Source organism: Paraburkholderia yinzeri (genome assembly GCF_046581065.1).
GTDB lineage: Bacteria > Pseudomonadota > Gammaproteobacteria > Burkholderiales > Burkholderiaceae > Paraburkholderia.
The window spans coordinates 619,793-730,963 of sequence record NZ_JBFOCJ010000001.1; the positions used below are offsets into that span (position 1 = coordinate 619,793).

A 111,171-nucleotide genomic window follows, 5' to 3' on the forward strand; every position below is an offset into this window, starting at 1 on the left:
CCCTGCACGCTCAGGTTCGCGCTGCGCCGCTCCCTTACTGCGGCGCCGACTTCGCCAACTCCGCGCTTAGCTGCCGGTACTTGAGCAGCGCCACCTGGTCGCCCTGCGCTGCCGCAGCCGCGTAGTACGCGCGAGCGATATTGATGTTCTTCGGCACGCCGTCGCCGCCGCGTTCGTAGAACGAGCCGGTCACGTACTGCGCCGTCATGTCGCCACCCTCGGCGGCCTTCTTGTACCAGTAGAACGCCTGACGGTTATCGCGCGCGGTGCCGCGCCCGTCGAGGTACTGGTTCGCCAGCGCCAGCTCGGCCTGGATATGCCCCTGCTTCGCCGCCTTCAGGAACCACTGGTGCGCCTCGGTGGGATTCTTCTCCACGAAGTCGCCATCGTCGTACATCTTTCCGTAGACGTACTGCGCGTGCGACATGTTCGCGTCGGCGGCCTTGCGCAACCACTTGCGGCCCTCGCCGATGTCGGTCGCACCGCCCTCGCCGTTGAGCAGCATCATCGCGTAGTCGAATTCCGCGAGCCGGTTGCCGCGAGCCGCCGCCGCGCTGAACTCGTTGCGCGCGACGGTCAGGTTGCCCGCGTTGTAATCGGCGACGCCGGAGGCGGTCTGCGGATCGGCGTCCGCGCGCGACACCTTCTGGTCTGCGGTTCCAGCCGAACTTGCCGCGGCGTTCGTCGTCGTGGTTGCACTCGTAGCCGAGCTCGCGGCCGCGAAGCACGCCGCCGCAGCCGTCGCGGCAAAACAGCCCGCCAGCGCGCGAGCAAATACCGTCATTGCCCTGCGCTTCACGATCTCGCCTCCTGCAGCGCCTGGCGCGTTGCCCGCACGAGCCAGATCACGTCGGCGGCAAGCGCGATGAAGCTGAAACCCATCTCTCGATACTGCTTCGCCTGCGCCGAGTCCATGGCGAAGATGCCCGCCGACACGCCCGCGCCGCGAGCCGCCGCGATGATGCGCACCATCGCGGCCTGCACGTCCGGATGCTTCGAGTCGCCCAGATGGCCGAGGCTCGCGGCCAGGTCGGCGGGGCCCACGAACAGGCAATCCACGCCCGGCACCGCGGCGATCTGCTCGACCTCGGCAAGCGCCGACGCCGACTCGATCTGCACGATCGTCGCGATCTGCCCGTTCGCGCCGTGCAGATAATCGCGCCGCATGCCGTAGGCGGCGGCGCGCACCACGCCCGCCACGCCGCGGCGCCCTTCGGGGGTCTGTTCGCCCGGATACTGCGTGTAGCTCACGGCACGCGCCGCTTCCTCGGCGGACCCGATGTTGGGAAACATCACCGTGCGTGCGCCCGCGTCGAGCACACGCTTGACGAGCCAGCCTTCGCTGGTCGGCAGGCGCACGACGGGCTCCGTCGGCAGATGCGCCGCCGCGATCGCGCGGAGCTGCGCGACGGTGTCGGCGCTATCGTTCGGCGCATGCTCCATGTCGATCAGCAGCCAGTCGAAACCGGCGTGCGCGAGCGCCTCCGCGGCGGTCTCGCTGCCCATCGACAGCCACAGGCCGTAAAGCGGCCCCGCTTCCTTGAGGCGTTCCTTGAGGGGATTGGTGAAGGTGCTCATCGCCGTGCTCCCGGCGAGCCCGTCCGGCCCACGCGGCGCGCGCCTCTGGGCGCCCGGCGGCGGTGTGACCGGCATGTCTCGCTCCGTTATGTAGTCTGGCTGCGCGCGTGGATGCGCGGCCTTGCCGCAAGGATCATACCGCGACAATAAATCGGACCGCCGGGCGGAAAACCCGGCCCGGGCGCCTGCGTGCGTGAAAGCGAAGGAGAAGTGCGCCCGCTTTCGGACCCGGGCAGATCCGCCAAGCGGGCGAGGCGCGTGAGCCTCAGTCGCGGACGACTTCGGCCCAGCAGTTCGGCGTTTCGTAGAGTCGCACCTTGTGCAACTGCAGATTGACCCCGTAATGGGCGTCGTAGACGTTCGCGAGAATTTCGAACGCGATGGCCGCGAGGTTCTCGACGGTCGGGATACGGTCGATCACGACCGTCTTGTGGCCCGGCATCGATTCGAGAAAGCCGCGCACCTGCGTGTCGCCTTCGTAGACGATGAACGCGTGATCCCACAGATCGACGAGATGCTGGTTCGCGAGCGCCTTCACGTCCGCGAAGTCCATCACCATGCCACGGTCGGGCGCACCTTCGGTCTCGACGGTGTCGCCCTGCAGCGTGACTTCCAGCACGTAGCGATGGCCGTGCAGGTTGCGGCACTGGCTGCGATGGTCGGGAATGCGGTGGCCCGCGTCGAATTCGAGTTTTCGGGTGATCGTCAGCACGGCGGCTCTAACGCTAAAAAGCGGGAAAATTCAGGGAATGTTCAGGTACTTGTGGGTTTGCATCGAGAGGCGCCACTGCGGATGACGCTTGCACCAGTCGATGGCGAGCTTCGTGTTCAGGTCACGCGACGGACCATCCATCGGCTGGACGAGAAAATACTCGAAATCGAGCTTCGCGTAGTCGGCGAGGCGCTGGTTGTCCTGCGGCACCACGACCTTCAGCTCGTTGCCCTTCGTGACGACGAGCGGCGCGTCGGCCTTCGGGCTCACGCAGATCCAGTCGATCGTTTCCAGGACCGGCAGCGAGCCGTTCGTTTCGATGGCGATCGTAAAGCCGGCCGCGTGCAGCGCGTCGACGAACGGCGGATCGATCTGCAGCATCGGCTCGCCGCCCGTGCACACCACGAAACGGTTGCCCTCGCCCTCGGGCCACAGCGACGCGATCTTCGCGACGAGCTCCTCGGGCGTGCGGTACTTGCCGCCGTTCTCGCCGTCGGTGCCGACGAAATCGGTATCGCAGAAGCGGCACACGGCCGAAGCGCGATCCTCTTCCCGGCCCGTCCACAGGTTGCAGCCGGCAAACCGGCAAAACACGGCCGGACGCCCGGCGTTCGCGCCCTCGCCCTGCAACGTGTAGAAAATTTCCTTTACCGAGTAAGTCATGCTGCTGCCTGATCTGGTCCTGATCGTCTGGTCCTGGTTAGCCCGGGTCGTGCCCGCACGCAAAAATTAGGCACCCGGCGGGTCTGCCGCGCGCGAGTCAGCGGTGCTCGTGCAGTGCCGCGGCCAGTCCGCGCCTCAAACCGGCGCTTCGATGACCTTCTCGCCCGCGAGAAACGCTTCGTAGCCGCGCTTGCGCAACTTGCAAGCCGGGCACTCGCCGCAGCCGAAGCCCCACTCGTGCAATTCGGCGCGCTCGCCCACGTAGCAGGTGTGCGTCTCGACGCGCACCAGTTCGACCAGTTCGTCGCCGCCCAGTTGCTGCGCGAGGCGCCACGTGTCGGCCTTGTCGAGCCACATGAGCGGCGTTTCCAGCACGAAGCGGCTGTCCATGCCGAGGTTCAGCACGACCTGCAGCGCCTTCATGGTGTCGTCGCGGCAGTCGGGGTAGCCCGAGAAGTCGGTTTCGCACATGCCGCCCACGAGGACCTTCAACCCGCGCCGGTAGGCAATCGCCGCGGCGATCTGCATGAACATCAGGTTACGGCCCGGCACGAATGTATTCGGCAGCCCGCTCGCGGCGGTTTCGATTTCGATCTCGCGCGTCATGGCGGTGTCGCTGATCGCGCCGAGCACCGAGAGGTCGATCATGTGATCGTCGCCGAGGCGCTCGCCCCACTCGGGAAAACCGTTCGCGATGGCGGCGCGAAAGCCCTCACGGCACTCCAGTTCGACGCGGTGGCGCTGGCCGTAATCGAAGCCGAGCGTCTCGACGGTATCGTAACGATCGAGCGCCCACGCGAGGCATGTGGCCGAGTCCTGGCCGCCGGAAAACAGCACGAGTGCGCCGTTTTTAGCGTCTGTTCGAGTCACCGTGAAACTCCGTATGTGAGGTTCCCGTGCGGCTTCGCGAAGGCCGCTCAACGGCACCTCCGGCTGCGCAGGACCGGCGCGTTGCCGGCAACGGCAGTATAGGCTGCGGGCCTCGCGCGGGTGATCGGCGCACGCTTATACCGCTGATCGTCGCGCTGCTGCTGGTGCACCGACGACCCAACATCGATCCAACACCCACTGAACAACGAAAAAGCCCCAGGAATCGTGCGATCTCCTGGGGCTCAAATTCTGGTGGCCTGGGGCGGAATCGAACCACCGACACGCGGATTTTCAATCCAGCCACCAACCGAAGAACTACGCCCCACAAAATCAAGAAAAACCGTTATAAATCAACACAGTATCCACGTAAATTCATTTTTATCCACCTGTCAGATTGCCTAAAAAACAAGCAATCCAACGGGGTTTTGCGGGTATTTTCGGGGTTCAAAGGGAGCCAAGAGGGAGCCAAAAACCGGGTATGATTCCCGCACACCTCGACCTCCTGGAACCCGACGATGAGCACGCCCACCGCGCCCAGCATCGACAAAATCCCGTTCAACGACAAGACGCTGCTGCAGATCGCTCGCCTGCCCTTCGAGCAACGCCCGATCGGCGTGTCACCCACCGGCACCGTGCTCACCGCACCGCCGCCCGCCGGCGCCACCGACTACTTCGTGCGCGACGCCAACATGAAAGGCTTTTCGCTGCGCATCACCGCGAAGAGCCGAGCATTTTACGCTGAACGCAAACTCGCCGGGAAACCTTGTCGTTTCCCGTGCGGTGATTTCCCCGCCACCGGGCTGAAAGCGGCGCAGGCAAAGGCCACCATCGCCCTGGCGCAGATGGCCCAAGGCATCGACCCGAACCACACCGTCAAGGACAACCGCAAGGCGACGGCGGCCCGCTACGAGCGCGACAAACTCACGTTTGGCTACGTCGTCGCACGTGACGCCGAACGTCAGAAACCCACCGACGCGTCGGGTACCGCGAAAGATCGCCGCGAGGTCGCGCAATGGGTCGGCAAAACCAAAGTCTGGAACATGCCGGTCCACGACGTGACCGTGGACGACATGAAAGCGATGATGGACCAGTTGACCACGACCATCAGCGGCACGACCGCGCTCAAATGCTGGCGCTACACGCGGGCGGCCTGGTCGCGCATGGCATCGACCGAAGAACCACCGACAAATCCGTTCGACGAATACCTCAAAACGTACCGCTTGCCGCAGGTCACGCGCCGCACCACCTCGCTCGACACCGATGGCGAGCAGGACAAGCAATGGTTGCGCGCGATCGCCGACATGCGTACGAACCCGATCGGCAAACGGCCCTGGACGCGCCGTATCATGGCCGACTACATCCTGCTGTCGCTGGCCTTCGGCGCGCGCAAGAGTGAATCCGCCACGCTCAAATGGAGCGACGTGGATTTCGAGCGCAAGTTCGTACAGTTCCGGGACACCAAAAACGGCTCATCGCACTGCTTCCCGCTCACTGATTTTTGCGCGCAACTGCTGCGTGAGTTGAAAGCGCACAACGAAACGCCCCGCGGCCGGGACGTGAAGCGCGCCAAGCGCGGCGAAACGATCGAGTACCCCGAATGGGTGTTCCCGTCGGAGCGGCGCGGCCTGCACCTCACCGAACCGCGCAACGTGCTGCTGATCGGGGACGGGAAATCGGGCCTGAAAATCCGTATGCACGACCTGCGGCGAAGTTTCGCGGGCAGCGTCGCCGAAACGGTCATGAAGGACGGAACGCAATCGTTCGGCCTGGTCAAGATCGCCATGAACCACGCGGACCAAAAGTCAGACGTGACGCAGACGTACATCGGCATCAAGCCCAAACTCAACATGCTCCGGCCGGTGTACCTCGCGCACGAGCGCCGTATTTTCGAGGCGGCTGGGATGATGAAACCGATCCAGCCGGCCGACGCCGACGCCCTGCTCGACGCGCTGAAAGCCCAGGCCGCGAACAACCCGGCCGTGCTCGACCAGTTGCGCACGCTGCTGCAAGCCGCCGGGTGAGCAAACAATAGCCTTGTAGGGCGTAGGGGCTTTCCCGTCTCGTTCCGACGTTGCCCCGCCCTTCCCCGCAAATCCCCGCGCGCTTTCCAAAAACGGGGCCATATCTATAAAAAAAGCGTTGCGAGGCAAGTACCCAGGCGGGTACATTCCATTCACCGCGACGCCACCAGCGACGCCGCGGGGCTGGCAGAGCAGCGCCAGCGCGCCGTGAGGCGCACCCACGCGACTCGGATTTGGGCGAACGCAAGCCCAGCAGCCGGCGGCCTGTGCACGGGCCGGCGGTCGTAACAGCAGCACCTCCAGTTGGTCGGGAGGCAGAAGCACCACCTTAAACCGTGGTGTCCCTTTGCCTTTCAAGAACCAACTCTCTGGAGAGTGCTATGCAATACCGTAACGCCCACGACGCCGCCCACGAAAAAGCCTGCAAGGGGCTGCTGGACGAGTGTTTTCCGCTGCCCGTCGTCTACCCGCTGATCACCAACTTCCTGCCGATCGAGGCCATCCTTTGGATCGCCCTGCCGCATCCCTTGCGCAGGGCGGTCGTCCGAGCCCTCATGCAGTTCGACGAAAGCCTGCTCGTGGCGCGCGAGGGCACGATCGCCTACGGCCTGCTGACGCTTGCAACGCCGAACCTTGACGAGGCCGAACGCCGCACCCTGTACCTGCACCGTTCCAAGCGTTGCGCCAAGAACCGCCGCGACTTGGTGGCAACGCTGGCTCGTACCGAGCACCGCGCGCAGAAGGCCATCGACCACGTCACCGCCTTATTGGCAGCGGCCGGCCAGCCCTTGACCGACGAAACCCCGGCGTACACCGGCTTTCAGTTCATGCGGGTGGCGGTTGCCATGAAAGCGCGTGACGATTTCGACGTGTTCCCGATGTTGAGCGCGATCCTGAACAGCATGGGCTTGCCCGACGACAGCATCCAAGGCGAGACGATCGACGCCAAGGCCGTGGCCTTTGGCGATCAGATCGGGATCAACTATCACGTTGACAGCCCGTCCTACGCCGCGTCGGCCGGCGCCACCTTGCACTGATACGTTTGTATGTTTGTTTGATACCACCCATCACACCATTTAGGAGTGCTACACATGAGCATCGACCACCACACCGAACAAGCCCTCAACGCGCTGGTCGCGCTGGGCCGCAAGGCCGCGATCCGTGCGCTCAAGGCCGAACGCGCGCACAACGAGGCACAAGACGACTGGCTCAACGAGTGGATCGACGAGCACGCCGACGACCCGGACGACGAAGACGAGCGCGACGACCTCTGGTTCGACGCGCAGCAGGACGACGACTACGAGCCCTTTCTCGCAAGCCTGCGCGCAGAACTCGCCGAGGACTACGACATCACGCCCGAAGCGTTGGAAAACGCGCTCGAACTGATGAACAACAGCCACGGCGCGGACATGCTGAACGAACGGCTCGACGCGACGTACCCGCCGGAGACCGTGGACGCTGCAGCCCTGCCCGCCGCCATTGAAACGGTCGCCGGACTCCACCCGGCCAAGTTGTTCACCGCCCTGCAAGCGGGCGACTTCTACAACGAGCAAGACCACGTTGACGCTGCGGACTTGGAGCACTTCGCGAACCACTACGGCATCAGCCCCGAGGCGATGGTCGCAGCGGGCCTCGTCGTGGCGGCCAACGCGCTCGGCAAGGTGATGAAGCGCCACCGCGAGCGCATCGCCGAAGGTTCGACGGCCAGCGCCGCCACGAACTGATCAAGCCACCACCTACCAGGAGCCTGCCATGACCAAAAACACCACCCGCCCCGCGTTCGCATGGTTGCCCGCCGAAGCGCGCGCCGCGCTCTGGCCGCTGGCAGAGGCCAGTGAAGCAGCCGGCATCACGTAGTAGGGGATGACCCGACGCCAGCAGGCCGGCGTCAGCGGAGTGACCAGGGCGGCGATAGCCGCCCGTTTTTGGGTTCCGCGAGCGTCAGGAGCGCCGACCGAAAGCAAAACGACAGTTTCGACACAGGTAAAAACAGGTAGTTTTTTGGCTTACCCGTGAGCGCCAAGCCTTATGGGGAAAGGGTTTGCGGGGGGCGACACAGGTAAAACAGGTAAATCCGGCGGTACCGCGCAGAAGAGCTAGAGCGTTTTCAAAAACAAAAACGGAGAGCAGCAGGGACGGTGCAGTTTTTCATTTTTAAAACGGAGTCGAGCGGTTGTGAGGTCGGTTCGACGTTTTACCTGTTTTACTTGTGTTGGAGAGCATGAAATCTGGCTAAAAGCCTTGCCCCATAAGGGTTTGAGCCGACACAGGTAAAACACAGGTAAGTCGTTGGAGCCCCGCTGGGCGGGGCTCGCCGACACGGGTAAGACACGGGTAAGCGGGCGGTGAGGCCGATCCGCCTCCGGCCCGATCGCTGGAGACGGTGGACGGCGAGCAGGACGCAGCAAGCGGTACGCGGAAAAACGTAATCAGGATGTTGACACGGAACCGTGGGGCAGTATGGTACGTAGGCAGGGGCGCAGAACGTCGCGCCCCGACCAACGTTCACCATCGGGCCTGCCGAGCGCAGGCCATGACCGAAGCCCCCGGCCTAAACCAGCCTGGGGCTTTTTTGTTTCACCACGAGGAGAAGGGCATGACCATCGAAGCCGGAAACCGCTACGACGCCGCCATTTGCGTCCGACTGACCAGCCAGGCGCGCGACGAACTGGCACGGGTGGCCGCAAGCCGCGGCATGAAGCCGATGGAGATGGTACGGGCCGCGGTCATGGACATCGTGCGCAACCCGGGCGCCTTTCCGAACATCGGCCTGCCGGTCCGCGAGAAATCCATCGCCTGAAAAAGAAAAGACCAGTGCTGGCAGGCGCTGGTCCGATGTTTGAACGCTGCACCCTCTAAAGCGCCGGTTCACGTTGTACCGTAGGTTGAACCGGCTCCGTCGTCAAGTTTCAAGGAGCCCTCTATGCCTTCGCTCGCTCGTACCCGTCCGACGTTCCTGTTGAAGCCCTGCCCGGAGGGTACGGCCACGGTGTTCGACTTCAAGGCGCACCGCGCCGCAGCCCTCGCGCCGACGCTCGACGATGGCCCCGTGCGGTTCGGCGACGACGACGAGAGCGGCATCGCGCTCGCCGACCTGCCGCACGACGACCTGCCGGAGTCGGACGTGGACGACGACACGGACGACAGCGACGGCAACGACGAGCCGACCGGCGGCGCGTTCCAGGGCCACGGCACCGTGCCGATCGAAACCGGCCGTCCCGAGGAAGAGGACCGCAAATCGCAGGTCAAGGCGTTGCGTCAGCAGCTCAAAATCCTGACCGCCGAGGCCAAGGCCGCCGCGACGAAGGCCAAGAGCGCGCTGAATGCCAAGACGAAGGCCGAGGACAAAGTGGCCGAACGCGAAGCGGTGGCGGCCACCTTGACCGGCACGGCGCAGGTCCGCGAGCAGGCGAAGATCGCCACGGCCCGCCTCGCCGTTGAGCGCGCAACGGCCGAAGCCGAGCGCCTGGCCGCCGACGCCGAGGTCGCGGAAACCGCCCGGGCCGACGCCGACGAAGCGCTGCACGCGCTCGAAACGCTCGCCGACACGCCGGACGACGTGACGCCGGAGGTGAAGTACCTGAACCACTGCATCGCCGATCGCACGTACCGCCCCGGTGGCCGGTCGCTCGACAACGCGCAGCACACCGACGACGTGTTCTACAAATACGACGGCACGTACTGGGTGCCGCAGACGGACGAGGACAACGAGCACCGCGCGGCCTCGTTCACGCTTCAACACACCGCCGATAAGGCGACCAGCCGCCTTGTGTTCAGCATGTTGACGTTCGCGCTCATGATCCTGCGCAAGGAGCACGCGAAGCCGGCACCGGGCAAGGGCAAAATCTACATCCAGTTGAAAAACGCGGTGCTCGAAATCGTCAAGTCCACCGACGGCACGGTGTCGATCCTCGCGCACAAGCCGGCGCCGCACTTCGGCACCACCGCCTGCATCCAGGCGTCGATCGACTGGAAGCGCAGCGTCGGCCCGCTCGACAGCAAGGGCTCGGGCGTCTACACCACGACGCCGCTGGGCAAGGCCAGCCTGTTCGGCGAGTTCATCCTGTCGGCGTGCCACGACGACCCGGGCATGGTGCACTACGTGGCCGAGGCGATGGGCTCGACCGTCACGGGCGACAAGACCTGGCGCAAGGCCATCCTGCTGGTCGGCCCGAAGGGCTCCGGCAAGTCCACGTTTCAATCGCTGCTCACGCGCGTGTTTCACCCGGCATGGGCCGCGGTCGAGCCGGAGAAGTGGGCCGAGAACTTCGCGATGGAGTCGATGGTCGGCAAGACCCTGTACATCGCGTCCGAAACCGAAAACTTCCCGGCCAAGGAGTTCAAAGCGGTGGTCGCGTCGGACATGATCAACGTGACGCGCAAGGGCAAGCCGTCGATCAACATGATCCCGCGTGGCCGTCTGATCATCGCGACCAACGAACCGCCGCGCTACCGCGACGATCCCAGCGGTGCGATCGCCGACCGGTTGTGCTGCATCCCCTGGGACGTGCAGGCCGAGACGAAGCCGGGCGGCATCAACACGGATCTGGTCGAGCAGATCGTGAGCAACCCGGCCGAACTGCTCCAGATGGTCGATTTCGTGATCGACGGCGCCGTGCGCCTCGTGCAGCGCGGGCGGTTCATGCCCGACGCCGAAGCACCGGCCCCGGTGCGGATGTTGAAGGCCCGCGTGATTGCGTCGAACAACCCGGTGTCGTCGTTCGTCGATGCGTTCGACGTGAAAGCCGCCGACGCCGACCAGCACACGCCCAAGTTCGAGGTGTACCCGCTGTATGTGAAGCACTGCCAGGCCACCGGCGTCAAGGAGCAATACCGGCTGAACGAGGTGCACTTCTGGCGGAACATGTACGCCTTTTTCGGCACCACGTGGCCCCGCCACCAGCGCGGCGGCATCGACTACGTGCCGCTGCTCGTGAAAGGCATCGTGCCGGTGTGAGCCGGTCGCCGAACGTCCGCCCCGGTGCCAGCCTCACGGCTGGTTTTCCGGTACCGGCGCCGGCCTGGCGCCATCACCTGGAGTCCACCATGACCGATCAAAACCTTGCCCCGTTCACCGGCGCTGACATGCGCGAGCGCTTCGTGCGGTATTTCAACGTGCGGACCGAGCCGACGGTCTGGACCGGCAAAGCGTCGATCCACGGCCTGTACGCCGACTACTGCGCGCGCTCGAACGTCGAGCCCGAGCCCGAGGCCGTGTTTTTCGCGGGCGTGGCCGCGATGCTCGACGACCCGTGGGCGTGCGACCGGCACAACGGCGTCGTGCACCTGACCGTGGACGGCCTGGAACCGCTGCGCCCGTTCGACGGCATCGGGCCGTACGAAGCACCGGCGTTCGCCGTGCTGCCGAGCGGCACACGGCCCCGGTTCGCGCGCTAAAAAATGTCATCAGAACGTTGACAAGCGTTCGAGCTGGAGTTTTATTGAGTACACCAGCGCAACGCACCGCGCCCACCGTTCGCCCCAGTTCTCGCTGGGGCGTTTTCGTTTACGGCCCCGGAGAACTCCCGATGAACCTGATCAACACCGCGTTTCCGGGCACACGCCAACTCACCACGAGGCACCCGGGCGCCGTCAAAACCTTCGGCGCGGGCTGGTGCGTCGGCGAGGAACTGTCGCACGCCATCAACTCCGCTCACACGCTGGCCGTGAACGTATCCGACCTTGACGCACCGCTGATCCATCGGCTCGACGGTCAAACGTGGGTCGCCGTGCCCAACGACGCGTGGTTCGGCCTGATCCAGGAAGCCGCTGCCGTCGTGGTCGGTGCTCCGTTGCCGATCGACGAGGCGCGCGTCGTGTTGAGCCGTCTGCTGCGGCGTGCGACGCCCGAGCGCGCGGCCCACCGCTTGTACCGTTTCCCTGCCGGCGACCTCGTGTTTTTCACCGACAACGCGACCCTGCGTGCGTTTCGCTCGAACGGCACGGCCCGTCAGGACGGGATCGACTTCGACTGGTCCGACGTGAACGCGAACGCCGGGAACGTGTACCAGACGCACGGTGCGCCGCTGACGCATCCGGTTTTTCGAGCGGTCAACGACGTGCGCGTGATCGAAGCATGCCGGCAATGCTTCTCCGCCTCATCGTTTCTTGACCCGATCCTGATTGCTGGCGAGGCCAAGGTGTTGCGCGACACGGCCGAGGCGGCGATCGAGGAGGCCCCGATCGCCGCGCCCGCACGGCGCCGGTTGTAATCGCTCCGGCGTCAACGTCCGCCCCGGTGCCCGCCTCACGTGCGGGATGAGGCGGTACCAGGCCATCCGGGCCTGTTCACCACGGAGCACACCACCATGACCACCGCCCTCGACCAATGCATCGGCTTTTCGGACACGATGAACTACGACACCACGCCGCCGGCTTCGTCGGCCCCGGTGTTCCGGTACTCGACCCAGCCCAGTCAACTCGTGCGGTTCGTGGACGACATCGTGCGCCGTTGCGCCGTCCTGCCGGACCTCGCCACGCTGCGCGCTCGCGCGGTCGAATGGCTGGCCGGCGACGAGCCCGACCTGTCGGCCGAGGCCGCGGATCTTAAGGCGAAGACGCTCGCGGCCTACGGCCACTCGTTCGCGAAGACCTACGAAGGTTTCACGCACGGCGCCCCGTTCTGATCGCCCCGGCGCACCGTTCGCCCCGTGGCGCCTGCGGCGGGTTCGGCCGTACCGGCGCCATCCCGGCGCCGGGCCAGGCTGTAACCGCCGCAGGCGCCACGGGCGTCAGCGGATCGGCCAAGGGCGGCGATAGCCGCCCCGTCTTTTCCCTGGCAGGACGAACAAAGGCCGGTCCACATCGACCGGCCTTTGCCACCAGGGCACACATGCACATCGGCGGACACCACGCCGCCGACAAGCCCAAGGTAACAGCCCCACCGAAAAACACAACATCGCGAAAGACCACATCAACGGCCCGTGCGGTTCTCCCACGACCGGCCGCGTTCGCCCCTTGTTCGTTGAAAAGCCGCCGGTATCGCCAACCGGCCGACGCATAAGCCATCCCGCCACGGGCAGGGCAAGGGTTCGCTGCGCGCCCGCCGGCACCCGGTCCTGCTGCGCAGGCTGCGGCTTTGGCGTGCCCCTGGCCCTTGTGTCGGGACGGCTTCGTTATGCGCCGGGCGATACCGACAGCAGACCTTCACCGAACAAGGAGCACCACCATGAACGCGACCGGCCAGAACCACACGAACAGCAACAGCAACCCCATCCAAGGCGGGCTCCTCCAACCGCAGGCAGGGGAAACGACCTACCACGCACAACCCTACAACCTCGACGCACGCGGGTTCTACTTCACGAGCATGGAGGACTACACCGCGAAGGCCGAGGCCAACACGGACCGCTGGGGCGCTCCGGTCGAAGAGTACGAGCTGCAGTTCATCGACGGCACGGACGCGGAGGCCGAACTGTTCGCAGCGCTGGGCATCAACCAGGCCAACCTTGAGGCGTGGTTCGACGACGTGGTGGACCTCGACGAGCGCGAGCAGGCGGCGCTGTCGTACATCGTGGGCGACCTGGGCTATTCGCTGGCCGACGCCCTCGACAAGATCGACGACGTGAACCTCTACGCCGGTTCGCTGGTGGAGGCGGCCACCGAGTTGTTCGACGAACTGTACCTGCACGACATCCCGCAGGCCGTCCGGTATTACGTGGATTACGAGGCGTTCGCAAGGGATCAACGCCTGGCCGGGGCCATGACCGAAACCGAGTTCGCCGGCACGACCTACACCGTCACGAACGCCGACGCGCTGTAAGCGTCCACCGGGGCGCACCGCGCCCCATCCACCACCGGCCGCGAACTTTTCCCAGGCGCGGCCATCAACCAGGGAGTAAACTAGCCCCATGAACGCGATCCTTTCACCCATCGAATCAGAGTTCGCCACGGCCGATGAGGCCGAAGCGTACGACCGCTGGCTTCGTGCGGAAGTCCAGGCGTCGCTCGACGATCCGGCCCCAAATGTCCCGCACGACGAGGTGATGGGCGACGTGCGGGCCATGCTGGCCGAACGCAAGGCCCGCAAGAATGCTGCCCGTTGAGTGGCGGCCCCGGGCGCGGTTCAGGTTATACAAAATCCTCGCGGACATCGCTGAACTGAACGTTTTCGCGGCCGACGACCTGGCGAACGACATCGAGCAGGCCACCTCGAACCTCCCCGCGCACCCCTACCTGTACCGCTTGGGTCGTGTCGCCGGAACCCGGGAAATCGTGGTCCATCCGAACTACATCGTGATCTACCGGGTTCAGCCCGCGCACATCGAAATCGTGAACGTCGTGCACGCCCGGCAGCAATACCCGTGATTTGATGCTTGATTTGAGCGTTTGTTTGTATGTATCAACAAACAAACGCACCAACAGAAAAGCCCCTGTTTCAGGGGCTTTTTTACGTTCACCACCGACGCTCACTTGTCGGCGTTCCCGACGTGCAGCGCTTTGCCCTCGGCCAGCAACTGATCGAGCATAGCATCGGCCAGGGCCACCAGCACGACCGTCGCCGGCCCGCTGGTGTACTTGTCCAGTTTGTCGCGCAGCGCGTGCGGGATTCGCACTTGCGTCGCCGCGGCATCGCGCCCGCCGATCGTGGCCTTGCACGTCACCACCTTGTCGCCGGTCGCCCGGTCGGCGGTGCGCAGGTTGAAGTACGGCCGCTCCGTCGGTTCGGCAGCAGGCGCAAAGGCCACACTGACTTGCGCCGCGGCGGCCATCAGGTTCTGTTCCGGCTTGCCGGCCAGGCGGGCGAGAGAGTTACGGTTTTCCATGTGAGTCTCCGAAGGTAGAAAGGGTTAGGCGGCGGCCAGATCGACCAAGGCGTGAACAACGTTCTCGAACTCGGCGCGGGCTTCTTTCAAGCCACGAATGCCGGACTTGTCCGCGCCGTAGAGCGTGAGCCCGCGGGCCACGGTCGCCTGGTAGGCCGCTTTGCGCTTTTTGATGTACGGCTTGCCTACGAAACCAGTGAGGAAGGCCACGTCGCTCGCATGGCTCGTTTCCACGCGATTCGGCAGCATCATCACGCGCTGGCCCTTGCTGCGCAGATCGGCCTCGCCGCGGATCGTGCTGGCCGCATCGAAAAACGACGGAAGCACCGGCATCAGGATCACTTGCCCTTTCAAGGTCGATCCGGCCAGGCCAGGCGCGTGGTCATACACCACCACGTCGTACGAACTCGCGCGAGCGTCCGACGCGGCCACGTCGAACGGCAGCGCATGGCCCAGTTGCCGGGCTTGCGCTTCCCACGTGCGGGCGCTTTGCTGCGCGTCCGCATCGACGAGCAGCACGCGCCGGCTCGTGTCTTCAGCAGCGAAGAACGAGGCCAGCGTCAGCGCGATCGTCGATTTCCCGCAGCCCCCTTTGGGGCTCCATACGGAACATGAAAACAACATAATCTGTACTCCTCTAGAACGAGTGGACGGATGGACGTTCGTTGGTTCGTTTGTATGTCTGTTGGTGTGTTTGTTTGATACAAACAAACTTCTCGTACAACCCGGCACCTGTCAACGGGTACGGTTCGAGTACCGTACCTAAAGCCGCGCGCCGGTGCCGGTCGGCACCGGAACGTCCTGCAAACAAACACACAAACGCACCACCACGGCCGCACCACGGCGCGGCCCTGCTGCCGGTTCCCGCGCTGATGCCTGGTCGCATCGTCCCGCCCGTTGTGCGCTCAAAGCCGCCGTTTCCCGACGCATAGCCCATCCGCTCGTCACCACCAGGGCACGCTCCGCTTTCATCGGCACCCGGTCCCTACGGGCTGCGGCTTTCTCTGAACCCTGGCAGTGCCGATTGTTCTGGCCTGTTCATGCGTCACGGCAGGCTCCGAAGCGCACAACCAACGAACGGGAGGGCAAACGATGACCAGGCACCAGCAACCGGCAGGCAGCAAAGCAACGTCGCGCGGTTCCTCGCCCCCACGGCCCACCAAAGCGCAGCACGTGAGAACTTGAGTTTTTCGTAGAACCTGATGTACTCCAGGTACCGCGTTAGTGCTAACGGCACTGCACACCGCACATTGAACGGAGAGGAACATGGCACGGATCGAGGGACGTTTGAAACTGCTGGGCGAGGGGCGCGTTGATCAATACGGCTGGACGATCCGTTCCGTTGCGGAGATCGGCGACCACGAAATCCGAAACCTTCGGGTGTCGCCGCGGCTTGGTAGTTATTTGAACGTGGGCGAGCCCGTCGCGCTCGGCGTGCAGCGCATCCTGGGCGCCACCACGGTGTACGCCGTCGCGAGCCCGGACGGGCGCGTGCGCCACGGTGCCATCGGTGGCCTGCTGTTTCTGCTGATGTTGTACGTCCTCGCGGGCCTGTTCTGCTGGCACGAAATCACGAACCACGGATCGGCGCTCTACGGTGCGGCGATCGCGGTGTTGGCCTGGATGGCCCTTGGTCCGCTCAACGCGATACGGCTGTGCGTCGCGTTCGACCCGATGAAAACCTGATCGCACACATCACCGCGTCCCATCGCAAGGCGGCCCCGGCCGCTTTTTTTGCGCCCATCGTGGGCGCTTTTTTTCGCGGCACGCCTCGTACCGGCATTGACTGAAGGGTTTTCTGGAGCGACCTTGGTGTTAGTGCTAACGGCATAGCCGTTGCGCTTTCTGCTCTTTAACAACCTGCTCGAGGCCATTCCATGCGCCGCTTTTTCAAGACCCTCGCGGGGCCGCTTGCCCTGTTCGCGTTGCTGTTCAGCGGCAACGCGCACGCAGCGGACATCTTCACGCCGCCCTCGACCGACTGGATCATGGTCCACGTCATGCCGTTGCTTGGCGCTGGCTCGGACGCATCGGCCAGCCCGTTCAGCCCGCTGTTTGAGATTTTCAACAGCGCCATGCTCTCGCTCGGCGGACTGATCGCGGCGTACGTGATGATCGCTGGTACGGCAGCCACGGCTCACGACGGCGAAATGCTGGGCAAGCAATGGTCGAGCATGTGGATGCCGGTCCGCACGATGCTGGGGCTCGCGTTCGTCCTGCCGGTGAAGGGCGGATTTTGCGTGATCCAACTGATCGTGCTTTGGCTCGCGACGAACGGCATCGGTTTGGCGGACAGCGTGTGGAGCACGTACCTGTCGAACTGGACGCAGCAAACGGCGACGTACACGAGCCCGGTGCTCGACGTGAAAGCGCGGGCACTGTTCGAGAGCCTGGTGTTGAGCAACGTGTGCTACGAGAGCGTGCGCGGCACGTACGCCAGCGAGTCGGCGGACGACCAGGCCACGGTCAACCAGTTGAACAACGGGCAGGACATTTCGTCGTCGGTCGGCGCAACGTGGTTCAGCGACCTCGACCCCAACGGTGCGGGAACGGTCGGCTACAACTTCGGGCGGACCGGTGACGGTTCGACGTACGCCGCGTGCGGCACCGTGACCGCCACACTGAAAGGCACCACGGCCAGCACGTCGAACACCAACGGCGCCGGGCTGCAGACCGCCACGGCCTGGCTCAACGCGGCCCCCGCGACGAGCGCGATCGAGTCGGCGCACGTCGATGCGCTGAAAACGATGCAGAACGCTGCAGACAACCTCGCCAAGCAGATGGTGGGTACCGCGGGCAACGGCGCGCTCGCACCGGCCACGGTCAACGCGGCGATCGACGCCGCTGTAAAAGCCTACGAGACCACGGTGAGCGCCAAGGCCAACGCGGCGTTCGCCGCCGCGATGGGCAACGGCCAACTGGCGTCCAGTCTCGGCGCAGATGGGTTCGTGGTCTCGGGAGCCGAGTACGCGGCCTTGGGTCGCATGAAATCGGACGTGAACGCGTCGGTCTCGAACGTGCCGACGGCCGTGGACGGGATGACCGCCGGCAAGGTGGGCCTGATGGGCCTTTTCGACAACCAGACCGACTCGGACGTGAAGCACGCGCAATCGCTGCTCGACGCGGCGAACACCCAGGCCGCGGCCAAGCATGGCGGCGGTGGTGGCGAGGACAAGTTCTCGAAGATCATCAACGTGTTCGCCGGCCAAGGCTTCACCGCCGTGACCGATCCGAACGAAGACCCGATGATGCGCGCGTACGACGTGGGGCAGGGGCTGATCACGACGGTGCAGAGCGCTGGCGTCGCCGCCGCGGGCGTCATGGGGCTGGCCGCCATTCCGGCCGCCGGCCAGGTTGTGGTCGCCGCATCGGCGCTGTTCGGCGGTCTGTTCACGTTCATCGCGTCGTGCCTGCTCGTCCCCGCGTTCATGCTCTGCTTCGTGTTGCCGATGATGCCGTTCTTCGCTGTGGCCCTGGCCGCCTTTGGCTGGCTCGTCATGCTGTTCGAGAGTCTGGTGGCCGCGCCGCTTTGGATGATCACGTTCCTGTCGCCGAACCACGGCACGGATGGCGTCGGCTCGCAAAAGCAAGGGCTGATGATGCTGTTGAGCCTCACCCTGCGGCCGGCCTTGATGACCTTGGGCGTGTGCGGCGCTTACATCCTCATGCAGCCGATCGGGCTGTTCGCCAACACCATGTTCGGCGTGGCTTGGGGCGCGACGGGCGGCGGCGGTGGCCTGTTTGAACTCGTGCGCATGATCGGAGGCGCGATCCTGTTCATGATGTTCCTGTTCCAGTGTGTGCGCTTCTGCCTGAAACTCATCACGAGCGTGCCCGACAACGTTCTGGACTGGATCGGTGGCGGCCACGGCGCGGTGCTGGGCGGCCACGTTGAAGAAATGGGACGCGGTGCCAACGCCGCGAGCACGGCCGGCGCGGGTGCCGCGGGCGCGGCGCTCGGATCGGCCGCCGCAGGTGCGGCAAAGGGCGCGGATGCGTTGCGCAGCAAACTGGCCGGCATGAAGCAGGCGCGCGAACGCGAGGTCGGCGGCCAATCCGAGCGGGGCGATGGCGGTACGACGATCCCGGTCCCGAAGGGCGGTACGACGCCGCCCACCGGCGGTCGCGGCGACCTGCCCGCGGAGCCCACGACGCTGAAAGACGCCAAGGCCAGCGCAGCCGCGGGCGGTGACGCGGGCAAGCCGGCGGTGCAAGCGGGCAGCGCAGGCTCCAGCAAGGCCGAGGCGCCGGCCACGGCCAGCCCCGAACGGGCAGCGTCGGGCAGTTCGCAGGACGCGGCCACCGCAAGCCGTGCGGACCTGGCGAAAAGCCTGGCCGCGAACATGGAACGCGCAGCCGCGATCCGCGAGCGCCTGGTCGAGCCCACCGAGCACGCGGCCGAGGCTGAAAAGCAGCAGGACGGCGCAGCAGGACGGCGAGAAGGACGGTAAGAAGGAGGACAGCGGCACCGCGTGAGCGGCGGTGCGATGACCAGCACAACGGGCGGCCACAAGCCGCCCGTTTTTCGTTGTCCCAGGGATTCGCGACCTGGGCCGAAGGCAGCAGCGGGGCGCGCAAGCGCACCGGGGTGTTTCGCGTGAGCGCCCGAGAAAAACCTGAAGGCAACGGCTCGACCGATCCAGCATCGCGTGCAGAAACCCCCCTAAAACAAGGGGTAAAACGTAACGGCCCGTGCCCGTTTGACACGAGCCCTCTCTAGAGAGAGGGTGGTTTGTGGCGTTAGCACTAACGCCAAAACCAACCGGAGCACACCACATGCAACGCCTCGACCACCACCTCACCGAGCGCACCGCCAACCGCGCGTACCTCATGCAAACCGCCGTGGCCCACATCGGCGCCATCGCGTTCATCGCCAACCTCACGCTTGGCGTTCTCGAAACCCTCGACGGCCATTGGTCCGGTTTGCTGGGCCGCCTGGGCGTCGCAGCGTTCACCGCGGCGGTGTGGTTCAGCGGTTCGTTCCGCGCGAACCTCATGCGTCAACGCGCAACCGAAGGCCGCCCGATCGAACTGCTGCGCCGTCCGAGCGACTGGCTCCCGTCGCCGTTCGGGTTCGTCCGTGCGGCCATCGGCGACGAGCGCGTGCAACTGCTCCCGTCGAGCAAGACGAAATGAGGTCCGCCATGCGCATCCCCAGCCTTCCCAGCATCGCCGACCTGATCAAGCACGTGCGGCTCGGCCTGTTCATCATCATGGCCTCGATCGGCGCCTGGCAAATCGCCGACGCGCTGCGCGGACCGGCCGACCAGGCGCCGGGCCACTGGATCGCCGCCGCCGTGAGCGTCGGCGTGGCCGCGCGGTTCTACCTCGCCAAACGCTCGCAGTTCAACCTCGCAGCCGACGCGATCGAGCGCCTGGCCGCTCGCAAGACCACGAAGTGAGGCCGGCCATGTTCGACATCAGCACCGCTTTTCCCGACGACCGTTTCGACCTGGCGTACTCGACCGACCGCGCCGCTCGCAATCGCCACGAGACGCGCATCGCCGCGCTGCGCGTTCGCAAGCACATCGCGCTCACCGAACAAGCCCGCAACCGCGTCCGCAGCAGGCTCACCGCTGAACCTGCCCCGGCCGACGCTCCCAGCGTGCGCAGCGCGCTGGCCGCCTGGGACGCGCACGTGGCCGGCGCCCGGGCTCACTTCGCGGCGCAAGACGAAGCGTACCGCCTCGCGCGCCTGCTGCCCGACCACGACGGCATCGAAAGTCCGTCGCCGGTGTGGCGGGCGATGCTCAACGACCTGCACGACCTCAACAGCATCGAGGCATGACCATGCGCACCGTCCGAACCACCCTCGCCATCACCATCACCACCGCGCTCGTGTGCAACCTGGCCCACGCCGACACGCTGACCATCGACCAATCAATGGCCGCACGTCATGCGCTCGACGCCGTGCAGGCCGCCGGTGCGCGCGTCAACGCCAAGCCCGACGTGCGGGCGTGGCTGCTCGACCAGGTGACCACCGCCCGCACCGCGCTCGAAACCGCCCCGCGCGGCGACGTGAAGCAACGCTTGCTCGACGTGGCGATCCGCGCCCGCGTCGCCGGTATGCTGCTCGACGCGCCTGCGCTTGTACCGGCCGCGGCCATCGTTGACAGCCTGGCGCACGGCTTATGAACCGCGTTCTCAACACGATCATCACGGCGTTGCTCGCGGCGCCCATGCTGGCCGTAGCGGCACCGCTGCCCACGGCCAGCGACCTGCGTTCGTTGTTCGTCGTCGAGAACCCGCCGCTCACGAACGAGTTCGGCGCGCTGCTGATCCGAAACCAGTTCGACGCGCGACCGATGCTCGCGTGCGACCTGCGCAAGGCCCATCCGTCCGCCCTGATCCTCACGGATCAAGAGGGCGGCATCGTGCGCGACCTGAAAAACGTGGAGGCCCCGCCCGCACCGTGGGACGTACCCCGCATGACGGCCAGCGAGTTCACGGCGCAAGTGAAGCGGGCCGGCGACGCTCTAGCGAACAGTTGCGTGGACATCGACAACGCGCCGGTGGCCGAGGTGCAGGACGCGCAGCGCAGTTACAGCAACGACCCGCAGCAGGCCGCGACGATCGCCGCGCGCTTCGCGCAGGCCATGACCGTCGCCGGCATCGCTCCGGTGTTGAAGCACTACCCGGGCAAACTCGCCTCGTGCAAGCCCGTGGCCTCGCTCCCCGGCTACCAGTTGCGCAAAGGCAGCCACGAGGTCGAAAACTGCCCCGGTTCAGCGGCGGACGTGTGGCGCATGGCCGACGCGTTCCCGGTGAACGCGGCCCCGCTCGTCATGATGAGCAACCGCGTCTACCCCGGCGTGTCGCCGGTGCCCGCGGTGCTCGATCCGGTGTACGTCCGGCGCTTGCGCGCGGCCGGCTTTCACGGCCTGGTCATGACCGACGCCTTGTGGGAAATCTCGAACCGCCCGCAGGCCGTCGTGCAGGCGTTGCAGGCCGGTGCCGACGTGATCCTGCTGCCGCAACCGCGGCAGGTCGATGAAGCGATCCCGCTGATCCTCGCCGCGTTGCAATCCGGCGCCCTCGACCCGGCGGTGATGCGCGACCGGCTCGACCGCGTGGCCGCGTTCAAGGCTGCGGCCATCGCCCGACGCACCCCGTCGCCCGACGGGCTTCTGAACCTCACGCTCGCGCCAGCAGGCGCGGCGCACTGAACCGGAGTCCACCATGAGCACGATGAACGACGAACAGTATGACCTGCACGACGAGGACGACGACGACCTGGACGACGACGAGGACCATGCGCTCGACTCGGACGTTGCGCTCGACCGTTTCACCGACCGGGCTATGCGCCACGGCCGCCGCGCGGCGACCTGGCTATTGGTCGGTGCGGTCGCCGAGGTCGCGGTGCTCGCCGGCCTCGATTGCATCGAACCGTCGCTTTCAAAATGGCTGATCCTGCCGGTGGTCGTGACCACCGTGGCCTTGATGCTCACGATCGTTGTGCTGATCGATAAGCGTTGGAACCGGCATCGCGTGAAGATGGAGAGCGTGATCGGGGAAGCGATGGGCTGGCGCAGCGACGTGCAGCAGAAACGGGAAGGCGAGGAGCGAGCGTACACGCGGCGTCACTTCGCGCGGATCGAAGAAGAGAGGCTCGACGCACTTCGCGAAGAAATGACGTGGAGCGTCGGCCCGGCCCCGCTGTACATCGACGCCGACGATCACGAAGCGATCGCGGCTTACGAGCAGCGGCGCGAGATCGGCCCCGAGTTCGGTGACCTCTTCGACTCGCTGAACGGGCCGGACGACCCGACCGACGGCGACGCGGAGTCGGACAACGTGCCCAACGTGCCCGCGGTGCAGGCGTGGGTGCAGCGCTGGGCCGGCATGAAGCCCGTCAAGAAGCCGCGGCCGGTCGCGCTCGTGAAGCGGCACACCGACGCCGAGGGCCGGCGCCTTGAACGCGAACTTTGCCGCTCGATCAACAAGCACTGGGGCGGTGCGTTCCATCGCCTGATCGCCGAAGGTGCGGACGTGAACGGTCACAACGGTAGCGGTAAGCCCTTGGGCATCGCGGTGTTGCGCGGGCGACTGGATCAAGTGTCGTGGCTTCTCACGCTTGGCGCGGACCCGAACGCGCAGTACCACGGCCGGACGATCATCGCGACGCTGATGCGGCAAGTCGAGCAGTACGCCGACGAAGGCGGTGGCGACGGCGACGACCACGAATGGCCCGAGCGGATCGAACTGCTGGCACGCTGGGGCGCGGACCCGCACCTTGAGAACAGGTGGTACGACGAAGACGATGACGACGAAGGCCCGAACGCCTGGCCGTTCATCCGGAAACGGCCGGTGCTTTACGAGGCGTTCATGAAAGGCGTGGCAGCGCGGCAGCAGGCCGACGACGACACCCGCCGCCTGCTGGCTGGCGCTCGCGAGGCCGTCGGTCTTGCCGAAGTCGCCGACGAAACCCGCGACCTGCTGCGCGCAGCACGAGGCGCAGGCCGCGCGTGACGATGCGTTGGAAAAAGCCCGGGAAACCGGGCTTTTTTGCTGGCTGGCTTTCTTGCTAAAGATGCTCCGCCTGGTAGGTACAGGGGAGGAAAATCAGCGGGAGAGCGGCATGGCAAAGCGGACGTTTCGGCCTTATGGCGATGCGAGCGCGTGGGCGCAAGAGGAAGGCATCAGGACGATGGCCCAGTGGCGGTTGCGTTCGCTGCGCAAGGAACTTCCCGCCGATCTTCCAGCGGCACCGTATCAAATCTACAAAGGCGAATGGAAGGGTTGGGGCACGTTTTTGGGCACAGGGCGACGCTACCGTGGGGCGTGGTGCTCGTACCACGAGGCGGCGGCTTGGGGACAAGCCGAGGGAATCAAAACGGGGGCGGCCTGGATGGCGCGGAAGGACTTTCCGGCCAACATCCCGGCAGACCCCTTCAAGGTCTATGGTGACGAGTTCAAGTCTAACGGCGGATGGCCCGGTTTTCTCAACACCAGCATGATCAGGGGGCGATCCATGATCGAGTTGGCGCTGGCGCACGGCCTTGGATCGGTGCTGATCCTCGACCAAACCCGCCGTGCGACGATTGACCCTGGCGATGGCGGGCGAAAAATCCAGGTTGACCTGATCGACCGGAGCCGACGGCTTGCCATTGAATACGACGGCTCCTACTGGCATCAAGAAACGCAAACGAAGGATCGGCGCCAAGTACGGCGGCTGAACAAAGCCGGCTGGACGGTGGTACGCGTTCGCGAAGCACCGCTCGGACTTCTCGATCCAACGCTTGACCTTCAGGTGGATCGACCGGAGGGCAACTACGGGCGAGTGGTCCACGCTGTTTTACGTCACCTTGCTTGCTTGATCCGCGACGGGCGATTGCTGAACGACGGCCTACTGGACAAGATCGAGCAAGCCCTTGGTAAGCCGATGGACCCGTCTGCATTTTGTGCGATCGCGACGCACAGTTGGAGGTCGTACGAGGAGGCAGCAACGTGGGCGCAAGCCGAGGGAATCAAGACCTTTGACGACTGGATAGCCCGGTGCCGACGAGGCGATCTCCCAGCCGACATTCCGGTGAAACCGGCGAGAACCTACAAGGGTGACTGGAAGGATTGGGGCACATTTCTGGGCACAGGGCGACTCTACCGTGGGACGTGGTGCTCGTACGACGAGGCCGCCGCCTGGGCTCGCGCGGAAGGTATCCAAACCGCTGAAGCATGGAAGGATCGTTCGGTGAAAGGTTGTTTGCCGAAATACGTGCCTGCGAATCCTCAAAAGATTTACAAGAGCGAGTGGAACGGCTGGGGCGCTTTCCTTGGCACAGGACGGAAGCCGAACAGGCACCCGAACGCACCACCGTTCCGATCGTACAGCGACGCCAGCGCGTGGGCGCAGCGAGAAGGCATCGCATCGCAACGCCTTTGGTATGAGCGGTGTAAAGATGCGTCGTTCCCCATCAACATTCCGAAGAAGCCTGAACCCGTTTACCGTGACGAGTGGACGAACTGGGGCAACTTTCTTGGCACAGGACGAAAACCTGGCGGTCAACCACGACTCAAGCGGCCGACCAATCTGTACGTCATCCGCCTCACCAAGCCCACGGACCGCACGCCCGTGCTGTTGCCAGCGAACGATCCCGCGTTCGTGATGCCGATGGCCGCGTAACCACACCGTCGCGACCAAGGCCGCAGGCGGATCGACGGGGCGCGCAAGCGCCTCGTTTTGTCTTGCATGGGTGCGCGCACAACCATCGCCTGCGCACAAAACCAACCCCACAAAACGGGCGCGTATCCGCGCCGGGCGACCCGCTGGCGCCAGTCACCACGGGCCACGGCCGGGCTCTTTACGGCCGCGTAACCGTCGCCGTAACAATCGGTGTTAGTGGCAAAAATATATAAGTCGTTCGGCGCTAAAAAGTATTGCATTTATCCAGCGGTACGAGAGACTGAAGGTGTAGGCAGCGCATACGCAACGCCACTCAAACCCAAGGAGACCATCATGCAAGCAACCATCGCAACCCGCACCGTGTTTCGTTTCGTCGGTCACAACGAGGTCGTGGCCGGACACGGCGAAACGCGCATCGAAGCCATCGACGACGCCCGCGCAACGCTCGGAGAACCGATGATGACCCAGGCCGACGTTGACGAGAACGGCTACGTCGTCGAGGTCGAACAACGGCAAGACCCGGACACGGGCGAATGGATCGACATGAAATAAGCCCGCCCCGCCAACGCTCCATCAGTGCCCGCCTCACGTGCGGGTCGGGGCGGTACCAGCGCCGTCCCGGTGCTGATCACTGAACGGAGTTCATCATGGCAAAGACCACCACAACCCAACCGGACCTCATGTCGATTTACGAACGGGCATCGGCCGTCGCCACCGCTCCCGGCTTTTCGTGCGCGCTGGGCGGCTGGAGCGCAAAGGCGGTTCAGATCGACGTGAGCGGCTACAGCCAGATTTACGTCGAGGACGCACCGCACGATCCGAAAAATCTGATGTTCGTGCTGGTCACGAACAACCCGGCGAGCAAGAAGTTCACGGTGTCGGAAATCACCGAAGCGCAGTTCGACCAGTTCGTGGCGATCGAGTATGACCCGCGTGCGTTCCGCGGCGAAGGCGTCGCCATCCGCCGCGCGCTCAACCTGGCCGAGGCCATCGCGCCGAACGTCCTGCGGCATCAGAGCGGCAAAAAGGAGAAAGCCGGCGGCTACCGCTTCGCGTAAGCGATTCGCCGATGCTCCCACGGGCCGGTCCGCAAAGGGCCGGTTTTTCAGTACCGGGACCAACTCAGTCCCGAAACCTGGGAGCCCAAAGCATGATCACCACGCCCACCGCCGGCCGCGTGACCGCCACACAGGCCGCCGCGCTCACGGGCCGGGGCATCGCCACCGTTTCTCTGGCCGCACGATCCGGCGACCTTCCGTTTGTGGTCGTCAACGGCGTGCGCCGGTTCGCGCCGGCCGACCTGCACGCCTGGCAGGCGGCGAAGCACGCACCGCCGACCGGCCCGCTTCTCTCGTTCTCCGATGCCTGGCGGCTGATCGGTTACGCGAACCGCTCGAGCATCACACGGGCGATCGAGGCCGGACGGCTCACCGTCGTGCTCGACGAGCACGGCCGGCCTCGCCTGAATCGTGCGGACGTTGAAGCCTTGGCCGAACAACGACGGGCGAGGAAGGCGAAGCGGGCTTGACGACGACTCACCATGATCCCGTTACGCCACGGCTTTCTTCCGCGCCCGCTTTGGCTTTTCAGCCGGCAGGAGGCTCGTCAACTTGCCATACAGACCGAACAGAAATGAAACCCGGCCGGCGTCCGACTTGTCGCCCTTGAATCCGTACGCAGCATCGACCGCGCGATCGTTGGCCGCGTGGGCCTTGCGCAGTTCAGCCGGCATCGTGCGCGGATCGTAAAGATCGGCCAGCGACGAGCCCGGGTACAGGGTACGAGCATCAAGGATCGCTTGCGCGGTCGCTTCCAGCGCCTGGCGTTGCGCGTCGGTCGGGCTGGGCCACGGGTAGTTGTTGAACACGATGTTGACGGAGTATTGGTAGTCGCTTTTCAAGCGGCCCGTCACCGTGCGAACCCATGCCATGTGCATCGTCGAATGCAGAACCGCGAAGTGGTAGAGCGTCGCGTCGGGCATCAGGCGCACTTTGTTGCTCGCCAGCGTCGGCGGGGCCAGGTATCCCAGCGGGATGAACTCGCGGCGATACGACGAGACTTCAGGGATCACCAAAAACGGCTTGTCCGGCATGAACTCGACGTGAAAGCGGGTCGGCGTTTCGGCCAACTTCTGCGTCGGAGCACTATCGCTCGCAAGACGGCTCTTGCGCACAGCCTCGACACGTTTCATGCATTCGGGCAGCGCGCGCAGTTCGTTCGGTTTCAGATCACCCAGCCACAGGCACCAACGACTCAGGTTGTTGATGAACTCGACCGAACCGTACCACCGGCGAAACAGCGGGGCGGCTTTCGGTTCAAGTTGGATGAACGCGGCCTTTTCGTCGTCGGTGAACAGGTAATGCCCACCGTCGATCGGCTTGTTCCCGATACCGATTTCCGGCACGGGGCAGATCGGCGTGCGCCGGTTCGGCAGCAGGTAGTCGGGCGCATCGACCAGGTAAGGGTTGATGCGTTTGGCCGCGATGACGTGCGCGTTCTCGGCCTTGATGTCGCCGGTGTAGTCGTAAATCGTGCAGTGCTCCGGCACGCGCAGACCAAAGCCGATGATGACGCAATGCACCTGCGCGATGCCTTTGCCTTCGTTGCTCCATTGGAACGTCCGATGCGCGAACCGGATCTGAACACCGCCTTGCAGCAACGGCCCCCACAGCACGGACACCTGCTCGCCCTGCGTGATCGAGTTGGTCGAGACGAACGCCACGTCGATCGACGGGTTTTGCTGGATGTACGCCAGCGCCTTAACGTACCAGGCGGCCACGTAGTCCAGCAGACCGCCGTTCTTGATCTTCGCAAAAATCAGGCGAGCATCTTCCCGCTGGGAATCGCTCAGGTACTTCGCACCGATGAACGGCGGATTGCCCATCACGTACGAGCATTGTGCGGGCGGCAGGATCGACGCCCAATCGACGCGCAGGGCGTTGTCCTGATGGACGTGCGGTGTGTCCACCAACGGCACCGTCGGGCGGGTGTTGCCGAAGCGGTCCGCCGACTCGAGGTTCATCTGGTGATCGGTGATCCACAGCGCGACGCGGGCGATGTGCGCCGCCGCCGCGTCGATCTCCAGGCCGTAAAACTGGTTGACCCGCACCCGGCAAAGCGTGGACACGTCCAGCAGGCCCGGGCCTTGCCCGAAATCGACGAACAACGCCGCGATCACGTCGTTTTCCAGGCGACGGAGTTCCCGGTACGCGATCACCAGGAAGTTCCCGCAGCCGCAGGCCGGATCGAAGAACGTCAACGTTGGCAACTTGTCGTACAGCGCTTGCAACCGCGGCTTGCTCTTGCGGGCCTTCTCAAACTCGGCGCGCAGGTCGTTCATGAACAACGGGTTGATCACCCGCAGGATGTTGCGCTCCGAGGTGTAGTGCGCGCCAAGTTCCCGCCGGCTGGCCTGGCGTTTTTCGTCGGGCGTGTGCGCCTCGAGCACGCCTTGGAACATCGCCCCGAAGATCGCCGGGCTGATCCCGCTCCAATCGAGTTCCGCGCACTTCACCAGCAGGTCGCGCATGGCCCGATCGAACGACGGGATGCGCGTTTGTTCGGCGAACAACGACCCGTTGACGTAGGCGAAGGCCGCGAGGTTTTCATCGAGGTTGCTCGACCGTTCCGTGTCCGGCGTGTCGAGCACGTCGAACAGCGCAAAAAGGCTTTGGCCGGTGTCCCGCCCATCCTCGCGCGTCGCCTCGACGTACCGCCGGAACATCCCGTCCTGCCCGAAAATGCCCGTGTCATCGGCGAAGAGGCAGAACAGCAGGCGCGTCAAGAACACTTCCAGGTCGCGGCCCCGGAAGTTGGCCTGCAACAACGCCTCGTGCAGCCGTGAAACAGCGTAGGCCGCTTGCCGGTTGATCGGGGATTCCTCGACGATGGCCGGCGCGGTCTCGCCGTCGATCAAAAACCGGAACCAGCCCGCGTGCTTGGGCAGGTCGGAGAGTTTGCATTCGGCCTGGGTGTCGGTCCGCAGGTCGTACAGCCTGAACCGTGCGAAGTCGGACACGATGATGTAACGCGGGCGCTCGCCTTCGGGCAGGGCCGTGAAGTAGTCGGACGCCTGGCTGAACGCGGAGTTCAGGTCTTTACCCTTGCTCTTGTGCTCGACGATCAACAGGCCCGGGATGAAACTATCAATGAACCCACGGGTACCGTCGATCTTATCGACGGCCTTCTCGTAAATGGTCGCGGACTCCGGGCGGATGCCGAAGCACTCGTAAAACCGCGCCCAAAACAACTTGGCGTCCGCGTTTTCGCGCTCCGCCTGCTTCCATTGTTTGGCGAACGCCTGAAGGCGGGTACGGATTTCCGGGAACGAGAGAGCGGACATAGGGCGCGGCGGAAAAAAGGACCAGAGATTGTATCTGGGAAAGCGCCCATTCCCGTGCGAAGCGTGGCCGTTCCGTTCGCGAGCGACAGGCCAGCGGTCCGGGCCTTCGGAACAGCAAAATCGCCCCTCGTTGACATTGCCGGCAAATGCCGGCAAACTTATCTTACAGATGCCGGCATTTGCCGGCGTTTTTCAGCCAGGACGGTCCCATGTCAACAGAGTACAAGCCCACGCTACGCTTTAACGCGCTCGAAACTCGACGCATCAACTCCGCAGCCGGCGCGGCCGGCCAGAAGCCGGCCGAATGGATGCGCAAACTGATCCTCGATCACGCCCCGCCGTTGACCATTGCTGATCCGCTGGCCGTGCGCGTGGCCGGCTTTGAAGAGCGCTTTGGTTGGAACCTGATTCATTATGCCGACGCGTTGGCGCACGCCGAGACTTTTCAGACGGACATCAGCGATATTGCGGACTACATGGAGCGCTACACGACGACACAAGACGGGGAGGTCTGGATCGACGGCGAAAAACTCCCGGGCGTGTCGGCCGGCGATGTGACCAGTGTAGAAGCGAGGGCCGTCGATCTATGTCGAGCGATCAACCTCGCGCATATACGCGCACTGCTTTCGACGGAGGGGGCGTAGGCCAGTTGAACCGTCGCGGGGCGGAGCACGGTAACCAACGTTTATGGTGCTCAACGGCTTGACCACCGCCTCGCGCTGCGCGCGACCCGTGGAAAACGGGGCTCTGGCGTGCGGCGTTCGCCGCTGGCCCCGTTTCCCACAGGCTCCGGGCCGTGGACAAACCTTCACCGGAAGCCGCGCATGTCCATTGCCGCGCCGAGCCGGTTGTACCACTCTTGCGCGCCTCGGCCCGTGTGGAAGTAGACGCGGTGCTGCGGCCGGTCGAGGTCCGTCGTGCTGATCACGATGTGCGGTTTGACCATTGCGTTCGATGTGCTCACCTCGACCGTTCGCACTTGGTCGAACGACAGCAGCCGCGGTGCGCTGAACCAGCCAGTTTTGACAAGCAACTGGCGGCTCGTCGGATCGAGTTCGAGGCGGCAGCGGCCGAGGCCTTGAGCGTGGCGGTGCGTGGGATTGAACGACATGGTGTTCTCCGTTGGTGTTGAATGCAGAAACGGCCCCTCGCGGAGCCGTTGAAAAATCAGGTCAAGCGTTCATCAGTTCAAGAAACCGTCGAGCCGTTGATACAGGGTCGATTCGAGGCTATTGGAACCGTCCGCGGTGTGCAGCAGCAGGGGCGACCCGTTAGCGTCCCTGAACGTGGCGTTGAACGCCGTATCGAAGGCCGTTTCCAGTTGCGGTGAAATCGAGCCCGCACCGCCCACGCAGGCGTTGTACTGGCCCGTGGGCATCCCGGTCGTTTGCGTGACCGGCGGGATCGTCCCCGCCGGCCACGGCTGGGCACACAGGGCCATCGCGTCGGCCTTGTAGGTCTCGACGAAGTTCTTCAGGTTCGTCAAGCCATAGCCCAAGCCGCCCGGCGCGCTGCTGGTCAAATACTGCAACGTCGCCTCGTACGCGCCGTACGCGTTCAAATCGGTGTTCGGGTTCGACGCGGCCAGCACGTCGCCGGCCTGGACGGTCGCCAGCACGCTCGTTTTCGTGCCGATGCTCTGCCCGGCGACCGTTTGCGCCGTACCCTCTTGAAACCAAATCTCACCGCCGCCGAACGGCTCCATGAGGGAGTACAACGCGGCGTGCGTGCTTTCGTGAACAACCAGCGGGGCCATCGCATCGAGCGACTTGGCGCCCGGGTAGCGAGTGTCAAAGTTCGGGCTATCCGCGCTCATCAACTGCATGACCGGGCCGGGCAGCCCGAGCACCGTCTGGCCGGTGATCGCCGTTCCGGTTTCACCGATGCCTTGACCGAGAGCCTTGTCCACGCACAGCACCACCTTGTTCTGGCCGTCGAACGCCGTGCCCGTCGCGGGCAGCGCCAGCGCCGTGCGAACGGTCGGGAGTGCCTGGTTCTCGAACTGGTCGGCCGCGAGTTCTTGCGCCTTGACGCTGGCGCCGGCCGAGAACACGATCACGTCCGGCGCGTCCACCACCGTCGTGCTCACCGTCGAGCCCGAGCAGGCCGATTGCAGCCCGCTGGTGCCGACGTACGAGTTGAACGACGGCCCGGAGTAGTTCGTTACCACGTCACCGGCGATGTCGGCCGGAGGCGTGTAAGCGGCGAGAAGCGCCTGGCCGTTGCTCGTGCTCGTCGTGGTGCCGGTGCCCGAGCCAGAACCCGAGCCGGAGCCGGACGAACCGCCGCCGCCACCACCGCCGCAGGCGGCTAGAGCGAAGGACACGGCCGCAGCAGCGGCCACCGTTTTCAGCATATTGCTCATCATGAAACCCCCGTAGTGTGCGTTGCGTTTTCCGCCAAGCCGGCCGGCGTTCGTGGCCGGATGTTACCAAAATATGCCAGAGTGGCATATTGAGGTGTTGCAGGGAGCATGTCGCCATGCTTCCGTCCGTTCATCACACCCGCTATCGCCTGGTTCAGGCGCATCTCCGGGCGCTCCGCAAGGGCGCCGGGATGACTCAGGGCGACCTCGCGGTACTGCTCAACGTCGATCAATCGTTCGTGTCGAGGCTGGAGCGAGGGGAGCGTTACGTCGATCTGCTCTTCTATCTGGACTGGTGCCGCGCGTGCGGCGTCGAACCGTCCGACGCCGTGGCGCGGTTGGTCAACAAAGGCGCCTAACCGCGCGCCTGGTCGTTCGGCGGAGGCTCAACCGGCGGCGCCGGCTCGCCCACGTCCAGACCGTCGAACGCCACCGGCCCCGGCCCCTCGTGCTCGTCGAGCAACGACGGGTTGCGCAGCGCCGCGTCGATCAACCGGCGCAACGCGCCCTCACGCCCGAGACCGTGATCGGCCGCGATCGCGTCAAAATCCGCGAAGCGGCCAGCCGGTACGTGCAGCAGGACGACGTGGTGCGACGCCGCCTCACGCTCCGCGTCGAACGCGACCAGTTCGGCGTCCGCCGTTCGGTCCAGCAGTTGGCGCACCACGTTCGCGAAGTTGTGCGCGGGCGACGGCCTCACGTCCGGCGGCATGGCCCCGTAGTACCAGTTACGCAGGAAGGCGTCCGTCGGTTCCGGTTCGTCGTGCAGGGCCGCGAGCTCCCGGTACAGCGGCAGCAGGCCGCAATCGTCGGCCAGACCGATCGACAGCACACCTTCAGCACTCCGGCTATACCGCACCGCATGGTCGGCGCCCGCGACGGTCACGAGCATCGTGAGGTCAGCGATATACGTGCTCGCCGCCCCGTCGTCGGACGCGTCGATGAACCCGAGACGCACCGACGCCTCAACCGCCTTCAGCGTGGCGGCGAACCGCAGCGCCTGGGCCGAGGCCCGTGCTTTCGTGTCGCTCATGACCGCGCCCCGCTCGCCGAGCACGATTTGAACGACGGGCGCGACGTGTCGGCGCCCAGCGACTCCAGCAGGGCCAGCACCTCGTTGCGCGTGCCGCGGGACGAGGCGCCCGGGTAAGCCTTGGACGTTTTGCCAAGGTTCAGGCGGACGGCCCGGTACGGCGTGACGACGCCCACCCGTTCGTCGAACCACCCACCGGCATCGACCGGGTGCCCGTGCTCAACGAGCCAGCGGACGGCGGCCAGGTTGCCGACCCTCGCGGCCTCGTGCAGCGGCGACGTGGTGAACGTGCCCCACGTGCGCGGCAGGTCGATCGTCGCGCCCGCGTCGAGCAGCGCCTGGGCGTTGTCGAGCGCGTGCGGCGAAACAAGTGCGTTGCCGGTGCCCGACGCCATGATCGCGAGCAGCAGCGGCGTGCTACCGCCCGCGTCCTGCGCGTTCACGTTCGCCCCGGCGGCGGCCATGCGCTTGATCGCGGGCGCCCGGCCGAACATCGCGGCGAAGTGCATCACCGTGCGCCGTTGTTGGTCGCTCGGGTCCAGCGCGTTCACGTCCTCACCGGCGGCGATCGCCGCGGTCAGTTCGTCGTCGTCCTGCCGGCGGATGGCCTCGAACAGCGGCGGCAAGGTGCGGGGAATGTCCTGGTCCATAAACGTCTCCTGAAAACAAAAAAGCCCTTGGGATCACGGGCTCGAACGTTGAGAAGGATCGCGGGTCAATCGGTCGCGTGCTCGTGCAGCACCGCGGCCCACAGCCGTTCCTGCCGGGCGTGACGCTGCCCGCGGTTCGTCTGGCGCTTCGTCTGCTTCGATCGGCTCGCTTTCTTCGGCTTCGATTTGCGGTCGTTCATGCGTCCACCTCGTCCGCCCACAGGTCGGCGTACGCTTTCGCGCACGCCAGGCGCCGCTCGCCGTGGAACGACAGGCCCAGCCATCGGTCCAGCCGTTCCTCGTCCGTTCGCCACAGGTCGCTCGACAGCAGCGACGCGGCGCACAGCGTCAGCGGCAACATCGCCCACGCGTCCAGCGGTGGCAGCACGCCGCGCAGAGCCAGCGCCGTGACGCCGGCCCCGATCAACACCGCGTCCAGGGACAGCAGGGCCATGATTGCGACGCCGCGCAGGTTCACGCCGTGCTCGCGTGCCAGCCGGCGCAGCAGGTTCAGTTTCCGGTCCATGAGTCGCTCCATTCGTCGGTGCTCTTGTGAGCGAGGATCGGCCAGACGCCCGCGCCCATCAGCACGAGCGACAGGGCCATCAAGACCATCTCCAGGAGCGCGGGCGCGTCATACACGGCCAGCGCGACGACGACGCATTGCAGCGTGATCGCAAACCAGACGGCCCACAGCGACAACTGCGAGACGGGCGGGTTCGGGTTCTTCATACAGCCTCCGAGGGTGTGATTGACCGCATTTCAACGAGGCGGGCGCGGGCGCGGACAAGACCCTGCGACGAGCGCGCCAAGCGTTGCGCGATGCGATCGGCCTGACGATGAAGAAGAAGCGAAGCGGTGATCGACGCCACGGCCAGCACGGCCTCGACGACGCAGAACACGGTGAGCGCGAGCGGACGGCAACCGGCCGGTGCCGGTGCGGCCAGCGACACGCCGATGCCCAGCACGATCACCAGCGACGCGGCCGAGGCCGACACGCTCACGCGGTACGCCGTCGCCACCCGGCGCAGCGCGGTGCGGGCTTCGGCCCGTTCGCGCTTGAACCGATCTTTGCGGGCCACGTAGCCCGAGAGGGTGACGGGGGCAGGCCGGCGGCTCATGTCAGCGGCTCCACTGGTTGCGCTTGGCCGACTCGCCGTGCAGGTCGGCGTAACGGCGCAGGAACGCCAGGCGTTCGCCAGGCGTGAGGCTTTCCATCGCGAGCAAGGCGGCGCCGATGTACGCGGTGCGCGTGACGCCCACGGCTTCACGCTCGCGGTCGACGTTCGCACCGACGCTGCGCACCAGCGCTAGGGTCGTGCGCCACCGGTCGGCCGCGTGACGCGCGAGCCAGGAACGCTGGCGTTGTGCGTTTTTCGACAGGGACATGCGGGGCTCCAAAGAGGGGATGCGTTAGCACTAACGCCATAAACCCACCCTCTCTCTAGAGAGGGCTCGAGTCAAACATCGACCGTAAAAAAAGATGGCCGCCGTAGGCCCCCGATCGCTTCGCGCGGGGTCGCCTGCGGCGGCCATCGGGTACCATCGAGCGGTCAAGCAAGAACAAGGACGGGCGATGAAGAAGCACGAGGCGATCTACAACGTGTACGCCTTTTTTGAAACCGACGAACTCCGGTCGGTCGGGATCAAGCAGTACCACCGACAAGGCAGCGACGCGAAGAAGATCGAGTTTTTGCGGGCGCGTGCCGTGATCGACTTTGCGACGGTCGATCGAATCCGCGTGATCAACACGATGACGGCGATGCAGTTCCTGGTGCGGCAACGGCTCGGGCAAGTGACCGAACTGTTTGAGCCGTTGTTCGCGGCCGTTGGTGCCGGCCCCATGCCGCTGTTTTGCATGACGTCGATCGTCGACGGCGTGCCAAAAACCGATGTCAGCGTGCCGCTTGCGCCGCTCGACATGTCGAAACTGCCGGACGGTGTGGGGGAGCCAGGACGAATGGACGACTACCTGTTCAAGTATCGCAACGAGGAGCAGGGCACGTTCGACATGACGGGCCTGATCCATGACGACTATTTCAAGGCGATCCGGCTGCTGTACAACAACGGCCATTACATTTCATGCCTGAAACTGCTGATGTCGTTCCTCGATACCGTGGCTTACGTCGAGTTCGGCGAGCGCGGCCGTGGTGAAACGTCCGTCTTCATCGACTGGCTGCGCACGTTCGCCGACCCGGCCCCGGCCGGGGCCACGCCCGATGAGTTGTGGGAGTTGCGAAACAGCCTGCTCCACATGTCGAACCTGGAGTCTCGCAGGGTCGCCGCTGGGAAGGTTGCACGGCTCACGCCGTACGTCGGCGCCCAGCAATACCCGCCGAGCACCGACCCGATGATGAAGTACGTCAACACGTTCGGGCTGATCGAAGCAGTGGCCGCAGCGATCGCACGGTGGATCACCTCGTACAACGATCACCCGGAGAAAATGCGCACGTTCGTCGAGCGCTACGACCGCGTTGTGTCCGACGACCGCCAGGCGTTCATTCCCATGCCGCCAAAGACAGGGCCGGGCGCGAACCCGGCCCAGCCCTCGTAATCGAAACATGCATCACCCCAGCGAGTCCAGCAACGCGAGCACTTCCGCCCGCGGTCGCCAGATCGGGCCGTGCAGGTCGGCCTCGCTCACCGAAAAGATCGAGTCGAACAGGTCGGCCTCTCTCAGCGAGTTGCTATGCTCCAATGCCCGCACGTGCCGCAGCACGGTTCAGCGGCGCACGCGAAGCGGCTGAACCGGGCCGTGCTCGAACGCAGCAAACCGGCGGCGGTACGCCGGTTCGCTGGCGTCGTTGAACAGTAGGACGTGCTCGCACGAGTGCGCCGGCTCGGGTTCGCGCGGCACAACCAGGGCCAGCGGTGTGTCCCACATCGCGTCGATTTCGGCACGGAAGGCGGCGACCGCCTGCTCGACGGTCGGTGTTGCCGAGGTGCTGACCCGCATGTAGGCCGTCAGGTGCGCCGCACGTTCGTCCGGCGAGAGTTTTTCGAACGCGATCATCGAGGCCGCGACCCAATCGGTGAAGGTCGCTTGACCGGCGGGCGTGCCGTGGTGCTGTTCGTGGAACCGTTGCCAGGCGGCCTTGGCGCGGTCGTACGTGCCCTTCTCGAAACTGAAACCGGTGAAACGGCGGGCGTCGCGCCACGCTTCCCGGTTTTTCCGGCGACGGGCCGTGGCGGGGCTGGGGTTTTGCAGCAAGGGGCGGCTCATGGTTTCCATCCTCTAAAAAACGAGCCCGAGGGATCACGGGCTCGAACGTTGGGTTGCAATAGGTCCGGTTAGGCAGGGGCGCGGGCAAGCCGCATGTACTTCTTGAGGAATACCAGGCGTTCGCGGTCGGGCAGGGCCAGCCAGGCCAGCAGCGCCGCGCCGAGGTGATCGCTCACGCGGGCGGTTGCGGTCGCTTGCTCCGGGCCGGTGAGGCCGGCGCTTTGCGCGACCCAGGCCGCGTGCGCGGGCACCAGCGTCTTCACGTCCGCGTAGACCTGGCGGACGATCGAGGTACCAACCGCGTGCCGCGTCGCCTGCCGGCGAGCGCGCGATGCGCGCGAGCGGACGGTGCTGGCCGGCGTGCCCATCACACGCCCCCGTCCGTAGCCGAAGCGTCGGCGAGGTGCAAAGCAAGGTCGTCCAGGTTCGCCAACGCGTGCACCGCGTGATCGTCATGGGCCGCCTGCGGTGCGTCGTGCGGCGGGTTGTCGAGGCCGGCGGGCGCTTCGTCCGCCGGCTCGACCGAAACCGTCAAGGCCGCCGCGAGAGCGGCCGGCACCGCGCTGATGTACGTGTTCAGGTACTCCAGCCGGCGCTCGCGTTTCATATCGACGAACGCATCGAGCGCAGCGCCCAGCAGGTCGTTCAGGTGTGCGCCGGCCACGACGGCGGCGGTGGCACGGTCCGACTTCGACAGTTTCGGGTTGTCCCGAGCCTCGCGGCAGTACGTCACGTCCTCCTGCAGCGTGGCTTTTGCGCCCGATAGCATGGCGGTCAGGATCGACGCGCCCAGGTTGCTGCGCACGCTCGACCACTTCGCGCGGCTCGCGCGGATGCGTTGCCGCGTACGTTCCAGCCGTCGGGCTTCACGTTCGAGCGGATCGTTCAGGTCGGTGGACATGCTCAACTTCTCCCAGGTCGTAAACGAAAAACGCCCCAGCGGTGAACTGGGGCGAACGTTGCGCGCGACGGATCGCGCAGATGCGATGAGTACAAGATACAGCGATGCGGGCGCAGGTCAACACCTGGCGCTCGCGTTCCGGTACCGCGCACGCTCGACGGTGCCAACGATGCGTGGGCGCTATCGACTTATGGACGGTTTATCAAGAACTCCTCAAGGTTTTTCAGACCGGGCACCCAGCGGTCCACGGCGCGCAAAACAGGCCCAACGACGCGTTTTGTTGCTTGCGACGGCTCCCCCATCCGCCGCGCACCATCCGCCCGGTTTTGCTCGCATCGTTCCTTTTGCTGAAGTGTGGCGGTACAAGAAACGGGCAAAGCAGAGGGGACGTACAAGAAACGGGGCGGGGCAGCGGTCGTACAAGAAACAGGCAGGCGGGTAAGGCGGGCAGAGGACGGGGCAGGCAACACGGACGTACAAGAAACACAGCAACCCTCAACCACCACAACCAGCACCACGATCACCAGCAACAACGAACAGCAGGGGGTAAGACGTACAAGATATGAAGCAGGACACCGAGGGCAGAGGCATCCAGGGCAACGGCAACATCATGAAAGGCGTACAAGCAACACCGTGAAAGGCGTACAAGCAACACCGAGGGAAGCGTACAAGAAGCATGTCGTATCGGTGTGGTTTGCGTGCTCCTCGTTTTACTCGGAGTACGACCACAACACACGCATTGCACCTTCGGTGCCTCCTCCCCTGGCCGCTTCGCGGCCCTTTCGCCTTGCTGCGCAAGGCTCTTATCGTCGCCGCGTAGCGGCGACCGGGAAGGAGGCCAAAGCCTTACCGGAAAAGGCTTTGACGGTCGCCGTGCTCCGGGCGAAAAACGGTCGCCGCGACGTACCGCGGGCACCCGCTTGTCTTTGCCCCGGTTCCTGGTAGTACTGAAGCACCAGCCACCGCACGGAGCCCATCATGGCAATGCCCAACCTGCACATCCGACTGAAACCCACGAGCAACAACCGGCTGAAAGACCTAGCCGAGGCGCTGAACGTCAGCCAGGGCGACCTCGCCCGGCGGGCGATCGACGCCTACCTGGACGGCGTGGACATCGCCGCCGCGATCGACGAGCAGCGCCGTGCGATCGACGCGCAGATCGGCGCGCTGGAAACGCGGCTGATCGAACGGTTCGAGGACCACCTGAAGGCGCTCGCCAACGCGTTCGCAACGATCCACCTGACGGTCGACCAGGCCGGCAACGCCATCGCCGGCCACCGCGATCCGCTGGCACCGGACGCAGCGTTGCGGGCCGCCTGACCGGTCAAAATCCCCGACACGAAAAACCGACGCCGGGCGGCGAGTCCGACCCACCGCCGCAACAAGCCGTCCGGCGTTCCGTTTTTTCAGCAGCACCAGCAGGACCAGCAGCATCCGCCGTTCGTCGAGTCACCCGCGGGCAACGCGGGCTTCCGGGTACCAGGGGCCATCGCGCTCCGCTCACCGGAGGCCGACATCATGGCTCGACACGACGACGACGGCAGCAACGTCTTGCGGCTGTTCATGCGCAAGCAACCCCTCAACACCAGCGCCTCGCAAAAGGTCGCTTACGTCGGCCGCGGCATGGCCGAGGGCGCCCTGACCTGCCTCGCCACCTTTCTGGTGCTGTTCACGTTCACCATGCTGTTCGCGCCGGTCGGCGCCGAGCGCATCGGCAACCTCGATTTCTGGAGCGGCCTGTTCGGCAGCATCGCGCACCAGACCCTGCCCACCCATCCGTTCGAGGGCGCCGCGTACCGGTTCGGCAGCCTGTTCGACGAGTACCCGTTCGACATCGCCTGGCGCCTCGCGCTTGCGTTCGCGCCGTCGGCGGCGCTGGGCTGGTTCGTGTTCCGCGACACGGCCACGCCACGCGACAGCCAGGTGCACGTCGAGGGCGGCCGGTTCCACAACGGCGCGGAGGCGGTGAAACAACTGGCGATCGACACGGCTCCCCCGGCGCCGGCCAAAGGCAAGAAGGCGCCCGCGCAGTTGATGAAAATCCACCCGGACGTTCCGCCGTTGCTGCGCGACGTGTGGGTTCGGCACCAACTGATCATCGGCGCGTCGGGCGCCGGCAAGACCATGATCTTGCTGCACTGGCTGTTCCAGATGCACAAAGCAGAGGTCACGTTGCCCGACGGCACCACCGGCCCGTTCGGTCACAAGTTCGCGGCGGTTGACCAGAAGGGGGATTTTTCGCGGCTGTTCTGCAAGTTCGAGGACGGCGTGAGCGTCGGCGCCGCGCTGATCGACCCGTGGTCGGCGTTGTCGGACGTGTGGGACATCTACCGCGAACTGTCGCGCGACGATGCGCTGGAGGTGTTTTGCGCCACGATGTGGCCGACCAACCCGAACGCGTCGCAACCGTTTTTCACCGACGCCGCGCAGATCGTCGGCTACGGCGTGGTCGAGACGCTGCGCGTCGAACGGCGGCAACGGAAGATCGGCCGCTGGGGCTGGACGGAACTGTCCGAGCGCACCGGCCTGCCGCAGCCCGGCCTCGTCGCCCTGTTCAAGCCCTACGCGGCCAACGAGGACGGCAGCCCGAACCCGAACTACAACGCGGCGATCAACAAGGCGTACAACATCGTCATCGACCCGAACCCGGGCACCATGTCGGTCCTGTCCACGCTGATGAACGGCGCGAAACTGATCGACAACCTGGCGAAAGCCTGGCCCACGACGGTCCCGAACGACACGCGCCGCAAGATCGCGTTGTGCGACTGGGTGAAGGACGACTACACCGGGCCGCGGCAGATGGTCATTCGGGGCAAGCCGGACATGCCGCTGACGGAGAAGTACATCGCCGCGATGTTCAACGTCATGGCCCCGCTGCTGCTCGAACTGCGCGATTCCCGCAGCCGGCTCATCGGCGTGATCGTGGACGAACTGGCCGCGGTGAACCGGCTGAACATCATGGGCCTGCTCGACAAGGGCCGATCCAAAGGCGTGATGTTCACCGCCTGCTACCAGGACATCAACCAGATCAAACTCAAATACAGCCCGGAAGAAGCCAACACGATGTGGTCCCTGGTCGGCACCCGCATCGTCACGCGCACGTCGTCGGGCGACACCGCCAACAAACTGTCGGAGTGGTTTGGCAAACGTGTCGTCAACAAGATGAACACGTCCGTCACCGCGAACGGGCAGAGCGCCGCACAGCCCAACGTGACGAACTCGTACCACGAAGAAGCCACGTTGCTGGTCCGCCCGCATCAGATCAGCGACGAGAAGCACATGGGCGTGCGCAGCGACAGCAACACGCCTTACGGCTTCAAGGTCTCGGGCCTGCTGACGTTCGGCGGTTCCGTCTACAAACTCTGGTGGCCCGGTTTCAACGTGGACTCGCTGGTGCAATGCGAGACGGACGTGCCCGCCGCCTGGACGAAGCCGATGGACGAGCCGGAGGAACAAAACCAGCCGGAAACGACGGCCCCCGCCGCCGACGCTGACGCGACCGAGGGCGGCCACGAGGTGCAGGCCACCGACGAGCCCGACCTGGACATCGACGACCCGATGCCGCCGGACGACGAGCCGATCCCGCCGCGCGTCGTCGCGCTGCTCGACGAACCGGGCGAGCCGGAACCGCCCGTGGAGCCGCCGCCCGCTGCGAAGCCGGCCAAGGCCAAGCCGGCCGAGATCGACGAGGCCGACCTGGACAGCATGATCGAGGAAGCCGGTGAGGAGGTCGCCGCCGACCAGTTGAGCGAAGCGCTCGACGTGCCCGGCCTGGGCGTCGTGCTCGACGCGGTGAAGGTGATCGACATGTACCACGCCTCGAACAAGCCGGCGGGCAAGCCCGGCCAAGGCAAGACCGGCACCACGCCGCTGTTCCGCTGACGCTCGACGGGCGTACCTATATAGAGATGCGCCCGTTGACAGCGGCCCGCCGTACGAGACACTGACTTGAAGGCGTTAGTGCTAACGCCACACCACACCGACCGAGGGCCAGCATGGTCAAATCCACCCCATTGAACTCGAAGGGCTACGGCAAGAAAGGCGCCAACATCCTCCAGTACCTGAAAAACACCGAGTATTACCAAGGTTCAGACGGCAAAATGCAAAACCCCACGCGCTGGATCGGTGACGGCCCGGAGGCGCTGGGCCTGTCCGGCGTGGTCGATCACAAGGCGCTCGACCTCATGGCCGCCGGCCGTGGCCCGAACGGTGAGCCGCTGGTGGCGAACGCGGGCGCCGAGCACAACATGGGCTACGACCTGACGTTCAGCCCGTTCAAAACATTTTCCGTCGCGTGGGCACGGGCCAACCCCGAGGAGCGTGAGCGCCTGCTGGGCGCGCACCGTGCCGCGGTGGACCTGTCGCTGCAATATTTGAAGGAGAACCTGGACGTGCGCGCGGGCGCCGGTGGCACCGAGCGCATTGGGTGCTCCGAACTGTTCGCCGCCGGGTTCACGCACTTCACGAACCGCAACCTCGACCCGCAGGTTCACGAGCACGTGCTGTTGTTCAACGTGGTGCGTGGCGCGGACGGCAAGACCCGATCGCTGAACACCCGCGACCTGCAGCAGCACGTGTACGTCATGGACCAGATCCACAAAGGCGCGCTGGCCCATTCCCTGACCGAGATGGGCTACGCGGTGAACCGGGAGGTCGAACTGCACCAGCACACCGGCCGCGAGACCGGGCACGTCCGGTACGACATCGACGGCATCAGCCGCGAGGTGGTGCTGGCCGAGTCGAGCCGCCGCCTGGAACTGGTGAAGTACGCCGAAGAGCACAACGTGTCGTACAACCAGGCAACCCTCGCGACGCGCAAGAGCAAGGACGAGCCCGCGTTCGCCGAACTCGACCCGATGTGGTCGCAATCGTTCGCCCCGTTCGTCGAGAGCGGCGCCCTGCCGAGCAACGAGCAGCTGAAGCAGCGCCCGCAGCACGACCTGGCGATGCGCGACGACAAGGTCTTGCTCGAAAAACTGCACAAGACCGAGGCGAACGTCACGCGGCGCGACGTGGTGGCCCTGATCGCGGCCGAGGCCGGCCCGGCGTTCGGCCACGACCTGCAAAAACTCGATCGCATGGTCGATGATTTCATGCAGCGCAACGACTTCGTGCAGAAGCCCGAGAACAGCCGCGGCCAGGTGATGTACACGAGCCGGTGGGCCATCGAGACGGAGCGCAGCCTGGTGGCGAGCGACCAGGCGCTGCGCGCGAACACCGCGCACAACCTGTCGCCCGAACTGGTGCAGAAGGCCGTGGACGCGTTCGAGAAGCGCAAGACGGAGGAGCGGTTGCAGAAGGCGCTCGACGACCTCGACGCCGCCAAGGCCGCGGCCAAGGCCAGCCCCGACCAGCAGGCCAAAGCCGCGGCCAAGGTCGCGAAGGCCGAGGCCAAGGTGGCCGACGCGCGCAGCGCCCCGCCGATGAAACTGACGGACGAGCAGCGGCGCAACATCGACTACGCGGCGATGCAGACGGGCGGCGTCGCCAACCTGGTGGGCCGGGCCGGCACCGGCAAGACGTTCACCGCGCAGGTGTTCGTCGATGCGTACCGCGCAGCCGGTTACGACGTGCTGGGCGTGTCCGGCGGATGGAAGGCCACCAACAAACTGGCGGCCGAGGTCGAGGGCCTGGAAGCGCAAGCCCTGGCGCCGATGCTCGCACGCCTGGACGCCGGATCGCTGAAGCTGACTAGCCAAACGCTGATCGTCCTGGACGAGGCCGGTATGGTCGGTGTGTCCGATCGCGCGAAACTCGAACGCTACGTCGCCGAGGCCGGCGGGAAGATCGTCGCGGCCGGCGACGGGCGCCAGTTGAAATCGCCCACGGCGGGCGACTCGTTCCGCGCCTCGATCGACGTGGTGGGCTGCAGCGAGATGACCGACGTGCGCCGGCAGCGCAGCGCCGAGCACCGCCAGACCGTGGCGATGCTGTACGCCGCCGACAACGGCCGCGAACTGTTCAGCCGGATGCAAGACCACGGCCACATCGTCGAGGTCGAGGTGCCGGAGGCGATGAAGGACAAGGGCGAGGACCGCCAGGCCATCTACGAGCGCATCGCCCGCGACTGGGGCGAGAGCGCCGTGCCCGAGCGCAACCGCATGGTGATCGCCACGCGCAACGAAGACGTGCGCGGCCTGAACGACGCCATCCGGGCGGTGAAGCGCGAGAAGGGCCTGCTCACCGGCCCGGACGTGCCCATGCACATCGTCCCGAAAGCCAGCGAGACCGGCGCCACGGTACAGAAGGGGTTCGCCGTCGGCGATCGCATTCAGTTTCTGGACAAGCACGACGACGAGGCCAAGGCGCAGAAGGCGCTCAAGGCCCTGCGCGGCAACATCATCCGGGCGAAGCAAGGCCACGAGGTGATCGACCGCATGACCGGCCAGGCCATCACGCTCGCCGAGTTGCAAGCCCGCTTGCCCGAGGCCGAGCGCAAGGTGCGCACCGCCGGCCTGGGCGTGGTGAACGGTACGAACGCCATCATCGACCGCATCGAAGACCTGGGCGACGGCCAGAACCGCATCCACGCGACGATTCTGGACGACGTGCAGAAGGACGCCAAGGGCCGGCAGCAGGACGGCCGGCGCGTGTCGTGGAGCACCGCCGACCTGAACGCGTTCGACCACGCCAGCGCGATCACGAACCACGGCGGCCAAGGTCAGGGGGAGGAGGACGTGTTCGTGATGACGAGCACGACCGACGAGAACGACGCGATCCTCGTGCAGTTCACGCGCGAGAAGGACATGGTGAGGTTTTACGGGACCGACGACGATTTCCGGCACTTCCCTGAAGCCCTGGAAGCGTTGACCGTCAAGGGCAACGCCACCGACGACCTGCCCGCGCACATGCGTACCGAGCACGAGCAGGCCATGTTCGAGCGCGCCGCGGCGAAGTCCGCCGCCGAGCGCCAGGCGCTGGCCGACACCGCCCGCGAACAACTGAAAGGCATGGGCCTGGACGCGGCCACGACCGCGCACGATCGACGCGCGGACGTGGTGGACACGATGGCCGCCGAGCACGCGGCCCGCGTGCGCCAGACGCCGGACGCCCCGCCCGTCACCGCGGCGGTGAATCCCCGCGACGTGCCCGCGCTCAACGAGGCGATCCGGGCGCACATGCGCGCCGACGGTTCGATCACCGGCGACGACGTGACGCTCACCGTGGCGCGCGGTGCCGACTTCAACCCGACCGCGTTCCGGCCCGAGGCCGATGCGCGCGTGGCGCAGAACGACGATGGCGATCGGTGCTACCGGGGCACGCTCGTCGAAACCGGCACGGGCCTGGTCGATCCCAACGACCCGACGAGCAAATCGCCCTACGCGGTGATCCGCAGCCGTGACGGCCACGAGCACAAGGTGTTCGGCGTCGATGTCGCGCCGGCCATCGAGCGCGGCGGCGTCCAGCCGGGCGACACCATCGAACTGCGGCGCACCGGCGAGCAGCCGGTCGAAATCACCGACCGCAAGACCGGCGAAACGAAAACCGTGTTGCGCAACGGCTGGGAAGCCGCGCCGCACGACTTCGTGGCCCACGAACAGGCCCAGCGCGAGGCCCACACGGCCGAGGTGCAGCGGCAGCGCGACGCGGCCGAGAAGCCGACCGGGCAGGCCGAGTTGAAACTGGCCGTGGGCGACGTGGTGACGTTCGGCAGCCGGGGCGCCGCGCTGTACCACGGCATCGACGACGCGGGCGCACGCCTGACCATCACCGCCGTGGACGGCACCGACCCGGCCAACCCGAAGGCTACGGCGCGGTGGAACGGGCAGGACTTCACGTTGACGAACGGCGACCAGATCGAGCACGCGCACGCCGTACCGGTCTGGAAGGCCGCCCGCGACGCCAAGGCCGCGGACGTGCCCGCGCCGTTCGTGCAGGTCATGGCGAGCGAGGCGGACCGGATCGACCCGCAGGCGCTGCGCGACGTGCAGGCCAGCGCGGAGTCGCTGCACGTGCACGGCACCGGCCGCGCCTTCAAGGCCACGGCGCACGCGCACACCGAACACCAGGCGCAGCGCGAGCACCTGGTCGAGCGGACCGGCGAGGCCGTGCGCTCGATCAACGCCACCGCCACGGTGTCGATCGCCGAGAAGCCCGAGGCCGCGGCCAAGGAACTGGCCCAGGCGTGGGTCAAGAGCGACACGCCCGAGCGCGAGCGCCGCGCCGTGGGCGGTACGCCGCACGACGTGGCGCGGCTCACCGACGCCATCCGCGCCGCGAAGCGCGAGGCCGGCCAGTTGCACGGCGAGGACCACGCCGTGCGCGTGCGGGCCGGCACCACCAGCGTCGAGATGCCGGTGGCCGCGGGCGACCGCATGGTGCTGCGCACCGACAAGAACCTGTCGCTCGCGTTGCCGGTGAAACTGGAGGAGCCCATGAACGCCACGTTGCGCCTGAACACCGTGGGCCGTGGCGCCGACGGCGTGCTGCGCGCGACGGCCACGGTCGAGAGCAGCAACGAGCGCGACCGCAAGCACACGGTGACGCTCGACGAGGACCACCTGAAACGGTTCCGCCACGGGTACGCCACGACGCAGAAGGACGCGGCGAAGAACCCGAGCCCCGACGTGTTCGCACTGGTCGGCGAGCGCGACGCACCGGCCCGCGTCACCGCAGCCCTGGAGTCGGCCGGGCAGACCGCCGTGTTCACGACGCCGAAGGCGGCCGAGCGCCTGGCCGGGCACGTCGAGACGAGCGCCCGCGAGGCCGAGCGCGCGGTGCAGAACGCGGCCAAGACCGCCGAGCGGGCAACGGCCGGCCGCGACGCGATCCGCACGGCGATGGAAAAGCGGCAGGAGCAGGAGCGGGCACGCCAGCAGGCGGCCGAGGCCGCCCGGGCGGACGCGCAGCGCAAGGCCGCCGAGCAGGCCAAGCAGCAGGCCGAGGCCAAGGCGAAGCAACAACAGGCCGAGGAGAAGAAAAAGGCGCAGGAACGGGCTTGGGCCAAGGCCCTGGTGCCGCAGCGGGGCGGCGGCATCAACCTGTAAACGACAACGGGGCCGTGAGGCCCCGTTTCTCTTACGCCGCCGGAGCGTTCAGAAACGCCCGCAGATCGCCGAGTCTGTAATGCACCACGCCGTCCGGGCCGAACGGCTGCACCCATGCCGGGCCGCGGACTTCCTTGCGATCGGCGGACAGTTCAGCGACCGAGCGGCCCAGCAGTTTCGCCGCCTGGTCGGTGGTCAACATCAGGTCGTCGGCCCCGCTCTTCAGCAGTTCAGCCAGCACGGTGGCGTCGTTCAATGCGTTGCTCATGGTTTCCCCGTTTTTTGTATGGTCAAGGCGTGCTGCGCTTACGCTGGTGCGCCGGCAACGGTTCGGCGGTGGCCTCATCGGCCGCCGCGCCCAAGGCCGTACGGCCCTCGCCCACCTTGCGCTCGACCGCCGCCGCCTTGCGTTGCGTCAGGTACTCGTCGAGCGACAGCACCACGGCGCGGTCGTCGTCCGACAGCGCCTCGCCCAGCGTCAGCGACTTGAAAAAGTCCACGGGCACGCCCTGGTGGATCAAGAACGGCCACGTGTCGTCGAGGCCGGCGGTATCCAGGAACTCGCCGAACGACAGCGAGCCGAGCACGGCCTGTTGTTCCAGCAGGGTGGAAAACTCCCGTTGACCGAACATGAAGTCGCGCACCGCCCCCATGCGGTAACGCACCGCACCGCGCTCACCGTACGGCTTCTGCCACTTCGGGCCGGTCCCAGCCTTGCGGTCGTCCTCGACCTGCTCGTACGACCGGCTCGTCAGCATCGCGACCTGCTGCGGCGTGATCCACATCTCGTCCGACACCGTTTTACGGTCCTCAAGGCTCGCGATCAAAAGCAAGTCCACCCTAGTGAGTTCGTCGTTCTTTTTTGCCACGGTCGTGTCCAGTGCGTCCTGTTGTTGCGTGCCCGAAATGGTACCGCACCCGGGAGCCAAAGGAGCCAGGACGGGGAACGACGGGGAAAAGCCGGGTTCAGCAGGGAGCCAAGAGGGAGCCAAAACCAAAAACTGCTGGCAGGGAGCCAAGCCGGGAGCCACGGCGGAAGCGTTGAAAAAGGCGGGAGGTTCGGCGAGGCCGTCGGGCGCAAAGCCTTGCTGGGCAAGGCTTTGGCGGAAATGAAAAAGCCCGCTTGCGCGGGCTTTTTCACTGAAACTGATGGTGGCCTGGGACGGAATCGAACCATCGACACGCGGATTTTCAATCCGCTGCTCTACCAACTGAGCTACCGGGCCAACGAAGAAGAGAGAGTATAGCGGGGCATAGCGAACCGCGCAAGCCCCTTATTCGCCCTTGCTCTTGCCGAGGTCTACGCCGAGCTGCTTGAGCTTGCGGTACAGGTGCGTGCGTTCGAGCCCTGTTTTCTCCGCCACGCGCGTCATGCTCCCGTTCTCGCGCGCGAGGTGGTACTCGAAGTAGGCGCGCTCGAAAGCATCGCGCGCATCGCGCAACGGGATGTCGAACGAGATCGAGGCCGTCTGCGCCGGCGGCGCGACGCTCGCCGCGCCGTCGGCCGCGATCACCGGCAACGCCGCCGCGGAAGCGACAGCCGCGGGACCGGCCGCTGCCGGGCCGGCCGCTTCGCGCGCAACCGGTGTCGCCGTGCCGCGCGCGAGCCCCTGCTCGACAGCCTTCAGCAGCTTCTGCAGTGCGATCGGCTTTTCGAGGAAGTTCAGTGCGCCGATCTTCGTCGCCTCGACGGCGGTGTCGATCGTCGCGTGCCCCGACATCATGATGACCGGCATGGTCAGTTGCCCCTGCGCCGCCCATTCCTTGAGCAGCGTGACACCATCGGTATCCGGCATCCAGATATCGAGCAGCACCAGGTCGGGCACCTGGCGCAAGCGGAAGTCGCGCGCCTCCTGCGCGTCCTCCGCAAGCTCCACGACGTGCCCTTCGTCGCTCAGGATCTCCGAGAGCAGTTCCCGGATACCCATTTCATCGTCTACCACCAGGATGGTTGCCATTTACGCTGCCCTTGTCTGCACTGTTGCTTGTGTTCCCCGCTCCCCCGCATGCGCGCCGCGCTCGCCCGGGGGGGGCGTCGCGGCATCATCGGCCAACTGGAGAAAAAGAATCGAGATCTGCGCGCCTTCGATCACGTCGCCCGCCTTCATGCGGTTACGGATGTCGATACGCGCACCGTGCTCGTCGACGATCTTCTTGACCATCGCAAGCCCGAGTCCTGTTCCTTTGGCTTTGGTCGTAACGTAGGGTTCGAACGCACGCGTCAGGATACGCGCCGGAAAGCCCGGTCCGTTGTCCGATATCGTGAGGCGCACCGCCACGTGCGTGCGGCCGGTCGCGTCCGGGTCACCGTATTCTACGGCGCGCGTTTCGAGCACGACATGTGGGTTCGGTGTGTCGGCCACCGCATCCTGCGCGTTCTGCAGCAGGTTGTGGATGACCTGGCGCAATTGCGTCGCGTCGCCGCGTATCACCGGCAACGTCGAGAGTTCCACCTTGATCGCGCTCTTGCCCTCTTCCGCGCCGTAGAGCGTCAGCACTTCGCTCACGAGCTCGTTCAGCTGCAGGTTCGCGAGCACCGCCGGCGGCGTGCGCGCGTAGTCGCGGAAGTTGTCCACCATCTGCTTCATCGCCGCGACCTGGTTCACGATCGTCGTTGCGCCGCGCTTGAGCACTTCGGCGTCGGCGGGCGCGAGCTTGTCGGTGAGCTTCATCTGCAGGCGCTCCGCCGAAAGCTGGATCGGCGTGAGCGGGTTCTTGATCTCGTGCGCGAGACGCCGCGCCACTTCGCCCCATGCTACCGAACGCTGCGCCGAAATCACGTCGGAGATGTCGTCGAACACCACGACGTAGCCCGAGGTTTGCATGTCGCCGGCGTCGCGGCCCGTGTCGGAAACGAGGCGCGCGCCGCGCACGAGCAGCGTGAGCGGATCGGCTTCGCCGGGAATGGGCACCGAGAATTGCTGCTGCCAGTGGCCACGCCGCTTGTCGCTGTCGCTGCTCGCCGCCTCCTGGTCCGCAAAGGCCTTGCGCACCATCGCGCCGAACTCCGCGAGCACCGCGATGTGATCGAGCGCCACGCCGAGCTGCGCTTCGAACTGCTGACGGAAGATGCGCTCCGCGCCGGGGTTCGCCGTGGTGAGACGGAACTGGCGGTCGAACACGAACACGCCCGCCGTGAGATTCGTGAGAATGCTCTCGAGGTATGCCTTCGAATGCTCGAGCGCGACACGGTTCTTCTCGACGGCGAGGCGCGCATCGGCAAGCTGGCGTGTCATCGCATTGAAAGACTGCGTGAGGAAGCCGAGTTCGTCGCGCGACTTGATTTCGCGCTTGGGCGTGTAGTCGCCTTCGGTCACTTCCTTCGTGCCCTGCGCAAGCAGGAAGAGCGGCCGCGCGAGCTGGTTGCCGAGCGCGAGCGCCAGCATCATCGCCACGAAGGTCGCGAGGAAAAGCGCGAGCGTGAGCGTGCCGATGTACATCTTGCGCAGGCCCGTGCGGCCGAGCGACTTCTCCTGGTACTCGCGATACGCGCGCTGCACCGCATCGGCATTGCGCGCGAGCCCGGCAGGCACCGGCTGCTCCAGTTGCAGGAAGCGCTCCGTCGGCTGCAGGTCGGTGGTGTTCGCATCGGGAATGCGCGTGACGACGCGTAGCCGCAGCGCGCCCTTGGGCCCGAGTTCGCGGGGATCGCCGTCGACCTCGCCTTCTATCGCCGCATAGCCGTGCCCGCGCGCCTGGTCGATCATGAGCTGGGTCGGCATGTCGGCGGGCATCAGCGACGAAAAATTGCTCGACGCCTGGGCCACCACGTGCATCTCCGGCGTTGCGCCCGACATGCTGCGCACGGGCGCGACGATCATCGCGTCCTGCACGCCGAACTGGTCGCGCGTGCGCAGGAGCGTGAGCGTCGTGCCGGCCGAGTCGGCGCTCGAAATCTGCTCGGCCATCAGGCGCGCCTTGGTCTGCAGGTCCGAGAGCGAGGCATCGAGCATGCCGCGGCCGAGATTCAGGCCGGACGTGAGCGCGGTCTCGATGTTCACGTCGAACCACGACTCGATCGAGCGCGAAACGAACTGATACGAAACGATGTAGATGATGCCGCCCGGCACCACGCCCACGAGCGCGAAGAAGAACGCGAGCTTGGCCAATAGCCGCGTGCCGAACTTCCCCCGCCTCAAGCGCACGACGATCACGATCACGAGCGCCGTCACCACCGAAAGGAAGATCAGCGCGACGACGATGTTGGCCGCATAGAGCCAGCCGTAGTAGCGGTCGAAGAACTCGGTGTTCGCGCTCGCCGCGGCGAGCAGCACGAGCAGCAGCGTCGCGGTGAAGGCGACGGTGGACACGAGCAGCCTGACGACGATGCTGCTGACGCTGGTGGCGCGGCGCACTTTATTTAGCACGTTCGGTCACCGTGAAGTTGAAGCGCTTCCAGTCGGAGGCGAGATTCCAGTCGCGGTTGTTGACCGCGTCGATCTGGAACGGCTTGGGCATGAGCGCGACATCCAGTTGCATGCGCACCGAAGCGGTATAGGTTTCGCCGGGATGCACGTCGGTGCGGTCGATCACGTGCCAGGAGGTCACGTGCTTGATGACGGCGAGCGCTTCGCCCAGCGTCGAGAAGCCGAGCTGCAGGCCGCCGCTCGAAACGCGATATTCGCGCGTGAGCGGCTGGAATGACAGACGGATGCTTTGCGACACGCTGACGGGCTGCTCGTCGAACCAGTACCAGCGCGCTCGCGTGAGTTCGAAGTCGGTGGTGAAGTAGAGCGGGATGCCCTTGTTGACCGCGTCTTCCAGGCTGCTGTTGAGGTCGAAGTCGAAGCGGGCGTCGAGGCTCCAGCCGTTGCCGTCGGCCTCCAGCGACGCGCGCTGCACCGAAATCGAATCGGCGCGCGCCGGCGTCGCGGCGATGAAGCCGGCGACCAGCGCGATCCAGATCAGGGCCGCGAGCCGCAGCGGGAAGAAGCGTTTGATGATCACCGTTTCTGAAAGCGCGCGTAGAAAAATCCGTCGTGATCGGCGGTGCGAACGGCAACGGTGCGAGCTTGCGCCTCGTTGCCGGCCGCAAATGGCCGCGCCTCGCTGGCTGCGCCGCTCCTGCTCCCCCCGGGCCGCACGCCATCGGCCGCAGGCAGCAATTGCCCCGGCGCGTCCAATCGTACAGCATCCGCATGGGTGCTTTCAAACCAGCGCGCCTGCGCCTCGCCTTCCTCGGGAAAGATCGAGCAGGTCACGTAGAGCAATTCCCCGCCCGGCTTCAGGAGTGCCCATAGCGCATCGACGATGCGGCGCTGAGTCTGCGCCAGCGCCGCGATATCGCCCTGGCGGCGCAGCCAGCGAATGTCGGGATGGCGGCGCACGATGCCCGAGGCCGAGCACGGCACGTCGGCGAGGATGCGGTCGAACGGCTGGCCATCGTACCAGGCGGCGGGGTCGCCCGCGTCGCCGACCACCACCTGCGCGCGCCGCGCGGGATGCTCAGGATCGGGTTGGGCGAAGCCAAGGCGCGCGAAGTTTTCGCCGATACGCATAGCACGCGTGGCATCGCTTTCGAGCGCAACCAGGTCGATGTCGGCAAGCTCGAGCAGGTGGCCGCTCTTGCCGCCGGGCGCGGCGCAGGCGTCGAGCACACGCATGCCGTCGCGCACGTCCAGCAACGGCGCCGCGATCTGCGCGCCGGCGTCCTGCACGGAAACGTCGCCGGCGAAGAAGCCCGGAATGCGATCGACAGGCAGCGGCGCCGCCAGGCGCACCGCGTGCTCGCCAATCTGCGCTGCCTCGATGTGCTCCGCCTCCAGACGCTTCACGTAGTCGGCCGCGCTCGTGCGGCGCGCATTCGCGCGCAGCGTGAGCGGGCCCTGCGTATTGCCGGCGGCGAGTATCGCCTGCCATGCGTCGGGCCAGGCAGCGCGCGTGGCATCGATCCACCAGCGCGGGTAGTTCCAGCTCGCCGCCTCGTCGCTCCGGGCGGAAGCCAGCAAAGCTTCGCGCTCGCGCAGGAAGCCGCGTAGCACCGCGTTCACGAGCCCCTTCGCGAAGGCCATGTCGCGGCGCGCGCTCACTGCTCGCACTGCCTGATCGACGACGGTAAATGGGGTATAAGCGGCATTCGCCTCGTCGTCGACGAGCAGCGCGAACGCGCACGCCAGCAGGTTCACGACCGGCGGAGGCGGCGCCTTGCTCACACGCTGACGGATCAGCCAGTCGACCAGACCGAGACGGCGCATTGTCCGGTAGGCGATGTCCTGAACGGCCCCGCGCGCGAGCGGCGCGAAATCGGCGGGCAGCGCGGCGAAAGCGCTCGCTAGTGCGGCGGGCAGCGCCGCGCCGGCGCGCACGGCGCCAACCGCCTGCGCGGCCTGGTCGAGCGCGAAGCCGAGCGAATCGGGGGTCAGACGTACGGCCGTGGCAGGCCTGGGCGCGGACTGGGTAGCACGATGGCCGCGTGACGGGCCTGAAGACCGCCGGGAGGAGCTGGATGTCATGGAAAAACCGGAAGCCGGCCGCGCGAGCATCGCGGCGCAAACGTTGCATTGTAGCGTGGCGTAGGCGCAACGCCTGCAATGCACCGGAACGCCATGCAATCCTCGCGCAAACAAAAAAGCAGGCACGCGGCCTGCCCTTTCGTCGCGATGGCGAATGACGTGGGCTTAGTCGAAGCGCCCCGTGCGCGCCATTTCCATGAGACGCGCAATGCGCTCTTCCGTGGCCGGGTGAGTCGAGAACAGATTCTGGATGCCGCCGCCGGAGAGCGGGTTCATGATCATCATCTGCGCGGTGGCGGGATGCGCTTCGGCCGCAGGGAACGGAACGCCCTGCGCGTAGCGATGGATCTTGTCGAGCGCCGACGCAAGAGCCTGCGGATCGCCCGAAATCTGCGCGCCGCCCCGGTCCGCTTCGAATTCGCGTGCCCGCGAAATCGCCATCTGGATCAGCGCGCCGGCAATCGGGGCGAGCAGCGCAACGGCGATACTGGCGATCGGGTTGGCCGGACGGCCGTTCTCATCGCGGCCGCCGAAGAACATTGCAAAGTTCGCGAGCGCCGAAATCGCGCCAGCCATCGTGGCGGAGATCGTCGAAATGAGGATGTCGCGGTGCTTCACGTGCGCGAGTTCGTGCGCCATGACACCCCGCATCTCGCGCTCGGAGAGGACCCGCAGGATGCCGGTGGTGGCCGCAACGGCCGCGTGCTCGGGATTGCGGCCCGTAGCGAACGCGTTGGGTGCGTCTTCGTTGATGAGGTACACGCGCGGCATCGGCAGATTGGCGCGCGTGGCCAGCTCGCGGACCATGCGGTAAAACTGCGGCGCCGTGGTCTCATCCACTTCCTGCGCGTTGTACATGCGCAGGACCATCTTGTCCGAGAACCAGTACGAGAAGAAGTTCATGGCAAGCGCGATCACGAGCGCCAGCATCATGCCGCGCTGGCCCCCGATCATGCCGCCGATCGCGATAAAGAGGGCCGTAATCGCGGCCATCAACATCGCGGTTTTGACCCAGTTGAACATGTGATGTGCTCCTTCACCCAGATGGGATTCAAATCGTCAGGCACCCGCCAAGAAAAAGCGGCGAGCGCAATGTAAGCGATTTGTTAGATATGGGCGAGCGCGAAAAATTCAACTTCAGCGCGTGGCGGTGGCAAGCTTCACGCCCAGACCGACGAACGCCGTGCCGACCGTGCGGTCGAGCCACTTCTTGACGCCGGGCTTGCCCGAGAAACGCCGCGTGACGCTGCCGGAGATCCAGGCGACGAAGCTGTTCCAGACCGTGCTCATCAACACGAACACGACGCCCAGCGCGAGGAACGCGAGCGCCTTGTGGGCGCTCTCCGTGCTCACGAACTGCGGAAAGAACGAGACGAAGAACAGCACGACCTTGGGGTTGAGCACGTTGGTCCAGAAACCTTGCAGAAAAAGCTGGCGCAGCGGACGCGGCGCCGGGGCGGTGCTGGACAGCTCGGCCTCCGCGGCCTCGGTCGGGGTGCGCTCCGTCTTCGCGAAGATCAGCCGCGTACCCAGATAGACGAGGTAGATCGCGCCGACGAACTTGACGACGGTAAACGCCGTGGCGGACGCCGCCAGCAGCGCAGTGAGACCAAATGCGCAGGCGAGCGCATGCACACAGCATCCAGCCGAGATGCCGAGCGCGGAGATAAGACCGGCGCTGCGCCCTTGCGCGACGCTACGACCAACGATGTAAGCGGTATCCGGGCCCGGCGTCACGTTCAACAGAAAGACCGCGACGCAGAAAAAACCAAAATGGGTAATGCCGAGCATGACGTCCTTAGGAAATACGAATCAGGCGAGTCGATTCTAACGCGCCTCGCAGTGCACTCGGGATCTGCCGAACGGACGACTGGCGGGTATCGGTGCCGTCGCTCAGACTGCCGATGATTCCGGGAGTTCGAAGCGCTGGCCCGCGACGAGCGGCAGGCCCGCCAGGAACTCGCGCGCCGGCAGACGTTTGCCGCCGGGCTTCTGCAGTTGCGTTACGCGCAGCGCGCCCTCGCCGCATGCGACTACGACACCGGCGGGCGTAACGTCCAGAATCTGGCCCGGCACGGCGCCCGCGGGGAGAGGCGCGCCGTCGGCCGGCTCGGCAGCCCATAGCTTGAGCTGCGCGCCGTCCAGCGTCGCAGCGCCGCCCGGAAACGGATCGAATGCGCGAATCTGGCGTGCCAGCACGAGCGCCGGGCGGCGCCAGTCTAGCTGCGCCTCCTGCTTGCCGATTTTTTCGGCATAGGTCGCGCCCTCGGCCGGCTGCGGCGTCGCGGGCAAAGCGCCGTTGCGCTCCAGTCCGGCCAGCGCTTCGACGATCATCTGCGCACCCCGCTGCGCGAGGCGGTCGTGCAGCGTGGCCGTCGTATCGCCGGGCGCGATCGGCATGCGTGCCTCCACGATCATCGGACCGGTGTCGAGGCCCGCGTCCATCTGCATCAGCGTAATGCCGGTCTCGGCGTCGCCCGCCTCGATCGCGCGGTGGATCGGCGCAGCGCCGCGCCAGCGCGGCAAGAGCGATCCATGGATGTTGATGCAGCCGTGCGGCGGGATATCGAGGACTTCCTGCGGCAGGATCAGGCCGTAGGCGGCCACGACCATGACGTCGTGCGGCGTCGCGCGCAGCAGGTCCAGCGCGGCGGCCGCTTCCTCGGGATACTTGCCCGCGCGGCGCAGCGACGTGGGCTGCGCGATGGCCAAGCCGTGCTCCTGCGCGTAACGCTTGACCGGGCTCGCCTGCAGCTTCATCCCGCGCCCTGCCGGGCGGTCGGGCTGGGTCAGCACGAGCGGGACCGGGAAGCCCGATTCATGGATCGCCGCGAGCGCCGCGGCGGCGAATTCCGGCGTGCCGGCAAAGATGACGCGAAGGGAGTGGCTCATGAGCGCTCGGAAAACCAGTCGATCAAGGAAACGGCGCAGCGGCGCAAAGCGGGCGTAAAAATGGGCCCAAGCGCGTCACATCGCGCGTTCGAGCTTCTTCATCTTGTTCTTGATGCGCGTCTGCTTGAGCGACGAGAGGTATTCGACGAAGACGCGCCCCGTCAGGTGATCCATCTCGTGCTGGATGCACACGGCGAGCAGGCCTTCGCAGTCGACTTCGTAGGTCTCGCCCTTCTCGTTCTGCGCACGCACGCGCACTTTTTCCGCGCGCTCGACGTTGTCGTAGATGCCCGGCACCGAGAGGCAGCCCTCTTCGTTGAGCTTGCGCTCGTCGCTCGACCAGACGATCTCCGGGTTGATGAACACGCGCAACTCTTCGTGCGTATCGGAGACGTCGATCACCACGACGCGCTCGTGCACGTCCACCTGGGTCGCCGCAAGGCCGACGCCGGGTGCGGCGTACATCGTCTCGGCCATGTCGGCCACGAGCTTGCGGATGCGGTCGTCGAAGACCTCGACCGGCTTCGCAATTTTGTGCAGACGCTTGTCCGGGTAATGAAGGATGTTCAGTAGAGCCATGATTTAACGGAGTTTCTCGGGGCGCCGGTAGCGATGGGCGTCGCGCAGACTAGCCATTCGGCCAGCTTGTCGGACCGTCGCAGGATAGCGAGGATAGTCGGACGATACGGCCGGATTCAACGCGCCGCCCGCCCCGCAGGCCTGTGCCAACTGCCAATGTCTACGCAACGCCTCGGGGAAGCGCCGCATTGTATTTCGGATGGTGAAAATTTTATCACGACGGGTTGCAATGCGCCCGGCGTGGGAGTTCCTGCCATGCTCGCCACCTTGCCGCTCGCCGCGGACGAACGTGCCGCCTGGCTGCGCCTTGCCACGGCACGCGGCCTGAAACCGGCAGCGCTACGCGCGCTGCTCGGCGCCTTCGGGTTGCCTCAAAACGTGCTGGCGCAGCCATTCGCCGCCCTCGCCTCCACAGCCGGCACCGAAGCAGCACGCGCAGCGCTGGGCCCCCCAGCGGCAGATTTTGCGGCGCAACTCGACACGCTGGAAACATGGTGCGCAACGCCCGGCAACACGCTGCTCACACTTGCCGATCCGGCCTACCCGCCGCGGCTCTTCAGCACGTCCGATCCGCCACCGCTCCTCTACGTGCAAGGCCGCATCTCGCTGCTGCACGAACGCAGTATTGCCGTGGTCGGCAGCCGCAGCGCCACGCCACCGGCGCTCGAAGACGCCGCGCGCTTCGGACGCGCATTCGCCGCCTCGGGCCTCGTCGTCGTATCCGGGCTCGCACTCGGCGTAGACGGTGCCGCGCATCGTGGCGCGCTCGACGAATCCGGCGCAACCGTGGCGGTCGTCGGCACCGGAATCGATCTCGTATATCCGGTCGCGCACCGCGCGCTCGCCGCGCGAATCGCCGAGCGCGGCGCGGTCGTCTCCGAATGGCCGCTCGGCACGCCCGCGCGTTCCGCAAACTTCCCGCAGCGTAACCGCGTGATCGCAGCGCTCGTCGAGGGCGTTCTGGTCGTGGAAGCCGCCATGCGCTCGGGCTCGCTCATCACCGCGCGGCTCGCCAACGAAATGGGGCGCGACGTATTCGCGCTGCCGGGATCGATACACGCGCCGCTCACTCGCGGCTGCCATCGATTAATCAAGCAGGGCGCGCAGCTCGTCGAGACACCGGAGGAAGTGCTCGAATCGCTCGGCGCATTGCATTCGGCAGTTCGACCCAACGCACGCCCGAAACACGCTGCCCGCAACAGCCGAGGCACGCCCTGCCAACTGGCTTTACCGGCAAGCGCCACCGTGCCCGACGGGGACGCCCAAGCCCCGGCGATGCCACGGGAAACCAAACGGCCCGCCAGCCTCGGCCCCGAAGCCCAGCGGCTGCTCGACGCCCTGGGTCACGCGCCGGCCACGCTTGAAATCCTCGCGCAGCGCACCGACATGGCCGAAGCGGCGCTGCAAGCCATCCTGCTGCACCTGGAGCTGGCCGGCTACCTCAGCGCCTTGCCCGGCGGGCGGTTCGTGAGGGCGACACCTCGCTAGCGCCGGCGTGTTACATTCGCGCCAAATGCAACGCCTCTATATATAAGAGTAAGCAAGGAACGACCATGCCCGCGCTAGACCTCGACACCGACGGCGACCGGATTGCCGGTCGCGTAGCCGACCATGACACGCTGTTCGTGGCATGCCTGTGCGCGCAATGGTGCGGCACGTGCCGCGACTATCGGGCCACCTTCGACCGCATCGCCGACGCGCACCCGACTATGTGCTTCGCCTGGATCGACATCGAGACCCATGCCGACCGTTTCGACGATCTCGACGTGGAAAATTTCCCGACCATCCTGATCGAAGACGGGACCGCCACCCGCTTTTTTGGCACGGTACTGCCGCACGGCGCCGTGGTCGAACGTATGCTGGCCGACCTGACTGCGCTGCCGGGCGTGAAGGACGCGCCCAAGCTTCGCCCAGCGCTTGCCGAGGCGTAGTCGCAGGAACGCCTGCGGCTGCGCGTGTTCCTGTAATACAACATAAACAGCGGCCCTGAGCCGATCATCCAACCCCAGCAGGACCCATGCTTGCAGCCCGGCTTGCGACACCCTTATGATTGGGCGCCGCGCGCCGCGGGGGCCAGATTAGCAGCAGAGACGAAAATCGCCGCCGGCGCGCCTTGTGCTATAAAGCGGTCGAGAACAGCCGCCAACCCGGATTACCCACTTACACCAGTCATGTCCAAAGCTCTGATCATCGCCGAGAAGCCGTCCGTCGCGAACGACATCGCGCGCGCGCTGGGCGGGTTTACCAAGCATGACGAGTACTACGAAAGCGACGACTACGTCCTTTCGTCGGCGGTCGGCCATCTGCTGGAAATCGCCGCGCCCGAGGAATACGAAGTCAAGCGAGGCAAATGGAGTTTCGCGCATCTGCCCGTTATCCCGCCCCATTTCGACCTGAACCCGATCGCCAAGAGCGAATCGCGGCTCAAGGTGCTTACGAAATTGATGAAGCGCAAGGATGTCGAACGCCTCATCAATGCATGCGACGCGGGGCGCGAGGGCGAGCTGATCTTTCGCCTGATCGCGCAGCACGCGAAGGCGAAGCAGCCGGTCCAGCGCCTGTGGCTTCAGTCGATGACGCCCGCCGCGATCCGCGACGGTTTCACGCATCTGCGCAGCGACGACGACATGCTGCCGCTCGCCGACGCCGCACGCTGCCGCTCGGAAGCCGACTGGCTCGTGGGCATCAACGGCACGCGCGCCATGACCGCGTTCAACAGCAAGGGCGGCGGTTTCTTCCTGACCACCGTCGGCCGCGTTCAGACGCCAACGTTGTCGATCGTCGTCGAACGTGAAGAGAAAATCCGCCGTTTCGTGCCGCGCGACTACTGGGAAGTGCGCGCCGAATTCGTCTGCGCGGGCGGCTTCTACGAAGGCCGCTGGTATGACCCCAAGTTCAAGCGCGACGAGTTCGATCCGGAAAAGCGCGACTCGCGCCTCTGGAGCCTGCCGGCCGCCGAAACCATCGTCGCCGCCTGCCACGGCCGCGAAGGCACCGTTACCGAAGAATCGAAGCCGTCCACGCAGCTCTCGCCCGCGCTCTTCGACCTGACGAGCCTGCAGCGCGAAGCCAACGGCCGCTTCGGCTTTTCGGCCAAGAACACGCTCGGCCTTGCCCAGGCGCTGTACGAAAAGCACAAGGTGCTCACCTACCCGCGTACCGACGCGCGCGCGCTGCCCGAAGACTATATGGACACGGTCAAGCACACGCTCGAGATGCTCAAGGAGAGCAACAACTACCTGCCGCACGCGAAGCAGGTGCTCGACAAGGGCTGGGTGAAGCCGAACAAGCGCATCTTCGACAACTCGAAGATCAGCGATCACTTCGCCATCATCCCGACGCTGCAGGCGCCGAAGTCGCTCTCCGAGCCGGAGCAGAAGCTCTATGACCTCGTCGTGAAGCGCTTCCTCGCCGTGTTCTTCCCGGCGGCCGAATACCGCGTCACGACGCGCATTACCGAAGTCGCGGGCCATCACTTCAAGACCGAGGGCAAGGTCCTGGTCGAGCCGGGCTGGCTGCAGGTGTACGGCCGCGACGCGGGAGGCGACGACGCCAACCTCGTACCCGTGCAGAAGAACGAGAAGGTCAAGACCGACAAGATCGCGGCGCACCAGCTCGTCACCAAACCGCCCGCGCGCTACAACGAAGCCACGCTGCTCTCGGCGATGGAAGGCGCCGGCAAGCTCGTCGACGACGAAGAGCTGCGCGAGGCGATGGCCGCGAAAGGCCTCGGCACGCCGGCCACACGCGCGGCGATCATCGAAGGTCTGCTCGGCGAAAAATACCTCGTGCGCGAAGGCCGCGACCTGATCCCGACCGCCAAGGCGTTCCAGTTGATGACGCTGCTGCGCGGCCTCGGCGTGGAAGAACTCACCGCACCGGAACTCACCGGCGAGTGGGAGTACAAGCTTTCGCAGATGGAGCGCGGCAAGCTCCCACGCGACGCGTTCATGCAGGAAATCGCCCGCATGACGCAGACCATCGTGAAGCGCGCGAAAGAGTACGACTCCGACACCATTCCGGGCGACTACGCGACACTGGAAACGCCGTGTCCCAACTGCGGCGGGCAGGTGAAGGAGAACTACCGCCGCTTCGCGTGCACGAAGTGCGAGTTTTCGATTTCCAAAATCCCGGGCGGCCGTCAGTTCGAGATTCCCGAGGTCGAAGAGCTGTTGCAGAACAAGACGATCGGACCGCTGTCGGGCTTCCGCAGCAAGATGGGTCGTCCGTTCTCGGCCATCCTCAAGCTCTCGTTCGACGACGAAACGAAGAACTACAAGCTCGAATTCGACTTCGGCCAGGATCAGGGCGGCGAAGACGGCGAGGCGCCGGACTTCTCGGCTCAGGAAGCTGTGGGGGCCTGCCCGAAATGCGGCGGCCGCGTATTCGAGCACGGCATGAGCTACGTCTGCGAGCATTCGGTGGCCAACCCGAAGACCTGCGACTTCCGTTCGGGCAAGGTGATCCTCCAGCAGGAGATCGCGCGCGAGCAGATGGCGAAGCTGCTCGAGGAAGGCCGCACGGACCTGCTGACGAACTTCAAGTCGTCGCGCACGGGACGTAACTTCAAGGCGTTCCTCGTCAAGCAGAGCGACGGCAAGATCGGCTTCGAATTCGAGAAGAAGGAGCCGGGTGCGAAGACGGCGGCCAAGGGCGCGGCGCGCAAGACCGCTGCGTCGGCATCCACTGGAGCGCCGGAAGCCGCCAACGACGAAGCAGAGGAAAACGCCAAGCCGGCCGCCCGCAAGACCCCGGCGCGCAAAACCGCCGCCCGCAAGACCCCGGCCAGAAAGACAGGCTCGTAAAGTCGAGCGAGCGCGCTACGCCTTGCCGTACAGGCGGGGGTTCGCCACACCAGAGCAAAAGGCGCGACCCATAACGGGCCACGCCTTTTTTATCGCCTTTAAGACGAAATACCTGCCTTATAGCGGAGACATCGCCGAAGTTCGAGTGCGCGGAGCGGAAGCACGAGCCGCTTTCGGTGCGTGCTCGGTGTCCAGCAGCGTCCCCGCGGCTTCGGCCTCGTCGAACGCTTCCTGCGCGACCGGATGCTGCGCCCCTTGGCGTTCCCGCTCAGGCGCCGGGCGGGCGAGGCCGTCCTTCACCCACTGTTCGCCGAACTGGCCGTTCGGCGTCTGGCTGAAATGCTCGACGAGGTGGTCGATGAACGTGCGCACCTTGGCCGGCAGATGGCGGCGGCTAGGATATGCGATGTTGATCTCCACCTGAGGCAGCCGGTATTCGCCGAGCAGACGCACGAGCCGCCCGCGCGCCATGTCGCGGCCAATCAGGTAACTCGGCAGGATCGCAATGCCCATCCCGAGCAACGCGAACTGGCGCAGCATTTCCGTATTGTTCGCGACGATCACGTTGGTCGGACGCACGCGGATTTCACCGTCCGGGCCCGTGAATACACGTTCGTCGCCCCAGAACTCCGAGGGCAGCGACAGGCAGGGATGCTCCGTCATCTGCTCGGGACGCGTAGGCGTGCCGTGTTTCTCGAGGTAGGCGGGCGTCGCGCACACCGTCATGCAGCCCGTCGTGAGGCGCCGCGTGACGATGCTCGCGCTACGCATCTGGCGCGCCGTGACCACACCGAGATCGAAACCCTCTTCGACAAGATCGACCTGACGGTCGACGAGCGTCACGTCCGGCACAACCTGCGGAAAACGCTGCGTATAGGTTTGCAGAACCGGGGCCAGATTATGGAGCCCGAACACCACGGGCGCGACAATGCGCAACGTGCCGACGGGCTCGTGATTGCGGGCCACCACCATCTGCTCGACGTCTTCGAGTTCGTCGAGAATCTGGCGGGCGCGTTCCAGATAAACCTGACCGGATTCGGTCAGCGAGAGGCTGCGGGTCGTGCGATTGAGCAGACGCGTGCCGAGCCGACCTTCGAGGTCGGCAACGTGACGCGTCGCAACCGCGTTGGAGATATCCATCGCGGCGGCGGCCCGGGCAAAACTGCCGAGGTCGGCCACCTTGACGAATACTCGCATCGACTGCAAATGATCCATGAGACAACTCCTGCCTTGTATTACGGTTCGCTGAACACCACTCAGCGGACCGTGAATTCTCCTACGACCAGGGATTTCCTGCAGAAGTTGCCTACAGACTTCAGGTTTTCTTAAGATTTTCTTTAATTATGTTACTCAACGAATTAACCAGGCGTTCATTGTTTCCTGACAAGAAACAATTTTGCGCGATGCAGCAAAAAAGCGTAGCGACAAGCGAATAGCCAGCCTGTCGCGCCGTGCGCAGATGCAGCAATGAAAAAGACCGCCCGAGGGCGGTCTTTTGTCAGTAAGCACTCACATTCTGCCAACTCAGGCTTCCAGACGCTCCCCCAGCTTCTCGCACGTCTGGCGTAGAGCCTGCGGCAATCCGTACGCAAGTTTTTCGAACAGTTCGGCATGCAGCACCAGTTCTGCGCGCCAGGCTTCGGCATCGACCGAGATCACCTGCTCGAATTGGGCCGGCGAGAAATCGAGGCCGTGCCAGTTCAGATCGTCGTAACGCGGCGAAACGCCGAACGCGTGCGCGTCGCCCTGTGCTTCGCCCTCGACGCGCCGGACCATCCACTCCAGCACGCGCATGTTCTCGCCGAAACCCGGCCACACGAACTTGCCATCCGGCCCCTTGCGGAACCAGTTCACGCAGAAGATGCGCGGCAGCGTCGCGCCGAGTTGCGTGAGCTTCGCGCCCACGTTCAGCCAGTGCTCGAAATACCCTGCCATGTTGTAGCCGCAGAACGGCAGCATGGCGAACGGATCGCGACGCACCACGCCTTGCTGGCCCGCCGCGGCGGCCGTGGTCTCCGAACCCATGGTCGCCGCCATGTACACGCCTTCGGTCCAGTCGCGCGCCTCGGTCACGAGCGGCACCGTGGTCGAGCGGCGTCCGCCGAACAGGAACGCGTCGATCGCCACGCCCTTCGGATCCTCCCATTGCGCGTCGATCGACGGACACTGCGAGGCCGGCGCCGTGAAACGCGCGTTCGGATGCGCCGCCTTGCGGCCGGTCTCCTTCGCGATCTCGGGCGTCCAGTCCTTGCCCTGCCAGTCGATCAGATGCGCGGGCGGGGTGTCGGTCATGCCCTCCCACCAGACGTCGCCGTCGTCGGTCAGCGCGACGTTCGTGAAGATCACGTTCTCCTTGAGCGTCGCCATGGCGTTGTAGTTGGTCTTCTCGCTCGTGCCCGGCGCCACGCCGAAATAGCCCGCTTCCGGGTTGATCGCGTAGAGACGGCCGTCGGCGCCCGGCTTGATCCAGGCAATGTCGTCGCCGATCGTCGAGATTTCCCAGCCGTTCATGGCGGGCGGCGGGATCAGCATCGCGAAGTTGGTCTTCCCGCACGCCGACGGAAACGCTGCCGCAACGTGATATTTGCGGCCCTCGGGCGAACGCACGCCCAGTATCAGCATGTGCTCGGCAAGCCAGCCTTCGGCCCGACCCATCGTCGAAGCGATGCGTAGCGCGAAGCACTTCTTGCCGAGCAGCGCATTGCCGCCATAGCCGGAGCCATAGCTCCAGATCTCGCGCGTTTCGGGGAAATGGACGATGTACTTCGTGTCGTTGCAGGGCCACGGCACGTCCTTTTGGCCTGCGGCGAGCGGCGCGCCCACCGAGTGCACGCACGGCACGAACGCGCCGTCCTCGCCGAGCACGTCGTAGACCGCCCGGCCCATGCGCGTCATGATCTGCATGTTGACGACCACGTAGGGGCTGTCGGACAGCTCCACGCCGATATGCGCGATGGGCGAGCCTAGCGGCCCCATCGAGAACGGCACCACATACATCGTGCGGCCGCGCATCGAGCCTGCGAACAGGCCATCGAGTGTCGCGCGCATTTCGGCAGGCGCGATCCAGTTGTTGGTCGGTCCGGCGTCCTCCTTGCGCTGCGCGCAGATGAAAGTGCGGTCCTCCACGCGCGCAACGTCCGAAGGATCGGAGCATGCGAGATACGAATTCGGCCGCTTCGCGGGATTGAGCTTGCGCAGGGTGCCGGCTTCGACCATCTGCTGGCACAGGCGGTCGTATTCCTCCTGCGAACCGTCGCACCAGACGATGCGGTCCGGCTGCGTATGCGCGGCGACCTTCTGCACCCATTCGACCAATTTTCGGTGGCGCACCCAGGCAGGCACCTGCGCTGCGGCCTGGGCCTGGAAGTCGGGATGATTCATCGAGCGTTCTCCATTCAGGGCTGTAAACAGGATTCGGCCCTTTTCGACGCTGCAAGCGAGAGGCGCAACGGCTGCGAAGCGAATGCTTGACGGCAATCAGCATCCTGTTCGGTTCGCGCAGTTGGGCAGGTCGTCAAGGCCCTTTCAGCAGGGGTTCGCAACCGTCTGTAAAGCGGCTTGCATCCGAACCCGACAAGCTGTTAAAAGTTGCAAATTCGCGGCAAGACCCGCGCCAGATACATCACATGCAAGAGCAACCGTGGTGCCCGCAACGACTGGGGATAACGCGAGGCGCTCCGCACGCAAACAGCTTTAGCTATTCATACCAGCCCTGCGCGTGCTGCATAGTGGGAAAACCACCAGATGAACACGAGCCGCACCAATAACGGTGCGGCAGATCACAAACCCGTGCCATGAAAATTGCCATCCTTGACGACTACCAGGACGCCGTCCGCAAGCTCGACTGTTTTCAACTGCTCGCCGACCACGAGGTCAAGGTTTTCAACAACACCGTACGTGGACTCGGGCAGCTTGCGAGCCGTCTCTCCGAAGTCGAAGCCCTCGTGCTGATCCGCGAGCGCACGCGCATCAGCTCGCAACTGCTCGACAAACTCCCGCATCTGCGCATGATCAGCCAGACGGGCCGTGCCGGACCGCACGTCGATATCGAGGCCTGTAGCGAGCGCGGCATTGCGGTGCTCGAAGGCTCGGGCTCACCCTTCGCGCCCGCCGAACTCACCTGGGCGCTCGTCATGGCCGCGCAGCGGCGTATCCCGCAGTACGTCGCGAACCTCAAGCAGGGTGCCTGGCAGCAGTCCGGCCTGAAGACCTCGGCCATGCCGCCGAACTTCGGGCTCGGCCAGGTGCTGCGTGGACAGACGCTCGGCATCTGGGGCTACGGCAAGATCGGCCGGCTCGTGGCGGGCTACGGCAAGGCGTTCGGGATGCGCGTGATCGTCTGGGGTCGCGAGCATTCGCTCGAAGCGGCGCGCGCGGACGGCTACGAAGCCGCGGCGAGCCGCGAAGCGCTGTTCGAGGAAAGCGATGTGCTCTCACTGCACCTGCGGCTGCACGACGACACGCGCGGCATCGTGAAGCAGGAAGACCTGCTGCGCATGAAACCGACAGCGTTGCTCGTCAACACGAGCCGCGCGGAGCTGCTGGAAGAGAATGCGCTGCTCGGCGCCCTCTCGCACAACCGGCCGGGCATGGTGGCGATCGACGTGTTCGAAAGCGAGCCGATCCTGCAAGGCTACAGCCTGCTGCGCATGGAGAACGTGATCTGCACGCCGCACATCGGCTATGTGGAACGCGAAAGCTACGAGCTGTACTTCAGCGCGGCGTTCCGCAACATCCTGGCGTTCGATGCCGGCGACACGTCGAGCGTCGCCAATCCGGACGCGCTGCAGGGCGGACGGCGCAAGTAAGGCAGGCGCGACGACCGGGCGTCGCGTAGCTCACCGCGCGCGGCGCCGCTTACACGTGCGCGGCGGCTTCGAGCACCTCGGGCAGGCGTTCGAGGAAACGCTCGCCATCCCTACGCCCCAGGTTGTACGCGTGCGGCATCTGTTGCGGACTCGTGTAGTCCCAGCTCGAAATCGGCACCCTCGCCGACGGCTGCACGTAAATGCGCTGCTGCTCGCCCTGCGGCCCATGCGGCACGACGAACATCTGCGGACGCGGATAGAGCCGCGTCACCATCACGAGCACGCGGCCGGGCGTGGCGTCGAGCGCGCCCACCGGCACGTTGTCGACCATGCCGCCGTCGAGCACGGGACGCCCGTTGCGCCGCAGAACCGGCGTGAACGGCGGCGTGCAGGAAGATTGCAGGATCAGGTCGGCGAGATCTTCGACACTCGCGCACGCCTGCGCGGTCACGAACTCCGGGCGGAAGCCGAGCGCGCGGCCGAGCGTGGGATGCAGGGTCTTGCGGACGTGCTTCTCGATGTTGTACGCGATCAGACCCGCCGCGACGGCGCTGCGCGCGCCTAGCCAGCGCGGCACGTGCGAAACGCCGATGCGGATCTCGGGCGCGTCCTTGAGCTTGCCGAAGCGCTCGCCGTAGATGTCGAGCAGCGCCTGACGATAGATGCGGTAATGCGGGAACACCGACTCGCCGCGCAGCAGGTTGCCCCAGTACGCGTTGCGCTTGTTGTGGCGCAGCGCGTCTTCGTAATAGCGCATGACCCAGTCGGCGTCGCGCGTGTACAGCATGCACGCCGTGGCGGCGCCTGCCGAAATACCGGTGATCACGCGCGGACGGATCTGCAGTTCGGGTTGCACGACGTCCCAGAAACCGGCTTGCCACCAGCAGCGGTTGCCGCCGCCGGCGAAAACTACCTGATCGAACATGCGTTGGGGTTCCTTCCAGCCTAGGGGCGCGCCTCGTCGAGCAGCGCATAGGTGGATGTTGCATGAACGGCCATGCGGCCGTCTTCGTCGTAGAGTTCCACCTCGCCGAACACCAGATTGCGGCCCATGCGCAGAACCCGGGCGGTGACGAGCACGTCGCCCTTGCGGACGGCGCGCATGAAGTTCGTGTTCAGCGCCACGGTCGTCATGGGCCTGAACTCGCCTAGCGCCGCCGAAATGGCGACGATCATCGCGGTATCCGCGGCGGCCATGAACACCTGGCCGGAAATCGCGCCACCCGCGTGACGCAGTTCGCCGGAAAACGGCAGGCGCAAGGTGACGCTCTCGTCGCTGACTTCGACCGGCTTCAGCCCGAGCGCGCGCACCCACGGCGCAAGCACGCGCTCTAGCAGCGCGTCGATTGCTTTGTCGTCCATCGATTGCCTTTCTGAATGCTGTCCGGGCGGCGGTTCCAGCGAAGCGGCCGGCGCACGGCTCAAGTCAAGTACAGGTGTGGTGTGGCGACATCATACCGGGATGGCGCCGCGCCGCGCGTAATGGACTTAATGCGCGGGGGGCTGCGAGCGAGGGCTTGCGTGGCCGGTCAAGCTTACGGGCAACTTTTCTCAGGAATTTTGCGAAAAGGACTTGGCAAGACTCAGAATATCCTGCATAATTTCGCTTCTGTTGGGGGCGTTAGCTCAGTTGGTAGAGCAGCGGACTCTTAATCCGTAGGTCGAGTGTTCGAGTCACTCACGCCCCACCAAGTATTTAAAGGGTTCCAAGCGATTGGAACCCTTTTTCATTTCTGGCGCCGTAGCTACAGCGTAGCTGCATCTACGAGTACGGAATCCAACCGCGATGCTGCGACAGCAAGGTGATCCGGTGCCAAGTGAGCGTAGCGCTCCACCATCGCCCCAGTTCTCCACCCACCCAATCTCTGTAGCTCATGGGTCGGCGTTCCCGCCTGCCGCTGCCAAGTCGCCCAGGTATGTCTCAAGTCATGCCAGCGAAAGTCCGCGATGCCAGCCCGCATCAAGGCGGCCCGCCAAGCCTTCGTATTCGCTGAATTGATCGGCCGCCCCCTGAAAGTGAAAACTCGCTGGGGGTGCCGCCCAATCTGTCGCTTGAGTACATCCATCGCCGTCTCGCTCAACGGAACCGCAATAGGGCGGCGGTTCTTTGATTGCGTACCCTTCACCCAGGCATGGCGCAGCTCCAGATTCACCTGAGCCCACTCCAGCTTGAGGACGTTGCTCTGTCTCAAACCCGTTGCCAAGGCAAACAGCACGCAATCGCGCTGATGCTCCGGTAACTCCTGAAGCAGGCTGCGGGCCTGCTCCGGGGTCAACGACCGTTCACGGTTATTTGCTTCTTTAAAGAGCCTGACCTTGGGCACCTTGTCGATCCATTCCCATTCGTCTCGTGCCCGAAGAAGGATGGCTCGAACCAGTGCCAAGTAACGGTTGCATGTGCCTTTCGAACCCTCTTTAAGCCTTGCAGACCTGATTCGATCGATCACATCCATCGTGATTTCATCGAGATTCAGGCTACCGAGATAAGCATGCAGCCATACCAGCTTCCGCTTGTCCTCTTTATGCGTAGCCTTCTCCGAGGTTTCCTCCAGCCAGCGAACAACCGCCTCACGCCAAGAACGCTTGGGCTTAACCCCGAGACGCTCTTGCTCCCACAATGACGCCTTCAGCATGTCGTGATATTCCTGGGCCGCTACCTTGTCGGCAGTCCCAGTACTTCGCTGTATTGCCGGTCCACTGCGGGGCGTGAGCTTGACCCACCAATAGGGGGAGTCCTTGCGTTTGAAGAGTGACATATTTCGTTCCTTGCAGTGTCACCCTGCAACGCTCGCCGCGTATATTGTGACCGGATGTGTTCGATCAGGTCAATTTTGAGAAAAACCCAGCGCTTGCCGATCTTGGCACCAGGAACAGACCCGGTTTTCGCCTTTTCCAGCAGCGTGACTGGATGAATCTTCAGGAACTCGGCGGCCTGTTGCAGGGTGAACGTCTCCATGCATCAACCCCCGATTTCCGGGCCGTCATGCCGATGCTGACCGGCTGAATCCAGCTCCAGCGCAGCGCCCTTGGCGCTCTCACGCGACACGGCATCGGACAACATGGAGCGATCATCGGTATAAATCGTGACCTCATCCCGGGCGCGAGAAATCGCGACGTACCACGCGTTCTCGCTCATCGTCATGCTGTGGCTGTCGGCCTCGACCAATACACGATCGACGGTTTGCCCCTGAGATGCATGAACCGTCACGCAGTAGCCATGATCGAGATGCAGCGGTTGCGACGCATCGAGTATCAGTTGCCGGCCGTCTTCCCGGCTGAGCGTCAATGTTTGTCGTTCGACATCGATGCCCGCGACGATTGCCCGATCTCCGTTTGCAATTTCACGTCCGTAATCGTTCGCCGTTAGCCGGACAGCATCGCCCAACGCCAGCTCCCGAGAAACCAGTTGATACGCGCTCAGGTTGGTCTGAATGGCCGGATGCCACTCAACGCGCCCCCCATCACTACGGAGCAGCGTAACGCGCCCTTGAGATACCTCTTCAACCCGAGCCCAGTCGCCCCGACCGATTCCCAGCGATGCGTACGATTTCTGAGCCTGGACAATGTCCCCAGCTTGATACGACAAGGAACTTCGGGCCTGCGCCATCGTCAGGTCCTTACGCTCCATCGTGGCGACCATGACCCCATGCCCCGCCAGCCCCAACGCTGTCCGAACCTGTTCGTTGATAGAGGCTCTAGCCGCGCGGGTGCCAGCAACAATCAACGATGCCTTACGCTCGTCCGGCGACAACCCGGAAAACTCTCGCGCAATGGCCTGGTGGCGCTCGCGGCCATCATTGATTTCGATCACATTCCGGGCGAGAGCCGACAACGAGCGCGCACCGTCGCCACGTGCAGCCAGCTCCACGGCATGGCGCAGACGCGCATCGTTCTGCCGGAGAATTTCGCTCATCTCGGCGCGTGCGATGCCAGCCTCCTGAAGCTGTGCGAATGGTCGACCCGCCTCGATAGCCTGGAGCTGCTGTACGTCGCCAATGAGCACTACCCGCGCATTCGCCTGCTCGACGCGGGACAGAATGGCATGCATGTCTCGGGCTGATACCATACCGGCTTCGTCTACGATCAGTACGGTTTGCGGCGTGAGCCCCGGCGCTTCGCGGTTGATGAATGCTGCGATGGTCTCGCTCTTGATGCCCACCCCGGACAGTTCCCGAGCTGCGGCAGCAGATGGCGCAATGCCAACGAGCTGGTAGCCGCGTTGATGCACGACCGGCGACGCCACGCCCAGCATAGCGGTCTTACCCGTTCCGGCCAGCCCCTGTATGGCGCTCACCCTGCTATCCGTCACCAGCATGAGCGCCGCTGCCGCCTGCTGCCCCGAGCGCAGATTCGAAGCGGACAAGATGCACCCAACCTGTTGTCCATCCATGATCGGCTCGACGGCTGCTCGACCGCGCAACTCCATCGCAAGAATCTCACGCTCGCGCTGCTGAGCCACTGGCGTGGTGTAGCGTCCATCCTGCGCGATCAGCAAGCCACCGGCAAGCTGATGCGAGATTTCGGCCCGAATTGCATCAAGATTGGTACCGCCCGTGCCCACCTCCAATGCCGCACGCAAAATCTGCGCATCAGTCACGACGGACTGGCGCTCGGTCGTATGTGCAATGGCGTGCGCGACGGCTTCTCGTGTACTCGCCGGATCAATCTGGACCGTAGACAGCTCCAGGGCACGCCGCAATGAAAAATCGATGCCAAGCTCGTGGCTTTTTCCTTGCCACGTCTCATGCAATGCAGCTCGATTCACCTCGCCCTTGGCCTCACGCGTGACCAGCGTCGCCCGCTGTCTCTCAGTGTGGGTCGCATCTGCCCTTGTCAGACCGTCATTGGCAAGAGCGGTAGTGATCGCCTGACTGCGCTGGCTGAACGCCTGGACCTGGCGGTCGGAAATATGGACAAGCTCGAATCGGCCATCGGCATGGGTCAAACGTATGTCATACCCAAGCCGCAGAGCCTCCAGCGCCAACTCTGAACGGTACAGTGCGCCGACAAGCATTTTCTGGCGCAGAATTTCGCCCGGCTCCAGCGCCCGCCATTCGCCATCGGCCCGCTGCGTTGCATTGATCAGCACCGCATGCGTGTGTAATTGCGGGTCGGTCTCGCGCGAGAGGTCATGCAAAAAGCTGGCGATCAACAGATTGCCGCTCTTCTGAAGCTCGGTTCGCCCCCCGTCCGTTACACGGTACGCAGCAAGTCCCTGTACGTAATCGAGTGCTCGCCCAACGGCGGTCTGATGCGCCTCGACCAGGCGGCTATCTCCACCAATCAACGCCTGCATCGATACCGATTTCGGCGCAGAGAATGTCAGGTCGATGCCAGCTCGTCGTCCATCGCCAGCATTATGAATGTGGCTTCCATTCGGCAGGTGCCCATCAAGAAGGCGTGTAAACGTCGTTGCGTCCACAGCGTCGGCCAACCCCATGCGCTCGGCACCAGCTCCCATCCACTGCGATGGTGAACGATCCCCGGTGTAGTAATTGTCAGTCTCAGCATAATAGGTGCTCGCAGCACCACTATTTTTTACTATAGCAATGCTCAGCATGAGCCCTCCATGAACGGTATCTGTACGGCAGGCCGGAGCACTGGGGAAAATCCAACCTGCCGCACGGGCTCGTTACCAGCCAGAGCAACATAGGCGGTCAAATCGGCGAGCTGGGTCAGCTCGCTCGGCAATGCCAGACGTTCCGTCGAACGCTGCAAGCTTTCTCCGCGAGAGATTCCCTGCATACCGGATTGAGTGCTGTATTGCACCCGGTCGATTTCACGGTCTCCAAGCGCCTTCGAGAGGATTTCGCTGGTATCCGGATCGCTCCGCGATAACGACAGCACCACCAGATTACGAAAACACGAGCGAATGCTGATAGCCGTTTCGCGCCCATACACGCGGTCAAGCTGAGCCGTCGATTGCAACCCGGCGATCACGCAGAGACCATGTTTACGCCCCCTCGTGAGTGCGCCTTCCAATGAACTCAATTGGCCCAGTGCTCCCAGTTCGTCGAGCAACAACCACAACCGGCGATCCGGAGACGGCTGAAGACTCAACACGGCATTGCACAGCAGATCGACCCAGCAGCCGATCAGGGGCTGCATGACTGCCTGCATGTCTTCTCGCCAGGTGATATACAGATTGCTATCTCCGTCCGCCAGCCAGTCGCGAAGACTGAAGCTCCCTGGCTGCAAATACTGGTGGGAATTCAGATATGTGGTCAGAATGAATCTGGTGCTGGCCAGCGCCCGACCCGCATCGCGGTCGAACAGCCCCTGAGCCTGCGTTCCCGAAAGGAGCTTCGCCAACTCCTCGACCGTCGCACTAGTCAACCGGTCGAGCAAGTGCATGGTCGTGTTTTCTCCCTGCCGCATCAGAACGCGCATGCCCTCGGCAGCGAGGATTTGCGAATAGAAATGCCAGCTCGCGTCGGGGCCGTGACCGTCGGGAATGAGGGATTTTGCCAACCGGAAATAATCAAAATCTTTCCGGATTTCGTTAAAAATCGTCCACCCCTGCCCGCGTTGGTCAAACGGATTCAGGATGATGTCGCCGTCGCCACCGAAGTGGGTTAGGTGATGCGCACCAGGATCAACCACGATGGCGCGATCCCCACGGGAGACAAGGCCCGCCAAGACCTCGTCAATTAGAGTGGTCTTGCCGACGCCTGTCGAGCCGACGAGCAGGGTATGAAGGGTCTCGTTTTTGGGGGGGAGGCTAACGCCTCCCAGCGTGATAGAAGCACGCTGGGAGGCGCGTCTGCCGAAAGTGGCAGGACGCGTACGCATGGGCTCAGCCTCCCCGCTCATCGATGAAGCGACTGCCACGGCGATGCACGACATTTGCTTTGCGAGCCCACCAGCGACCAATAATGAGAAACAGAATGGTCGTCTGCAAAACGCTAGTCCATGCGATCAGCATCGCGAGGAGGCTATTAACCGATTCGAAAGAAAGCGGCCAGACGCTCGAAAGCCGAATCAACGCATCGAGCCACGAGTCTCCCAGCTGCTGCCAACATACCACCCACAGGAGAACGCTCTGGACGAGCACGAACACCACAAAGTGAACCACGCGCAGCAGGATGGTGTGGACTTGCTGAATTAACGGATCATGAGCCATCACAATGCCTCCTGGCGGCGCTGGTTGCAGGATGCGGTGATGCGTGCAGCGGCCTGTGGGTGACCATGACTGGCCATCAAACGCACCAGTTGCAATGTTTCTTGGATCGCGCGCCAAGCGTCAGGGGTAGCCGTCGCAGGCGGGGTCGCGACGATGTCACGGATCGCGTCCACGACGCTGAGCCCCTCAACAGCGCGATCAAGCACGGCCCGCATGAACGCCGAAACTGTTAACCCTTCGGCGTCGGCGCGCTTGCGGATCGCATCAAATTGGGCGCAGCTCACCGAAGTTTTGAGAAAATTGCGACGTGCCATCACAGCCCCCACAAAATCAAGGGGTTGGCGGTTTTGTGGTCAGGTGCCGGACAAAAACGTGGCCATACACGCTCCCGCTCAGACGGGGCAGCCGAGGCAATCGAAGATTGCGCAGGTGTGTTGTAATTTCGGGAGCTGGTTTTACCTTTGGACAGCCTATCCCAGCCCCTAAGCTGAACAGACAGGTTGATGCATGCGTCTTTCATCTGACCTCCAATTTACTGCCCGGAATGGACAGTTTCGGAGCCGATTCTAGAAACCGCAGCGTCGACAAACACGCCCAAAAATTCGGAACACCTCTCAGAAATTTTGTCCTAGAGCCATTGAATGAGCCGCCCCCAAAAATCAGCGCCTGAAGGCGCCCCTCTGACAGAGAAAGGAAAACGAAAGAAATTTCCGTCGACGGAGAAGAAAAAACTTCGGCCCACTATTCCACCTCATCCTGGGAATATTCTTCGCGACTTAATTGGAGAGAAAAATATTTCCCAGAAAAATCTTGAAACCGTTGCCAGAACATTAGCGACATCAAGAATTGAACTGACTAAACTGATTGATGGGGAAATATCCCTATCAGCTGGCATGGCGTTGAGGTTGAGCCGTGTCTTTGAGGGAAGATCTGCTCATCAGTGGATGAAATTACAGATTGATCGAGATTTTTATTTCTCGGAGATATTTTTAAAGCAACTTACTGAAGGTAGATATATAAATTTCAATTACCTTTTACCCCGAGACTCTCGAAAAGAGAATGGGGAACCAAAAACCGATAAAAAATATCGCGCCGCCATGACTACATTCATGTGCAAGCAGATAGTCGAAAACGCGAATAAATCCAGAAAAGAAGCTGGACAGAAGCGTCTAACAGCGAAGGATTTCGAGATAGCGTTCAACCTCGGAACTGGCGCAAGAGGTGATGAGCACTCGGGCCGCCAATGGAGGCGAATGATAAATTCAGGGCAAGGGGTTGTCGATGAGAAATTTCATCAAATAAAGAACAAAGCCATCGAAATGGGATGGCTAGAACAAACAAGATTTCCAATCACGGAATCAATTCAAAATGATTTCCTCGACGAGGCAGATGGGCTTTATCTTAAAGACCTGCTAATCAAATCAGCAATTCATTTAGGCGAGGTCCATAAAATTACAAAAGGTTCACAAAAACTCCGAATCAACCTAGAATTTTCATTAAACGATGATGCTCGAAATTTTATTCTCGAAATTCTGAAAGAAAACATCGAGACGCTATCCGAATTATTGCCGACCACAGGTGTTGAGATTTTGGATGCGCTGCCGAATATGTGGAGACGCATTTAATCTCGCACCAACTGCTGCCTTAATAAGGAATCAGGGGAAACGCCCAATGCCGCTGCAATGCGCCCAATATTGTAGATGGTGACGTTCTTTTCCCCTCTCTCCAGCATCCCAACATAGGTGCGATGCACCCCCGCCCGCTCAGCCAACGCCTCCTGGGAAAGACCAAGCGCTAGTCGATAGCAGCGCACATTGGCCGCGAACAGACTCACAAGCGGACATTCGGAAGGATGGACGGACATATCGACACTGTCCGTCTCCGCATACTATCATTCTACATACTACGATTAGCATTGCGTGCAGCAACGGCCGCATGGAACATTGCCGAGGCTACTCGCAAGCGGCGCTTAACGATGGTTGGACGCAACAATTCCACGAGCCATGCATTAAGTTCCCGAAAGCTACGTCGTAACACCTTGGAGAGTCTGTTGGATTCTTCGCACGAGTAAAGGAGGCCCATGAACGAAGATCGAGGGGGACGTACCATATGCAAAAAAATCTAGCGGCCTTGTTGATCATCGGATGCATAACTGCATTGGCAGGATGCAGCTCAAGTCCGATCTTGATGCGTGAAGGCAACATCAACGTTCTAGCAACCCATGGTCCTGCCACGCTGCAGCATCTCTGGGGCAGCCCAACTGTGCACGCATCGTCGCTTGATGGTCGTGACAACGAAGCGGACCTGCTGAATCAAACCTTGGCGTCAGAAGGATTCAATGTAGAAATGAACAGGAAGACCCAACTCATTACTATCAGGGAAATTTTTGCGGGCGATCCCAAGCATTACCAAACCACTGATGAGCCGTCGAATCCTATTTCAGGAAAAATGGTTGCCGGCGTAATTGGCAACGCCGCGCTATGTATGTTGCTCAACTCCTGCTCAAATGCTGAATTCCTGAGTAACCAGGTGATGGATGCGGTACAAGATCCCACAAACGAGGCGCCCTACACGACCAAAAGCGATAAGGCTCAACGAAGGCTGAATGCCCAGCTACTCGTCGTAAATGAAGCGTGCACCTTTGCTGGATGCGTCACCGCCTACTCTTCAACGCAAGACCCAGCCGTGACACTCAATGAGCTTCGAGCCGCCAACATCTCGGTCGGCATACCCGTTGCGCTACACGCGAAGTCTCCATAAGAAATAGTACGATTCTTGCCGCACAAAACCCACAAATAAAATCTACGCACGGGGATTTAAACATGCATCAGAATTTCAAGAAATTTGTACTTATTGCCTGCATTACAGCCTTGCTTTCGGCCTGCGGCAAGGGTGTGGACCGAAAACTTAATACTAGCGGCACCGATGACGATTTCAAAGCGTCCCTAAACACCGCGAGTGGAGAAATGAGCGACAAGGACAAACAGGCATACAATTGGGCAGTATCGGATTTAACTATCGCCGACATTCGTCAGCGCTATCCAAACAAAACACTACGGGACATTATCCACGGAGAAGCCAAGCTCGTCAGCGATACGTACCCAACTCAGATTAGTGCGCTGCAAGCAAAGATTCCGCAGTACGACGCCACGCTGCACCAGATTACAAAAATTCAAGCTACAGATACGTCATTCCACCTTGCCAAAGACTTCTTTGGATTACAGCCCAAAGTGGAAACGACTATACACAACAATAGTTCACTCCCTGTCAGCGCTCTAAGTTGGCACGCGAAACTGTATATCAATGGCAACGATACCCCCATTGCCGAAAGCGATTTGTCTGATAGATATGAAAACGGCTTGGCTCCCAACCAAACGGTAAATAGAGAATTTACGGTTGGTTTTGTTTCTGGCGATACGGCATGGACCACTTTGGATATTCAGAATGCCAAAATCACGAAAGTGGTACTAACACCGAACCCCGATAGCGTTGAAGATTTCAGTAATCACGAATATATGGATGGTGCGCCATATAACCAGCTTTCTCGGGATAAAGCCACTTTAGATGCAGCAAAGGAGTACATCTCCTACTAGTGCTTGATCTGCACATTAATGTGTGCCACCAAATTGATTTTGTGTGATCACTCCAATATCTAGTAAATCATGACCCGCACTTCCAAACTTGCTATATCACTAGCTATTCTGGCAGCAATACCTACAATTTCTTTGGCCCAAAGTTCAGCTCCGGAGAAAGGGCTATCGGCCCAAGAATTAAACAAGCAAGGAACAGCGGCGTGGGAGCGAAAAGATTACCAGACTGCACTTCGCGACTTGACGGATGCCGCGACACAAGGTAACGCAGATGCCCAGTACAATCTCGCTATAGTGTATGAAAGTGGTCAAGGTGTTTTGCAAAACCATCCAGAAGCTGTGAACTGGTTCCACAAAGCCGCTGATCAGGGCCACATACTCGCGCAGTTCAATCTCGGTGTGTTGTATTTCGGCGGCCAAGAGGTTCCACAAGATTATCAGACAGCAATAAACTGGTTCAGCAAGGCTGCAAATCAGGGTAACACCGATGCGCAAAACAACTTAGGCACGATGTATTTAAATGGTCAGGGTGTCCCACAAAATTATCAGGCGGCGATGAACTGGTTTCGCAAAGCTGCAAATCTGAATAATGCCAACGCACAAAACAACCTCGGTGAGATGTATCGGGATGGACAAAACGTGCCACAAGACTATCAGGCGGCAGTAGGCTGGTTCCATAAAGCAGCTGATCAAGGATGTGCCGCTGCCCAATTAAATCTCGGCAAGATGTATTACGACGGGCACGGTGTATCGCAAGATCGCCCAATAGCGGCTAGTTGGCTCCGCAAGGCAGCTGACCAAAATGATCCCGATGCCCAATTCCACTTGGGCACTATGTATTTCTATGGCATCGGAATTCCGAAGGATGAACAGACTGCGATAAGTCTTATCCAAAAAGCGGCCGACCAAGACTATGGCTTAGCTCAATTGTCTCTTGGTTCTCTGTACTACAACGGCGAATTCGTTCCACAAAACTATCAGACAGCCGCCACTTGGCTCCGCAAAGCAGCCGACCAGGGATACAGGCTCGCTCAGGTAACCCTCGGCGACATGTATCGCGACGGACATGGTGTGTCGCAGAACTATCAGGCAGCCGCCAATTGGTTTCGCCAAGCTGCCGATCAAAATAGCTCAGATGCGCAATACAGTCTCGGGCTGTTATACGCCAATGGTCAAGGAGTTCCACAAGACTATCAAGCGGCCGCGAGTTGGTATCACAAAGCAGCCGACCAAGACGATGCTTATGCACAAAACAATCTCGGTAGCCTGTACCTCGATGGCCAAGGTGTCCCGCAAAATTATCGGTCGGCATTGGATTGGTTTAGAAAATCTGCTACCCAAGGTAACGCCAAAGCGGAACACAATCTCGGATTGATGTATTACAAAGGCTTCGGGGTCAAGTCTGACAAGGTAATTGCCTATATGCTTTATAACCTTGCATCTGCGGCGGGAGATGACTCGGCAATCCGCGACAGAGATGAGCTGGCTGACAAGTTAGCTGCAAGCCAACTAGAGGAGGGACAAAGATTAGCCGTGACTTGGCAAAAAGGTACGCCCTTTCCGATGCGAAGTCGTACTGGCGGATAAGCCCATCTCATGACGCACACCATAAAAATATGAATGATATATTTTCAAATATCAGAATTGCCCTTTCCATTCTATGGAATTGGTATTTCCTAGCCGCTATCAACTTAATAATTTCAATCGTCTCACTTGGCACCTCTATTGCGAATTCCTTCTCGCAACCATCGATACAATGCAATATAAATAATATCATCGCCGCCGTCGCAGAAGGACAATTCACTGCGCTTTCCACGATGCAGCAGGCGGCTAGTTCTCTTTTTTCATTGGAGCACAACGTCCCTGATTTAACCTCTCCACGGATAGCAATTTTCTTTGGGGCTCTATGGGCACTTCGGTGCATTGCCGATGGAGAGGATAGCGGCCCAAACTTTCTCACCAATCTTTTACTCGGGGCATTGGTTGCTATTGCGATTTTTGTAGACTTCAATACTGGCATCAGAAATAGCCAGGCCCAAGATCGTGCGGGCATGAATATATTCTATCAAGCTTCTGTACTACAGGAATTGAAACCCGATGCCATTCAAGTGGCATCCGAATCATCTTCATCCAGTGAAGATCAACCTATTCAAGCATGCAAAGTCGCGCTTGACATGCTATCGGCCATTCGGCTGCGTTATTGCACAACCGGACCAGAATTTCACGATTGCTTCGTCTCCTCGAAGAGTGATCCTGATCGCAGTGCAGCGATCGAAGCCGAAACACAACGCTGGTTATTTTCTGAAAATTGACCTGATGGGCCATCCACAAGGATGCCGCTCAAGCGGTAACCTCAACCAATCGGCATCCAAGAAACCAAGCGGGACTGGTTGGGGCGTAGCGTCAACGTAGCTACGCATAGCTACAGTCACCCGAATTGCAACTATTTGAGACTACGTTCCAAGCTAGCGAGCGAAACAGGGTGTTGATTTTAAAAGAAATTTCCTTTGAATCCTACCCTCTTAATCCGTAGGTCGAGTGTTCGAGTCACTCACGCCCCACCAAGGATATCAAGCAAAAAGCCCGGTCACCGCGACCGGGCTTTTTGCTTTCCGGGTTCCGCATCAGGCGATGCTGCGCACGCAAAACCAATCAACAGCAACGGCGTGCTCAAGCCAGCGCCCGGACCCGAAACGCCTTCTTTTCAGGCCGCGGCAGCCAGCGGCCACGCGCCTCGAAGCCGTCGAGCTGGCGCAGCAGCATGTCGACCGTGGCAAGCTGGACGTGCGTCAGGTGGTTCTGCTTGAGCAGCGTATAGAGGCGTTTGCGCCAGTATGAGACGCCCATCACCGGCGTTTCGAAGTCGCCAGTCAGTGACGGCGGCATCACATGCGCGATGTGCGCAATTTCCTGTTCGACGAATGTCATGGCTAACCCCGTGTGGCTACTGCGTCGTTTCTTATCGTATGGATCTACTTTAGATCGCCACGGTACGCGCACCAGCTATCAGGTTGAATAGGTAGGGTTGGCCAGCAACTCGAACGTTAGCAATCCTTCAGTCGATCCGGCCGCCAGCCACGACATTGCGCCAGGTTCAGGCAGCCCGGCGGCTGCACTCACAGGAACGGCTTGCCGTCCACCTGCTCGTAGACCACGTTGCCCTCGTCGTCCTCGAATTGTTCGAGGTAATTGCGCGCGCCGCAAAGCGGGCAGCGGAACAGCGGCCCCTGGCCTTCGTTCTTGATAACCACGTCGCTTTGTTCCCAAGGCGTACCGCAAGACTGGTTGCGGCAAACGAACGATTCAGACATACGGCTCCTCCTGACGATAACGGCCGCAAAGCCTACAGCAAACGCGGCCCGAGCGCAGAACTTCCTGACCCCGCTGTTCAGTTTTTGAGCAATGCGCCGCGAGACTGTTCAGCCGCGGCGCGCCCCTTACTCCCACTCGACGGCTCCCCGCGCCATGCACCATCCATCCGGGCGCGCCCGTGCCCGATGCGCCACCGCGTCGCGCGCGTTGGCACGGTTCTGGCGTTAACGCCCCGCGGTAGCGCGGTGCGCCGCGCCCGTCCATATCGATATCGAGAACAGAGGAGCACAACGATGAATCACGCGGAAATGCAGTTCCTGACCACCGGATTCCCGTACAAGAAACAATACGGCAACTTCATCGGCGGCGAGTGGATCGTGCCGCTCGGCGGCGAGTACTTCGATAACGTCTCGCCCATCACCGGCCATCCGTTCACGTCGGTGCCGCGCTCGCGCGAGGCCGATATCGAACTCGCGATCGACGCCGCGCACAAGGCCAAAGCCGCCTGGGGCAAGACCTCGCCCGCCGAACGCGCCAATATCCTGAACCGGATCGCCGACCGCCTCGAACAGAACCTGCAGACGCTGGCCGTCGCCGAGACCATCGACAACGGCAAGCCGCTGCGCGAAACGCTCGCCGCCGATATCCCGCTCGCCATCGACCATTTCCGCTACTTCGCGGGGTGCGTGCGTGCGCAGGAAGGCGGCATCTCCGAGATCGATCACGACACCGTTGCGTATCACTTTCACGAGCCGCTCGGCGTGGTCGGCCAGATCATTCCGTGGAACTTCCCGATCCTGATGGCGACGTGGAAGCTCGCGCCCGCGCTCGCAGCCGGCAACTGCGTCGTGCTCAAGCCCGCGGAGCAGACGCCGGCCTCGATTCTCGTACTGATCGAGCTGATTCAGGACCTGCTGCCCCCCGGCGTTCTGAACGTGGTGAACGGCTTCGGTCTCGAAGCGGGCAAGCCGCTCGCGTCGAACAAGCGGATCGCCAAGATCGCCTTCACGGGCGAGACCACCACAGGCCGGCTCATCATGCAGTACGCGAGCCAGAACATCATTCCGGTCACGCTGGAGCTGGGCGGCAAGAGCCCGAACATTTTCTTCGCCGACGTGCTCGATCACGACGACGGCTACTTCGACAAGGCGCTCGAAGGCTTCGCGATGTTCGCGCTGAATCAGGGCGAGGTGTGCACGTGCCCGTCGCGCGTGCTGATCGACGAAAAGATCTACGACCGCTTCATGGAACGCGCGATCAAGCGCGTCGAGGCGATCGCCCAGGGCCATCCGCTCGACCCGAAAACGATGATCGGCGCGCAGGCCTCGCAGGAGCAACTGGAAAAGATCCTCTCGTACATCGACCTCGGCAAGCAGGAGGGCGCGCAATGCCTGACGGGCGGCGAGCGCAACCGGCTCGCCGGCGAGCTCGGCGACGGTTACTACGTCAAACCCACCGTGTTCCGCGGCCATAACAAGATGCGCATCTTCCAGGAAGAAATCTTCGGGCCGGTCGTTTCCGTAACGACGTTCAAGACCGAAGACGAAGCCCTCGAAATCGCCAACGACACGCTCTACGGCCTCGGTGCGGGCGTCTGGACCCGCGACGGCACGCGCGCCTACCGCTTCGGCCGCGCCATCCAGGCCGGGCGCGTGTGGACCAACTGCTACCACGCCTACCCGGCGCACGCGGCGTTCGGCGGCTACAAGCAGTCGGGCATCGGACGCGAAAACCACAAGATGATGCTCGACCACTATCAGCAGACGAAGAACCTGCTCGTCAGCTACAGCGAAAAGCCGCTCGGCTTCTTCTGATCGGGCCGGCGGGCGGCCGTCCGATGCTGGGCGCGCCGCCCGCCGTCTACCTCCCAGTCCAAGGAGTCAGTCCGTATGGTTGAACGCGTCATTGCCACCCCTGGCGCACTCGCGCTGATCGAAGGGCTTGCGCACGAGCATGGCCCACTGCTCTTTCACCAATCCGGCGGCTGCTGCGACGGCAGCGCGCCGATGTGCTTTCCGGCCGGCGAGTTCATGGTCGGCACGTCGGACGTGCGGCTCGGCGAGATCGGCGGCATGCCGTTCTACATGAGCGCGTCGCAGTTCGAATACTGGGAGCACACGCAGCTCATCATCGACGCCATACCGGGCACCGGCGGCATGTTTTCGCTCGAGCGGCCGACGGGTCTGCGCTTTCTCACACGTTCGCGCTTGTTCGACGACGACGAAAGCGCATGGCTTGCCGCGCATCCGGTCGCGCGGGCAGACGCTTGAAATGCGGCGCACTCAGTCGCGCGGCGCGGACAGCGGCGCGGGCGATTCGGTGCGCGCATCGTCGAGCGCGTCGTCGCTGTCGTCTTTGAGGTTGACGCCCGTGAAGCCTAAAGCACGCGCCCGCGTGAGCAGGTAGTGCAGCTTCGCGGCGGCGGCCGCATAGCCGAGCCCTTCCGGCCGCACGTTCGAGATGCAGTTGCGTTCGGCATCCGTGCGGCCGACACGCGGCGCCGCGGTCAGATAAAGACCCATGCTGTCCGGCGAGCTCAGGCCCGGACGTTCGCCGATCAGCATCACGACGAACGCCGCGCGCAGACTCTCGCCGATCTCGTCGCCCAGCGCGACGCGCGACTGGCGTGCGACCACCAACGGGCCAACGCGCCACCCTTCGAGCTTCGGCAGCAACGCATCGAGCAACGGCAGCGCATGCGTGGCGACGGCACGCGAGGAAAGCCCATCCGCGATCACGAAGACGACGTCGGCGGGTTGCGCTACCGCGCTGCGCAAGGCTGCGAGGCTTGCCGCATCGAGCCGTCGGCCGAGATCCGGACGGCGCAGATAGTGGTCACGATCGGGCGCGGCACTGTGGACGTCGAGCGACGCCAGCCCGCGCTCGTGCAACGCCGCGTGCAGCGCGGGGGCGTCGAGCGGCTGCTGCACCGCGTCGCGCGCCTGCGCGTGCGCGAGCTCGAACGCCAGCAGCGGAGCCGTCGGCAGACCGCTGCCCGCACGGCCCAGCGCAATGCGCGCACGCGTATAGCGGCGCAACGCGTCCCATGGATTCGCCTCGACGGGTCCCCGGCTCATGCGCCCTCCACCCAGTTCGCCGCCTGCGCCAGCAGCGGCGGCTCGGCCGACGCGCCCAGCAGCGTGCCGCGCGCATCGACGATCTGCATCTGCGCGAGCCACGCCTCGAATTCCGGCGCGCGACGCAGCCCGAGCACGTCGCGCAGATAGAGCGCGTCGTGGAACGACGTGCTCTGGTAGTTGAGCATGACGTCGTCGGCGCCAGGCACGCCCATGATGAAGTTCACGCCCGCCACGCCAAGCAGCGTCAGCAGCGTGTCCATGTCGTTCTGATCGGCCTGCGCGTGGTTCGTGTAGCAGATATCGCAGCCCATCGGCACGCCCAGCAGCTTGCCGCAGAAGTGATCTTCCAGCCCCGCGCGGACGATCTGCTTTCCGTCGTAGAGATACTCCGGCCCGATGAAGCCGACCACCGTGTTCACGAGCAGCGGCCGGTAGCGCCGCGCAACGGCGTAGGCGCGCGCCTCGCAGGTCTGCTGATCGACGCCGTGATGCGCGTTTGCCGAGAGCGCGCTGCCCTGGCCGGTCTCGAAGTACATGACGTTGTCGCCGATCGTGCCGCGGCCGAGCGCGAGCGCCGCCTCGTGCGCCTCGTCGAGCAGCGCGAGCGAGATGCCGAACCCCGCGTTCGCCGCTTGCGTGCCGGCGATCGACTGAAACACGAGATCGACGGGCGCGCCCTTTTCGATGGCCGCGAGCGTGCTCGTGACGTGCGTGAGCACGCATGACTGCGTCGGCACGGCATAACGCTCGCGAAAGCCGTCGATCATCTCGAGCAGGCGCACGATGGCGGCGAGATTGTCGGAAGCGGGATTCACGCCGATCACGGCATCGCCGCAGCCGTACATCAGGCCGTCGAGCATCGAAGCGGCAATGCCCCGCACGTCGTCGGTGGGATGGTTGGGCTGCAGGCGCACCGAGAGATGACCCGGCAGACCGATCGTGTTGCGAAAACGCGTGACCACAGGCCGCTTCCTAGCCACCGCGATGAGATCCTGATTGCGCATCAGCTTCGAAACGGCGGCCACCATCTCGGGCGTTAGACCGTCCGCGACCGCCGCGAGTGTCGCGGCCTGCGTGCTGTCCGCCAGCAGCCACTCGCGGAACTCGCCGACCGTGAGATGCGCGATGGGCGCGAAAGCCTGCGCGGAGTGGCTGTCGAGAATGAGGCGTGTGATCTCGTCCGTTTCGTACGGGATCAGCGGCTCGTCCAGGAAGGCGCGCAGCGGCAGATCGGCAAGCGCGAGCCGGGCGGCTACGCGCTCCTCCTCAGTCTCGGCAACGAGGCCCGCGAGCTCGTCGCCAGAGCGCGGCGCGCTGGCCTTTGCCAGCAGCGTGCGCAAACCGTCGAAGCGGTAAACGCGGCTACCCAGGGTCTGGACGTGCGACTGCGCGTGGCTCATCGGGCTCGCTCCTGTGCCGGCGGACGTGTTGCCGCCGGCTTCCACGATAGCGCCAAAAAAACGCAGCGTCACGCCAGCGGACGCCTCGCACACGACAGTGCTATCTTGAATCTCTGACCCGGCGGCCAGTGCCGCCTACCTTCACGGAGGCGCCACCATGCAACAGAGCGACGTCAAGATTGTTACCCTCGAACCGATGGACCTGCTCGCGGTAGGACACGTCGGCCCCTATCCGAAAATCGGCGATGCCTTTTTCACGCTGGCGCAGTGGCTGGGCCAGCGCGGCGTGCCTACGGCGGGCGCGAAGCTGGTCGGCATTTTCTATGACGACCCGGATCGGGTCGAGGCGTCGAAGCTGCGCTCGAAGGCGGCCATACACCTCCCCGACGCATCGAAGGTCACACCCGCTTCGCCGGTGGAGTCCCTGCAGTTGCGCGGCGGCAAGCACGCGGTGCTGCTGCATGAGGGACCGTATGAAGGTTTGAAAGACGCCTGGATGTGGTTCTATGCCGACTGGCTGCCGAAATCGGGCCACGAGGGTGATTTCAATGCGGCTTCGTTCGAGGTGTATTTGAATACGCCCGAAGAGGTCGCGCCCGAGGCGTTGCGCACGGAGCTTTATTTGCCGCTGGCTTAAACGTCAAGGTTGGCGCAGTGCTGCCGGAACGGGCTTCGGTGCGCTCGCTTCAGCAGGGTCTTTAAGGGTTTTCTTGTTTACTTGTATATAAACGTAGTAATAGTTAACAAGATCGCGGGTTTCCTGTGGATAAGCGGGGAAAACCGTTGGGCACTCAATAGCTTGGCTGTTTTATAACTGCGCGCGGCGTGCGTGAACAACGTGCGGCTGCCGCTGACAACTTTTGGCGCCGTGCAAAGCGGCGTGACTTGTCCCCATTCCGTTCACGGACATTCAGCCGGGTTTTCCGGGGGTTATCCGCATGAGGGTGTGGATAGTTTGGGGGCGTATCGTCTCCGCGTCCTGAAGAAACGGGCATCGCAGCCACGATGCCCGCCGACACAGCCTACTTCACATGTTGCTGCAGCATCGGCTGCGGCCGCCGATACCAGACGCCGTACACCACGCTCAGCGCGATCAGGAACGGCACGCCGAAGATCAGCGTCATATGAAACTCGGGCGTGAAGAACGTCGTCACCATCACGGCCAGCATCAGCGCCGCGCCGAGCAGCGTCAGCACCGGGAAGCCACGCATCCGGAACGCGGGCGGCGGCTGGCCGCTCGCGGTCCAGCGGCGCCGGAAGAAGTAGTGCGTCACGAAGATCATCATCCACGTGAACAGCGCGCCGAACATCGACACCGCCATCATGATCGTGAACGACGCATCCGGATACAACACGCTCAGCACGGTCGCCAGCGCAATGCCGAGCGTCGACAATAACAGCGCGCCGAGCGGAATCCCGCGCACGTTCACTTCGCCGAGCACGCGCGGCGCGTGGCCCGCGCGCGACAGGCTGAACATCATCCGCGTCGTGATGTAGAGCTGGCTGTTCATCGCGGAGAGCGCAGCAATCAGGATAACGAAGTTGATCACTCCCGCCGCGGCCGGCAGATGGATCGCCTCCATCACCTTCACGAACGGGCTCTCGTCACGGCCCGCTTCGGTCCACGGCACGATCGCGAGCATCAGCGCGAGCGTGACGAGATAGAACAACACGAGCCGCACGACCGTCGAGCGGAACGCACGCGTGACGGCACGCTGCGGATCCTCGGCCTCGCCGGCCGCGACGGCGATCATCTCGATGCTCAGATAGCTGAAGATCGACACGATCACGGCGACCCACATTCCCCACATGCCCTTCGGAAAGAAGCCGCCGTGCGAGGTGTAATGGTGGAACCCTGCCGCGCCGCCATTCGCCTCGCTGCCGACCAGTTCCGGGTTCACGAACACCACGTACGCGCCGAGCGCGATGAAGGCGATGATCGCGGCGATCTTCACGACCGAGAAGCCGTACTCGACCGAGCCGAACACATCGACGCTGCGCGCGTTGACGAGCACGAGCAGCGACGAGAAGCCGACGATCCAGAGCCAGCCCGGCACCGCCGGGAACCAGTACTTCATGTAGAGCGCGATCGCGGTGACCTCCGTGCCGACCGCCAGCACGATGCACGCCCAGTACGCGTAGCGGACCAGAAAACCCGCCCACGGGCTCACGTAATGCTCGGCATACGCGCCGAACGAGCCGGACGTGGGATGCGCGACCGTCATTTCGGCGAGACAGCCCATCAGCAGCAGCGAGATGAACGCGCCGATCGCGTAGCTCACGAGCACGCTCGGTCCCGCGAAGCCGATGGCGAACCCGGAGCCGAGAAAGAGCCCCGTGCCGATGGCGCCGCCGATTGCGATCATCGTCATCTGCCGCGCGGACAGCGTGCGGCGCAGTCCTTGCTCGCGTGCCGCGATCTGCTGGAATTGTCCTTCTGTTTGCACCGTGTGCTCCTCCGGATTGTTGTTGTGGATATGATTTGCGCGCTACGTGCGTGGCAACGTCGGCACCGCAACATACGCAACCAGCTCGACGCGCATCGCCGGGTGCGCGAAGCCCTGCACGCCGACGCAGGTGCGGTTCGGATAGGGCTCGCGGAAATGGCGCCGGTATTCGGCGTCAAATTCTGCCATGTCCTTCACGTCGGATAGATAGACGAGCACCTGCGCGACGTTATCCATCGTCGCGCCGCCCGCCGCGACCGCTTTGGCGAGATTCGACAGCGTGAGACGCGCCTGCCCGGTCATCGTGTCCCCAACGATCGCACCGGACGCGTCGACCGGGCCGTGCCCGGTGAACATCAGGCCCGCAGCATGCGTGGCCCACGAGAACGGCTGGTCGAGCCTGGGCAGATCGACGGGAATGAGTTCGGCCATCGTGGTTTTCCGTTTCGCCTGGTTTAGTTTCGGTTGAGGTTGAATTCCGGTGCCGCTCAATGACGCGTATTACCCAGCACCGTCGCGATCGACGCGGCAACGTGATCGACGTTCGCATCGTTCAGCCCCGCGATGCACATCCGGCCCGAGCGCAACAGATACACGCCATGCGTGGTCCGCAGCCGGTCGACGTCGGCCGCGCCGATGCCGGTGTAGCTGAACATCCCGCGCTGCGTAACGAGCGCGTCGAATCCGCCGCCCGGCAGTTGCGCGTCGAGCCGCGTTTTCAGCGCACCGCGCATCCGCTTGATCCGCTCGCGCACGCCTGCGACCTCGTTCTCCCACTTCGCGCACAACGTGTCGTCGCCAAGCACGGTCGCGACGAGTTGCGCGCCGAACAGGGCCGGGCTCGAATACATGCGGCGCACGCCGGCCTGAAGCTGGCTCAGCACGGTCACCGCTTCGCGCTCGTTCGCGCAGACGATCGACAGCCCGCCGACACGCTCGCCGTACAGCGAGAAGTTCTTCGAGAACGAATTGCTGACGATCATCGGCAACCCGGCGTCGGTCATGGCGCGGATAGCCCACGCGTCGTCCTCGAGGCCGTCGCCGAAACCCTGGTAGGCCATGTCGAGGAACGGAATTAGCCCGCGCCGCGTGAACACGTCGATCACGTCGCGCCACGTGTCGCGGCTCAGATCGATACCGGTGGGGTTGTGGCAGCACGGTTGCAACAGCACGACGCTGCGCGCGGGCAGCGCTTCGAACGTGGCGAGCATCGCGTCCACGCGCACGCCGTTCGACTGCGCGTCGTAGTACGGATACGTGTGCACGTCGAGGCCGGCCGCGCTGAAGATCACGCGATGGTTGTCCCAGGTCGGATCGCTGATCCACACCGCGCTGTCCGGGAAATAACGCTTGATGAACTCCGCGCCGAGCCGGATCGCGCCCGATCCGCCGAGCGTTTGCAGCGTCGCGATGCGCGCTTCGGCAAGTGCCGCGCAGTCCGCGCCGAACACGAGGCGCTGCACGCCCTGCCGGTACGCGGCGAGCCCTTCCATCGGCAGATACGTATGCGGCGCGCGGGCTTCGCGCAGGCGCTCAGCCGCCATGCGCGTGCTGTCGAGCACCGGAATGCGGCCTGCGTCGTCGTAATAGAGGCCGATGCTGAGGTTCACCTTGTGCTGATGCGCGTCGCGCTGGAAGTCCTGGAACAGCGACAGGATAGGATCGCCCGGATAGGCGGGAATGTGGTCGTACATGACTGTCTCGCGATGGGAAAGAGGGGGACGGCCGGGCGGTGCTGCCCACAGGGCGAATGTCGCGCCGCTTTCGCCGGCGCGGGCTCGCTCGGCCATCGTTTGGATCGCATCTTATCGAGGATGAAATAGAATGAGCTTCGTATTTCGCGCACAGAATCCGCTATTCACGGTAGAGTTTGCGAATATTTCGATGCTGACATAAGGAATCTTCGACATGAACCTCGACCGGACCGATATGCGGATCCTGCGGCAACTCGAACAGGACGGACGCATCAGCAACCAGGATCTGGCGAACGCCGTCGCGCTATCGCCTTCCGCGTGCCTGCGGCGCGTGAAGCTGCTGGAGGAGCGCGGCGTGATCGAGGGCTACCGCTGCGCGATTTCAGCAAAGAACGTGGGCGTGGCGTTCGAAGCGCTCGTGCATGTGTCGATGCGGCCCGATGTGCCGGAGTGGCACGACCGGTTCGTTGAGGCGATTCAGGAGTGGCCGGAGGTGGTCTCGGCGCAAATCATTACCGGCGCGTCGAATTATGTGCTTGTTGTGCGGGCGCGGGATCTGGATCACTACTCCGATTTTGTGATCAACAAGCTGCATCGGGCGAGCGGGGTGTTGTCGATCAATTCGAGTATTGTGCTGTCGACGTTGAAGCGGGAGGGGTCGATTCTTGAGCTGGTGGAGGCGGGGTGAGTGGGTGGGGAAATTAAAACGGGCCCATAAGTTGAAAAACTTATGGGCCCGTTTTTCGGAGGTTATGCGGCCTATCTACAAACCCGACACCTCAAACATCAATATTCCCCGCCCGCAGCGCATTGCTCTCAATAAACGCCCGACGAGGCTCCACCTCATCCCCCATCAGCGTCGTAAAGATCCCATCGGCCGCAATCGCATCCTCGATCTGCACACGCAGCAAACGCCGCACGGCCGGATCCATGGTCGTTTCCCAAAGTTGCCCGGGATTCATCTCGCCCAAGCCTTTATAACGCTGCTTGGATACATTCCGTTCGGCATCCGAAATCAGCCACTTCATCGCGCTCTTGAAGTCGCTCACAGCCATGCTGCGCTCGCCACGCTTGATAACGGCACCCTCGCCAATCAGCCCCTTGAACGTATTCGCCGTGTTCACCAGTTGCTGATAATCGGCCGTGAGCTGGAACTCCTCGTCGATCACCGAGACCTTTACGTTGCCATGATGGCGCCGCTCCACGCGCAGCGAACGCAGTTCGCGCACCGGGTCGTACTGCGGCACCACCGTCACCTCGGGCTTCAAAGGATCGTCGCGCAGTTGCGCTTCCATCGCGCGGGCCGAGGCCTCGGTCGAAGCTTCGTTCGAGAGATCGATCGAGACGCCGTCCATGATCGCTTCAAGCGCGCGCTCGTCATACAGACGGCTCAACCGGTCCACCACGCCGCGCGCAAGCTGATACGAGCGCGCCAACTCGCCCAACGCGTCGCCGGCGATCGGCGTCGCGCCTTCGTTCGGCACGAGTTCCGAGCCCTGTAGCGCGAGCCGCAGCATGTGCGCGTTGAGGTCGGCGTCGTCCTTCAGATAGCGCTCGTCCTTGCCCGCCTTGAGCTTGTAGAGCGGCGGCTGCGCGATGTACACGTAGCCGCGCTCGATCATCTCCGGCATCTGCCGGTAGAAGAACGTGAGCAGCAGCGTGCGGATGTGCGCGCCGTCCACGTCCGCGTCGGTCATGATGATGATGCGGTGATAGCGCAGCTTTTCGAGGTTGTAGTCGTCCTTGCCGATGCCGCAGCCGAGCGCAGTAATCAGCGTAACGATCTGCTCCGAGGAAAGCAGCTTGTCGTAACGCGCCTTTTCGACGTTGAGCACCTTGCCGCGCAGCGGCAGGATTGCCTGGAACTTGCGGTCGCGGCCCTGCTTGGCCGAGCCGCCTGCCGAGTCGCCCTCGACGATGTAGATTTCCGATTTCGCCGGATCCTTCTCCTGGCAGTCCGCCAGCTTGCCGGGCAGGCCCACGCCGTCCAGCACGCCCTTGCGGCGCGTCATCTCGCGCGCCTTGCGCGCGGCGTCGCGCGCCCGCGCGGCGTCGACGATCTTGCCGCAGATGATCTTCGCGTCGCTCGGCGTTTCCAGCAGGAACTCTTCGAGCGCCTTCGCGACGAGCTCTTCCACCGGCGCGCGCACTTCCGAAGAAACCAGCTTGTCCTTCGTCTGCGAGCTGAACTTGGGCTCCGGCACCTTCACGGAGAGCACGCACGAAAGCCCTTCGCGCATGTCGTCGCCCGAGGTTTCGACCTTGGCCTTCCTGGCGATCTCGTTGTCGGCGATGTACTTGTTGATCACGCGCGTCATCGCCGCGCGAAGGCCGGTCAAGTGCGTGCCGCCGTCGCGCTGCGGGATGTTGTTCGTGAAGCAGAGCACGCTTTCGTTGTAGCTGTCGTTCCACTGCATCGCCACTTCCACGCCCACGTTGTCCTTCTCGGCCTGCACGTAGAAGATCGTGGGGTGCAGCACGCTCTTTTGCTTGTTGATGTACTCGACAAAGCCTTTCACGCCGCCGCCGAACGCGAAATCGTCTTCCTTGCCGGTGCGCTGGTCGGTGAGGCGAATACGCACGCCGTTGTTCAGGAAGGAGAGCTCGCGAATGCGCTTCGCGAGAATGTCGTAGTGGTACTCCACGCTGCCGAAAATCGTTTCGTCAGCCATGAAGTGCACTTCGGTGCCGCGCTGCTCGGTGTCGCCCAGCAGTTGCATCGGCGAGACCTGCACGTCGTTCCGCGCTTCGAGCACGCGGTTCTGCGGCACGCCGCGGTGGAATTCCATGAAGCGCTTCTTGCCGTCGCGGCGCACCGTGAGGCGCAGCCAGGACGAGAGCGCGTTTACGCACGACACGCCCACGCCGTGCAGGCCGCCCGAGACCTTGTAGCTGTTCTGGTCGAACTTGCCGCCCGCGTGCAGCTCGGTCATCACGATTTCGGCGGCGCTGCGCTTCGGATCGTGCTTGTCGTCCATCTTCACGTCCGTGGGAATGCCGCGGCCGTTGTCGGTGACGGAGATCGAGTTGTCCGCGTGAATGATCACGTGGATGTCGTCGCAATAGCCCGCGAGCGCTTCGTCGATGGAGTTGTCGAGCACCTCGAAGACGAGGTGATGCAGACCGGTGCCGTCCGATGTGTCGCCGATATACATCCCGGGCCGCTTGCGCACCGCCTCCAGACCTTCGAGGATCTGGATCGACGAGGCGCCGTAGCTGTTGTCGGGTTGCGAGTTGTTCGTATCAGTCATGGATTTTTTCCGGTTCTGCTGTACTGCCAGCGTTACTGCTCGGTGCTTTTCGAAAAGCCATAAAAACGCCAAAGGGGCGCTGCGCCCCCTGGAGTTCTTCTTCTGTCGCGCTTTTTAAATGCGCATCGGCATCACCACGTACTTGAATTCCTCGTTCTCGGGAATCGTGATGAGCGCGCTGGAACTGGCGTCGCCCAGGCTCACTTCCAGCATGTCGATCTTCAGGTTCGCGAGTACGTCGAGCAGGTACGTGACGTTGAACCCGATGTCGATGGTGTCGCCCTGGTAGGCGATTTCCAGTTCTTCCTGGGCCTCTTCCTGATCCGCGTTCGTCGACATGATCTTGAGCTGGCCCGGCTCGATGATGCAGCGCACGCCCTTGAACTTGTCGGACGTGAGAATCGCGGCGCGTTGCAGCGAGCGCTGCAGCTCTTCGCGGCCGATCAGGAACGTGTTCTTGTGCGCCTTCGGGATCACACGCTGGAAGTCGGGGAACTTGCCTTCCACGAGCTTCGAGACGAGCTCGACCTGGCCGAAGGTGAATTTCACCTGGGTCGAGCCGATGTCGATCTTCAGCACGTCGTCGATGTCTTCCAGCAGACGCTGGAGTTCGAGAATCGTCTTGCGCGGGATGATGACTTCCTGGCGCGGGAACGAGCCTTCGATCTTCATCGACGAGAACGCGAGGCGGTGGCCGTCGGTGGCGACGGCCATGAGCTGGTCGCCGTCCACGACGAGCAGCATGCCGTTCAGGTAGTAGCGGATGTCCTGCTGGGCCATGGCGAAGTACACCATGCCGAGCAGTTGCCGGAAGGTCTTCTGCGGAACCGCGAGGTTCGCGCCGAAGTCCTTGGCCTGGGCGACCGTGGGGAACTCGTCCGCGGCCAGGGTCTGAAGTGCAAAGCGGCTCTTGCCCGACTGCACGGTGAGGCGCTTGTCGGCCAGCGAGAGCGTGACCTGGCCGTCGGGCATCGCCCGCAGGATGTCGAGCAGCTTGCGCGCGGCGACGGTCGTGGCCACCTGGTCGTTGCCCACGCCGAAGTCGGCGTGCGTGGTGATCTGCAGCTCGAGATCCGTCGAGAGGAACGAGACGTCGGAACCGTTCTTGGTGATCAGCAGATTGGCGAGGATCGGCAACGTGTGACGGCGTTCGACAATGCCACTCACCGTTTGCAGCGGCCTGAGGAGGTTATCGCGTTCGGTCTTGACCAGTTGCATAGAGTTCCTTCGTTGATGTGACGGCCTGCGCACCCCGTCCCGAAACCGCTTCGGCACCCGCTGTTGCGTACCCCGTTGCGTCATTCCGGGCAGCCGCCCATGGCACTGGCCGCGTCGTGAAATCCGCCCGGGAACGCCGGACGGTTAAACCCATATTGTGCCTGAAAACGGTCCACTTCCCTAAATTGGGGCTGATCCGCGAAAAAAACAGGCGGGGCCGCCGAGGCCGCCGCGCAGGCCGGGACCGGGGTCCGGGCCGCAACAGGTGGCCCGTTCGCCCCTTAGCCCTTGAGCGTCTGCTCGAGCACGTGCAGTTCGTGGTTGAGCTGGGCGTCCTTGCCGCGCTCGTCCGCGATCTTGCGCACCGCGTGCAGCACCGTGGTGTGGTCACGCCCGCCGAACAGCTCGCCGATTTCCGGCAGGCTCTTCTGCGTGAGTTCCTTCGCGAGGTACATCGCAATCTGGCGCGGCCGCGCGATGTTCGCGGGACGCTTCTTCGAATACATGTCGGCGACCTTGATGCTGTAGAAGTCGGCGACGGTCTTCTGGATGTTCTCGACCGAAATCTGGCGGTTCTGCACCGTCAGCAGATCCTTGAGCGCTTCCTTGGTCAGCTCGATCGAAATCTCGCGGCCATGGAATTTCGAGTACGCGAGGATCTTGCGCAGCGCGCCTTCCAGCTCGCGCACATTCGAGCGCAGATGCTTGGCGACGAAGAACGCCACGTCTTCGTTCAGGCTGACGAATTCGGACTGCGCCTTGCGCATCAGGATCGCGACGCGCATTTCCAGTTCGGGCGGCTCGATCGCCACCGTCAGGCCCGAGTCGAAGCGCGAGATCAGGCGGTCGTCGATGCCCGAGATTTCCTTCGGGTACGTGTCGCTCGTGATGATGACCTGCGCCTTGTTGGCGACGAGGGCCTCGAACGCGTAGAAGAACTCTTCCTGCGTGCGCGACTTGCCCGAGAAGAACTGGATATCGTCGATCAGCAGCAGGTCGAGCGAGTGGTAGTAGCGCTTGAAGTCGTCGAACGCCTTGCGCTGGTAGGCCTTCACCACGTCCGAAACGTATTGCTCCGCGTGGATGTAGCGGATGCGCGCGCCCGGCTTGTCGAGCAGGAGCTGGTTGCCGATCGCATGGATCAGGTGGGTCTTGCCGAGGCCCACGCCACCGTAGAGGAACAGCGGGTTGTACGAGATGCCGGGGTTGTCGGCCACCTGGATCGCGGCCGCGCGGGCGAGCTGGTTCGCCTTGCCGGTGACGAAGTTGTCGAACGTGAGCACCGGGTTCAGCTTCGAGCGCTCGTAGGTCGGATCGGCCTCGTTGCTCGATGCGGCGGCGGCCGCGCCCTGGCCCGGGCGCCACGTGCGGCGGCCGGCGGCGGCTTCGTTGGCGTCGAGGCTCGGAAGGTCGAGGTCGGCGTCGCTGGCGTCTGCCGCAGCGGCGTGGACGGTTTGGGCCGACGGTGCGGCGGTGGCTGCCTGTTGCTGCGCCATGCCTGCATGGGCCGAAAGGCTAGCGGCAAAGCCCGCGGACAGATTCGCGCCCGGTGTAACGGCGGCTACGGGTTCGGCAGCGCCTGGCGCGCCTGTGAGGGGCGCCCGCGGCACGGCGGCGGCCGGCGCGCGCATGCCGGCCTTCGGATCGAGGACGAACTGGACGTCGACCGGAGCCTGCCAGAAATCGCGGGCCAGATCGGAGATCCGTCCCGAAAACTGGCTCTTGACCCAGTCGAGCTTGAAACGGTTGGGAGCGGCGATCTGCAGCGTGTTCGCAGCAGCGTCGAAGGCAACCGGGGCCAACGGTTTAATCCACGTCACGTACTGCTGGGGCGTCAGCTCGCGCTCCAGTAGTGCGGAACAGTGTTGCCAGAATTCGTTCATCGAGTTGCTGTGTTCGTTTTGTCTGCACGCGTTGCCGCCGCGCCGCTCTTGCTGCACCAGAAACTGGCGCGGCGAGGCCCTGAGGGCCGACGACAAATGCTCCGGACGCCCGCGCGGCAAGGGTTTTGCGGCTGGCAGGCGGGCCGGAGAGGCATGCAGGATTCTTGGGATAGGCGAGATTCTAACGCCGAAACTGCCTGACCAGGAAGTTATCCACAGGGACGGATCATCGCAAGGAGCGGTGCTCCGCAGAGCGGCGTGCGTCCGCCCCGATGCCCTAACCTATTGACGGCTAACAAAAATCAGGCTTAAATAGCGGGTTCCGCGAAAACCAATCCCTAGTACCACCGGCCATTGCCTTTTTCCGCGATGCTCGCCGCGGTCAAACTCAACAAGTGAGAGCAACATGAAACGTACTTTCCAACCCTCCGTTACCCGTCGCAAGCGTACCCACGGTTTCCGCGTGCGCATGAAGACCGCCGGTGGCCGCAAAGTGATCAACGCACGCCGTGCGAAGGGTCGCAAGCGTCTCGCCGTCTAAGTTGCGCAGGCTCGCCGTCGGCGAACCCACCCGCAGCGCCGCGCGCGCTCGCAGCGAAAGCAGGCATGGCGGACATGGCAGACGATAAGTTTCTCCTTTCGTCGCCGGTGCCGGCCGCTTTCCCGAAAGCCGCAAGGCTACTGAAAACGGATGAGTTCTCATCCGTTTTTCGTTTGCGCCCGTGGCGCCGCTCGGCACACTTCGTCGTGTACGGCCGGCCGACAAGCGGCGCGGCGCGGCTCGGACTCGTGATCGGCAAGAAGTACGCGCCGCGCGCGGTCACGCGCAACCTCGTGCGCCGCATCGCACGCGAGGCGTTCCGGGTGCGGCGCGCGCAGTTCGAAGGCTTCGACCTGTTGCTGCGCCTGCATACGAAGTTCGATCGCAAGGCGTTGCCGGGCGCGTCGTCGTCGCCGCTCAAGGCGCTGTGCCGCGACGAGATCGAGATGCTGCTCGGCAAGGCGGCGCGCGAAGTCGCACGCCGCGGCGCCGTGCCGCAGGCAGAGGCGCCGCAAGCCGCGCAGGCAGCAACGGCGCCGGCGGAGAACGCCGGCATGCCGCCGCTTCCCGGCACGCCGGCCGCATCATGAGTGGCGCACGCGAGCCCGGTCATCCGCCGCGCCCGCGCGCGCGGCAAGACGTTCGTCCTTCGGAGCGGCGCAGTCCGGCCGCCACGCCATGCAAACGGTACTGATCGCACTACTGCGTTTCTACAAGCTGGCCGTGAGTCCCCTGCTCGGCAGCCGATGCCGTTTTTATCCTTCCTGTTCGGATTACGCACGCGAGGCAATCCAGTATCATGGCGCCGCGCGCGGGACTTACCTCGCCGCGCGGCGGCTGTGCCGCTGCCACCCGTTTAGCGCGGGCGGCTTCGATCCGGTTCCGCCCGTTACCCCGAACAAGCGCTGATGCGCCATTCCATCGACACTGAGACCACGCATGGATATCAAACGCACCGTCCTATGGGTCATCTTCTTCGTGTCAGCGGTCATGCTGTACGACAACTGGCAACGCGACCATGGACGCCCGTCGATGTTCTTCCCGAGCGCGACGCAAACCCAGGGCGCCGCCAGCGCGACGCCTGAGGCCGGTACCACGGGCGCTTCGGGCGCCGCTTCCGACCTGCCGGCCGCCGCCGCGGGCCAGGCGCCGGCGGGCACGTCCCAGCCGGCCGAAGCCGCCGCGCAGCTCGTGCACTTCCACACCGATGTCTACGACGGCGAGATCGACACGCGCGGCGGCACGCTCGTGAAGCTCTCGCTCGTGCAGGAAAGCGACGGCAACAAGCCCGACCAGTACGTGACGCTCTTCGACCACACGAAGGACCACACGTACCTCGCGCGCACGGGGCTCCTGGGCGGCGACTTCCCGAACCACACCGACGTGTTCACGCCAGCGGCCGGCCCCCGCGACCTGACGGGCGACGCCAGCTCGCTCCAGATCAGCCTCGACTCGCCTGACAAGGGCGGCGTGAAGGTCACGAAGACCTACACGTTCACGAAGGGCAGCTACGTGATCGGCGTGGATACGAAGGTGCAGAACGTCGGCAGCACGCCGGTCTCGCCCACGCTCTACATGGAGCTCGTGCGCGACAGCCAGCCGGTGGAAACGCCGCGCTTCTCGCACACCTTCATCGGGCCGGCGGTGTACTCGAACGAGCACCACTTCCAGAAGATCACCTTTGGCGACATCGACAAGAACAAGGCTGACTACGTAAGCCAGGCCGACAATGGCTGGGTCGCGATGGTGCAGCACTACTTCGCGACCGCGTGGATTCCGCAACAGGGCGCGAAGCGCGACATCTACGTCGAGAAGTTCGACAACGACCTCTACCGCGTCGGTGTCAAGCAGCCGCTCGGCACGATCGCGCCGGGCGCGACCGACAACGTGCAGGCGCGCCTCTTCGCCGGTCCGGAAGAAGAGCGCATGCTCGAAGGCGTCGCGCCGGGTCTCGAACTCGTGAAGGACTACGGCTGGGTCACGATCATCGCCAAGCCGCTCTTCTGGCTGCTCGAAAAAATCCACAGCTTCGTGGGCAACTGGGGCTGGGCGATCGTGCTGCTCACGCTGCTCATCAAGGCGGTGTTCTTCCCGCTTTCGGCGGCCAGCTACAAGTCGATGGCGCGCATGAAGGAAATCACGCCGCGCATGCAGGCGCTGCGCGAGCGCTTCAAGAGCGACCCGCAGAAGATGAACGCGGCGCTCATGGAGCTCTACAAGACCGAGAAGGTGAACCCGTTCGGCGGCTGCCTGCCGGTGGTGATCCAGATTCCGGTGTTCATCTCGCTGTACTGGGTGCTGCTCTCCTCAGTGGAAATGCGCGGCGCGCCGTGGATTCTCTGGATCCACGACCTCTCGCAACAGGATCCGTTCTTCATCCTGCCGGTGCTGATGGCCGTCTCGATGTTCGTGCAGACACGCCTGAACCCGACGCCGCCGGACCCCGTCCAGGCCAAGATGATGATGTTCATGCCGCTCGCGTTCTCGGCCATGTTCTTCTTCTTCCCGGCTGGCCTCGTGCTGTACTACGTCGTCAACAACGTGCTCTCGATTGCGCAGCAGTACTACATCACGCGCATGATGGGCAAGGGCCGGAGCCAGGCCAAGACCAGTTGAGGCAGCATGCGCGGACGGCGGTAACGCCGGCCGTGCGAGCTTGCGCAGCAGCCGTGAAAGACGAAGCCGCCCGGCTTGAGCCGGGCGGCTTTTTTGTTGGTGCGGCAATCGGGTATTGACGCGCGTCAGCGCCGTTCGGCGTCGCCGTAGAACTCGGCGATCAGTTCCTGAACCAGATAACGGTGATGAGGACTCAGCGCCTCGATCTTCGACGCGAGTTCGATCGACTCCGGCGAAAGCGGGTACTGCTCATCGCGGCGGATCGGCTTGGGCACCGGCGCCGACCCGCCCGGCGAGGGACCATAATGCAGCCAATGGACATCGATCTTGAACCACTCGGCCAAGGTGCGAAGCTTGTCGTCGGTGGGAATGGTGCGGCCGCTCAGCCACTTGTGCGCGGTCTGCGGAGAGACGGGATGCTCGCCGCGATGACGCAGGTTGAAGTGCAAGGCCAGGTCGGTGCTGCCACGCAGCTTCTCGGGTGCGCGCTTCATCGCGAACCTCAGACGTTCTGAAAAGGCGGCTTTTTCTTCGGGGGTCGGCATGACCGGGATTGTGCAATCGACTTTCGAAGAAGAAGACAACCATTCACGTCATATTTAGCGTATTTAAGATATAAATGGCTTGACCAGTGAGTGCGTATGAAACCGCCTGTTACGGCAGACGCATGCAATTAACCCTTTATCTGACGGATTTCCCCCTCATTGCGCCCAAGAATCTGACGGAAGAAAATAAGATCAATCTTATCTAATTAGAGATAAAGGGGATTCGTCCTGGCAGCCCCATGCCTGAAAAGCCCGTGCCGTCGCGCGATACAATGCCACGCACTTTGCGCCGGCCGTCGGCGCGTTGCTTCTCACCGTTCCAGTCCGCCATGCTTGCCACCGATTCCGATCCCATCGTCGCCATTGCCACAGCGCCCGGACGCGGCGGAATTGGCGTCGTGCGCGTGTCGGCCGGCCGCGCCGGCGCGGCGGCCGCCGAAGCGCTGATGCAGGCCTTGACCGGCCAGACGCTCGCACCCCGCCACGCGAGCTACGTGCCCTTCCTTGACGGCAACGGCGAGGCGCTGGACCGAGGCATCGCCCTCTACTTCCCGGCGCCGCACTCTTACACCGGCGAGCACGTCGTCGAACTGCAGGGCCATGGCGGTCCGATCGTGCTGCAGCTCGTGCTGCAACGCTGCATCGAGGCAGGACGCGCATTCGGCCTGCGGCTTGCCGAGCCCGGCGAGTTCACGCGCCGCGCATTCCTCAACGACAAGCTCGACCTCGCGCAGGCCGAAGCCGTCGCCGACCTGATCGAAGCCAGTACGGAAGCCGCCGTGCGCTCGGCGGGCCGCTCGCTCGAGGGCGCGTTTTCGCGCGACATCCACGCGCTCGTCGACGACGTGGTGACGCTGCGCATGCTCGTGGAGGCGACGCTCGACTTCCCCGAGGAGGAAATCGACTTTCTCGAAGCCGCCGACGCGCGCGGCAAGCTCGCCAGCATCCGCGCGCAGCTCGATCACGTGCTCGCGGAAGCGCGTCAAGGCGCGCTCTTGCGAGAGGGTCTCGCGGTGGTGCTCGCGGGGCAGCCGAATGTTGGCAAGTCGTCGCTGCTGAATGCGCTTGCGGGCGCGGAACTCGCCATCGTGACGCCGGTGGCCGGCACGACCCGCGACAAGATTTCCCAGACGATCCAGATCGAAGGCATTCCGCTGCACGTGATCGACACGGCGGGCCTGCGCGACACGGAAGACGAAGTCGAGAAGATCGGTATCGAGCGGACGTGGGGCGAGATCGGGCGCGCCGACGTGGTGCTGCACCTGCTGGACGCACGCGTGGACATGACTGCGGAAGACGAGACGATTGCAGCGCGCTTTCCGGCCGGCGTGCCGGTGGTGCGTGTGCGGAACAAGACCGATCTGACGGGCGTGGCGCCGGCGGTTGCCACGCTCGCGCTGCCTGACGGCGGGGAACTGCGCGAAGTGCGGCTATCGGCGAAGCAGGGAGACGGCATTGCGCTGCTGCGCGCCGAACTGCTGCGCATTGCGGGCTGGCAGGCCGACGCGCAAAGCGTGTATCTCGCACGCGAACGTCACCTGATCGCGCTGCGCGGGGCGCGCGAGCATCTTGCGCAAGCGGCCGCGCATGCGGAGCAGAACGCGCAGTCGCTCGATCTCTTTGCCGAGGAGCTGAGGCTTGCGCAGGAGGCGCTCAATTCGATTACCGGCGAGTTCACTTCCGATGACTTGCTGGGGGTGATTTTTAGCCGGTTTTGTATTGGAAAATAAGCCGTCACCCAAGGTTGCCCAAGGTCGTCTAACCAGGCTGCTCAAACCCCCACCACTTCTAGGTTTCTTCACCTAGCGTTGCCTTACTATGTCTATTGACATCTAGGCATCTATGGTACACATTTAGGTACACAGGTGCGCCGTGTACCTACCTGCTGTGTACCAACATGCCGAAAACCGTCGTTCCGCTGACCGACACCCGCATCAAGGCCCTGAAGCCGAAGGCGGCGCGCTACCGCGTCTCGGATGGCAACGGCCTCGTGCTTGAGGTAATGACGTCTGGCTCCAAGGTCTGGCGCTTCCGGTACACACTGCACGCCGAGCGCCAGCCGATGGTCACCATTGGCGACTACCCGGCGGTGAGTCTGCTGGAGGCCCGAGACAAGGCTCGCAGGTACACAGAGATCGTCGCAAAGGGCGTTTCTCCCATCGCGGACGCCAAGAAAGACCGCGGCGCGGTGAAACGCTTCGACACGCTCAAGGAGTTCGCCGAAGATTGGTACACAAGCCAGGTGGTCCCCATGTCGCCGGAGTACCAGCGGACGATCAAGCGCGCGCTCGAGAAGGACGTCTACCCGGCGATCGGCAACAAACCTCTGGCCGATGTCACGCCCGGCGACGTCCTCGCCGTCTGCGACAAGATCAAGGCCCGCGGCGCCCCGAAAATGGCGCTCTCCACGCGCAACGTCATCAAGCGTCTCTACGAATACGCGATCGCCCGCCAGCTCGCGCTCACCAATCCCGCGCAGGCGGTTGTCGCGCGCTTCATCGCCACGCAGGAAAGCCGCACACGTGTCCTGTCACCCGACGAGATCGCGACACTGCTGCGCGCGGTGTACGCGTCCGATATTCGTCGGCCGCTAAAGCTTGCCATTCACCTGCTGGTGCTCACGATGGTTCGCAAGAGCGAACTGACCGAAGCGACTTGGGGCGAGTTCGATCTCGACGCGGGCGTCTGGCGCATTCCCGCCGACCGCATGAAGAAGGACAAGGAGCATTGGGTCTACCTGTCCGCGCAGGCTGTCGCCATGCTGAGAGAGCTCCACGAGCTCAGCGGCAACCACGATCATGTTTTTCCGACAACGCGCGGCCGCGGCGACCAGCCAATCGCCAAGAGCACGCTGAACCAAGCCGTGCGCTCGCTCAGTCTCGACGTCCAGCATTTCGTCCTGCACGACTTCCGGCGCACCGCCAGCACCCACCTGCACGAGATGGGGCAATCGTCGGACGCCATCGAGAAGGCCCTTGCGCACACGATCAAGGGCATCAAAGGTGTGTACAACCGGGCGGAGTACGCCGACGAGCGCAGGAAGATCCTGCAGCTGTGGGCTGATTTCGTCGAAGCGCAGATTGAAGGCGGCCGGAAGGTGGTAATCGGGAACTTCGGCCAGACGGCCGCGTAGATTGCACGACCGGGCCCGGCGGCTACTGGGCGAGAGCGGTGACGGAGAGTGCGCCAACACAATCCGCCACCTGACCACGCAAAACCTGTAGTGAGGTTAAGCAATGGCTACCGAGCATTCTATCCAGCCCCCGCCAGCCCTGGTGGCTCTTCGGGTCACGTCACAGGAAATGTTCCCGCGGTTCCTCGCCGGCGAGTACGTCCTTTACGAAGAAACTGACGACGCAGCGCCGGGCGATGAAGTCGTCCTCGTGATGCGCGACGGCTCGACCAAGATCCGCAAGCTGGTCGAGCGCACTGATTCGCGCGTTCGAGTGGCGATGTACAGCCCGAGCTCGGTTGCGACTTTCGAAGCGTCGAGCATTTCGACGATTCACCCGGTTGTTGGCTGCCGGAAAGAGCCGGAACTGGCAGCGCTCGGCTTCGTGCCAGAGAGCGAATTGCGCTGAAAGGCGCGATTGAAGCGGCGGCCAAGGTGCTACCAACACCGTGACCGCCTGACCACAACACGACCTATATAGGAGGTCCGTACCATGGCTAAGTGCAATTCTACCGAGCTTGTCCCCGTTGCTATGCAAAGCCTGAATGATGCTGTGAGCAGCCTGCATACCTTGTGGACTCTTGTCGAAAAATCGCTCGACAACGGGACAGATTGGGCGGCATGCGAGATGGTGCATGAAATGCTGCCCTTAATCGGCGGGAAAGTGGATGCGGCGGCGCGGGTATTGGGTGGCTGTCCCACTGGTGTGTTCGATGAGGCTCTGGACGGGCGTGGCATAAAAATCACTTTGGCGCTCGCAGAAGCATCCGCCGGCGCCTGCCAACAATAACTCTTTGCTACGGCGCGCAATTGTGCCGCTCTTATTGAGGAGCCGACTATGAGGCTCGAACTGTACGAAAGTCGCGATCGTGCCTACGGCACCTGGCATCGCGCACCCTCGATTCGCCGGTATCTGCATGCAGCCCAAGCCGAGTCGTTGACAATGGTCGACCTCGATTCCGTCCTCTTCGCGGAGTACGACCACGCGGGAAAGGTTCCGCTAGCGCTCATCGAGGTTGCACGCGACATCGGGCAAGAGAAGCCAGCCGGCGTTATGCAGCAGCTCGCACGACTTGCGAACGTCCCCGCGTATGTCGCCCTCTATACTGCGGCGCCGACGGCCAATCCTATCAACCCGAACTGGGACGATATCGAAAGCTTTCGCGTACGGCGCATGTGGCCGCGCCCTGAGGTTGGGTGGCGTGTTCTCACGCCGGGGCAGTGGGCTCGCGCGCTCGTTCAGATCCGTGGCTGGCAAATGCGCAGGTTCGAAGTGCGGCAACCAGCAAACGAGGACCACTATTAGGATGACAAGCGGGCCACCGATTACGCCGAGTGCGCTCGAAGCGCTTATGGGGTTCCCCAATGATCCCGCTGCACGGGCGGCGCACGAAATTTATCTCCGGTGCGATGATGCTGCCGCGAGAGATACAGCCATTACGCTGTCGGCTGACGAATACCTGACAATCACCTCCCCCAACCTCTCTCGGACGGACATCATCACGCGCGCGGTACACGCGCGGCGCGCCGGCGTTGCCGCTGCGTTCCCGTTCGTGCACATGTATCAGGCCTCCCCGCACTCGAAACCGTCATTGGCAAAGGCCTACCGGGCCGCAGCGGAGATAAAGGCCGACGTCTACGCGAAGACAAAGAAAACGTTGACCGAGGTCTATCCAGACGTACATTCCGATCGGGTGGACCGAAAATATTTTGAGGAATTGCGGCGCGAATTCGAGCCAGTCCTGCACTTCTGGATGGCGCTCTCACTTCTCGTCGGGGACCTAGGCGCCTCACCGAACATGCGCAATACCGAAACGTTTAGCCGGCTTTTGGCTGACGCGGAGAAGTGCGCGGAATACCTCGCGTCGATCAAGTTCGGTAACCGCAGCGCGCCGCCAATAGATGTCTCCAAGCTGATTCGCTTCTCTGCGACACGCCGCTAACCCTTATCCGGCATCGGTCCTATAGGGAAAATCGGATTCCCTCACTTCATGGCCGAAAACACCGCCGGCATCCTGCAAGCACGCAAACAACGCCTAGGAGCGCCAAAGCATGAGTGCGAATGCCGAAACCAACAACGCCCCCGCGACGCTTCCCGCAGTCGGCTTCTCCCGCTGGAACCAGCTTCAGCAGTTCATTCCAGTCAGTCGTGAAACGTGGCGCAAGCTGGTGAAAGAAGGTCGTGCCCCACAGCCTCAGCGCTGGACCGAGCGCTGCACCGTCTACAGCAACGAGGAAGTGCATCGCTGGATGAAAGATCCGGCAGGCTACCAAGCGCAGCCGCTTGCCGCGTAAGGGGCTCGCCATGGCCCAAAAACAAAAAGCCGCGACTCGAGCGAGCGCGGCCAAAGAGATCTTCAAGCCGCAGTATAGCAACGACGCTGCGGCTCAACGCGGCCGCGTGCTCGAATTTCTGCGGTGCAACGGTTCGGAGGCCGTGCGCACCTCCGTCAGCAACGAAATTGCTTGCATAGGTCGCATTCGTCGGAATAATCTGTCACTGCAAAACCCCGCCTCGGTATGAGGCATCGACCGAAATCAGCTGCGATATCTGCAGCCATGAAGTGGAAGCTCGCTTTGCGGGCGCGGTGGTTCGCTCCATCGCCATAAATTTTCAAGTTGGGCCCGACACCCAAAATCCGTCCATCGCTTTATGGTGGACGATGCAACTGCTTCGTCGATAGACGAGGCGTCCTGTTCGCCTTTTTGCTTCCTGCGAAAGGCGCGCTGTGTAATCCCCCGTTCGCCGCTCCTGCGGCACATCAATCCGTGACGTGCGCTCCCCAGCGCCTACGCCGGGCCTTGCTGCGTCTGTCGTTTTCGTCCTCGTGACGAACGGCGGCGCGCAGGGCCGCGGTGTCTGCAATTTCGTGCCGGCTTGCCCGGCACCTATCAATTCGCGCGGTCAGGGCATTGGCGCCCCCTGATCGATCGCTCAGCCAAATTCACGGAACGAACGGGGGAAGCGTTCACCTGCTGCGACTCTCGCCTATGGCGACGTCGTGCAGGCTGCGTCGGCTTGCTGGCGCAGCACGCTCCCGAACTCACCGGCACTGGCTCGTGCCTCCGTTCGTTGTCTTCCTTGCGCGTCGCGCGCAGGCATCCCGTGGCCCATCGAGGGAGACAACCTGGGGTCGAGCCTCAACGCTGGATTGACGGGGTACACGCATGTCTCACAAATCACTCACGGCCGACCTGTGCCGCGCTGCGCGCTCGGCGCGTGGGAAACAGGCACACCACACCCGCAAGGGGCGTGAGCAATCGCTCGCGCGCTTCGCTATCTTCACCTGGGAGGAGGGGTTTCAGGTCCACACCGCGAGCCAGCTCAAGGAGAAGCACGTCGAGGCGTGGGCGGCAGATATGCTCGCGCACGGGCTCAGTAAGCGCACGATCGCGAACAACATGGCGCACATCCGGACTGCGCTGGAAGGCATCAAGCGCCGGCCGTTCGCGGACAAGATGAGCAACGCCGCGTTGGGTGCTGGCGGAGCGAGCCGCGCCGGAACCAAGCGGCCGATGACACGCGAGGCTTTCGAGGCGTACCTCGCGATCGTCGCTGCGCTCGATCCCGGTGTCTCGATGGTGCTGGAGCTGCAGGCGGAATTCGGCCTGCGCGCCGAGGAGGGCGTGCGTTCGGTAAAGTCGCTCGCGGACTGGCAGCGCGCGCTGGTGAATCCGGTGGCTGACGGCTTCGTGAGCGTGATCCACGGTACCAAGGGCGGCAAGTCGCGACGCAGCCCGCCGCTAGATCGCCAGCGCGCCGTCGCGCTTGTGCTCCGCGCGATCGAACTCACCCAGCGGTATGGGGGCAAGCTGGTGCGCAAGTCCGATCTGGCGGCTGCGATGAACCGTTATCACTACGTGGTGCGCCAGGCCGGAATGACTGGCGAGAACGCGCCACACAGCCTTCGGTACGCGTACACGGTCGAGCACCTGCAGCGTATGAAAGCGGCCGGTGTCTCGCGGCGGGAAGCTGCTGCAGGCGTGTCGACTTGGCTCGGGCACGGTGATGGTCGTGGTACGTGGGTGGAGTACGTCTACGGGCGCGAAGCTCTCGGCGCCGGGGAGGTGCGCAATGCATAAACACGCCGATACGCTGCCGCTGGTTGGCCACTCCCGCTGGGCGCAGATCGCCCCGTTTGTTGGTGTCTCGCGGGAAACGTGGCGCCAGCTCTGTCTGGCCGGACGCGCTCCAGCGCCGATTCGACTGTCGTCCCGTTGCACTGTCTGGAAGAACGCAGACCTTCACGCGTATTTGTATGACCCGCTCCAGTACCGTGCACTCCAGATCCCTCAACTTGTTGCCGTAGTACAGGCAACCAGTCAGTAACCACCGAAAGGCAAAAGCAACAATGGCGCAATTCAAGCTAACTTCGCTCGCGGAACTCCTCCCCCGAATGACTGCCGCAGACGTGGATCGTGCGCACTTTCGGCTTCGGCTACACAACGGCCACTTTGACGTTTTCGTTTTCGTCGATGTTGATCCGTATGTTGTCGCGTTTGGTGCGCTTGGCGAGAATTTCTATTTTGAGTTGAATGTGAATCCGCGAACGCTAGAGACATCGAACAAATTCGAATCGGACGTTTATTACAAGCTTCTCGACATTCTCGGTCTTCGTGGTTCAACCGAGCGATTCACGCCGAGCGCCTTCCTTACCCACCTGAATGAAGCGATGAAAGGGGTAGCTTTCCGCAAGGCCACGCCACGCGACTTGGCGCCCTACCGGCGAGACGTCGAGGACTCGAAAAAGGTGTGGTTTTGCGGCTGGCACGACAATACAAAGAAAAAAGAACACGTGCGGCCCAAAAACCTTGAGAAGACGCGCAAGTGGCTGGGCGAGAAAGCGTATGCGCGCGCTGTCGAGCGCAATCTCAGTAGTTGCTGGACCGACGATCCCAACCAAGCCATCGAGTACTATCTTCCCGAATGACGTGCGTACCGGGGCAGAATTGAAGAATTGCGAGACTTTGCGTAGACCATTGAATCGGCAGGTTTTCACGAGAGAGATTGAAGATGGGAGTCGAAGATAGGTTCAAATCAAGCCTGATCGTCACGCTCGCGAAGCGTGCCGCAAACCAATGCTCCAATCCCGACTGCGGTGCGACGACAAGTGGCCCTGCGGAAGACCCGAACGACGCCGTCAACGTCGGAGAGGCCGCTCATATATATGGAGCGAATCCGGGTTCCGCGCGATACGACCCGGAGATGACTTCGGCCGAACGGAGCGCCATTACTAACGCGATCTGGCTGTGTGGCAACTGCCACAAGTTAATCGACGACGATCCTCTTAGGTACCCCGCCGGCCTGATGTTTGAGTGGCAACGAGCACATGAAAATCGTATCGCCGAGCAGGTCGGGAAAGCGGCCGCTGAAATTCGGCACCGCTATGAACAGCGGCATCTGGAGGAGTTCGGGCGCTTGAGCTATCTCGCCGAACGAATCATCCTTGAGAAGGGCTCTTTCTGGGAATATCGCTTGACCGTAGAGATGCTGCGATTTGAGATGTCGCCGGTATTGCAGAGATGGTCTGCGCTCAAACGCGGTTTGTACATTAGGCCCACAACGCGGATCGAATCCTCCGAATTCCCCTTGTGGCTGTCCGAACGAATGCAGGAGCTTGAGCAACTCGCCGCGGCGTTCACCACATTGGCAAACACGGAATTTACCCGAGCATGGGGTGAACCAGGCATTGCCGGCTCAGATGTAGAAATTGTTGCTGTATGTAGACTGGTCGCTGAAATGTGTGCGAGCGCACTTGCCTGGGAGGAAACGGTGCGCTTTTCCCGCGTCAGCGACCCTTTCGCTGAGGTGCATAGGTTGCTGAGTGGTGCCGCCGCCGACTTCATTGAGCAAGCTAACAAAATTCCCGAGTTCATTTCGAGCGTGATCGAACAAAACCCCGTCGGTGGAAACCATCATCTTCAACTGGTACTCGGTCTTCCCGAGCATTTTGCAGAGAACATCATGACGGCAACGGAACGAGCAATCATTGCAATGCAACGATCCCATAGAGGCTGAACAGTCCCGACGAGCTGATCAGCGCAAGCCCACACCTCGGTGTAGCATGACGCCCGAGAGGCCGGGATCGACTTGGAACGGGTTGACCGGCACCACAGAACTAATTTGAGGACAGGGATGACGGGGATCAACCTGAGCGAGGGCCGTGCTGCTGCGCGTGTATTGGGCGCGCTTCGACGCGGCAGTCTCGTAGCCCTGTTGGCGCTGGCCAGCACCGCCCACGCTTACCAGCCGACCTCCCCCGACGAGTCCCAACTGCAGGAGCACGGGCACTACGTGAACCACGACGGACATGTCGTTCATTCGCCCGCACACTCCCGAAACGGCCACGTACCGGCCGGTGCCACCGCGAGGTGTGGTGACGGAACATACAGTTTCAGCCAGCACCACTCTGGCACGTGCTCGCGTCATCAAGGTGTCGCCGAGTGGGAATGAATAACGAGGAATCGGGTGCGGTCAATGACGCCCGGAGTGACAGGTGTCGTCGCGACTCCGTCGGTTAGTGCCAGCGTCACGGTTCACCTAAGCTACGTTCCAGGTTAGCACCGCATCGCTGACGACAACGCGTCGCCCAAGGCCGGCACCAGATTTAGGTAGAATCGGGCGTCTTTCGAGTACCGGGGGTTTCCCGGCGCGTCAATTTTCTGGAGGGAGGGGTTATGCAGCTTACTGGCATCGGCCTATACACCTTCCCTGAGGCGGCTCTGCTGACGAAAATCCCGGTCCGGGATCTACGCCGCTGGCTGGATGGATATTCCTACCGGGACAAGAAGCACGAGCAGGTCTCCGTTGACCCACTCTGGGAAACGGCACTCGCCGCCGATGAGCTCGACGGCATCAGCTTTCACGATCTCCTTGAAGTCCAGTTCGTGCATGCTTTTCGCGAGCACGGCGTCAGCCTGCAGACGATTCGTGTGGCGAGTCAGCATGCCCGCGAGCTTTTCAAGACGGACTACCCGTTCACCTCACAGCAATTCCGCACTGATGGCCGAACGATTTTTGCATCGGCCATTGAGAAAACCGGGGAAACCGAACTGCTGGATCTGGTGAAACAACAGTATGCGTTCCGGAAGATCATTGAGCCGTCGCTGCGTACCGGTATCGAGTTCGGCGCTGACCGATTGGCCGCCCGCTGGTACCCGTCTCCGCGTAGCAAGGCGATTGTGCTAGACCCGGCCATCGCCTTCGGCAAACCCATTGTCACCCACGGTTCTGTCAGGACATCAGTTCTGTCCGAGGCGTTCAACGCGGAGGGCGACAGGAACTTCGTCGCAAGGCTCTACGAAGTGCCCGTTGCCGCAGTCGATGCGGCGATCGCCTTCGAAGAAAGTCTGGCTGCGTGAAGTTCTTCGTCGACAACAATCTTCCTCCCGCCCTAGCAAGGGCCCTCCACGCATTGAGCGAGTCCCGCGGGCACTTCGTGGTGCATTTACGGGAGAAATTCGAACAGGACACCAAGGACGAGGCCTGGATCAAGGTGCTATCGACAGAGGGCGGCTGGTCGGTGATTACTCACGACAGGCTGAACAAGGGATTGGAACGTGAAGTACTGAGCCGGGCTGGACTAATCGTTTTCTTTTTGGACAAGAGTTGGTCGAAGCGCACTTTTTGGGATATATCCCACAACATTGTGCGCTGGTGGCCGAGGATCATCGAACAGTCAGAAGGGATGCAGGGCGGCGCTGCGTTCAAGGTCCCCTACAGTTTCTCCGGCAAAGGACGATTCGAGCAGGTCAAACTGTAAGTCCGATGCCGGACCCAGCGCTGATACACCGCAGTATTGCGATGTGGATAACTCCAGTCAGCCAAGCTTTTTGGTACACACTTCGGTACACAAAATTTCCCGAGTTCTCTACGAGCTAGACGCAGCAAGCCTCAGCGGCCAATCAAGAGGTTCTGTATCGAAGCCGTCACCCAAGGTCATCTGGCCAGATCCCTCAACGCCCCATCCCTGCAGGGTTTCATCGCCTGGCGTTGCCTAACCCTGTCTATCGGCATCCAGGCCTCTGTGTACCAGCATGCCGAAAACCGTCGTCCCGCTGACCGACACCCGCATCAAAGCACTGAAGCCTAAGGCGCCGCGGGCATCCGGCGCATAACGCGCAGACAAAAAAAGCCGCGGCGACGCCGCGGCCAAAGAGCTTGCCACTACTACGCGGCGCGAGGGGACGTCGCCGCCGTCTCATTCTCATGGCTCGCGTAGCGGCCTTCAACGGGACGAGTGCGATTTTGACAATTGTTAACCTTTCCGGCGCGCCACTCCCGGCCGGCATCGCAAAATCCCCCCTTTTTCCTCAGCATAAACGCGCGTGGAAGCACCGCTGCGGCACGCTCCCCAGCCTCTTGAAAATGCCCTATGCCCCCTGCATGTACTGCGCACTTTCCATCGGAGAAATCTGACCATGGGGCGCCGTCCTTCCTTTATCGACGATCTGTCTCGCGTCGCCGCCGACGATCCTGCTCCGCGCGCAGACCCTAACGACGATGTCCTCCTCGATGCCTATTCGCGCACGGTGATCGGTGCGCTCGAGCGCGTGCAGCCCGCCGTCGCCTTTATCGCCGTCGAGCGCCGCGCAGCAGGCAACGCCAACGTACGAGGCGGCAGCGGCTCGGGTTTTCTCTTCACGCCGGACGGCTATCTGCTGACCAACAGCCACGTGGTCCACGGCGCGAGCCGCCTGCGCGTGACGCTCGCCGACGGCGCCACCTACGCGGCGGACCTCGTCGGCGACGATCCGAGCACCGATCTCGCCGTGCTGCGCATCGGCGCGGCCGAGGCGCTGCCGCACGCCGCCCTCGGCGAGTCGGCAAAACTGCGGGTCGGGCAGATTGCGATTGCAGTCGGCAGTCCGCTCGGTCTTGCGCAAACGGTGACAACCGGCGTGGTGTCGGCCCTCGGGCGTTCGCTGCGCTCGGACTCGGGCCGCATGATCTACGACGTGATCCAGACCGACGCCGCACTCAACCCGGGGAACTCGGGCGGCCCGCTCGTCAACTCGGCCGGACAGGTGATCGGCGTGAACACGGCGATCATTCCGGGCGCCCAGGCCATCTGCTTCGCGACGGCCATCGACACGGCCAAATGGGTCATTACGCAACTCTTCGCCCACGGCCGGGTACGGCGCGCTTATGTGGGCATCGCGGGGACCAACGTCCCACTCGCGCGCAAGGTGCAGCGCTACTTCGATCTGGCCGCCGCGAGCGCGGTGCGGGTGATGGAAGTGGCGAAAGATAGCCCCGCCGCGCTCGGCGGATTACGCGTGGACGACACGATCGTCGCCATCGACGGCGTACCGGTGGATGGCATCGACGCGCTGCAACGCCTGTTCGACGCCACGCGTATCGATCGGGAAGTGGAGATCGACGTTATCAGGCTCACGCGCAAGCTCACGTTGCGCGTCACGCCCGTCGAGCAGACAGGCTAAGGGCGGTATCAGATGAGAGAAGGCTAAGGGGACGACGCGGGCGCGCTCCGCGCCCATTCAGGGCGCTCGCTCGCTGCCGCGGTGCTGCCCGG

116 protein-coding genes and 2 tRNA genes (1 of these 118 running past the window's edge) are annotated in these 111,171 nt (G+C 63.6%); 63 read left to right on the plus strand and 55 right to left on the minus strand.

The window, feature by feature from the left end; translation table 11 throughout:
* Positions 1–34: 34 nt before the first annotated feature.
* The 5 genes from WJ542_RS02970 to queC form a co-directional block, all read right to left on the minus strand.
* Positions 35–784, minus strand: coding sequence for a tetratricopeptide repeat protein (locus tag WJ542_RS02970; RefSeq protein WP_411190464.1), 750 nt, complete (start codon positions 782–784; stop codon positions 35–37).
* Between the two features lie 11 nt (positions 785–795).
* Positions 796–1,578, minus strand: coding sequence for an HpcH/HpaI aldolase family protein (locus WJ542_RS02975; protein ID WP_411187710.1), 783 nt, complete (start codon positions 1,576–1,578; stop codon positions 796–798).
* Positions 1,579–1,843: 265 nt separating this feature from the next.
* Entirely contained in the window at positions 1,844–2,287 is a 444-nt protein-coding gene (gene queD, locus WJ542_RS02980) for a 6-carboxytetrahydropterin synthase QueD (protein WP_027793218.1), read from the minus strand.
* A gap of 33 nt (positions 2,288–2,320) precedes the next feature.
* Positions 2,321–2,953, minus strand: coding sequence for a 7-carboxy-7-deazaguanine synthase (queE, locus tag WJ542_RS02985; RefSeq protein WP_411187712.1), 633 nt, complete (start codon positions 2,951–2,953; stop codon positions 2,321–2,323).
* 135 nt (positions 2,954–3,088) lie between these two features.
* Positions 3,089–3,823: a 7-cyano-7-deazaguanine synthase QueC gene (gene queC, locus WJ542_RS02990; RefSeq protein WP_411187714.1), complete on the minus strand. Its 735-nt coding sequence runs from the start codon at positions 3,821–3,823 to the stop codon at positions 3,089–3,091.
* Between the two features lie 515 nt (positions 3,824–4,338).
* Here queC and WJ542_RS02995 point away from each other — a divergent pair.
* The 11 genes from WJ542_RS02995 (at position 4,339) to WJ542_RS03045 (ending at position 14,148) form a co-directional block, all read left to right on the plus strand.
* Positions 4,339–5,844, plus strand: a complete 1,506-nt coding sequence (locus WJ542_RS02995; protein ID WP_411187716.1) for a tyrosine-type recombinase/integrase — start codon at positions 4,339–4,341, stop codon at positions 5,842–5,844.
* A 380-nt stretch (positions 5,845–6,224) separates the two neighbouring features.
* Positions 6,225–6,881 (plus strand): hypothetical protein, encoded by a 657-nt coding sequence (locus WJ542_RS03000; RefSeq protein WP_411187718.1) that lies wholly within the window; start codon positions 6,225–6,227, stop codon positions 6,879–6,881.
* Positions 6,882–6,935: 54 nt separating this feature from the next.
* On the plus strand, positions 6,936–7,568 hold the full coding sequence (locus tag WJ542_RS03005) for a hypothetical protein (RefSeq protein WP_411187720.1): 633 nt from the start codon (positions 6,936–6,938) through the stop codon (positions 7,566–7,568).
* A gap of 872 nt (positions 7,569–8,440) precedes the next feature.
* Complete coding sequence (locus WJ542_RS03010; RefSeq protein ID WP_411187722.1) at positions 8,441–8,644, plus strand: hypothetical protein; 204 nt, start codon at positions 8,441–8,443, stop codon at positions 8,642–8,644.
* A 123-nt stretch (positions 8,645–8,767) separates the two neighbouring features.
* A complete protein-coding gene (locus WJ542_RS03015) occupies positions 8,768–10,801 on the plus strand; it encodes a DUF5906 domain-containing protein (RefSeq protein ID WP_411187724.1) in 2,034 nt (677 codons plus the stop codon).
* Between the two features lie 89 nt (positions 10,802–10,890).
* Positions 10,891–11,241: a hypothetical protein gene (locus WJ542_RS03020; protein ID WP_411187726.1), complete on the plus strand. Its 351-nt coding sequence runs from the start codon at positions 10,891–10,893 to the stop codon at positions 11,239–11,241.
* A gap of 131 nt (positions 11,242–11,372) precedes the next feature.
* Positions 11,373–12,056 (plus strand): hypothetical protein, encoded by a 684-nt coding sequence (locus tag WJ542_RS03025; RefSeq protein WP_411187728.1) that lies wholly within the window; start codon positions 11,373–11,375, stop codon positions 12,054–12,056.
* A 96-nt stretch (positions 12,057–12,152) separates the two neighbouring features.
* Positions 12,153–12,470: a hypothetical protein gene (locus WJ542_RS03030; protein ID WP_150562026.1), complete on the plus strand. Its 318-nt coding sequence runs from the start codon at positions 12,153–12,155 to the stop codon at positions 12,468–12,470.
* Between the two features lie 542 nt (positions 12,471–13,012).
* A complete protein-coding gene (locus tag WJ542_RS03035) occupies positions 13,013–13,603 on the plus strand; it encodes an antirestriction protein ArdA (protein ID WP_411187730.1) in 591 nt (196 codons plus the stop codon).
* 88 nt (positions 13,604–13,691) lie between these two features.
* Positions 13,692–13,886: a type II toxin-antitoxin system RelB family antitoxin gene (gene relB / locus WJ542_RS03040; protein ID WP_411187732.1), complete on the plus strand. Its 195-nt coding sequence runs from the start codon at positions 13,692–13,694 to the stop codon at positions 13,884–13,886.
* The gene (locus tag WJ542_RS03045) at positions 13,873–14,148 is read left to right on the plus strand and encodes a type II toxin-antitoxin system RelE/ParE family toxin (protein WP_411187734.1); all 276 of its coding nucleotides are present in this window, start codon (positions 13,873–13,875) and stop codon (positions 14,146–14,148) included. Before relB ends, WJ542_RS03045 begins: the two co-directional genes overlap by 14 nt.
* 101 nt (positions 14,149–14,249) lie before the next feature.
* Here WJ542_RS03045 and WJ542_RS03050 read toward each other — a convergent pair whose 3' ends face one another.
* Positions 14,250–14,606 carry a hypothetical protein gene (locus WJ542_RS03050; protein WP_411187736.1) on the minus strand — a complete coding sequence of 119 codons (357 nt, stop codon included), beginning with the start codon at positions 14,604–14,606 and terminating at the stop codon, positions 14,250–14,252.
* Between the two features lie 24 nt (positions 14,607–14,630).
* On the minus strand, positions 14,631–15,230 hold the full coding sequence (locus WJ542_RS03055; RefSeq protein ID WP_411187738.1) for a ParA family protein: 600 nt from the start codon (positions 15,228–15,230) through the stop codon (positions 14,631–14,633).
* A gap of 642 nt (positions 15,231–15,872) precedes the next feature.
* On the opposite strand from WJ542_RS03055, the gene WJ542_RS03060 reads away from it, so the two are divergent.
* The 12 genes from WJ542_RS03060 (at position 15,873) to WJ542_RS03115 (ending at position 26,254) form a co-directional block, all read left to right on the plus strand.
* Entirely contained in the window at positions 15,873–16,292 is a 420-nt protein-coding gene (locus tag WJ542_RS03060) for a hypothetical protein (protein ID WP_321951571.1), read from the plus strand.
* Between the two features lie 191 nt (positions 16,293–16,483).
* Positions 16,484–19,057, plus strand: a complete 2,574-nt coding sequence (locus WJ542_RS03065; RefSeq protein ID WP_411187740.1) for a DotA/TraY family protein — start codon at positions 16,484–16,486, stop codon at positions 19,055–19,057.
* Between the two features lie 325 nt (positions 19,058–19,382).
* Positions 19,383–19,742, plus strand: a complete 360-nt coding sequence (locus WJ542_RS03070) for a hypothetical protein (protein WP_321951574.1) — start codon at positions 19,383–19,385, stop codon at positions 19,740–19,742.
* A gap of 8 nt (positions 19,743–19,750) precedes the next feature.
* Entirely contained in the window at positions 19,751–20,008 is a 258-nt protein-coding gene (locus WJ542_RS03075; RefSeq protein ID WP_321951576.1) for a hypothetical protein, read from the plus strand.
* Between the two features lie 8 nt (positions 20,009–20,016).
* Positions 20,017–20,394: a hypothetical protein gene (locus WJ542_RS03080; protein WP_411187742.1), complete on the plus strand. Its 378-nt coding sequence runs from the start codon at positions 20,017–20,019 to the stop codon at positions 20,392–20,394.
* Entirely contained in the window at positions 20,391–20,741 is a 351-nt protein-coding gene (locus WJ542_RS03085) for a hypothetical protein (RefSeq protein WP_411187744.1), read from the plus strand. The genes WJ542_RS03080 and WJ542_RS03085 overlap by 4 nt, the downstream gene beginning before the upstream one ends.
* On the plus strand, positions 20,738–21,772 hold the full coding sequence (locus tag WJ542_RS03090; protein ID WP_411187746.1) for a glycoside hydrolase family 3 N-terminal domain-containing protein: 1,035 nt from the start codon (positions 20,738–20,740) through the stop codon (positions 21,770–21,772). Before WJ542_RS03085 ends, WJ542_RS03090 begins: the two co-directional genes overlap by 4 nt.
* 13 nt (positions 21,773–21,785) lie before the next feature.
* Positions 21,786–23,075: an ankyrin repeat domain-containing protein gene (locus tag WJ542_RS03095; protein WP_411187748.1), complete on the plus strand. Its 1,290-nt coding sequence runs from the start codon at positions 21,786–21,788 to the stop codon at positions 23,073–23,075.
* Positions 23,011–24,726 carry an integrase repeat-containing protein gene (locus WJ542_RS03100; RefSeq protein ID WP_150562045.1) on the plus strand — a complete coding sequence of 572 codons (1,716 nt, stop codon included), beginning with the start codon at positions 23,011–23,013 and terminating at the stop codon, positions 24,724–24,726. The genes WJ542_RS03095 and WJ542_RS03100 overlap by 65 nt, the downstream gene beginning before the upstream one ends.
* Before the next feature lie 333 nt (positions 24,727–25,059).
* Complete coding sequence (locus tag WJ542_RS03105) at positions 25,060–25,278, plus strand: hypothetical protein (protein WP_060715251.1); 219 nt, start codon at positions 25,060–25,062, stop codon at positions 25,276–25,278.
* A gap of 95 nt (positions 25,279–25,373) precedes the next feature.
* Positions 25,374–25,784 (plus strand): hypothetical protein, encoded by a 411-nt coding sequence (locus WJ542_RS03110; RefSeq protein WP_150562046.1) that lies wholly within the window; start codon positions 25,374–25,376, stop codon positions 25,782–25,784.
* 92 nt (positions 25,785–25,876) lie between these two features.
* A complete protein-coding gene (locus WJ542_RS03115) occupies positions 25,877–26,254 on the plus strand; it encodes a helix-turn-helix domain-containing protein (protein WP_150562047.1) in 378 nt (125 codons plus the stop codon).
* A 21-nt stretch (positions 26,255–26,275) separates the two neighbouring features.
* On the opposite strand, the gene WJ542_RS03120 is transcribed toward WJ542_RS03115, so the two are convergent.
* Positions 26,276–29,068: a class I SAM-dependent DNA methyltransferase gene (locus WJ542_RS03120; RefSeq protein ID WP_060715248.1), complete on the minus strand. Its 2,793-nt coding sequence runs from the start codon at positions 29,066–29,068 to the stop codon at positions 26,276–26,278.
* 209 nt (positions 29,069–29,277) lie between these two features.
* Between WJ542_RS03120 and WJ542_RS03125 the strand changes: the two genes are divergently transcribed.
* Positions 29,278–29,712, plus strand: coding sequence for a hypothetical protein (locus tag WJ542_RS03125; RefSeq protein WP_060715247.1), 435 nt, complete (start codon positions 29,278–29,280; stop codon positions 29,710–29,712).
* 164 nt (positions 29,713–29,876) lie between these two features.
* Here the strand turns inward: WJ542_RS03125 and WJ542_RS03130 are convergent, their stop codons facing one another.
* Both WJ542_RS03130 and WJ542_RS03135 read right to left on the minus strand, forming a co-directional pair.
* Positions 29,877–30,179 carry a hypothetical protein gene (locus tag WJ542_RS03130; RefSeq protein ID WP_411187752.1) on the minus strand — a complete coding sequence of 101 codons (303 nt, stop codon included), beginning with the start codon at positions 30,177–30,179 and terminating at the stop codon, positions 29,877–29,879.
* Between the two features lie 72 nt (positions 30,180–30,251).
* Positions 30,252–31,436, minus strand: coding sequence for a hypothetical protein (locus WJ542_RS03135; RefSeq protein WP_411187754.1), 1,185 nt, complete (start codon positions 31,434–31,436; stop codon positions 30,252–30,254).
* A gap of 113 nt (positions 31,437–31,549) precedes the next feature.
* On the opposite strand from WJ542_RS03135, the gene WJ542_RS03140 reads away from it, so the two are divergent.
* Positions 31,550–31,792 carry a helix-turn-helix domain-containing protein gene (locus tag WJ542_RS03140; RefSeq protein WP_411187756.1) on the plus strand — a complete coding sequence of 81 codons (243 nt, stop codon included), beginning with the start codon at positions 31,550–31,552 and terminating at the stop codon, positions 31,790–31,792.
* Here WJ542_RS03140 and WJ542_RS03145 read toward each other — a convergent pair.
* The 7 genes from WJ542_RS03145 to WJ542_RS03175 form a co-directional block, all read right to left on the minus strand.
* Entirely contained in the window at positions 31,789–32,466 is a 678-nt protein-coding gene (locus tag WJ542_RS03145; protein ID WP_411187758.1) for a hypothetical protein, read from the minus strand. The two genes, WJ542_RS03140 and WJ542_RS03145, sit on opposite strands and share 4 nt — an antisense overlap.
* Entirely contained in the window at positions 32,463–33,116 is a 654-nt protein-coding gene (locus WJ542_RS03150; RefSeq protein ID WP_411187760.1) for an ankyrin repeat domain-containing protein, read from the minus strand. The genes WJ542_RS03145 and WJ542_RS03150 overlap by 4 nt, the downstream gene beginning before the upstream one ends.
* Positions 33,117–33,181: 65 nt before the next feature.
* Positions 33,182–33,316, minus strand: coding sequence for a hypothetical protein (locus WJ542_RS03155; RefSeq protein ID WP_257724553.1), 135 nt, complete (start codon positions 33,314–33,316; stop codon positions 33,182–33,184).
* Positions 33,313–33,642, minus strand: coding sequence for a hypothetical protein (locus WJ542_RS03160; RefSeq protein WP_411187762.1), 330 nt, complete (start codon positions 33,640–33,642; stop codon positions 33,313–33,315). The genes WJ542_RS03155 and WJ542_RS03160 overlap by 4 nt, the downstream gene beginning before the upstream one ends.
* Positions 33,627–33,848, minus strand: a complete 222-nt coding sequence (locus WJ542_RS03165; protein WP_411187764.1) for a hypothetical protein — start codon at positions 33,846–33,848, stop codon at positions 33,627–33,629. Before WJ542_RS03165 ends, WJ542_RS03160 begins: the two co-directional genes overlap by 16 nt.
* Positions 33,845–34,237 carry a hypothetical protein gene (locus WJ542_RS03170; RefSeq protein WP_411187766.1) on the minus strand — a complete coding sequence of 131 codons (393 nt, stop codon included), beginning with the start codon at positions 34,235–34,237 and terminating at the stop codon, positions 33,845–33,847. Before WJ542_RS03170 ends, WJ542_RS03165 begins: the two co-directional genes overlap by 4 nt.
* Before the next feature lies 1 nt (position 34,238).
* On the minus strand, positions 34,239–34,505 hold the full coding sequence (locus WJ542_RS03175) for a hypothetical protein (protein WP_017422962.1): 267 nt from the start codon (positions 34,503–34,505) through the stop codon (positions 34,239–34,241).
* 187 nt (positions 34,506–34,692) lie between these two features.
* On the opposite strand from WJ542_RS03175, the gene WJ542_RS03180 reads away from it, so the two are divergent.
* Positions 34,693–35,670, plus strand: a complete 978-nt coding sequence (locus tag WJ542_RS03180) for a hypothetical protein (protein WP_411187769.1) — start codon at positions 34,693–34,695, stop codon at positions 35,668–35,670.
* A 12-nt stretch (positions 35,671–35,682) separates the two neighbouring features.
* Here WJ542_RS03180 and WJ542_RS03185 read toward each other — a convergent pair whose 3' ends face one another.
* The 4 genes from WJ542_RS03185 to WJ542_RS03200 form a co-directional block, all read right to left on the minus strand.
* Complete coding sequence (locus WJ542_RS03185; RefSeq protein WP_411187771.1) at positions 35,683–35,814, minus strand: hypothetical protein; 132 nt, start codon at positions 35,812–35,814, stop codon at positions 35,683–35,685.
* A 24-nt stretch (positions 35,815–35,838) separates the two neighbouring features.
* Positions 35,839–36,339: a hypothetical protein gene (locus tag WJ542_RS03190; protein WP_411187773.1), complete on the minus strand. Its 501-nt coding sequence runs from the start codon at positions 36,337–36,339 to the stop codon at positions 35,839–35,841.
* 68 nt (positions 36,340–36,407) lie between these two features.
* On the minus strand, positions 36,408–36,707 hold the full coding sequence (locus tag WJ542_RS03195; protein ID WP_060091684.1) for a hypothetical protein: 300 nt from the start codon (positions 36,705–36,707) through the stop codon (positions 36,408–36,410).
* Positions 36,707–37,240 (minus strand): hypothetical protein, encoded by a 534-nt coding sequence (locus tag WJ542_RS03200; RefSeq protein ID WP_411187775.1) that lies wholly within the window; start codon positions 37,238–37,240, stop codon positions 36,707–36,709. The genes WJ542_RS03195 and WJ542_RS03200 overlap by 1 nt, the downstream gene beginning before the upstream one ends.
* A gap of 978 nt (positions 37,241–38,218) precedes the next feature.
* On the opposite strand from WJ542_RS03200, the gene WJ542_RS03205 reads away from it, so the two are divergent.
* The 3 genes from WJ542_RS03205 to mobF (WJ542_RS03215) all read left to right on the plus strand — a co-directional run bounded on the left by WJ542_RS03205 (position 38,219) and on the right by mobF (WJ542_RS03215) (position 46,227).
* On the plus strand, positions 38,219–38,560 hold the full coding sequence (locus WJ542_RS03205; protein ID WP_059890110.1) for a hypothetical protein: 342 nt from the start codon (positions 38,219–38,221) through the stop codon (positions 38,558–38,560).
* A gap of 198 nt (positions 38,561–38,758) precedes the next feature.
* Positions 38,759–41,122: a type IV secretion system DNA-binding domain-containing protein gene (locus WJ542_RS03210; protein ID WP_411187777.1), complete on the plus strand. Its 2,364-nt coding sequence runs from the start codon at positions 38,759–38,761 to the stop codon at positions 41,120–41,122.
* A 113-nt stretch (positions 41,123–41,235) separates the two neighbouring features.
* A complete protein-coding gene (gene mobF / locus WJ542_RS03215; protein WP_411187779.1) occupies positions 41,236–46,227 on the plus strand; it encodes a MobF family relaxase in 4,992 nt (1,663 codons plus the stop codon).
* A gap of 31 nt (positions 46,228–46,258) precedes the next feature.
* On the opposite strand, the gene WJ542_RS03220 is transcribed toward mobF (WJ542_RS03215), so the two are convergent.
* The 11 genes from WJ542_RS03220 to def all read right to left on the minus strand — a co-directional run bounded on the left by WJ542_RS03220 (position 46,259) and on the right by def (position 56,150).
* Positions 46,259–46,495, minus strand: a complete 237-nt coding sequence (locus tag WJ542_RS03220) for a hypothetical protein (protein WP_060091675.1) — start codon at positions 46,493–46,495, stop codon at positions 46,259–46,261.
* Between the two features lie 22 nt (positions 46,496–46,517).
* Positions 46,518–47,096, minus strand: coding sequence for a hypothetical protein (locus WJ542_RS03225; RefSeq protein ID WP_411187781.1), 579 nt, complete (start codon positions 47,094–47,096; stop codon positions 46,518–46,520).
* Between the two features lie 281 nt (positions 47,097–47,377).
* Positions 47,378–47,453 (minus strand) — tRNA-Phe (locus WJ542_RS03230).
* 48 nt (positions 47,454–47,501) lie between these two features.
* Positions 47,502–48,185: a response regulator transcription factor EsaR gene (gene esaR / locus WJ542_RS03235; protein ID WP_027793215.1), complete on the minus strand. Its 684-nt coding sequence runs from the start codon at positions 48,183–48,185 to the stop codon at positions 47,502–47,504.
* Complete coding sequence (locus WJ542_RS03240; protein ID WP_411187783.1) at positions 48,186–50,594, minus strand: sensor histidine kinase; 2,409 nt, start codon at positions 50,592–50,594, stop codon at positions 48,186–48,188.
* The gene (locus WJ542_RS03245; protein ID WP_411187785.1) at positions 50,584–51,174 is read right to left on the minus strand and encodes a DUF4390 domain-containing protein; all 591 of its coding nucleotides are present in this window, start codon (positions 51,172–51,174) and stop codon (positions 50,584–50,586) included. The genes WJ542_RS03240 and WJ542_RS03245 overlap by 11 nt, the downstream gene beginning before the upstream one ends.
* Positions 51,171–52,679: a 16S rRNA (cytosine(967)-C(5))-methyltransferase RsmB gene (gene rsmB, locus WJ542_RS03250; RefSeq protein WP_411187787.1), complete on the minus strand. Its 1,509-nt coding sequence runs from the start codon at positions 52,677–52,679 to the stop codon at positions 51,171–51,173. Before rsmB ends, WJ542_RS03245 begins: the two co-directional genes overlap by 4 nt.
* A 165-nt stretch (positions 52,680–52,844) precedes the next feature.
* On the minus strand, positions 52,845–53,702 hold the full coding sequence (gene htpX / locus WJ542_RS03255; RefSeq protein ID WP_411187789.1) for a zinc metalloprotease HtpX: 858 nt from the start codon (positions 53,700–53,702) through the stop codon (positions 52,845–52,847).
* A 114-nt stretch (positions 53,703–53,816) separates the two neighbouring features.
* Positions 53,817–54,470, minus strand: coding sequence for a LysE family translocator (locus WJ542_RS03260; RefSeq protein WP_411187791.1), 654 nt, complete (start codon positions 54,468–54,470; stop codon positions 53,817–53,819).
* A gap of 102 nt (positions 54,471–54,572) precedes the next feature.
* On the minus strand, positions 54,573–55,571 hold the full coding sequence (fmt, locus tag WJ542_RS03265; protein ID WP_411187793.1) for a methionyl-tRNA formyltransferase: 999 nt from the start codon (positions 55,569–55,571) through the stop codon (positions 54,573–54,575).
* A 75-nt stretch (positions 55,572–55,646) separates the two neighbouring features.
* Positions 55,647–56,150, minus strand: a complete 504-nt coding sequence (gene def, locus WJ542_RS03270; protein ID WP_411187795.1) for a peptide deformylase — start codon at positions 56,148–56,150, stop codon at positions 55,647–55,649.
* A 255-nt stretch (positions 56,151–56,405) separates the two neighbouring features.
* On the opposite strand from def, the gene dprA reads away from it, so the two are divergent.
* The 3 genes from dprA (at position 56,406) to WJ542_RS03285 (ending at position 60,955) form a co-directional block, all read left to right on the plus strand.
* Entirely contained in the window at positions 56,406–57,638 is a 1,233-nt protein-coding gene (gene dprA / locus WJ542_RS03275) for a DNA-processing protein DprA (RefSeq protein ID WP_411187797.1), read from the plus strand.
* Between the two features lie 65 nt (positions 57,639–57,703).
* On the plus strand, positions 57,704–58,081 hold the full coding sequence (locus tag WJ542_RS03280; RefSeq protein WP_411187799.1) for a thioredoxin family protein: 378 nt from the start codon (positions 57,704–57,706) through the stop codon (positions 58,079–58,081).
* A gap of 240 nt (positions 58,082–58,321) precedes the next feature.
* Entirely contained in the window at positions 58,322–60,955 is a 2,634-nt protein-coding gene (locus WJ542_RS03285) for a DNA topoisomerase III (RefSeq protein ID WP_411187801.1), read from the plus strand.
* Between the two features lie 117 nt (positions 60,956–61,072).
* Here WJ542_RS03285 and WJ542_RS03290 read toward each other — a convergent pair whose 3' ends face one another.
* Both WJ542_RS03290 and WJ542_RS03295 read right to left on the minus strand, forming a co-directional pair.
* Complete coding sequence (locus tag WJ542_RS03290; protein ID WP_411187803.1) at positions 61,073–62,170, minus strand: LysR family transcriptional regulator; 1,098 nt, start codon at positions 62,168–62,170, stop codon at positions 61,073–61,075.
* A 309-nt stretch (positions 62,171–62,479) separates the two neighbouring features.
* On the minus strand, positions 62,480–64,336 hold the full coding sequence (locus WJ542_RS03295) for a phosphoenolpyruvate carboxykinase (GTP) (RefSeq protein WP_411187805.1): 1,857 nt from the start codon (positions 64,334–64,336) through the stop codon (positions 62,480–62,482).
* Between the two features lie 413 nt (positions 64,337–64,749).
* Here WJ542_RS03295 and WJ542_RS03300 point away from each other — a divergent pair, with 413 nt between their 5' ends.
* On the plus strand, positions 64,750–65,763 hold the full coding sequence (locus WJ542_RS03300) for a D-2-hydroxyacid dehydrogenase family protein (protein ID WP_411187807.1): 1,014 nt from the start codon (positions 64,750–64,752) through the stop codon (positions 65,761–65,763).
* Between the two features lie 49 nt (positions 65,764–65,812).
* On the opposite strand, the gene WJ542_RS03305 is transcribed toward WJ542_RS03300, so the two are convergent.
* Positions 65,813–66,688, minus strand: coding sequence for a patatin-like phospholipase family protein (locus WJ542_RS03305; RefSeq protein WP_411187809.1), 876 nt, complete (start codon positions 66,686–66,688; stop codon positions 65,813–65,815).
* A 20-nt stretch (positions 66,689–66,708) separates the two neighbouring features.
* Entirely contained in the window at positions 66,709–67,125 is a 417-nt protein-coding gene (locus WJ542_RS03310) for a PaaI family thioesterase (RefSeq protein ID WP_027793201.1), read from the minus strand.
* Between the two features lie 253 nt (positions 67,126–67,378).
* Between WJ542_RS03310 and WJ542_RS03315 the strand changes: the two genes are divergently transcribed.
* Positions 67,379–67,454, plus strand: a tRNA-Lys gene (locus tag WJ542_RS03315).
* 54 nt (positions 67,455–67,508) lie between these two features.
* On the opposite strand, the gene WJ542_RS03320 is transcribed toward WJ542_RS03315, so the two are convergent.
* Together WJ542_RS03320 and WJ542_RS03325 are read right to left on the minus strand one after the other, a co-directional pair.
* Complete coding sequence (locus WJ542_RS03320; protein WP_411187812.1) at positions 67,509–68,519, minus strand: tyrosine-type recombinase/integrase; 1,011 nt, start codon at positions 68,517–68,519, stop codon at positions 67,509–67,511.
* Positions 68,417–68,662, minus strand: a complete 246-nt coding sequence (locus WJ542_RS03325; RefSeq protein ID WP_411190465.1) for a hypothetical protein — start codon at positions 68,660–68,662, stop codon at positions 68,417–68,419. The genes WJ542_RS03320 and WJ542_RS03325 overlap by 103 nt, the downstream gene beginning before the upstream one ends.
* Between WJ542_RS03325 and WJ542_RS03330 the strand changes: the two genes are divergently transcribed.
* Complete coding sequence (locus tag WJ542_RS03330; protein WP_411190597.1) at positions 68,576–68,767, plus strand: hypothetical protein; 192 nt, start codon at positions 68,576–68,578, stop codon at positions 68,765–68,767. The two genes, WJ542_RS03325 and WJ542_RS03330, sit on opposite strands and share 87 nt — an antisense overlap.
* Here the strand turns inward: WJ542_RS03330 and mobF (WJ542_RS03335) are convergent.
* Genes mobF (WJ542_RS03335) through WJ542_RS03350 form a run of 4 tightly spaced genes read right to left on the minus strand, consistent with a single transcriptional unit; the run spans position 68,723 to position 73,200 of the window.
* Positions 68,723–71,323, minus strand: coding sequence for a MobF family relaxase (gene mobF / locus WJ542_RS03335; protein ID WP_411187814.1), 2,601 nt, complete (start codon positions 71,321–71,323; stop codon positions 68,723–68,725). The genes WJ542_RS03330 and mobF (WJ542_RS03335) overlap by 45 nt on opposite strands.
* A complete protein-coding gene (locus WJ542_RS03340) occupies positions 71,317–72,555 on the minus strand; it encodes a type IV secretion system DNA-binding domain-containing protein (protein ID WP_411187815.1) in 1,239 nt (412 codons plus the stop codon). Before WJ542_RS03340 ends, mobF (WJ542_RS03335) begins: the two co-directional genes overlap by 7 nt.
* Before the next feature lie 4 nt (positions 72,556–72,559).
* Entirely contained in the window at positions 72,560–72,886 is a 327-nt protein-coding gene (locus WJ542_RS03345; RefSeq protein ID WP_411187816.1) for a hypothetical protein, read from the minus strand.
* Positions 72,886–73,200 (minus strand): hypothetical protein, encoded by a 315-nt coding sequence (locus tag WJ542_RS03350; protein WP_411187818.1) that lies wholly within the window; start codon positions 73,198–73,200, stop codon positions 72,886–72,888. Before WJ542_RS03350 ends, WJ542_RS03345 begins: the two co-directional genes overlap by 1 nt.
* A 327-nt stretch (positions 73,201–73,527) precedes the next feature.
* Between WJ542_RS03350 and WJ542_RS03355 the strand changes: the two genes are divergently transcribed.
* Positions 73,528–74,511, plus strand: coding sequence for a helix-turn-helix transcriptional regulator (locus tag WJ542_RS03355; protein ID WP_411187820.1), 984 nt, complete (start codon positions 73,528–73,530; stop codon positions 74,509–74,511).
* Here the strand turns inward: WJ542_RS03355 and WJ542_RS03360 are convergent.
* Positions 74,508–74,750 carry a helix-turn-helix domain-containing protein gene (locus tag WJ542_RS03360; RefSeq protein ID WP_411187822.1) on the minus strand — a complete coding sequence of 81 codons (243 nt, stop codon included), beginning with the start codon at positions 74,748–74,750 and terminating at the stop codon, positions 74,508–74,510. The two genes, WJ542_RS03355 and WJ542_RS03360, sit on opposite strands and share 4 nt — an antisense overlap.
* A 245-nt stretch (positions 74,751–74,995) precedes the next feature.
* Between WJ542_RS03360 and WJ542_RS03365 the strand changes: the two genes are divergently transcribed.
* The 4 genes from WJ542_RS03365 to WJ542_RS03380 all read left to right on the plus strand — a co-directional run bounded on the left by WJ542_RS03365 (position 74,996) and on the right by WJ542_RS03380 (position 78,788).
* A complete protein-coding gene (locus WJ542_RS03365) occupies positions 74,996–75,646 on the plus strand; it encodes a hypothetical protein (protein WP_411187824.1) in 651 nt (216 codons plus the stop codon).
* A 62-nt stretch (positions 75,647–75,708) separates the two neighbouring features.
* Entirely contained in the window at positions 75,709–76,479 is a 771-nt protein-coding gene (locus WJ542_RS03370; RefSeq protein ID WP_411187826.1) for a hypothetical protein, read from the plus strand.
* A gap of 69 nt (positions 76,480–76,548) precedes the next feature.
* Positions 76,549–78,063: an SEL1-like repeat protein gene (locus WJ542_RS03375; protein ID WP_411187828.1), complete on the plus strand. Its 1,515-nt coding sequence runs from the start codon at positions 76,549–76,551 to the stop codon at positions 78,061–78,063.
* Positions 78,064–78,092: 29 nt separating this feature from the next.
* Positions 78,093–78,788, plus strand: coding sequence for a hypothetical protein (locus WJ542_RS03380; RefSeq protein WP_411187830.1), 696 nt, complete (start codon positions 78,093–78,095; stop codon positions 78,786–78,788).
* A 358-nt stretch (positions 78,789–79,146) separates the two neighbouring features.
* On the opposite strand, the gene WJ542_RS03385 is transcribed toward WJ542_RS03380, so the two are convergent.
* Together WJ542_RS03385 and WJ542_RS03390 are read right to left on the minus strand one after the other, a co-directional pair.
* Positions 79,147–79,404 carry a hypothetical protein gene (locus WJ542_RS03385; RefSeq protein ID WP_411187831.1) on the minus strand — a complete coding sequence of 86 codons (258 nt, stop codon included), beginning with the start codon at positions 79,402–79,404 and terminating at the stop codon, positions 79,147–79,149.
* 188 nt (positions 79,405–79,592) lie between these two features.
* On the minus strand, positions 79,593–79,787 hold the full coding sequence (locus WJ542_RS03390) for a hypothetical protein (protein WP_411187833.1): 195 nt from the start codon (positions 79,785–79,787) through the stop codon (positions 79,593–79,595).
* A gap of 294 nt (positions 79,788–80,081) precedes the next feature.
* Here WJ542_RS03390 and adh point away from each other — a divergent pair, with 294 nt between their 5' ends.
* Positions 80,082–81,602 carry an aldehyde dehydrogenase gene (gene adh / locus WJ542_RS03395; protein ID WP_411187835.1) on the plus strand — a complete coding sequence of 507 codons (1,521 nt, stop codon included), beginning with the start codon at positions 80,082–80,084 and terminating at the stop codon, positions 81,600–81,602.
* A 75-nt stretch (positions 81,603–81,677) separates the two neighbouring features.
* On the plus strand, positions 81,678–82,058 hold the full coding sequence (locus tag WJ542_RS03400) for a DUF779 domain-containing protein (RefSeq protein ID WP_411187837.1): 381 nt from the start codon (positions 81,678–81,680) through the stop codon (positions 82,056–82,058).
* A gap of 12 nt (positions 82,059–82,070) precedes the next feature.
* Here WJ542_RS03400 and eutC read toward each other — a convergent pair whose 3' ends face one another.
* Both eutC and WJ542_RS03410 read right to left on the minus strand, forming a co-directional pair.
* Positions 82,071–82,865 carry an ethanolamine ammonia-lyase subunit EutC gene (eutC, locus tag WJ542_RS03405; RefSeq protein ID WP_411187839.1) on the minus strand — a complete coding sequence of 265 codons (795 nt, stop codon included), beginning with the start codon at positions 82,863–82,865 and terminating at the stop codon, positions 82,071–82,073.
* Positions 82,862–84,268 carry an ethanolamine ammonia-lyase subunit EutB gene (locus tag WJ542_RS03410; protein ID WP_411190466.1) on the minus strand — a complete coding sequence of 469 codons (1,407 nt, stop codon included), beginning with the start codon at positions 84,266–84,268 and terminating at the stop codon, positions 82,862–82,864. Before WJ542_RS03410 ends, eutC begins: the two co-directional genes overlap by 4 nt.
* 157 nt (positions 84,269–84,425) lie before the next feature.
* Between WJ542_RS03410 and WJ542_RS03415 the strand changes: the two genes are divergently transcribed.
* Positions 84,426–84,905: an AraC family transcriptional regulator gene (locus WJ542_RS03415; RefSeq protein ID WP_411187841.1), complete on the plus strand. Its 480-nt coding sequence runs from the start codon at positions 84,426–84,428 to the stop codon at positions 84,903–84,905.
* A gap of 385 nt (positions 84,906–85,290) precedes the next feature.
* Here the strand turns inward: WJ542_RS03415 and WJ542_RS03420 are convergent, their stop codons facing one another.
* The 3 genes from WJ542_RS03420 to WJ542_RS03430 are packed head-to-tail and all read right to left on the minus strand — an operon-like array spanning position 85,291 to position 88,409.
* Positions 85,291–86,715: an amino acid permease gene (locus WJ542_RS03420; RefSeq protein ID WP_411187843.1), complete on the minus strand. Its 1,425-nt coding sequence runs from the start codon at positions 86,713–86,715 to the stop codon at positions 85,291–85,293.
* A gap of 42 nt (positions 86,716–86,757) precedes the next feature.
* Positions 86,758–87,147: a RidA family protein gene (locus WJ542_RS03425; RefSeq protein ID WP_411187845.1), complete on the minus strand. Its 390-nt coding sequence runs from the start codon at positions 87,145–87,147 to the stop codon at positions 86,758–86,760.
* A 56-nt stretch (positions 87,148–87,203) separates the two neighbouring features.
* A complete protein-coding gene (locus tag WJ542_RS03430) occupies positions 87,204–88,409 on the minus strand; it encodes an amino acid aminotransferase (RefSeq protein WP_411187847.1) in 1,206 nt (401 codons plus the stop codon).
* A 214-nt stretch (positions 88,410–88,623) separates the two neighbouring features.
* Between WJ542_RS03430 and WJ542_RS03435 the strand changes: the two genes are divergently transcribed.
* Positions 88,624–89,097 carry an Lrp/AsnC family transcriptional regulator gene (locus tag WJ542_RS03435; protein ID WP_411187849.1) on the plus strand — a complete coding sequence of 158 codons (474 nt, stop codon included), beginning with the start codon at positions 88,624–88,626 and terminating at the stop codon, positions 89,095–89,097.
* A 91-nt stretch (positions 89,098–89,188) separates the two neighbouring features.
* Here WJ542_RS03435 and gyrB read toward each other — a convergent pair whose 3' ends face one another.
* The 3 genes from gyrB to dnaA form a co-directional block, all read right to left on the minus strand.
* Positions 89,189–91,660, minus strand: a complete 2,472-nt coding sequence (gene gyrB, locus WJ542_RS03440) for a DNA topoisomerase (ATP-hydrolyzing) subunit B (protein WP_411187851.1) — start codon at positions 91,658–91,660, stop codon at positions 89,189–89,191.
* 114 nt (positions 91,661–91,774) lie between these two features.
* On the minus strand, positions 91,775–92,878 hold the full coding sequence (dnaN, locus tag WJ542_RS03445) for a DNA polymerase III subunit beta (protein ID WP_411187853.1): 1,104 nt from the start codon (positions 92,876–92,878) through the stop codon (positions 91,775–91,777).
* A 281-nt stretch (positions 92,879–93,159) separates the two neighbouring features.
* Positions 93,160–94,761 (minus strand): chromosomal replication initiator protein DnaA, encoded by a 1,602-nt coding sequence (gene dnaA / locus WJ542_RS03450; RefSeq protein WP_411187855.1) that lies wholly within the window; start codon positions 94,759–94,761, stop codon positions 93,160–93,162.
* A 406-nt stretch (positions 94,762–95,167) separates the two neighbouring features.
* Here dnaA and rpmH point away from each other — a divergent pair, with 406 nt between their 5' ends.
* The 4 genes from rpmH (at position 95,168) to yidC (ending at position 97,918) form a co-directional block, all read left to right on the plus strand.
* On the plus strand, positions 95,168–95,302 hold the full coding sequence (rpmH, locus tag WJ542_RS03455; protein ID WP_026120950.1) for a 50S ribosomal protein L34: 135 nt from the start codon (positions 95,168–95,170) through the stop codon (positions 95,300–95,302).
* A 74-nt stretch (positions 95,303–95,376) separates the two neighbouring features.
* The gene (gene rnpA / locus WJ542_RS03460) at positions 95,377–95,892 is read left to right on the plus strand and encodes a ribonuclease P protein component (protein ID WP_411187857.1); all 516 of its coding nucleotides are present in this window, start codon (positions 95,377–95,379) and stop codon (positions 95,890–95,892) included.
* An 88-nt stretch (positions 95,893–95,980) separates the two neighbouring features.
* The gene (gene yidD / locus WJ542_RS03465; RefSeq protein ID WP_027793133.1) at positions 95,981–96,211 is read left to right on the plus strand and encodes a membrane protein insertion efficiency factor YidD; all 231 of its coding nucleotides are present in this window, start codon (positions 95,981–95,983) and stop codon (positions 96,209–96,211) included.
* A 30-nt stretch (positions 96,212–96,241) separates the two neighbouring features.
* A complete protein-coding gene (gene yidC, locus WJ542_RS03470; RefSeq protein ID WP_411187859.1) occupies positions 96,242–97,918 on the plus strand; it encodes a membrane protein insertase YidC in 1,677 nt (558 codons plus the stop codon).
* Between the two features lie 125 nt (positions 97,919–98,043).
* Here yidC and WJ542_RS03475 read toward each other — a convergent pair whose 3' ends face one another.
* A complete protein-coding gene (locus WJ542_RS03475; RefSeq protein WP_411187861.1) occupies positions 98,044–98,463 on the minus strand; it encodes a transcriptional regulator in 420 nt (139 codons plus the stop codon).
* 329 nt (positions 98,464–98,792) lie between these two features.
* On the opposite strand from WJ542_RS03475, the gene mnmE reads away from it, so the two are divergent.
* The 15 genes from mnmE (at position 98,793) to WJ542_RS03550 (ending at position 111,079) form a co-directional block, all read left to right on the plus strand.
* Positions 98,793–100,193: a tRNA uridine-5-carboxymethylaminomethyl(34) synthesis GTPase MnmE gene (gene mnmE, locus WJ542_RS03480; RefSeq protein WP_411187863.1), complete on the plus strand. Its 1,401-nt coding sequence runs from the start codon at positions 98,793–98,795 to the stop codon at positions 100,191–100,193.
* A 167-nt stretch (positions 100,194–100,360) separates the two neighbouring features.
* Positions 100,361–101,596, plus strand: a complete 1,236-nt coding sequence (locus tag WJ542_RS03485) for a tyrosine-type recombinase/integrase (protein WP_411187865.1) — start codon at positions 100,361–100,363, stop codon at positions 101,594–101,596.
* 103 nt (positions 101,597–101,699) lie between these two features.
* Complete coding sequence (locus WJ542_RS03490) at positions 101,700–102,044, plus strand: S24 family peptidase (protein ID WP_411187867.1); 345 nt, start codon at positions 101,700–101,702, stop codon at positions 102,042–102,044.
* A gap of 84 nt (positions 102,045–102,128) precedes the next feature.
* Positions 102,129–102,425: a hypothetical protein gene (locus WJ542_RS03495; protein ID WP_411187869.1), complete on the plus strand. Its 297-nt coding sequence runs from the start codon at positions 102,129–102,131 to the stop codon at positions 102,423–102,425.
* A 48-nt stretch (positions 102,426–102,473) separates the two neighbouring features.
* Positions 102,474–102,941: a hypothetical protein gene (locus tag WJ542_RS03500; protein WP_411187871.1), complete on the plus strand. Its 468-nt coding sequence runs from the start codon at positions 102,474–102,476 to the stop codon at positions 102,939–102,941.
* Positions 102,942–102,987: 46 nt separating this feature from the next.
* Positions 102,988–103,578 carry a hypothetical protein gene (locus WJ542_RS03505; protein WP_411187873.1) on the plus strand — a complete coding sequence of 197 codons (591 nt, stop codon included), beginning with the start codon at positions 102,988–102,990 and terminating at the stop codon, positions 103,576–103,578.
* Positions 103,579–103,687: 109 nt separating this feature from the next.
* The gene (locus WJ542_RS03510; RefSeq protein ID WP_411187874.1) at positions 103,688–103,930 is read left to right on the plus strand and encodes a helix-turn-helix transcriptional regulator; all 243 of its coding nucleotides are present in this window, start codon (positions 103,688–103,690) and stop codon (positions 103,928–103,930) included.
* 10 nt (positions 103,931–103,940) lie between these two features.
* Positions 103,941–104,159, plus strand: coding sequence for a hypothetical protein (locus WJ542_RS03515; protein ID WP_411187876.1), 219 nt, complete (start codon positions 103,941–103,943; stop codon positions 104,157–104,159).
* Between the two features lie 644 nt (positions 104,160–104,803).
* A complete protein-coding gene (locus tag WJ542_RS03520; protein ID WP_411187878.1) occupies positions 104,804–105,718 on the plus strand; it encodes an integrase domain-containing protein in 915 nt (304 codons plus the stop codon).
* Positions 105,719–105,987: 269 nt separating this feature from the next.
* Positions 105,988–106,566: a DUF6037 family protein gene (locus WJ542_RS03525; protein ID WP_411187880.1), complete on the plus strand. Its 579-nt coding sequence runs from the start codon at positions 105,988–105,990 to the stop codon at positions 106,564–106,566.
* Positions 106,567–106,649: 83 nt separating this feature from the next.
* Complete coding sequence (locus WJ542_RS03530; RefSeq protein ID WP_411187882.1) at positions 106,650–107,654, plus strand: HNH endonuclease; 1,005 nt, start codon at positions 106,650–106,652, stop codon at positions 107,652–107,654.
* Between the two features lie 117 nt (positions 107,655–107,771).
* Complete coding sequence (locus WJ542_RS03535) at positions 107,772–108,089, plus strand: DUF3761 domain-containing protein (protein ID WP_411187884.1); 318 nt, start codon at positions 107,772–107,774, stop codon at positions 108,087–108,089.
* A 224-nt stretch (positions 108,090–108,313) separates the two neighbouring features.
* Positions 108,314–108,997 carry a DUF433 domain-containing protein gene (locus WJ542_RS03540; protein WP_411187886.1) on the plus strand — a complete coding sequence of 228 codons (684 nt, stop codon included), beginning with the start codon at positions 108,314–108,316 and terminating at the stop codon, positions 108,995–108,997.
* Positions 108,994–109,398 carry a PIN-like domain-containing protein gene (locus WJ542_RS03545; protein ID WP_411187888.1) on the plus strand — a complete coding sequence of 135 codons (405 nt, stop codon included), beginning with the start codon at positions 108,994–108,996 and terminating at the stop codon, positions 109,396–109,398. The genes WJ542_RS03540 and WJ542_RS03545 overlap by 4 nt, the downstream gene beginning before the upstream one ends.
* Before the next feature lie 658 nt (positions 109,399–110,056).
* The gene (locus WJ542_RS03550; RefSeq protein ID WP_411187890.1) at positions 110,057–111,079 is read left to right on the plus strand and encodes a S1C family serine protease; all 1,023 of its coding nucleotides are present in this window, start codon (positions 110,057–110,059) and stop codon (positions 111,077–111,079) included.
* 57 nt (positions 111,080–111,136) lie between these two features.
* Here WJ542_RS03550 and WJ542_RS03555 read toward each other — a convergent pair whose 3' ends face one another.
* On the minus strand, positions 111,137–111,171 hold the 3' end of the coding sequence (locus tag WJ542_RS03555; protein ID WP_411187892.1) for an Ac45/VOA1 transmembrane domain-containing protein. The gene runs 130 nt beyond the window's last position; the window shows 35 of its 165 coding nt (coding positions 131–165); the start codon falls outside the window, past its right edge; its stop codon occupies positions 111,137–111,139.

Coding starts and splice junctions, on each gene's coding strand:
- WJ542_RS03120 (WP_060715248.1), bottom strand. CDS start 29,068: ATGTCCGCTCTCTCGTTCCCGGAAATCCGTACCCGCCTTCAGGCGTTC.
- WJ542_RS03415 (WP_411187841.1), top strand. CDS start 84,426: ATGCAACAGAGCGACGTCAAGATTGTTACCCTCGAACCGATGGACCTG.
- WJ542_RS03085 (WP_411187744.1), top strand. CDS start 20,391: ATGACCATGCGCACCGTCCGAACCACCCTCGCCATCACCATCACCACC.
- dnaN (WP_411187853.1), bottom strand. CDS start 92,878: ATGCAACTGGTCAAGACCGAACGCGATAACCTCCTCAGGCCGCTGCAA.
- WJ542_RS02970 (WP_411190464.1), bottom strand. CDS start 784: ATGACGGTATTTGCTCGCGCGCTGGCGGGCTGTTTTGCCGCGACGGCT.
- WJ542_RS03490 (WP_411187867.1), top strand. CDS start 101,700: ATGGCTACCGAGCATTCTATCCAGCCCCCGCCAGCCCTGGTGGCTCTT.
- gyrB (WP_411187851.1), bottom strand. CDS start 91,660: ATGACTGATACGAACAACTCGCAACCCGACAACAGCTACGGCGCCTCG.
- WJ542_RS03400 (WP_411187837.1), top strand. CDS start 81,678: ATGGTTGAACGCGTCATTGCCACCCCTGGCGCACTCGCGCTGATCGAA.
- WJ542_RS03190 (WP_411187773.1), bottom strand. CDS start 36,339: ATGAGCCGCCCCTTGCTGCAAAACCCCAGCCCCGCCACGGCCCGTCGC.
- WJ542_RS03115 (WP_150562047.1), top strand. CDS start 25,877: ATGATCACCACGCCCACCGCCGGCCGCGTGACCGCCACACAGGCCGCC.
- WJ542_RS03365 (WP_411187824.1), top strand. CDS start 74,996: ATGCAAAAAAATCTAGCGGCCTTGTTGATCATCGGATGCATAACTGCA.
- WJ542_RS03160 (WP_411187762.1), bottom strand. CDS start 33,642: ATGGACCGGAAACTGAACCTGCTGCGCCGGCTGGCACGCGAGCACGGC.
- WJ542_RS03295 (WP_411187805.1), bottom strand. CDS start 64,336: ATGAATCATCCCGACTTCCAGGCCCAGGCCGCAGCGCAGGTGCCTGCC.
- WJ542_RS03050 (WP_411187736.1), bottom strand. CDS start 14,606: ATGGAAAACCGTAACTCTCTCGCCCGCCTGGCCGGCAAGCCGGAACAG.
- WJ542_RS03305 (WP_411187809.1), bottom strand. CDS start 66,688: ATGTTCGATCAGGTAGTTTTCGCCGGCGGCGGCAACCGCTGCTGGTGG.
- WJ542_RS03220 (WP_060091675.1), bottom strand. CDS start 46,495: ATGAGCAACGCATTGAACGACGCCACCGTGCTGGCTGAACTGCTGAAG.
- WJ542_RS03080 (WP_411187742.1), top strand. CDS start 20,017: ATGTTCGACATCAGCACCGCTTTTCCCGACGACCGTTTCGACCTGGCG.
- WJ542_RS03025 (WP_411187728.1), top strand. CDS start 11,373: ATGAACCTGATCAACACCGCGTTTCCGGGCACACGCCAACTCACCACG.
- WJ542_RS03535 (WP_411187884.1), top strand. CDS start 107,772: ATGACGGGGATCAACCTGAGCGAGGGCCGTGCTGCTGCGCGTGTATTG.
- WJ542_RS03300 (WP_411187807.1), top strand. CDS start 64,750: ATGAAAATTGCCATCCTTGACGACTACCAGGACGCCGTCCGCAAGCTC.
- WJ542_RS03090 (WP_411187746.1), top strand. CDS start 20,738: ATGAACCGCGTTCTCAACACGATCATCACGGCGTTGCTCGCGGCGCCC.
- WJ542_RS03010 (WP_411187722.1), top strand. CDS start 8,441: ATGACCATCGAAGCCGGAAACCGCTACGACGCCGCCATTTGCGTCCGA.
- mnmE (WP_411187863.1), top strand. CDS start 98,793: ATGCTTGCCACCGATTCCGATCCCATCGTCGCCATTGCCACAGCGCCC.
- WJ542_RS03520 (WP_411187878.1), top strand. CDS start 104,804: ATGTCTCACAAATCACTCACGGCCGACCTGTGCCGCGCTGCGCGCTCG.
- dnaA (WP_411187855.1), bottom strand. CDS start 94,761: ATGAACGAATTCTGGCAACACTGTTCCGCACTACTGGAGCGCGAGCTG.
- htpX (WP_411187789.1), bottom strand. CDS start 53,702: ATGTTCAACTGGGTCAAAACCGCGATGTTGATGGCCGCGATTACGGCC.
- WJ542_RS03350 (WP_411187818.1), bottom strand. CDS start 73,200: ATGGCACGTCGCAATTTTCTCAAAACTTCGGTGAGCTGCGCCCAATTT.
- WJ542_RS03200 (WP_411187775.1), bottom strand. CDS start 37,240: ATGTCCACCGACCTGAACGATCCGCTCGAACGTGAAGCCCGACGGCTG.
- dprA (WP_411187797.1), top strand. CDS start 56,406: ATGCTCGCCACCTTGCCGCTCGCCGCGGACGAACGTGCCGCCTGGCTG.
- WJ542_RS03320 (WP_411187812.1), bottom strand. CDS start 68,519: ATGTCACTCTTCAAACGCAAGGACTCCCCCTATTGGTGGGTCAAGCTC.
- mobF (WP_411187814.1), bottom strand. CDS start 71,323: ATGCTGAGCATTGCTATAGTAAAAAATAGTGGTGCTGCGAGCACCTAT.
- WJ542_RS03070 (WP_321951574.1), top strand. CDS start 19,383: ATGCAACGCCTCGACCACCACCTCACCGAGCGCACCGCCAACCGCGCG.
- WJ542_RS03205 (WP_059890110.1), top strand. CDS start 38,219: ATGGCAATGCCCAACCTGCACATCCGACTGAAACCCACGAGCAACAAC.
- WJ542_RS03095 (WP_411187748.1), top strand. CDS start 21,786: ATGAGCACGATGAACGACGAACAGTATGACCTGCACGACGAGGACGAC.
- WJ542_RS03035 (WP_411187730.1), top strand. CDS start 13,013: ATGAACGCGACCGGCCAGAACCACACGAACAGCAACAGCAACCCCATC.
- WJ542_RS03485 (WP_411187865.1), top strand. CDS start 100,361: ATGCCGAAAACCGTCGTTCCGCTGACCGACACCCGCATCAAGGCCCTG.
- WJ542_RS03410 (WP_411190466.1), bottom strand. CDS start 84,268: ATGAGCCACGCGCAGTCGCACGTCCAGACCCTGGGTAGCCGCGTTTAC.
- WJ542_RS03175 (WP_017422962.1), bottom strand. CDS start 34,505: ATGTCCCTGTCGAAAAACGCACAACGCCAGCGTTCCTGGCTCGCGCGT.
- eutC (WP_411187839.1), bottom strand. CDS start 82,865: ATGAGCCGGGGACCCGTCGAGGCGAATCCATGGGACGCGTTGCGCCGC.
- WJ542_RS03390 (WP_411187833.1), bottom strand. CDS start 79,787: ATGTCTGAATCGTTCGTTTGCCGCAACCAGTCTTGCGGTACGCCTTGG.
- def (WP_411187795.1), bottom strand. CDS start 56,150: ATGGCTCTACTGAACATCCTTCATTACCCGGACAAGCGTCTGCACAAA.
- WJ542_RS03425 (WP_411187845.1), bottom strand. CDS start 87,147: ATGGCCGAACTCATTCCCGTCGATCTGCCCAGGCTCGACCAGCCGTTC.
- WJ542_RS03060 (WP_321951571.1), top strand. CDS start 15,873: ATGGCACGGATCGAGGGACGTTTGAAACTGCTGGGCGAGGGGCGCGTT.
- WJ542_RS03180 (WP_411187769.1), top strand. CDS start 34,693: ATGAAGAAGCACGAGGCGATCTACAACGTGTACGCCTTTTTTGAAACC.
- WJ542_RS03375 (WP_411187828.1), top strand. CDS start 76,549: ATGACCCGCACTTCCAAACTTGCTATATCACTAGCTATTCTGGCAGCA.
- WJ542_RS03505 (WP_411187873.1), top strand. CDS start 102,988: ATGGGGTTCCCCAATGATCCCGCTGCACGGGCGGCGCACGAAATTTAT.
- queE (WP_411187712.1), bottom strand. CDS start 2,953: ATGACTTACTCGGTAAAGGAAATTTTCTACACGTTGCAGGGCGAGGGC.
- WJ542_RS03500 (WP_411187871.1), top strand. CDS start 102,474: ATGAGGCTCGAACTGTACGAAAGTCGCGATCGTGCCTACGGCACCTGG.
- WJ542_RS03195 (WP_060091684.1), bottom strand. CDS start 36,707: ATGGGCACGCCGGCCAGCACCGTCCGCTCGCGCGCATCGCGCGCTCGC.
- WJ542_RS03285 (WP_411187801.1), top strand. CDS start 58,322: ATGTCCAAAGCTCTGATCATCGCCGAGAAGCCGTCCGTCGCGAACGAC.
- fmt (WP_411187793.1), bottom strand. CDS start 55,571: ATGAGCCACTCCCTTCGCGTCATCTTTGCCGGCACGCCGGAATTCGCC.
- WJ542_RS03435 (WP_411187849.1), top strand. CDS start 88,624: ATGAACCTCGACCGGACCGATATGCGGATCCTGCGGCAACTCGAACAG.
- WJ542_RS03525 (WP_411187880.1), top strand. CDS start 105,988: ATGGCGCAATTCAAGCTAACTTCGCTCGCGGAACTCCTCCCCCGAATG.
- WJ542_RS03290 (WP_411187803.1), bottom strand. CDS start 62,170: ATGGATCATTTGCAGTCGATGCGAGTATTCGTCAAGGTGGCCGACCTC.
- adh (WP_411187835.1), top strand. CDS start 80,082: ATGAATCACGCGGAAATGCAGTTCCTGACCACCGGATTCCCGTACAAG.
- rpmH (WP_026120950.1), top strand. CDS start 95,168: ATGAAACGTACTTTCCAACCCTCCGTTACCCGTCGCAAGCGTACCCAC.
- yidD (WP_027793133.1), top strand. CDS start 95,981: ATGCAAACGGTACTGATCGCACTACTGCGTTTCTACAAGCTGGCCGTG.
- WJ542_RS03550 (WP_411187890.1), top strand. CDS start 110,057: ATGGGGCGCCGTCCTTCCTTTATCGACGATCTGTCTCGCGTCGCCGCC.
- WJ542_RS02995 (WP_411187716.1), top strand. CDS start 4,339: ATGAGCACGCCCACCGCGCCCAGCATCGACAAAATCCCGTTCAACGAC.
- yidC (WP_411187859.1), top strand. CDS start 96,242: ATGGATATCAAACGCACCGTCCTATGGGTCATCTTCTTCGTGTCAGCG.
- esaR (WP_027793215.1), bottom strand. CDS start 48,185: ATGGCAACCATCCTGGTGGTAGACGATGAAATGGGTATCCGGGAACTG.
- WJ542_RS03065 (WP_411187740.1), top strand. CDS start 16,484: ATGCGCCGCTTTTTCAAGACCCTCGCGGGGCCGCTTGCCCTGTTCGCG.
- WJ542_RS03005 (WP_411187720.1), top strand. CDS start 6,936: ATGAGCATCGACCACCACACCGAACAAGCCCTCAACGCGCTGGTCGCG.
- WJ542_RS03000 (WP_411187718.1), top strand. CDS start 6,225: ATGCAATACCGTAACGCCCACGACGCCGCCCACGAAAAAGCCTGCAAG.
- WJ542_RS03530 (WP_411187882.1), top strand. CDS start 106,650: ATGGGAGTCGAAGATAGGTTCAAATCAAGCCTGATCGTCACGCTCGCG.
- WJ542_RS03165 (WP_411187764.1), bottom strand. CDS start 33,848: ATGAAGAACCCGAACCCGCCCGTCTCGCAGTTGTCGCTGTGGGCCGTC.
- WJ542_RS03280 (WP_411187799.1), top strand. CDS start 57,704: ATGCCCGCGCTAGACCTCGACACCGACGGCGACCGGATTGCCGGTCGC.
- WJ542_RS03370 (WP_411187826.1), top strand. CDS start 75,709: ATGCATCAGAATTTCAAGAAATTTGTACTTATTGCCTGCATTACAGCC.
- WJ542_RS03345 (WP_411187816.1), bottom strand. CDS start 72,886: ATGGCTCATGATCCGTTAATTCAGCAAGTCCACACCATCCTGCTGCGC.
- WJ542_RS03020 (WP_411187726.1), top strand. CDS start 10,891: ATGACCGATCAAAACCTTGCCCCGTTCACCGGCGCTGACATGCGCGAG.
- WJ542_RS03015 (WP_411187724.1), top strand. CDS start 8,768: ATGCCTTCGCTCGCTCGTACCCGTCCGACGTTCCTGTTGAAGCCCTGC.
- rnpA (WP_411187857.1), top strand. CDS start 95,377: ATGGCAGACGATAAGTTTCTCCTTTCGTCGCCGGTGCCGGCCGCTTTC.
- relB (WP_411187732.1), top strand. CDS start 13,692: ATGAACGCGATCCTTTCACCCATCGAATCAGAGTTCGCCACGGCCGAT.
- WJ542_RS03055 (WP_411187738.1), bottom strand. CDS start 15,230: ATGTTGTTTTCATGTTCCGTATGGAGCCCCAAAGGGGGCTGCGGGAAA.
- rsmB (WP_411187787.1), bottom strand. CDS start 52,679: ATGACATCCAGCTCCTCCCGGCGGTCTTCAGGCCCGTCACGCGGCCAT.
- WJ542_RS03260 (WP_411187791.1), bottom strand. CDS start 54,470: ATGCTCGGCATTACCCATTTTGGTTTTTTCTGCGTCGCGGTCTTTCTG.
- WJ542_RS03110 (WP_150562046.1), top strand. CDS start 25,374: ATGGCAAAGACCACCACAACCCAACCGGACCTCATGTCGATTTACGAA.
- WJ542_RS03130 (WP_411187752.1), bottom strand. CDS start 30,179: ATGTCGTTCAATCCCACGCACCGCCACGCTCAAGGCCTCGGCCGCTGC.
- WJ542_RS03155 (WP_257724553.1), bottom strand. CDS start 33,316: ATGAACGACCGCAAATCGAAGCCGAAGAAAGCGAGCCGATCGAAGCAG.
- WJ542_RS03310 (WP_027793201.1), bottom strand. CDS start 67,125: ATGGACGACAAAGCAATCGACGCGCTGCTAGAGCGCGTGCTTGCGCCG.
- WJ542_RS03380 (WP_411187830.1), top strand. CDS start 78,093: ATGAATGATATATTTTCAAATATCAGAATTGCCCTTTCCATTCTATGG.
- WJ542_RS03515 (WP_411187876.1), top strand. CDS start 103,941: ATGGCCCAAAAACAAAAAGCCGCGACTCGAGCGAGCGCGGCCAAAGAG.
- WJ542_RS03540 (WP_411187886.1), top strand. CDS start 108,314: ATGCAGCTTACTGGCATCGGCCTATACACCTTCCCTGAGGCGGCTCTG.
- WJ542_RS03045 (WP_411187734.1), top strand. CDS start 13,873: ATGCTGCCCGTTGAGTGGCGGCCCCGGGCGCGGTTCAGGTTATACAAA.
- WJ542_RS03340 (WP_411187815.1), bottom strand. CDS start 72,555: ATGCGTACGCGTCCTGCCACTTTCGGCAGACGCGCCTCCCAGCGTGCT.
- WJ542_RS03495 (WP_411187869.1), top strand. CDS start 102,129: ATGGCTAAGTGCAATTCTACCGAGCTTGTCCCCGTTGCTATGCAAAGC.
- mobF (WP_411187779.1), top strand. CDS start 41,236: ATGGTCAAATCCACCCCATTGAACTCGAAGGGCTACGGCAAGAAAGGC.
- WJ542_RS03430 (WP_411187847.1), bottom strand. CDS start 88,409: ATGTACGACCACATTCCCGCCTATCCGGGCGATCCTATCCTGTCGCTG.
- WJ542_RS03105 (WP_060715251.1), top strand. CDS start 25,060: ATGCAAGCAACCATCGCAACCCGCACCGTGTTTCGTTTCGTCGGTCAC.
- WJ542_RS03145 (WP_411187758.1), bottom strand. CDS start 32,466: ATGAGCGACACGAAAGCACGGGCCTCGGCCCAGGCGCTGCGGTTCGCC.
- WJ542_RS03135 (WP_411187754.1), bottom strand. CDS start 31,436: ATGATGAGCAATATGCTGAAAACGGTGGCCGCTGCTGCGGCCGTGTCC.
- WJ542_RS03510 (WP_411187874.1), top strand. CDS start 103,688: ATGAGTGCGAATGCCGAAACCAACAACGCCCCCGCGACGCTTCCCGCA.
- WJ542_RS03075 (WP_321951576.1), top strand. CDS start 19,751: ATGCGCATCCCCAGCCTTCCCAGCATCGCCGACCTGATCAAGCACGTG.
- WJ542_RS03385 (WP_411187831.1), bottom strand. CDS start 79,404: ATGACATTCGTCGAACAGGAAATTGCGCACATCGCGCATGTGATGCCG.
- WJ542_RS03150 (WP_411187760.1), bottom strand. CDS start 33,116: ATGGACCAGGACATTCCCCGCACCTTGCCGCCGCTGTTCGAGGCCATC.
- WJ542_RS02975 (WP_411187710.1), bottom strand. CDS start 1,578: ATGAGCACCTTCACCAATCCCCTCAAGGAACGCCTCAAGGAAGCGGGG.
- WJ542_RS03125 (WP_060715247.1), top strand. CDS start 29,278: ATGTCAACAGAGTACAAGCCCACGCTACGCTTTAACGCGCTCGAAACT.
- WJ542_RS03140 (WP_411187756.1), top strand. CDS start 31,550: ATGCTTCCGTCCGTTCATCACACCCGCTATCGCCTGGTTCAGGCGCAT.
- WJ542_RS03475 (WP_411187861.1), bottom strand. CDS start 98,463: ATGCCGACCCCCGAAGAAAAAGCCGCCTTTTCAGAACGTCTGAGGTTC.
- WJ542_RS03360 (WP_411187822.1), bottom strand. CDS start 74,750: ATGTCCGTCCATCCTTCCGAATGTCCGCTTGTGAGTCTGTTCGCGGCC.
- WJ542_RS03030 (WP_150562026.1), top strand. CDS start 12,153: ATGACCACCGCCCTCGACCAATGCATCGGCTTTTCGGACACGATGAAC.
- WJ542_RS03355 (WP_411187820.1), top strand. CDS start 73,528: ATGAGCCGCCCCCAAAAATCAGCGCCTGAAGGCGCCCCTCTGACAGAG.
- WJ542_RS03170 (WP_411187766.1), bottom strand. CDS start 34,237: ATGAGCCGCCGGCCTGCCCCCGTCACCCTCTCGGGCTACGTGGCCCGC.
- WJ542_RS03210 (WP_411187777.1), top strand. CDS start 38,759: ATGGCTCGACACGACGACGACGGCAGCAACGTCTTGCGGCTGTTCATG.